This is a genomic window from Rickettsia endosymbiont of Urophora cardui (assembly GCF_964030725.1).
Taxonomy (GTDB): domain Bacteria; phylum Pseudomonadota; class Alphaproteobacteria; order Rickettsiales; family Rickettsiaceae; genus Rickettsia.
Map to the genome: position 1 here is coordinate 115343 of NZ_CAXIPY010000007.1, position 115343 is coordinate 230685.

Here is a 115343-nt window from a genome sequence, read left to right on the forward strand (position 1 = left end):
ACATAACCAATCTGTTTTAAAAAGCGAAGCTAAAAAGCAATATAAAGAAGATAACAAAGTATTATATAGTTTTCATGCCCCTGAAGTAGAGTGTATAGGAAAGGGAAAACGCAACAAGCCATATGAGTTTGGCAATAAAGTAGCGGTAGTAGTAAGTGGTCGTAGAAATTTTGTTTTATCCGCAAAATCGTTTCATAGTCTATCCGCCAAAAACACTTCAAATCCTGATCATTTGTAATGGGATAGAGTTTTGACAACAAATTGCTAAGATTTTCAATAAAAATTAATAAGTTATGTTAATTTTTACTGATACATTTCTGTGTTGGTCTAATTTTGATATGGAGCTATTGTTAACGATTTTTTATCGTTCATCTAGTTTTTGCATGATGATATTTTTGATTTATGTGGAGTTAGACACGATTTGTAAATGATTTGCAATGCATCGTAAATTCAAACCAATAGCAGAGATTATTGGATTGATAATATCTCCTATCATACCTTTCAAGAAGTTTCTACCCATCCGACCATATTGCTTTAAGTGACCTATTATTGGTTCTATGGCACTGCGTCTCTTGATCATAGACTTGTCCTCTTGTAACAACTTCTTCCGCGTTTTTGGGGTATATACCTTACTCTTCTCCTTTACATTGCTACCACTATACCCAAGATCAACAAATGATTTCTTTATCTTGATTCCAGTGACACTCTCTACTGCTTCAAAGCTCTGATGCAATGTATGACCATCATAAGGATTATTATGAAACGATTTTGCGGATAAAACAAAATTTCTACGACCACTTACTACTACCGCTACTTTATTGCCAAACTCATATGGCTTGTTGCGTTTTCCCTTTCCTATACACTCTACTTCAGGGGCATGAAAACTATATAATACTTTGTTATCTTCTTTATATTGCTTTTTAGCTTCTCTTTTTAAAACAGATTGGTTATGTATTTGTTTTATTTTTTGCAATACTTCTTGATTTTTGAGAGACAAGTTTAATTGCTTATTTTTGATCTCACGCTCACATACTCTAATCAAACGACCCAGTAATATTTTTAAATGCTTCATTATTTTCCAACGCTTCTTGGCTTTACTATGTTCTTTATATTTCCATAGCTTTACTATATCGCGTTTATAGGTTCTAGCGTATGTTTCATTCAAATGTATACCCAAACTGTTGCAAAGCTTTACTATGCTAAGCCTAGCTTTATCCATTAAATAAACATCGTGTGGGTGTTTGATATTCTTAATTTGTACAGTCGTATCAGCGATGATTAATTCCAAATCTTTTTTTTTAATTGTGTTAGTTTTTATCCCAACCCTGATCAACTCCGATAATATCTCATTATATCCAGCTTCACCTAATACACTACGAAACCGTCGTATACTAGTTTCCGAGATAGCTATGTCTTTTTCTATATATTCCCACCCGCAGAAATACTGCCAATACATATTCTCTTTTAGCTCTTCCTCTGATAATGAATCTGAAAAATTATACATTGCTTGTAGCATCGTTATGCCAAGCATCACTCTATGACATTTTCTATTTCTACCAAATTTCTTAATACAAACATTTTTTGATAACCACTCTTCGAGCCTAGACCAATTTATTAATTCTCTTAATTTATATAGCTTATTATTTGGGTTTAATTCTTCTTTTAATTTATAACCAAACAGTTTCCCTTGTTCTTGCGATTTGATAATGTTGTCTATTGGCATTGACTGAAATCCATAAGGTTTATGACCATATTTTATCATTTTCTTACGGATTGTTGTATTACTTCTTGTCTTAAAACCATATTATCTATAAGGCTTGTAGAGTTTTGGCGGACGGACTTCATAATAATCCTTATGATGGTCATACATTGCATCAGAGCTTTGAAGCAGTAGAGAGTGTCACTGGAATCAAGATAAAGAAATCATTTGTTGATCTTGGGTATAGTGGTAGCAATGTAAAGGAGAAGAGTAAGGTATATACCCCAAAAACGCGGAAGAAGTTGTTACAAGAGGACAAGTCTATGATCAAGAGACGCAGTGCCATAGAACCAATAATAGGTCACTTAAAGCAATATGGTCGGATGGGTAGAAACTTCTTGAAAGGTATGATAGGAGATATTATCAATCCAATAATCTCTGCTATTGGTTTGAATTTACGATGCATTGCAAATCATTTACAAATCGTGTCTAACTCCACATAAATCAAAAATATCATCATGCAAAAACTAGATGAACGATAAAAAATCGTTAACAATAGCTCCATATCAAAATTAGACCAACACAGAAATGTATCAGTAAAAATTAACATAACTTATTAATTTTTATTGAAAATCTTAGCAATTTGTTGTCAAAACTCTATCCCATTACAAATGATCAGGATTTGAAGTGTTTTTGGCGGATAGACTACCTACTGTGCTCATAAAATATCCTTTACTCCAAAACTCACTTCCCCATAATTTTTCTTTAAGATTTGGATATTTCTCAAACATTTTCTTAGAAGTAATACTTTTTATGATTTGAGTTATTTTTGTTGGGCTATACATTGGTATTGACTGTAATAAAAAATGTACGTGATCTTTATCTACTCCTATTTCTAAAAATCTAATTTCATAACGATCTTCTATGTGCTCACAAATTTTACACAAATAATCATCTAGTTCTTGATTGAATATTACTCTTCTATACTTTGCCGGCGTTACTAAATGATATATTAGTACTGTGACATTATGACTCTTATGTATATAACTGCTTTCTTCCATTCAAGTAGTATATCACGAAGCAGAGCTTCGGGGAATTAAACCCTGAGAGATTAAACTTTATATTTATATATAACAAGCTTTTTTAACGGCTTCTATTACGTCATCCTCACTAGGTAAAGCTAATTTTTCTAGATTTACTGCATAAGGAAGCGGGACGTCTTTACCGCTTACAATCTCTACCGGTGCATCTAAATAATCAAATGCTTCTTTCATAACGATAGCTGCGATAGTTGCACCGATACCGGCAAAAAACCATCCTTCTTCAACTACAACTAAACGACCGGTTTTTTTTACTGACTCTATTATAGTATCTATATCAAGCGGTTTGATGGTACGTAAATCAATGACCTCGCAATTAATATTATCGCTTTGTAAAATATTTGCAGCATCTAATGCAAGTTTCACCTGAATCGAGAATGTCACTATAGTAACACTATCACCCTCTTTTAAGACTTTTGCCTTACCAAAAGGAATAGGCTCAACATTTTCAGAAATATCGAAACTGTGACCATATAAAATCTCATTTTCTAGGAAAATAACCGGATTATCGTCTCTAATAGCTGTAATCATCAGCCCTTTATGATCTGCAGCACTATAAGGAGCTACTACTTTCAGCCCAGGTATATGAGCATAACAAGCTGCGTAGTTCTGGCTATGTTGTGCTGCTACTCTACTTGCTGCTCCGTTTGGACCTCTAAATACTATTGGGCATCTGACCTGACCACCTGACATATAATGCGTTTTAGCAGCCGAGTTAACTATATGATCCATCGCTTGCATAGCAAAGTTAAAGGTCATAAACTCAACGATTGGACAAAGCCCTGCAAAGGCTGCTCCAACGGCAAGCCCAGCAAAACCATACTCCGTTATTGGTGTATCAATCACCCTTTTAGGACCAAACTGCTCAAGTAATCCTTGTGTTACTTTGTAAGCTCCTTGATACTCAGCGACTTCTTCACCCATGACAAAAACTTTGTCGTCTCTTATCATCTCTTCTTGCATCGCATCACGCAATGCTTCCCGTACAGTTATTTGCATCTTTCTTTTATTTAAATTGAATCTTTATATTTAGCATTGGTGTCATCCCGTGGCTTGTCCACGGGATGACACAGTAGCACAAGTAAACCTCGCATATCCAATAAATGAAGATACTGGTATACGACGATGAACTTCAAAAAGAGCAAGGCGTTCACAAGACGAGGAACGCAGCGTATACTTAATACGTGAGTACCGCAGTACTTGTAGAACAACGTAGCCAATTTTTGAAGTTCATCGCGTGTATATATTAGTATATAGCTCTTCTTCATTGGGCAGTGGTGAGTTTTCTGAACATTCCACAGCTTCCTTAATAATCTCTTTAACTGATTGCTCTATTTCTTTTAAATCAGCTTCACTTGCATAGTTATTTTCTAATATTATCTTCCGTATTTCAGTAATAGGATCACGTTCTTTATACGTCTCTACTTCTTCTTGACTACGATATTTTGCCGGATCGGACATTGAATGCCCACGATAGCGGTAAGTTTTTACCTCTAATATCAGAGGCATACTATTTTCTCTAACATATTCCGCTGCTTGCTTAACACCGTCATACATTTCTTCAAAATCCATGCCATTTAACTGGAATCCTTTAATCCCAAACGACTCACCTTTTTTATAAAGATCACGCATAAAGGTTGAGCGGACAACCGAAGTACCCATAGAATACTCATTATTTTCAATAATATAAACTACCGGTAAACCCCATAAAGCAGCCATGTTAAAGGCTTCATATACTTGACCTTGATTAACCGCACCATCACCTAAGAAAGTAAAGCAGATATTGTTTGTACCATTATATTTCTCAGCAAAAGCAAGCCCTGTACCTATCGGCACTTGTGCCCCTACTATGCCATGTCCGCCATAAAACTTATTCGGCACGTCAAACAAATGCATCGAGCCACCCTTACCTTTTGAGCAGCCTGTAGCACGCCCCATAAGCTCGGCTAGCACATATTTTGGTTCTGTACCTGCTAGAATAATATGAGCATGATCACGATAGCTGGTAACCATACTATCTTCTTTTCGTTTAACCATATCTACAGCAGAAATTACTGCTTCCTGCCCGATATATAAATGACAAAAACCGCCTATTTCACCCATACCATATAGCTGCCCACATTTTTCTTCAAAACGCCTAAGCAACAACATATCTTTGAAGCTTTTTATGTATTCTTCTTTTACCGGTTTATATTTTCCTAATTTAATATTCACTAATTACTCCTTATAATCTTAAACGTCATTGCGAGGAGATGCGTAGCATCGACACATGGCAATCTCATAAAGCATCCTACTGAAGTTTTGACAAAAATTCTAATTTTTCTGACTAAAGTAAAAATTTATATTTAAAGTTAAATATTTAGTGCTTTTATCAGCTTAAAAGCGATATTTATACAATTTAAAGTAAATTATTTGATATATAATACAAATTATAGATTGATACACTCGCCACTTTTTTTAATAAAAATTTTTTGTCAAAACTTCAGATCCTAAGATTGCTTCGTCAAAACTGATAGTTTCTCCTCGCAATGACGGGACACTACAATTTTTTTAAACTCACAAAATACGGCACATGATCAGAAGGTGGCGTCCAATCTCTTGCTTCTGATAATAAACGTATAGAAAATAATTCATCTTTTAAATTATTACTAACCCAAATATGATCAAGCCGTCTACCTCTGTTAGATTTTTTCCAATCTACGTTTCTATAACTCCACCAAGTATAAAATTTTTCATCAAGTGGCACAAAATGCCTACTACTATCAATAAACTCTAATGAGTTTTGCAATTCTACCAATAAAGAACGCTCAATATCAGTATGGCTAATAACATTTCGCAGCTGCTTGCTAGACCATACATCATGCGGGTGTGGTGCAATATTTAAATCACCTGCAATTATCATCTTATCATCTCTATTGCGGTTATTAGTCAGCCATTCTTGCATCAACCTTATATATTCTAGCTTATGTTTAAACTTTGAATTTAGCTCTATATCAGGTATATCACCACCGGCAGGAACATAAAAATTATGTATCTCAATATTATTAACAGTAGCTGCTATATGCCTTTTATCACCGTTATATAGCTCAAGCGAAAAAACATTTTGCAGTGGAAGTTTTGAGATAATAGCAACGCCGTTATATGATTTCTGCCCCGAATATATTACATGTTCATAGCCTATATTGTTAATTACTTCAAGAGGAAATAAAGGATCATCTACTTTTGTCTCTTGTAATAAAATAATATCAGGCTGATGTTCATATGCCAATCTTTTTAATAAATCAATACGTAAACGTAGCGAATTAATATTCCACGTAACTATCTTCATTTAGGTTTTATCATCTTTTATAGCTGCATTTACTATTGCGTCTCTGAAATAAATTATGCCAATTTGGTTTAGAGGATTTTTTAGATCAATTTTATCTTGCATTTCTTCAGGAATTTTTACCATAGTATTACTTAGTATAGCAAAATAAAGATTATTAGGCAATAATATATCCCATTTCACTTTGCACTCCTAAAGCTTTACCAGCAAAATCAGGAGTTTCGCACTTAGCAAATAATATGCTAATCTAGAGAAAAATAGTTTTAGATAAAAATGACAAGATCAAAATGTAGCAAAGATTTATATAAATCATTCTTACAAGCAAGTAGTGTAAGATATACTAGCAAAGCATTATCTGAAGTAAGTCCATTAGATCTATCGCACGATAGTGCAAGTCGATGGTTAAAGAGTAAGGATTTTCGCCCTAGCGAAATCTATAGCAAAGTGTCAAAATATATTGATCTGGAAGATCCTTGTTTATTATTGGGAGATGACACCTTATTGTCAAAGCAATACAGTAAGAGGATCGAGCTTGTAAATTATCAATATTCTGGGGCTGTACATGATGTTATACCTGGTATAGGAATGGTAAACTTACTGCATTACAATACTCAAATTGATCAATCCAGGAGTTTCGCACTTAGCAAAATTGTGTATTAGTTAGAAGCCATTTAATGTTGTTCTGAATTGATGTTTTTATAACTTCCCAAGTTTGTTGATATAAAGTAATGTTTTCATTTATCCTCCTTTTGTTCATATCAAGCCAGGCCAATACAGCAAGGCAAATATGATTTCTTTGAGCTCGACCCGTGCGTGCCTGACAGCATTCAATACCACAAGTTTGTTTCAATTCTCGATGATAAACTTCTATAGACCAACGCGCCTTAACAATTTTCTCTATTTGCTCACGTGTAGGATTCTCTAAATTAGTTGTTATGTAATCAATGCGACCATTTTTTGCCACAAACTTAAATACCGTAACCCAACCGTATCCACGTAGGTGAATTTTTAGCCCTTCATCGGGAATCTCTAAAGTTTCCAAGCTAACATTACGATTAACTTTTCTATTTTTTCTTAGGTTGGTAACCCATATCCAACCTAAATTACGTATATGTTTTAAATTATCCAAACCACTATACCAAGCATCCATAACTATAGCATCAGGCTTGATACCTCTTTCTTTAGCTAAAGTAAGCATATCACAAAAATGCTCGTTCTTTGTTTTACCATCAGTTTCTTTATCATATATTCTATAATCTACAGGAGTAGATTGATCAATTTGAGTATTGTAATGCAGTAAGTTTACCATTCCTATACCAGGTATAACATCATGTACAGCCCCAGAATATTGATAATTTACAAGCTCGATCCTCTTACTGTATTGCTTTGACAATAAGGTGTCATCTCCCACTAATAAACAAGGATCTTCCAGATCAATATATTTTGACACTTTGCTATAGATTTCGCTAGGGCGAAAATCCTTACTCTTTAACCATCGACTTGCACTATCGTGCGATAGATCTAATGGACTTACTTCAGATAATGCTTTGCTAGTATATCTTACACTACTTGCTTGTAAGAATGATTTATATAAATCTTTGCTACATTTTGATCTTGTCATTTTTATCTAAAACTATTTTTCTCTAGATTAGCATATTATTTGCTAAGTGCGAAACTCCTGCAATCTACTCCTGTAGATTATAGAATATATGATAAAGAAACTGATGGTAAAACAAAGAACGAGCATTTTTGTGATATGCTTACTTTAGCTAAAGAAAGAGGTATCAAGCCTGATGCTATAGTTATGGATGCTTGGTATAGTGGTTTGGATAATTTAAAACATATACGTAATTTAGGTTGGATATGGGTTACCAACCTAAGAAAAAATAGAAAAGTTAATCGTAATGTTAGCTTGGAAACTTTAGAGATTCCCGATGAAGGGCTAAAAATTCACCTACGTGGATACGGTTGGGTTACGGTATTTAAGTTTGTGGCAAAAAATGGTCGCATTGATTACATAACAACTAATTTAGAGAATCCTACACGTGAGCAAATAGAGAAAATTGTTAAGGCGCGTTGGTCTATAGAAGTTTATCATCGAGAATTGAAACAAACTTGTGGTATTGAATGCTGTCAGGCACGCACGGGTCGAGCTCAAAGAAATCATATTTGCCTTGCTGTATTGGCCTGGCTTGATATGAACAAAAGGAGGATAAATGAAAACATTACTTTATATCAACAAACTTGGGAAGTTATAAAAACATCAATTCAGAACAACATTAAATGGCTTCTAACTAATACACAATTTTGCTAAGTGCGAAACTCCTGAAAATGAATCATTGTATGTTTAGAATCAAGGTCAGTAATATAGATACCATATCCCATGTAAGTTTTACGCCCATCTATTTCTTTTGCAGGAAAACACTTAGTAGTCATAAGCTTATAGGACTTTGTAGAAAGAATTTTGCCACTATTTAACGCTCTATAGCTAACACGGAAATGTTTCTACCACAGATTAGGAAAAACTTAGGCATTGATCAATAATTTTATGTAAACAGTTTTTAAAGTTAGTCCAGCAATGTTTAATAGGATTTAGATCTGGTGAATATGTGAGTAAATACAAAAACTATGGTAAAAACCTTTTCGCGTTAGCTATATACCATTTAATAAGGTCGCTTGGAGTTGATATAATCCCGCCATCAGCACAAGGAAGTGCTACAAAATCAGCAGTTGCAGGAGTAAATATAGGTTTATTACTATTATTTGGCGTTATAAAATATCTTACCGGATAATTAGAATTCACCACATTTCTTTGAATTCTAGCCGCTTCACTATATGAAGCAAAACTAGTAGACTTCATATTTAATGGTCTAAAAAATTCATCTTGAAAAAAATTACATAAATCTTTTTTAGTTACTTTCTCAATAATCATACCAAGTATAACGAAATTAGTATTACTATATTTAAATTTTTTCCCTATAGGTACTTCTAAACCTGAATTCTGGATTAGCTAATTTTGAGATATAGCAGGTTTGTTAGGTTTCATACAGTATGCAATTAGGGCGGATAAGATATGTACAAAGGCATTCCAAATTGATCTATGTCTTGTATGTTCGATCTCGAAAGCACCCTTCAGCACACTAAATACTGTTTCGATAATTGAGCGTTTGCGTAATAATATTTTTTCAAATAATGGCATAAGTTTATTCTTCATTTTCTTCTTTATGCCAGTTACTAACTTGATTCCTTTGCTGTATAGATCATCAAAGAGCTCCTGTTTGATATAACCCTTATCGCCAAACAATAATCCCGTGATATGTTTGGTGATTATCGAAACCGGCGCTCTATCATCTACATTACCAGGCGTTAGTTTTAGACCTTGAATCTCACCTTTTTCGTTAATAACCAAATGTAATTTTAGACCAAAAAACCAACTTTTTGTTGTTTTACCCAAAGCAGCAATACCGGCAAAGACTTTATTACGAGAGATTCTTTTTCGATGACAATGACTAACGAATATTAGAATTACCCTCAACGAACATTAAAATTACCTATAAAAAAGAAGTAACTATGGACAGTATAGCTAACACGGAAATGTTTCTACCACAGATTAGGAAAAACTTAGGCATTGATCAATAATTTTACGTAAACAGTTTTTAAAGTTAGTCCAGCAATGTTTAATAGGATTTAGATCTGGTGAATATGTGAGTAAATACAAAAACTATGGTAAAAACCTTTCCGCGTTAGCTATAGACAACAACAACGTATTGCCAGATTGCTGAAGCAAGCAAAACTCTCTCGAGATAAGTTATTAAGCAACTTTGATATTAAGCGTATCCCAGGATTATCGCCAACTAAGATCCAATATCTTGCACAAGGAGAATTTATGGATCGCTATGAAAATATACTTATTTTTGGTAATCCTGGCACTGGCAAAAGTCATCTTAGTATAGGTTTAGCACGTGAGTGGTGTCTTGCTGGTAGACGTGTATTATATACAACAGCAGCTAATTTGGTTCAACAATTACTAGAAGCAAAGCTGAGTTTAAAACTTAAGCAAATTATTAAAAAATTCGATTATTTTGAAATATTGATAATTGATGATATATCATATGTACCATATAATCGTGAAGAAACTGATGTTTTATTTACCTTATTAGCTGAACGTTATGAAATGCGTAGTGTATTAATTACTAGCAATTTAGTTTTTGCAAAATGGAATACTATTTTTAAAGATGAAATGACTGAGTCTTTTGCAATGATTGTGTAAATTTTTGTTGAGCCTATATTAGAAGTAAATGATGCTCCTCGCAGCAGAGCTACGAGGTATCTAAAAAAGTTTTAGTTGTTTCTTATGATATCACGAAGCAGAGCTTCGGGGAATTAAACCCTGAGAGATTAAAAATATAGGTAACAGAAATGCAAATAGAGAAGAATAAAAAAATAAATGAAGCAATAGATTTGCTGATAAAAGGCGGAGTAGATTTAAAAACAGTACTAAGTCAGAATGGATTAATCTCTCAGGGTTTAATTCCCCGAAGCTCTGCTTCGTGATATCATAAGAAACAACTAAAACTTTTTTAGATACCTCGTAGCTCTGCTGCGAGGAGCATCATTTAAGGAATTAACCAAGGGTATTTTAGAGCGAGCACTGCATGCTGAGATGTCAGAACATTTAGGTTATAGCAAGTATGATAGAGCTGAAACTGAGAATGCGAGGAATGGTAGTTTTAGTAAGAATCTGATTAGTGAGAATGGTACTATAGAGCTAAATGTTCCAAGAGACAGACAAGGTAAATTTGAACCTATAATAGTCTCAAAGAAACAAACAAGAATAGATGGCTTAGACCAAAAGATAATATCCTTATATGCGAAGGGTATGAGTGTGTCTGATATTAAAACACAATTGCAAGAATTATATGGAGCTGAGATCAGTGAGAGCCTAATCAGCAGGATTACAGATGAAGTAATAGATGAGGTCAAGATTTGGCAGAGTAGACCTCTTGAATCAGTATACCCTATAGTATATTTTGACTGTTTAGTAGTGAAAGTAAGACAAGATAAACTTATTATTAATAAATCAGTATATGTAGCTTTAGGAATAGATTTATCTGGCAGAAAGGATATTTTAGAATGAAGGAGCTAAATTTTGGCTTGGTAATTTTACTGAGATGAAAAATAGAGGAGTAAAAGATATCTTAATTGCTTGTAGTGATAATCTAACTGGTATGTCTGATGCTATTGCATCAGTATACCCGAAAACTGAACATCAAATTTGTATTGTCCATCAGATCAGGAATAGCCTCAAATATGTATCATATAAAGATAGAAAGCAATTAGCAGCGGATTTGAAACTAATCTATACTTCTGCTACTGAAAAAGAAGCAGAATTAGTTCTTGAGTCATTTGATCAAAAATGGAGTAAGCAATATCCGCATATAGCTAAATCTTGGTATAATAATTGGGATAATTTGATAATTTTCTTGCAATATCCAAAGGAGATTCGTAAGATTATTTACACTACAAATGCGATAGAATCGCTGAATAGCCAATTGAGAAAAGTTACTAAGAATAAACGCATCTTTCCAAATGATGACGCAGTATTTAAGGTTTTATATCTGACAATTGATTATATTACCAAAAAATGGTCTATGCCTATCCCCAATTGGAATGAAGCTATGGCTCATTTTATGATCAAATTTGATGGTAGGATTTAATGGCTCACGAAATTTACACAATTGATGAAACAGAGCCTATGGCTCATTTTATGATCAAATTTGATGGTAGAATTTAATGGTTCACGAAATTTACACAATTGATGAGACAGAGCCAAATGACTACGTCAGCAGTTATTGACAGATTGGTTCACCATTCTTCAATTCTTGAACTCAATACTGAAAGTTATAGAATCGCTACAGCTAAAGGCAAAAAATTAACTATAAAATCGGAGGATAATAATGTAACACTTTAGACAATATTTTTTACTCAAAAATGGGTAATTTTAATATTCGTCATGGGTAATTCTAATGTTCGTTCATCAGATAATGTATTAATTTATTATTATTTAACTTAAATAGGAGGTTTTTATGGCTTTTAATTTACCACGTATTAGAAATAAATCAGAACTACAAAATAACTCTAATAAAAGAAGCTATATTGATGATATCTTTAATAACTTCTTTAATGAAATAGCTTCTTTTTCTTATCCTGCTTCTGAAAATAATAGAATGCTATCACCAAGAACTAATATTATGGAAAATGACTCTGAGTATAATCTAGAAATGGAATTACCAGGCGTTACACAAGATAATATTGATCTAAAAATAGACAGTAACATCCTAACTATTGAAGGTCAAAAAGAACAATCTACTGAAAAAAAAGATTATAATTATCATATGCAGGAACGATATTATGGCTCTTTCTACCGTTCTATTAGTTTACCATCTAATATTGATGAAGAACATATAGAAGCACAATTTAAGGATGGTATCTTATCTATTAAGATACCTAAAAAAGAACAAAGTAAAGCTAAAAAGATTAAAGTAATTTAAAAAACTATATTATTATAGTAGAATCCAGAAGGATGGATTCTACTTAAAAATATTGTAATTGTTAATTTTAAAATAGAGGTAATTATGGTCAGTAATGGCAAATTATATACTAAAGTAATGGAAAAACTTCGCTTTGAACCAAGACTTGATGATACAAATATTACTGTCGCAATAAAAGGCAATCATGATATCGTAGTATTAGGAGGGACAGTTAAAACCTTTGTCGAAAAATCGGTTGCTGAGAATGCTGTAAAGAGTATAGCTGGAATTCGAGGAGTAGTAGATGAAATTAAGGTAGATGCAACTACAATGATTAAAAGAAGTGATGTAGAAATAGCCGAAGAAGCAAATAAAGCATTAAAATCAAACTTAATGATACCTGATGAGCGTATTAAAATAATAGTAGAAGACGGTTATATTACTTTATCAGGAGAAGTAGAATGGCAATATCAAAGAAATGCAGCTGTGTCTGCCGTCAGAAATCTTGGGGGAGTAAAATCAGTAATTAATAATATTATAGTAAAAGCTTCAGCTAATATAGATGCGCATAAAGTAAAAGAACAGATTACCAAGGAGTTTGAACGTCACGCTAGGATTGATGCTAGTAAAATTCAAGTAAAAGTAGAAGGAAAAACAATAGTCCTTAAAGGCGCAGTGCGTAATTTTGATGAAATGGATGAAGCGGTAGACGCAGCTTGGTCTATACCAGGAGTTGAAAACGTTAACAACGATTTGCTAATAGCATAACTGCTCCTGGGTTATATGAAGTTTTCTCAGTAAAGATAAAAAACAAGGAAGTGTGATAGTATAAATTTGAACAAAAAAGCACTATCACAAATGAACGTATTTATGTGCTTTCTAAGTTTCGTTGGAGCGTTGATATGGTTGAGTTAAATTTTTCGTTTATAAAACTTAGAATAACTTTAGTGCACGGTGTTTGCTTATTGTGAAAAAGTGTAGTCCATATATCTTAATAGATTTTATAAGCATATAAAATCTATAAGAAGTTCTGTGGCTAAAGCAATAATAAGAAAACTCTTGAATACAATCTGTTTACACTGCAATCAATCCATAAGAGTAGGTTACCATGTATAAATATATATTTAAATTTTTAGTTTATAGTTCAAACATACCAAATATCCTCAGAGGATTCATGTTTATTATTTTGTGCTATGCTCCTACGGTATGGGCTCAAAGTAAAGAAATTGCTCACTCAGCAATTGAACAGCAGCATCAACAAGTCAAACAACAGATGGAAGAAGCTATTGTCCAAGATGCAGTTACTGTCATTGATAACACCAAAAAAGCCATATCTTATTTGAAAGAGGGTAAAGAAAAAGAGGCTATTGCTACAATTGAATATGCTACAGGCAAAGTTAATATATTATTAGCTCGTCGTCCTGAAAACGCTTTACTACCGATATCTTCACAGGTAATACTAATAGATGCGGCTCCGCAAAAAATAAGTAATATTAGAAATATCAGTAAAGCAGCAGAAAAAGCAATAAAGGAAAAAAACTATCCTCATAGTCGTGTATTGCTAAATATTTTACGAGATGAAATTAATATTCATACCTATAATTTACCTTTAGCAACATATCCCTCTGCACTTAAGACCGCTGCACGCTTAATAGAAGAAAAAAAATCAAAGGCAGCAATAGAAACATTAGAAAATGCTCTTGTTGAGCTCGTTAGCATTAATAGAACAATACCACTGCCTATAATCCATGCTAACATTATGTCTAAAATGGCAGAAGAAAATTATAAAACAGACAAGGAAATTGCTTTAAACTACTTGGCTAGTGCGAGGGATAATTTGGAAAGAGCAAAAGAACTAGGATATACTGGCAATGATTCAGGATATAATACCTTAATCCGAAGCATAAAAGATCTTGAAAAACAGATTAAAAGTAATAAAAATAGTGATGCTGCATTTGTTCATTTAAAAACTGAATTGTCAGAATTCTTAAAACGCTTATCAGATTTAGTAGTTGATATTTGATCTTACATACAACCCTCAGCTATAAGCTGAGGGTTATTTAGTTGCTCCTAGGTTGAATTTCCCGTGGCTTGCCACGATTGTTTGAATAAAAGCAGAACGGTCCAAAGGGAAATTTGCCGTTAATATCCCGTAAGGCTTACCTCGGGGATAGGCAAATTTAGTTCTGCACATGGTCAAGGTTTTTGTGTGTATTATAGATAGTGGTAAGTTCACATTGCCTAAGGTTGATTAAAAGCAATCTATTAGCATTACCAAGGCACAATTATCAATGTTAATAGAAGGTATAGATTGGCGTAATCCAAGATGGTCTAATAGACCTGAATATATTGCAGGAGTTTCGCACTTAGCAAATAATATGCTAATCTAGAGAAAAATAGTTTTAGATAAAAATGACAAGATCAAAATGTAGCAAAGATTTATATAAATCATTCTTACAAGCAAGTAGTGTAAGATATACTAGCAAAGCATTATCTGAAGTAAGTCCATTAGATCTATCGCACGATAGTGCAAGTCGATGGTTAAAGAGTAAGGATTTTCGCCCTAGCGAAATCTATAGCAAAGTGTCAAAATATATTGATCTGGAAGATCCTTGTTTATTAGTGGGAGATGACACCTTATTGTCAAAGCAATACAGTAAGAGGATCGAGCTTGTAAATTATCAATATTCTGGGGCTGTACATGATGTTATACCTGGTATAGGAATGGTAAACTTACTGCATTACAATACTCAAATTGATCAATCTACTCCTGTAGATTATAGAATATATGATAAAGAAACTGATGGTAAAACAAAGAACGAGCATTTTTGTGATATGCTTACTTTAGCTAAAGAAAGAGGTATCAAGCCTGATGCTATAGTTATGGATGCTTGGTATAGTGGTTTGGATAATTTAAAACATATACGTAATTTAGGTTGGATATGGGTTACCAACCTAAGAAAAAATAGAAAAGTTAATCGTAATGTTAGCTTGGAAACTTTAGAGATTCCCGATGAAGGGCTAAAAATTCACCTACGTGGATACGGTTGGGTTACGGTATTTAAGTTTGTGGCAAAAAATGGTCGCATTGATTACATAACAACTAATTTAGAGAATCCTACACGTGAGCAAATAGAGAAAATTGTTAAGGCGCGTTGGTCTATAGAAGTTTATCATCGAGAATTGAAACAAACTTGTGGTATTGAATGCTGTCAGGCACGCACGGGTCGAGCTCAAAGAAATCATATTTGCCTTGCTGTATTGGCCTGGCTTGATATGAACAAAAGGAGGATAAATGAAAACATTACTTTATATCAACAAACTTGGGAAGTTATAAAAACATCAATTCAGAACAACATTAAATGGCTTCTAACTAATACACAATTTTGCTAAGTGCGAAACTCCTGTATTGGATAAATTCGTTTTAGTTTTAGCAATGTAGTTTTAATTTCAAATATACACTTGATAATTTAGTCTATATAGTTTTACTATAACAATTAGTCATTTGGATAGTTTTTTAGTAATAAGTAGTTGGATTTGCTATTTATAAAAAATGGCTTCTGTAATGTTAGTACTTGATTTGAGATACTGGAATATCATTTGTGATTAATAAAAATTTACTATCAGAAATAAGAGAGTTGCATCAAATTGTTGCAACATTAAATCTTGATATAGAATCATTGACAATTAAAAATAAATTTCTTATGCAGAAAATAGGTCATGAACTGAAGGAAATAATAGTTTAAAGGAACAACTGGCGTTATTAAAATCTAAACGATATAGTAAATCATCAGAAAAGTTAGAGCGACAAATACAGAATATTGAGCTGAGAATAGAGAAAAATGAGGTTATTTCATGTTTTAAAAGTAAGATCGATCATCAAATGCCGTATGTCTGAATTATATTGACCATAATGACATAACGGTTGCTACGATTGGTGATGCTGATAATGTAGGAGGGGATAATGTTTGAAATTAAGAATAAACAAGTTGCTCATATGGTAGCACAAATCAGAGCAAAACAAAAAGCTACAAAAGATAGTCAAGATAAAATACAAAAGATTATTCTTGAATATCGTGAACAACATACTGATATATCAGATGCAGAATTAGTCACACTGTTTACACAAAGCTTAAAAGAATTTAATGGTACTAGTATAGTAATTAATAACTATTTAAAAGATCAAGACTTAAGTAATATAGGATATCCTATAAAGACTAATAAAACTCACTTACAACTTAATATGGCTAAACACTGGGCAGAGAGTCAAGAGGAGACGTTAGTTAGCCAAATAAATGATGGTAAATTTTATCATAAATTAACTAATACTATTGACCCTTGTGAGCTCCCAACTTTACAATCGCCAAGTGAACAGACATATTGGGGTAATGAGAATCCTTCTGTCAGTTCAGTATTGCTTGCGAGTCTTGCTGCCACTTGTAATAAAAAGCAAGACAGTCCGTCCGCCAAAACTCTAAAAGCCTTATAGGCAATAGGGTTTTAAGGCAAAAATGCATAGTAAAATCCATAAGAAAATGAAAGGTTTTATATCAAAAGCTTATGGAAATACAAAAAAATGACAATAAAAAAATGAATGCATTTTGGGAAATAGTGTGGTTTTTAATACAAAAATTTAAAATCAGCCCTCAAAATTAGAGTAATTTGCTCTAAAATCGCACTATTTTTGGAAATTAGTGACACAAGTGATATTTTTTAGAGTTTTGGCGGAGGGACAAGACAGTATGGTTGGTGCGGCTACATCATTCTCTTGTCGTAATACTAGCTATCACTTACCGGATGACTTGATACCGTACTCTTATCCTTTCTCTTCTACACAGAGCATGATGCTGTTTGGAGATTATCAATATGGTGCTCAACGTGATTTTAAAAAGCAATTATTATTTGGTGCTGAAGATTGTTCGACATCTGTAGGTAAAGCAACATACCTTACTACCGAACAAGTTGAAAGTATAAGTACTATCACTATGAAGGCAGCATATTCTAACCCAGGCAATGAATATCATTATAATCCCGTTACTTTTTTAAGAGGTGATATCAAAGATGAACAATTAAAATTAATCCAACCTGGTGATATTTACCTTGTGCGAGGCCATACAGCTATTATTGCATCAAATCCTGATAATAAGAGTAATATTACTACTTTACAATTTAATAGAGATATAGACTCAGTAGAAAATAAAATATTAGGCGGTGGGACGTATGATTACAGGCTTTGTTGCATAAATTGTAATAGTTGAGATACCGTCTTGAGTGTCAACAACTTTTTCATTATTTTACCTCAATTTTATTTTACAGGGTTTTTATATTTGCACTAAAAGATGTTTTGTTATTAAGAACACCATAAATTATGTGAAGCAACTTACGCATAGCAGCAATCACTATAACCATTTTAGATTTTCCAACATTGCTCAAACGTTGACTAAAATCCTTAATAATCGGATTATGTTTTATAGCAACTATGGCAGGCATATAAAAAGCTTTACGTAAATTAGCATCTCCTGTTTTTGATATTTTTCCTATTCCATGGACAGAAGTGCCTGATTGTTTTGGCTTTGGGTTAAGACCAACAAACGCAGCTAGTTGTTTTGCAGAATTAAAATTTTCTACAACAAGAAAAGCAAGTATCACTCCTATTGTTTTTTCTCCTATACCAGGGATTGAATCAAGAAGTTTACTTTTATCATGTAAGTCTTTGTGTCCTTTAATATGATTAGAGATAAGTTCTTCTACTTCCTTAATTTGCTTATCCAGAAATTCAATATGAATCATAATGTTAATGGCAACTGCTTTACTTGCTCCGCTCAATCTATTATTTTCTTGATTTTTATTAGCAATCAAACTATCCAAGCGTCTTACCCATTGTTGTAATTCTTTAATATCAGGAGTTTCGCACTTAGCAAAATTGTGTATTAGTTAGAAGCCATTTAATGTTGTTCTGAATTGATGTTTTTATAACTTCCCAAGTTTGTTGATATAAAGTAATGTTTTCATTTATCCTCCTTTTGTTCATATCAAGCCAGGCCAATACAGCAAGGCAAATATGATTTCTTTGAGCTCGACCCGTGCGTGCCTGACAGCATTCAATACCACAAGTTTGTTTCAATTCTCGATGATAAACTTCTATAGACCAACGCGCCTTAACAATTTTCTCTATTTGCTCACGTGTAGGATTCTCTAAATTAGTTGTTATGTAATCAATGCGACCATTTTTTGCCACAAACTTAAATACCGTAACCCAACCGTATCCACGTAGGTGAATTTTTAGCCCTTCATCGGGAATCTCTAAAGTTTCCAAGCTAACATTACGATTAACTTTTCTATTTTTTCTTAGGTTGGTAACCCATATCCAACCTAAATTACGTATATGTTTTAAATTATCCAAACCACTATACCAAGCATCCATAACTATAGCATCAGGCTTGATACCTCTTTCTTTAGCTAAAGTAAGCATATAGCTCACACGGAAATGTTTCTACCACAGATTAGGAAAAACTTAGGCATTGATCAATAATTTTACGTAAACAGTTTTTAAAGTTAGTCCAGCAATGTTTAATAGGATTTAGATCTGGTGAATATGTGAGTAAATACAAAAACTATGGTAAAAACCTTTCCGCGTTAGCTATATCACAAAAATGCTCGTTCTTTGTTTTACCATCAGTTTCTTTATCATATATTCTATAATCTACAGGAGTAGATTGATCAATTTGAGTATTGTAATGCAGTAAGTTTACCATTCCTATACCAGGTATAACATCATGTACAGCCCCAGAATATTGATAATTTACAAGCTCGATCCTCTTACTGTATTGCTTTGACAATAAGGTGTCATCTCCCACTAATAAACAAGGATCTTCCAGATCAATATATTTTGACACTTTGCTATAGATTTCGCTAGGGCGAAAATCCTTACTCTTTAACCATCGACTTGCACTATCGTGCGATAGATCTAATGGACTTACTTCAGATAATGCTTTGCTAGTATATCTTACACTACTTGCTTGTAAGAATGATTTATATAAATCTTTGCTACATTTTGATCTTGTCATTTTTATCTAAAACTATTTTTCTCTAGATTAGCATATTATTTGCTAAGTGCGAAACTCCTGAATATGTATAGGGGTTGGTTGCCAAAGATCAGGTTGCATAGCCTTGCAAAAAGAAGCTATCAATTCACAATCAGATTTGTCAGTTTTAACTCTTGAAAGCTTGCTCATTGCAAAGCCCTTGATGCGAGCTGGATTTACGACACTAACTTTAAATGTATTATCATAAAGATATTGAGCTAACCTAACTTCGTAACCACCTGTTGATTCCATACAAGCGTGAGCAGTATCTATTCCCTTTTTTTCTAACCATTGTTTTAGTGCAGCAAAGCCTTTTGCAGTATTATTAAACTTTTTGGTTTTGATTTTATTATCATTTAATAAAGCTACGTCAAATGTTGCTTTAGAAATATCTATACCCAAAATAATGCTACTCATATTTGACCTTCTATGTTAATCAGGAGTTTCGCACTTAGCAAAGTTGCGAATCAGTTAAAAGCCATCTGATATTGTTTTGAATTGATGTTTTTATAACTTCCCAAGTTTGTTGATATAAAGTAATGTTTTCATTTATCCTCCTTTTATTCATATCAAGCCAGGCAAATACTGCAAGGCAAATATGATTTCTTTGAGCTCGGCCCGTGCGTGCCTGACAGCGTTCAATACCACAAGTTTGTTTTAATTCTCGATGATAAACCTCTATAGACCAACGTGCCTTAACAATTTTCTCTATTTGCTCACGTGTGGGATTTTCCAAGTTCGTTGTTATGTAATCAATGCGACCATTCTTTGCCACAAACTTAAATACCGTAACCCAACCGTATCCACGTAGGTGAATTTTTAGCCCCTCATCGGGTATCTCTAAACTTTCCAAGCTAACATTATGATTAACTTTTCTATTTTTCCTTAGGGTGGTAACCCATAGCCAGCCTAAATTACGTATATGTTTTAAATTCTCCAACCCGCTATACCAAGCATCCATGACTATGGCATCAGGATTGAGACCTCTTTCTTTAGCTAAAGTAAGCATATCACAAAAATGCTCATTCTTTGTTTTACCATCAGTGTCTTTATCATATATTCTATAATCTACGGGAGTAGATTGAGCAATTTTAGTATTGTAATGTAGTAAGTTTACCATTCCTATACCAGGTATAACATCATGTACAGCTCCAGAATATTGATAACGTACAAGCTCAATCTTCTGACTGTATTGCTTTGATAATAAGGTGTCATCCCCCACTAATAAACACGGTGCTTCCCAATCTATATATTTTGACACTTCCTTATAGATTTCGCTAGGACGAAAATCCTTACTCTTTAACCATCGACTTGCACTATCGTGAGATAGATCTACTGGACTCACTTCAGATAATGCCTTGCTAGTATATCTGACACTACTTGCTTGTAAAAATGATTTATATAAGTCCTTGCTACATTTTGTTCTTGTCATTTTTATCTAAAACTATTTTTCTCTAGATTAACATACTTTTTGCTAAGTGCGAAACTCCTGTTAATAATAAGTAGAATACCCAAAGATCAACCTTGTAAATACAGGTTCATTGATTAATTTCAAGACCTAAGAATACCGTCCGATCTTTAATGAGTATGTGAAGACTAATTGTTTGATCTCAACTACAGGGTTACATAGCCCTAAGATTTAATACGGCATATTAGTCTTCTTACTTAAGTGCCCTTAAGTATCTTATAGTTGTTTACTAAAGACAATACTAAGATACAAGATTATATCTTACATTTAGTAAAATAAATTAATTATTAAATGGAGATAAAGAATGAACTTAAATCAAAAAATAATAAAACCAAAATTAGGTTTACTTGAATTAGCTAAGAGCCTTGGTAGTATATCATCAGCATGTAAAGCGATGGGATATAGTAGAGATAGTTATTACAGATTTAAAGAACTGTATGAAACTGGTGGCGAAGAAGCGTTGTATGAAATTAGTCGAAGAAAGCCAATAATAGCGAATAGAGTTGATCCTGCTGTAGAGAAAGCAGTACTAGATATGGCAATAGAATATCCAGCATATGGTCAGCTAAGAGTATCAAATGAGCTTAAAAAAACTGGTGTACTTGTATCACCTGGGGGAGTAAGATCAATTTGGTTACGTAATGATTTAAACAACATCAGTAAAAGACTTAAAGCATTAGAAGCAAAAATGGCTCAAGATGGTATTGTGCTTACTGAGGCACAATTACAAGTGCTAGAGAAGCGTCGTAATGAAAAAGAAGCTCATGGAGAAATTGAGACACAGCATCCAGGGTATCTAGGATGCCAAGATACATATTATGTAGGCAACTTTAAGGGTATAGGTAAGGTTTATTCTCAGGTATTTATTGATAGCTACAGCAGAGTAGCTGATGTTAAACTATATACTGATAAAACAGCTTTAACTGCTGCTGATATGCTTAATGACCGAGTGTTACCATGGTATGAGACTCAAGGGATACCAATACTTCGTATTCTTACAGATCGTGGGTCAGAATATAAGGGGAATATAGAGCATCATGCTTTTGAATTATTTCTAAGTATCGAAGGTATAGAGCATACTACTACTAAAGCATATTCTCCTCAAACAAACGGTATGTGTGAGCGTTTTAATAAAACAATGAAACAAGAATTCTTTGATACAGCTATGCGGAAAAAGATTTATACAAATCTTGATGACCTACAATTAGATCTTGATATCTGGCTAGAGTATTTCAATAATGAAAGACCTCATTCTGGTAAATATTGTTATGGTAAAACTCCTATGCAAACTTTTAAGGATAGTAAGAAATTAGCTGTTGAAAAGAATAATGAAATCTTGTATCTTGAATATGTATCTGACAGTCAAAATTTAACTGACAATCAGGTACGAAATTTATAGTGTCTGTAAGATCAAATCTTGACTTCTACACATAAATAAGCTTTTGAATATACTGCCCCTAACCCCGCAATGCTAGCCTAGCCAACAGGCACAGAGATAGGTTTACCAATTTCAAACATTTTGTTTAATAAGTGGCATTTAATAGACATTTCTTTTGTCATATTTTGATCATGTCTTGATAGAAACTTACTACCAAAAGAAGTTTTAAATCGAAAGAACGTGTTCTCTACACGCTCCCTTCTACCATAATTATTCTTTACCCTCCATGCTTGGTATCCTTTGTTTTGTTGATATATAACAGCTGCATCTCTCTCAGTTTTATCCCTAAGCGATTGAACTTTTACTGAAGAGTTTGGGGGTCTAATAACTGGTTTTATCTTCTTCTTTCTCAACAATTGATATGTAGATTCACCGTCATACCCTCGATCTCCCAGAAAATCCTTGGCTCTGACATTAGCTATGGCTTTGTTGCATAAATAAAATTTGTAGAGCAAGAGTGGTGATAATCTGGTAAGATGTCCTGAATTAAAAAATAATCCAGATTATATGAGATCTCGGAAGAAAGCCCCTTTTAGTAAATCACGCAAGTATTCTAAATATAAAATAACGAATTGGTCAGAATATAATAATTTTTTACGCAATAGGGGTCGCATAGATTTTATGATTGCCAGTGATTTGGCGATTGGCTGGTATGCTGATTACAGAGAGGAAATGAAACGAGGAAGACCTAGACGCTATAGTGATCACGCTATATTACAGTGTTTGAAGATCAGATGCTTATTCGGTCTTAAGTTACGCCAAACCCAAGGCTTTATAAACTGGCTCTTTGAAATATCGGGTTTATCTATTAGATGTCCAGACTATACAACATTAAGTAAGCGTATGAAGTCATTAGATCTTAGGTATTTACATGGAAATCAAGATAAAGAATTTAGTTGTATTTCAATGGATAGTACAGGGATACAAGCCTACACAGGGAACGAATGGCTAGAAAATAAGCATGGTAAGCAATATAAGCGTCGCATATGGAAAAAGCTACATATCGTTATAGAAGATCAAGGTATGATACTTGCCGATAGTACCACAGAGCATACTATAGATGATAGATCACAGATTGGACTACTAATAGCTAATGTCAGAGCCAAGGATTTTCTGGGAGATCGAGGGTATGACGGTGAATCTACATATCAATTGTTGAGAAAGAAGAAGATAAAACCAGTTATTAGACCCCCAAACTCTTCAGTAAAAGTTCAATCGCTTAGGGATAAAACTGAGAGAGATGCAGCTGTTATATATCAACAAAACAAAGGATACCAAGCATGGAGGGTAAAGAATAATTATGGTAGAAGGGAGCGTGTAGAGAACACGTTCTTTCGATTTAAAACTTCTTTTGGTAGTAAATTTCTATCAAGACATGATCAAAATATGACAAAAGAAATGTCTATTAAATGCCACTTATTAAACAAAATGTTTGAAATTGGTAAACCTATCTCTGTGCCTGTTGGCTAGGCTAGCATTGCGGGGTTAGGGGCAGTATATTCAAAAGCTTATTTATGCAACAAAGCCATCCTTAAAAGTTTGCATAGGAGGCTCTGTCTCATCAATTGTGTAAATTTCGTGAACCATTAAATTCTACCATCAAATTTGATCATAAAATGAGCCATAGCTTCATTCCAATTGGGGATAGGCATAGACCATTTTTTGGTAATATAATCAATTGTCAGATATAAAACTTTAAATACTGCGTCATCATTTGGAAAGATGCGTTTATTCTTAGTAACTTTTCTCAATTGGCTATTCAGCGATTCTATCGCATTTGTAGTGTAAATAATCTTACGAATCTCCTTTGGATATTGCAAGAAAATTATCAAATTATCCCAATTATTATACCAAGATTTAGCTATATGCGGATATTGCTTACTCCATTTTTGATCAAATGACTCAAGAGCTAATTCTGCTTCTTTTTCAGTAGCAGAAGTATAGATTAGTTTCAAATCCGCTGCTAATTGCTTTCTATCTTTATATGATACATATTTGAGGCTATTCCTGATCTGATGGACAATACAAATTTGATGTTCAGTTTTCGGATATACTGATGCAATAGCATCAGACATACCAGTTAGATTATCACTACAAGCAATTAAGATATCTTTTACTCCTCGATTCTTCATTTCAGTAAAATTACCAAGCCAAAATTTAGCTCCTTCATTCTCACTTATCCATAAGCCTAAAATATCCTTTCTGCCAGATAAATCTATTCCTAAAGCTACATATACTGATTTATTAATAATAAGTTTATCTTGTCTTACTTTCACTACTAAACAGTCAAAATATACTATAGGGTATACTGATTCAAGAGGTCTACTCTGCCAAATCTTGACCTCATCTATTACTTCATCTGTAATCCTGCTGATTAGGCTCTCACTGATCTCAGCTCCATATAATTCTTGCAATTGTGTTTTAATATCAGACACACTCATACCCTTCGCATATAAGGATATTATCTTTTGGTCTAAGCCATCTATTCTTGTTTGTTTCTTTGAGACTATTATAGGTTCAAATTTACCTTGTCTGTCTCTTGGAACATTTATCTCTATAGTACCATTCTCACTAATCAGATTCTTACTAAAACTACCATTCCTCGCATTCTCAGTTTCAGCTCTATCATACTTGCTATAACCTAAATGTTCTGACATCTCAGCATGCAGTGCTCGCTCTAAAATACCCTTGGTTAATTCCTTAATTAATCCATTCTGACTTAGTACTGTTTTTAAATCTACTCCGCCTTCTATCAGCAAATCTATTGCTTCATTTATTTTTTTATTCTTCTCTATTTGCATTTCTGTTACCTATATTTTTAATTACTTCTAATATAGGCTCAACAAAAATTTACACAATCATTGCAAAAGACTCGCATAGGAGTTTTTCCATAACAATATTTACCAGAATGAGGTCTTTCATTATTGAAATACTCTAGCCAGATATCAAGATCTAATTGTAGGTCATCAAGATCTGTATAAATCTTTTTCCGCATAGCTGTATCAAAGAATTCTTGTTTCATGGTTTTATTAAAACGCTCACACATACCGTTTGTTTGAGGAGAATATGCTTTAGTAGTAGTATGCTCTATACCTTCGATACTTAGAAATAATTCAAAAGCATGATGCTCTATATTCCCCTTATATTCTGACCCACGATCTGTCAGAATACGAAGTATTGGTATCCCTTGAGTCTCATACCATGGTAACACTCGGTCATTAAGCATATCAGCAGCAGTTAAAGCTGTTTTATCAGTATATAGTTTAACATCAGCTACTCTGCTGTAGCTATCAATAAATACCTGAGAATAAACCTTACCTATACCCTTAAAGTTGCCTACATAATATGTATCTTGGCATCCTAGATACCCTGGATGCTGTATCTCAATTTCTCCATGAGCTTCTTTTTCATTACGACGCTTCTCTAGCACTTGTAATTGTGCCTCAGTAAGCACAATACCATCTTGAGCCATTTTTGCTTCTAATGCTTTAAGTCTTTTACTGATGTTGTTTAAATCATTACGTAACCAAATTGATCTTACTCCCCCAGGTGATACAAGTACACCTGTCTTTTTAAGCTCATTTGATACTCTTAGCTGACCATATGCTGGATATTCTATTGCCATATCTAGTACTGCTTTCTCTACAGCAGGATCAACTCTATTCGCTATTATTGGCTTTCTTCGACTAATTTCATACAACGCTTCTTCGCCACCAGTTTCATACAGTTCTTTAAATCTGTAATAACTATCTCTACTATATCCCATCGCTTTACATGCTGATGATATACTACCAAGGCTCTTAGCTAATTCAAGTAAACCTAATTTTGGTTTTATTATTTTTTGATTTAAGTTCATTCTTTATCTCCATTTAATAATTAATTTATTTTACTAAATGTAAGATATAATCTCAACTATTACATAGAATCGCTGAATAGCCAATTGAGAAAAGTTACTAAGAATAAACGCATCTTTCCAAATGATGACGCAGTATTTAAGGTTTTATATCTGACAATTGATTATATTACCAAAAAATGGTCTATGCCTATCCCCAATTGGAATGAAGCTATGGCTCATTTTATGATCAAATTTGATGGTAGAATTTAATGGTTCACGAAATTTACACAATTGATGAGACAGAGCCGAGTAGTATGTTTTCCTAATTTTTCGATTATCAGGCAGCAATTTGCTGATAATTTTGCATATAATTCAGATATACATTCATAGGCTTTTTATAACCAATACTTGAATGAAATCTGTGATAATTATATTTATTCAGATAATGATCAATCCCCTCTTTTAACTCTTTAAACCTGAATTCTGGATTAGCTAATTTTGAGATATAGCAGGTTTGTTAGGTTTCATACAGTATGCAATTAGGGCGGATAAGATATGTACAAAGGCATTCCAAATTGATCTATGTCTTGTATGTTCGATCTCGAAAGCACCCTTCAGCACACTAAATACTGTTTCGATAATTGAGCGTTTGCGTAATAATATTTTTTCAAATAATGGCATAAGTTTATTCTTCATTTTCTTCTTTATGCCAGTTACTAACTTGATTCCTTTGCTGTATAGATCATCAAAGAGCTCCTGTTTGATATAACCCTTATCGCCAAACAATAATCCCGTGATATGTTTGGTGATTATCGAAACCGGCGCTCTATCATCTACATTACCAGGCGTTAGTTTTAGACCTTGAATCTCACCTTTTTCGTTAATAACCAAATGTAATTTTAGACCAAAAAACCAACTTTTTGTTGTTTTACCCAAAGCAGCAATACCGGCAAAGACTTTATTACGAGAGATTCTTTTTCGATGACAAACCTCTAAAGATGTGGCGTCAATATAAGAAACTCCCGTAGATTGAGCTGCCTGCATATACCATTCAAGTAATAAAACTAAATAACACAGAACTCTTGGTTTTAGAGCTATAAAACGAGTATATGATGGAAGAGTTACAAAGTCTGATTTATATAATTGTAGATAGGACATATAAAAATATTTAAAGTTTTTACAAGGTGATTGATGGTATAAAAGCACTATTGTTAACAGCTCAGAATAGCTTATTTCAGGCTTTCTTGTAGGGTTTTTATTAATTAATGGTAGAAATGATTTATTAATCCACTGCTCGCTAATTTTACAAAAATCATCGACAAAACAAAATAATGCAGTAATATCTTTCTTCATGGGGATACTCTTGTTTTTTTGCTAAAAATTATATAGAGTATCTTCTATCCCTTGTAAATACTTACTTCCAAACCTAGATTAATCCAGAATTCAGGTTTTAACATTGTTAAAATCATTAATAAAGATACAATTATATTTTAAAGTTCTAAAAAACCTTTCTATTACTATATTATCAATACTTCTACCTTTGCCATTCATTGAAATTTGGATATCATGCTCCTTGAGAATATTTATGTGGTCATAACTGGTATATTGGCTACCTTGATCACTATTAAATATCTGTGGAGCGTTATACTTACTGAGAGCTTGTTTCAAGACATCAGTTACAAGAGATGCATCCATAGAATTTGACAGTTTATAGCTCAATATGGCCTTGCTATGCCAATCTATAATAGCTGCCATATACATAAAGCCACCATTAGTTCTAATGTAAGTAATGTCACCACTCCAAACCTCATTCACATTAGGCACATACACTTGCTTTGTTGAGCCAGATTTAGTCCAATATTGATCAAGTAAGTAGCTATAGATCTTATGCTCACTATCGTTTCGAGAAGTAGATTTTTTCTTATGTGGGTAAATAGCTTCTATACCCATCATCCTCATATATTTCAGTACTCGATCTTTACCGACAATAAAACCATCTTCTAGTAACTGTTGATGAATATAGCGATAACCAAATTCAGGATTATCTGTATATATTTCATCTATTCTATTTAAAATACTTAATTTATTTATACTCATCTCCTTGGATTTATAGTAGGCGGAAAGTTCTATAATTAATTAAGCCAGATATAATCAATTTTTAATCTCTCAGGGTTTAATTCCCCGAAGCTCTGCTTCGTGATATCATAAGAAACAACTAAAACTTTTTTAGATACCTCGTAGCTCTGCTGCGAGGAGCATCATTTAAATATAGATATATCATGGCTCATTTAACGATAGATGAAAGATTTAAAATATACGAAATGAATAAGAGTGGTTATAGCTCGCGATATATAGGGACAAAGATTGGCCGTGATAAAAGCACTATATGTTATGAACTCAAGAGAATGAGGCATAATTATAGACCAGATAGGGCTAACACACTTGCTTGCAGTTTAAGGCAAGGTAAGAGAAAAAGAAAATTAGATATTGATAATAATTTACGAGCAGAAATAATAAAGCAGTTAACACAGGGTATTTCACCAGATATAATTTCAGGTAGACGTAAACTATCACGAGATACTGTCAATATTTCTACAGAGAGTATATACCAGTTTATTTATACATCTCCTATAGCACAAAGGCAAAAATTATATTTATCTTTAGCAAGAAAAAGGAAAAATAGGTTGCATCATGGTACAAGAATCAGAAACAAAAGAATTACAATACCAAATCGAGTTTCCATTACTGAAAGACCAGAGATAAATAGAAAGATAGCAGCAATAGGTCATTTAGAAGGTGATTTAACTTTTAACAAAGGTAATCAAAGTCGTAATATAGGCGCTCTTGTGGATATCAGAACACAAAAAGTGTTTCTCACTTTAAACCGTTCAAAAAGAACACAAGATGTGATTGGTAACATGAATAAAAAACTTAAACAATTGTCGCATATAATCAAAAGCATAACGTTAGATAATGGCAAAGAATTTACCAATCATGAACAACTATTGCCAAAATCTGAACGAAAAGTATATTTTTGCAATCCTTATTCTCCATGGCAAAAACCATTGATAGAGAAGATTAACTCAATGGTGCACAGAGTATACTCTAAATCTTTAGATATAAAAAAATTAACAATAAAGCAATTACAAGAAATTGAGGATTTTTTAAATAATTTACCAAGAAAAGTGCTCGGTTATAAAACACCCAATGAGGTATGGGAAGAAAATATAAATCTGGCTTAATTAATACTGGAATTTACCCTCTACAAATCTTATTTATGCAACAAAGCCCTGCTGCGTAATGCGTAAGGTGAGTAATTTATCACTTTTTTAATTATAGCATAAGTTTTGGTTTGTTGGATACCTGATTTTGTTAATTATTACTTGCTTTGCATTACAAATTTTTATTTAATTATTGTAATATATGTCGAGTGGTTTTGACATAGTCTTAATTTTATTAGTACTAAAAAATGAAATTTTATCAAACAGTAAGTTATTATAAGATAGGGTTACGAATTATAATATTGGTATTTTTATCAATATTACACGTTGATACACTAGTAATGGCTTCAGATCATGACGATGGTTATGTGACAGTAACAAGCAAAAAGAGCAAAAGAAAACAGGGAACACTAGATCAAAAAGTAGCAAAGTCACAAGTAAGCGTTGATGTTCAAATACAAGCGATGCAGGCTCAAAATAAAGTTCAAGCAGATGCAGTAGCTGAACAGCAAAAACTACAAGCAGAACGTGAAGCTAATGAAAGAGCTGAACAGCAAAAACTACAAGCAGAACGTGAAGCTAATGAAAGAGCTGAACAGCAAAAACTGCAAGCAGAATGTGAAGCTAATGAAAGAGCTGAACAGCAAAAACTGCAAGCAGAACGTGAAGCTAATGAAAGAGCTGAACAGCAAAAACTGCAAGCAGAACGTGAAGCTAATGAAAGAGCTGAACAGCAAAAACTGCAAGCAGAACGTGAAGCTAATGAAAGAGCTGAACAGCAAAAACTGCAAGCAGAACGTGAAGCTAATGAAAGAGCTGAACAGCAAAAACTACAAGCAGAACGTGAAGCTAATGAAAGAGCTGAACAGCAAAAACTGCAAGCAGAACGTGAAGCTAATGAAAGAGCTGAACAGCAAAAACTGCAAGCAGAACGTGAAGCTAATGAAAGAGCTGAACAGCAAAAACTGCAAGCAGAGTATCAGCAATGTCAAACTAACTCAATAAGAGTAGACGAGGAATATGTTAAAAAACCTGAGTCACAACAATTAGCTGAGGCAATCAATAATATGATCGTTGGACATACGGAAAATGCTTTTGTATCGGCAGCGCAAAAAGAAGTGATCCGAGAAAAATCTACACTTGTTATAAAAAATCCTGAAAAATATGCGGTAGAACTGGCTCAAGAATTAGTAAAGAATAAAGCTGAACTAAAAGAAGTGATTAAAATAGCTAATTATGATGCTTTTGTAGTGGGTAAAACACAACAAGAGCAAGCTTTATTATTTGCAACAAATTTAGCTCAGGTTGCACCTGATAATATAAAAAAAGTAGTAGAGCATTTAACCGAGCAAGGAACAAGAGCGGTTAATGTAGCAAATATGATGTATAAAGTAGTCACTTCTAACATTAATAATCACCTATCAGGTGGTACTATGGTAGCAGTTGCAGCGGGTGATCAAGAAAGCCCTATAGTTACTAAAAAAGGATTATGGGTTATCGGTACTTTTGGTTCAAGTAATCAAGATGCACATCAAGGTAATCCTAGCTATAAAGGCACTGTATCCGGCGGTATTATCGGTGGTGATATTTATATCGGGGAAAATAGTCTTGTCGGTATTGCATATAGCCGTATGAACGCTGACTTTAGGTTTAAAGATCCAAGCACTGGTGATAAACTGTCGGCAGAAAGCGATATTATTTCTCTATACGGCCAACAACAATTTAGTATCGGTCTTATATTACAAGAAATATTTTCAGCAAGTAACAGTAAAATTAACACCAAGAATTTAAGACAAGTTGGACCTAATAGGTATAAGACTGCTAGCGGTAAATATACAAGCAAAGCTTACGGTTTTGAGGGTAATATCGGTTATCAATTCTCTGTCATGGACGGTATAAATTTAATGCCTAATATTGGTATTAGATATAATACGTATAAAGATACTTCTTATATCGAAACCGGTACAGGCGTGAATAATATGTATATCGCAGGTACGTCGGGTAACTTAACTACCGGTATTCTAGGTATAAAAATAACTACTCCTAAGAGAGTATCAAACGATGCTCAAATAGTACCGGGATTACATGCTTCCATAGAAAATAGTTTGAGCAATAAGCAACCTAAGGTGAAAGCTAGATTTATTTGGGCAGATAATTACTTTGAGAAGACTACAAGCAATAGCACACCAAAAGTCAGCTATACTGTAGGTGCAAATTTACTTGCATCTTATAAGAATATTGAGCTACTTGCAACGTATCACTGTAATTTACGTAACAAATATACTAGTCATCAAGGTTCATTAAAGTTAAAGATATTGTTCTAATAATGTAAATCTTTAGACCTGAAGTTTTGACAAAACTTCAGTTAGACGGGTTATTGAAAAAATGGCTAGGTTGGCGTCGGTTACAATTGAAAATTCAAGGACTAAGGAGAACAAAACCTGGCTCTGTTTCATCAATTGTGTAAATTTCGTGAGCCATTAAATCCTACCATCAAATTTGATCATAAAATGAGCCATAGCTTCATTCCAGTTGGGGATAGGCATAGACCATTTTTTGGTAATATAATCAATTGTCAGATATAAAACCTTAAATACTGCGTCATCATTTGGAAAGATGCGTTTATTCTTAGTAACTTTTCTCAATTGGCTATTCAGCGATTCTATCGCATTTGTAGTGTAAATAATCTTACGAATCTCCTTTGGATATTGCAAGAAAATTATCAAATTATCCCAATTATTATACCAAGATTTAGCTATATACGGATATTGCTTACTCCATTTTTGATCAAATGACTCAAGAGCTAATTCTGCTTCTTTTTCAGTAGCAGAAGTATAGATTAGTTTCAAATCCGCGAGTCTTTTGCAATGATTGTGTAAATTTTTGTTGAGCCTATATTAGAAGTAATTAAAAATATAGGTAGTCCGTCCGCCAAAACTCTACAAGCCTTATAGATAATATGGTTTTAAGACAAGAAGTAATACAACAATCCGTAAGAAAATGATAAAATATGGTCATAAACCTTATGGATTTCAGTCAATGCCAATAGACAACATTATCAAATCGCAAGAACAAGGGAAACTGTTTGGTTATAAATTAAAAGAAGAATTAAACCCAAATAATAAGCTATATAAATTAAGAGAATTAATAAATTGGTCTAGGCTCGAAGAGTGGTTATCAAAAAATGTTTGTATTAAGAAATTTGGTAGAAATAGAAAATGTCATAGAGTGATGCTTGGCATAACGATGCTACAAGCAATGTATAATTTTTCAGATTCATTATCAGAGGAAGAGCTAAAAGAGAATATGTATTGGCAGTATTTCTGCGGGTGGGAATATATAGAAAAAGACATAGCTATCTCGGAAACTAGTATACGACGGTTTCGTAGTGTATTAGGTGAAGCTGGATATAATGAGATATTATCGGAGTTGATCAGGGTTGGGATAAAAACTAACACAATTAAAAAAAAAGATTTGGAATTAATCATCGCTGATACGACTGTACAAATTAAGAATATCAAACACCCACACGATGTTTATTTAATGGATAAAGCTAGGCTTAGCATAGTAAAGCTTTGCAACAGTTTGGGTATACATTTGAATGAAACATACGCTAGAACCTATAAACGCGATATAGTAAAGCTATGGAAATATAAAGAACATAGTAAAGCCAAGAAGCGTTGGAAAATAATGAAGCATTTAAAAATATTACTGGGTCGTTTGATTAGAGTATGTGAGCGTGAGATCAAAAATAAGCAATTAAACTTGTCTCTCAAAAATCAAGAAGTATTGCAAAAAATAAAACAAATACATAACCAATCTGTTTTAAAAAGAGAAGCTAAAAAGCAATATAAAGAAGATAACAAAGTATTATATAGTTTTCATGCCCCTGAAGTAGAGTGTATAGGAAAGGGAAAACGCAACAAGCCATATGAGTTTGGCAATAAAGTAGCGGTAGTAGTAAGTGGTCGTAGAAATTTTGTTTTATCCGCAAAATCGTTTCATAATAATCCTTATGATGGTCATACATTGCATCAGAGCTTTGAAGCAGTAGAGAGTGTCACTGGAATCAAGATAAAGAAATCATTTGTTGATCTTGGGTATAGTGGTAGCAATGTAAAGGAGAAGAGTAAGGTATATACCCCAAAAACGCGGAAGAAGTTGTTACAAGAGGACAAGTCTATGATCAAGAGACGCAGTGCCATAGAACCAATAATAGGTCACTTAAAGCAATATGGTCGGATGGGTAGAAACTTCTTGAAAGGTATGATAGGAGATATTATCAATCCAATAATCTCTGCTATTGGTTTGAATTTACGATGCATTGCAAATCATTTACAAATCGTGTCTAACTCCACATAAATCAAAAATATCATCATGCAAAAACTAGATGAACGATAAAAAATCGTTAACAATAGCTCCATATCAAAATTAGACCAACACAGAAATGTATCAGTAAAAATTAACATAACTTATTAATTTTTATTGAAAATCTTAGCAATTTGTTGTCAAAACTCTATCCCATTACAAATGATCAGGATTTGAAGTGTTTTTGGCGGATAGACTAGGTAACAGAAATGCAAATAGAGAAGAATAAAAAAATAAATGAAGCAATAGATTTGCTGATAAAAGGCGGAGTAGATTTAAAAACAGTACTAAGTCAGAATGGATTAATCTCTCAGGGTTTAATTCCCCGAAGCTCTGCTTCGTGATATCATAAGAAACAACTAAAACTTTTTTAGATACCTCGTAGCTCTGCTGCGAGGAGCATCATTTAAGGAATTAACCAAGGGTATTTTAGAGCGAGCACTGCATGCTGAGATGTCAGAACATTTAGGTTATAGCAAGTATGATAGAGCTGAAACTGAGAATGCGAGGAATGGTAGTTTTAGTAAGAATCTGATTAGTGAGAATGGTACTATAGAGCTAAATGTTCCAAGAGACAGACAAGGTAAATTTGAACCTATAATAGTCTCAAAGAAACAAACAAGAATAGATGGCTTAGACCAAAAGATAATATCCTTATATGCGAAGGGTATGAGTGTGTCTGATATTAAAACACAATTGCAAGAATTATATGGAGCTGAGATCAGTGAGAGCCTAATCAGCAGGATTACAGATGAAGTAATAGATGAGGTCAAGATTTGGCAGAGTAGACCGCTTGAATCAGTATACCCTATAGTATATTTTGACTGTTTAGTAGTGAAAGTAAGACAAGATAAACTTATTATTAATAAATCAGTATATGTAGCTTTAGGCATAGATTTATCTGGCAGAAAGGATATTTTAGGCTTATGGATAAGTGAGAATGAAGGAGCTAAATTTTGGCTTGGTAATTTTACTGAGATGAAAAATAGAGGAGTAAAAGATATCTTAATTGCTTGTAGTGATAATCTAACTGGTATGTCTGATGCTATTGCATCAGTATACCCGAAAACTGAACATCAAATTTGTATTGTCCATCAGATCAGGAATAGCCTCAAATATGTATCATATAAAGATAGAAAGCAATTAGCAGCGGATTTGAAACTAATCTATACTTCTGCTACTGAAAAAGAAGCAGAATTAGCTCTTGAGTCATTTGATCAAAAATGGAGTAAGCAATATCCGCATATAGCTAAATCTTGGTATAATAATTGGGATAATTTGATAATTTTCTTGCAATATCCAAAGGAGATTCGTAAGATTATTTACACTACAAATGCGATAGAATCGCTGAATAGCCAATTGAGAAAAGTTACTAAGAATAAACGCATCTTTCCAAATGATGACGCAGTATTTAAGGTTTTATATCTGACAATTGATTATATTACCAAAAAATGGTCTATGCCTATCCCCAAATTGGAATGAAGCTATGGCTCATTTTATGATCAAATTTGATGGTAGAATTTTGACTAACGAATATTAGAATTACCCTCAACGAACATTAAAATTACCTATAAAAAAGAAGTAACTATGGACAGTAAAATCGAATAAAAATTTATTTTTAAATATTTAAATATTATTCGAGAATTACTGATGACATGTACAAATAACCAAGTAGGTATTTTAATGCAAAAGATCAAAAAATATAATCAGATAATTTCTGCTGCAAAAGCAGGTATGAGTGTAAAAACGGCACGTAAGTATTTACGTATTAATAAGTATCCAAGCGAATTACGCACAATACGTAAATATAGGACACGTAAGGATCCATTTGTGAAGCACTGGGATGAAATAGAATCAATGCTAGAATCAGCACCGGAGTTGCAAGCAACTACCATATTAGCATATTTGACAGAAAAGTATCATGGGAATTATAATGGGAAGCAATTACGCTGTTTGCAGAAAAGGTTGATAGTGGACTAATGGTATGGACCTCCTGATATAGAGAATGAAAAGCAGTTGCTAATCTTCTAGGGTTAATATTTAACATATTAAAACAACAATTAAGGAGGTCCATATGGAGGTTACTACAATTGGTATAGATATTGCAAAAAGAATTTTTCAAATTCATGGTGTAGATAAAAATGGCAAGACAGTATTAAAGAAAAAATTGATGAGAGATCAGGTTTTGACATTTATGGCTAATTTACCACAATGTTTAGTAGGGATGGAAGCTTGTGGTGGTTCTAGTTATTGGGCAAGAGAAATAACTAAATTAGGGCATGAAGTAAAACTAATGGCACCGCAATTTGTCAAACCATATGTTAAAACTAATAAAAATGATCAAGCAGATGCTGAAGCGATATGTGAAGCCGTGACAAGACCTAATATGAGATTTGTTGCAATTAAAACTATAGAGCAACAAGAAATTTTATCAATACATAGGGTAAGAGAGAGATTGGTAAAAAATCGTACAGCACTTGCTAATGAAATTAGGGGGCTACTACATGAGTTTGGTTTTATTGTTCCTCAAGGCATTAATAAGGTTATCACAAAATTAATTGAGATTTTAGATGCAGGGAAATTAAGCCAGTTAAGTTATCAAACATTTAGTGAACTAAAAGAAGAATTCTTAGATAATAACAGAAAAATAAAAGAGATAGAAAAACGATTAACAATGATAGCAAGTAACCTAACTCAATATCAACGATTAAGAGCTATACCTGGTCTTGGTTTAATTACTGCTACTGCTTTAATAGCATCAATAGGTAATGCTACAAGTTTTGAGAATGGCAGGCAATTATCGGCATGGCTAGGATTAGTGCCAAGACAACATTCAAGTGGTGGGAAGGATAAGCTGCTGGGAATTAGCAAGCGAGGTGATGTATACTTACGCACTTTATTAATTCAAGGGGCTAGAGCTGTACTAAATGCCAAGATAAGATTTACATCGGAAGAACAGAAATCTAAAAAAGATTTTAGCCAATTTACGAAATGGATGTTTAATTTATCTGAGCGAAGTAGCCATAATAAAACGACAGTTGCCATAGCTAATAAGTTGGCAAGAGTGGTGTTTGCTGTACTAAGATCAGGAGATGATTATGTAGAGAGTAAAGTTTGTAGCTAAAGAGTGTGTAGCATAGCACTTATAAGTAAAATAAATGGTGATTTATATAATGAATAGGTAAAAGCAAAACAATATGTAAGAGATTCCAACCCGAAATATGCTTGAGATAATTAATATTGATGGTAAATAAGACAAACCTTAGCTTACAAAAAAACTGCGTTTTTCAGTGGCTCTTTTAGAAGCCGATGGACTGATAAGTATATAGTTTGTAAGCCAGCGAATTCCATCAGGGCTGTAGAATAAATTAGGTTGATTTATCAGCTATAAGCCGGATACATGACTGCATTTGTTTGTTTTTATTATTGATGTTATTTTTTTCTTGCATTCTACAGGAGGTCCATACATGAAAAATCAAGACAAAAAAATGAGTAGAGTCTTTTGCAATGATTGTGTAAATTTTTGTTGAGCCTATATTAGAAGTAATTAAAAATATAGGTAACAGAAATGCAAATAGAGAAGAATAAAAAAATAAATGAAGCAATAGATTTGCTGATAGAAGGTGGAGTAGATTTAAAAACAGTACTAAGTCAGAATAGATTAATTAAGGAATTAACCAAGGGTATTTTAGAGCGAGCACTGCATGCTGAGATGTCAGAACATTTAGGTTATAGCAAGTATGATAGAGCTGAAACTGAGAATGCGAGGAATGGTAGTTTTAGTAAGAATCTGATTAGTGAGAATGGTACTATAGAGCTAAATGTTCCAAGAGACAGACAAGGTAAATTTGAACCTATAATAGTCTCAAAGAAACAAACAAGAATAGATGGCTTAGACCAAAAGATAATATCCTTATATGCGAAGGGTATGAGTGTGTCTGATATTAAAACACAATTGCAAGAATTATATGGAGCTGAGATCAGTGAGAGCCTAATCAGCAGGATTACAGATGAAGTAATAGATGAGGTCAAGATTTGGCAGAGTAGACCTCTTGAATCAGTATACCCTATAGTATATTTTGACTGTTTAGTAGTGAAAGTAAGACAAGATAAACTTATTATTAATAAATCAGTATATGTAGCTTTAGGAATAGATTTATCTGGCAGAAAGGATATTTTAGGCTTATGGATAAGTGAGAATGAAGGGAAGTTCTATAATTAAATGATGCTCCTCGCAGCAGAGCTACGAGGAGCATCATTTAAATATAGATATATCATGGCTCATTTAACGATAGATGAAAGATTTAAAATATACGAAATGAATAAGAGTGGTTATAGCTCGCGATATATAGGGACAAAGATTGGCCGTGATAAAAGCACTATATGTTATGAACTCAAGAGAATGAGGCATAATTATAGACCAGATAGGGCTAACACACTTGCTTGCAGTTTAAGGCAAGGTAAGAGAAAAAGAAAATTAGATATTGATAATAATTTACGAGCAGAAATAATAAAGCAGTTAACACAGGGTATTTCACCAGATATAATTTCAGGTAGACGTAAACTATCACGAGATACTGTCAATATTTCTACAGAGAGTATATACCAGTTTATTTATACATCTCCTATAGCACAAAGGCAAAAATTATATTTATCTTTAGCAAGAAAAAGGAAAAATAGGTTGCATCATGGTACAAGAATCAGAAACAAAAGAATTACAATACCAAATCGAGTTTCCATTACTGAAAGACCAGAGATAAATAGAAAGATAGCAGCAATAGGTCATGTATAAGGTGATTTAACTTTTAACAAAGGTAATCAAAGTCGTAATATAGGCGCTCTTGTGGATATCAGAACACAAAAAGTGTTTCTCACGTTAAACCGTTCAAAAAGAACACAAGATGTGATTGGTAACATGAATAAAAAACTTAAACAATTGTCGCATATAATCAAAAGCATAACGTTAGATAATGGCAAAGAATTTACCAATCATGAACAACTATTGCCAAAATCTGAACGAAAAGTATATTTTTGCAATCCTTATTCTCCATGGCAAAAACCATTGATAGAGAAGATTAACTCAATGGTGCACAGAGTATACTCTAAATCTTTAGATATAAAAAAAATGATGCTCCTCGCAGCAGAGCTACGAGGTATCTAAAAAAGTTTTAGTTGTTTCTTATGATATCACGAAGCAGAGCTTCGGGGAATTAAACCCTGAGAGATTAACAATAAAGCAATTACAAGAAATTGAGGATTTTTTAAATAGTCTATCCGCCAAAAACACTTCAAATCCTGATCATTTGTAATGGGATAGAGTTTTGACAACAAATTGCTAAGATTTTCAATAAAAATTAATAAGTTATGTTAATTTTTACTGATACATTTCTGTGTTGGTCTAATTTTGATATGGAGCTATTGTTAACGATTTTTTATCGTTCATCTAGTTTTTGCATGATGATATTTTTGATTTATGTGGAGTTAGACACGATTTGTAAATGATTTGCAATGCATCGTAAATTCAAACCAATAGCAGAGATTATTGGATTGATAATATCTCCTATCATACCTTTCAAGAAGTTTCTACCCATCCGACCATATTGCTTTAAGTGACCTATTATTGGTTCTATGGCACTGCGTCTCTTGATCATAGACTTGTCCTCTTGTAACAACTTCTTCCGCGTTTTTGGGGTATATACCTTACTCTTCTCCTTTACATTGCTACCACTATACCCAAGATCAACAAATGATTTCTTTATCTTGATTCCAGTGACACTCTCTACTGCTTCAAAGCTCTGATGCAATGTATGACCATCATAAGGATTATTATGAAACGATTTTGCGGATAAAACAAAATTTCTACGACCACTTACTACTACCGCTACTTTATTGCCAAACTCATATGGCTTGTTGCGTTTTCCCTTTCCTATACACTCTACTTCAGGGGCATGAAAACTATATAATACTTTGTTATCTTCTTTATATTGCTTTTTAGCTTCTCTTTTTAAAACAGATTGGTTATGTATTTGTTTTATTTTTTGCAATACTTCTTGATTTTTGAGAGACAAGTTTAATTGCTTATTTTTGATCTCACGCTCACATACTCTAATCAAACGACCCAGTAATATTTTTAAATGCTTCATTATTTTCCAACGCTTCTTGGCTTTACTATGTTCTTTATATTTCCATAGCTTTACTATATCGCGTTTATAGGTTCTAGCGTATGTTTCATTCAAATGTATACCCAAACTGTTGCAAAGCTTTACTATGCTAAGCCTAGCTTTATCCATTAAATAAACATCGTGTGGGTGTTTGATATTCTTAATTTGTACAGTCGTATCAGCGATGATTAATTCCAAATCTTTTTTTTTAATTGTGTTAGTTTTTATCCCAACCCTGATCAACTCCGATAATATCTCATTATATCCAGCTTCACCTAATACACTACGAAACCGTCGTATACTAGTTTCCGAGATAGCTATGTCTTTTTCTATATATTCCCACCCGCAGAAATACTGCCAATACATATTCTCTTTTAGCTCTTCCTCTGATAATGAATCTGAAAAATTATACATTGCTTGTAGCATCGTTATGCCAAGCATCACTCTATGACATTTTCTATTTCTACCAAATTTCTTAATACAAACATTTTTTGATAACCACTCTTCGAGCCTAGACCAATTTATTAATTCTCTTAATTTATATAGCTTATTATTTGGGTTTAATTCTTCTTTTAATTTATAACCAAACAGTTTCCCTTGTTCTTGCGATTTGATAATGTTGTCTATTGGCATTGACTGAAATCCATAAGGTTTATGACCATATTTTATCATTTTCTTACGGATTGTTGTATTACTTCTTGTCTTAAAACCATATTATCTATAAGGCTTGTAGAGTTTTGGCGGACGGACTATTTAAAAAATCCTCAATTTCTTGTAATTGCTTTATTGTTAATTTTTTTATATCTAAAGATTTAGAGTATACTCTGTGCACCATTGAGTTAATCTTCTCTATCAATGGTTTTTGCCATGGAGAATAAGGATTGCAAAAATATACTTTTCGTTCAGATTTTGGCAATAGTTGTTCATGATTGGTAAATTCTTTGCCATTATCTAACGTTATGCTTTTGATTATATGCGACAATTGTTTAAGTTTTTTATTCATGTTACCAATCACATCTTGTGTTCTTTTTGAACGGTTTAAAGTGAGAAACACTTTTTGTGTTCTGATATCCACAAGAGCGCCTATATTACGACTTTGATTACCTTTGTTAAAAGTTAAATCACCTTCTAAATGACCTATTGCTGCTATCTTTCTATTTATCTCTGGTCTTTCAGTAATGGAAACTCGATTTGGTATTGTAATTCTTTTGTTTCTGATTCTTGTACCATGATGCAACCTATTTTTCCTTTTTCTTGCTAAAGATAAATATAATTTTTGCCTTTGTGCTATAGGAGATGTATAAATAAACTGGTATATACTCTCTGTAGAAATATTGACAGTATCTCGTGATAGTTTACGTCTACCTGAAATTATATCTGGTGAAATACCCTGTGTTAACTGCTTTATTATTTCTGCTCGTAAATTATTATCAATATCTAATTTTCTTTTTCTCTTACCTTGCCTTAAACTGCAAGCAAGTGTGTTAGCCCTATCTGGTCTATAATTATGCCTCATTCTCTTGAGTTCATAACATATAGTGCTTTTATCACGGCCAATCTTTGTCCCTATATATCGCGAGCTATAACCACTCTTATTCATTTCGTATATTTTAAATCTTTCATCTATCGTTAAATGAGCCATGATATATCTATATTTAAATGATGCTCCTCGCAGCAGAGCTACGAGGTATCTAAAAAAGTTTTAGTTGTTTCTTATGATATCACGAAGCAGAGCTTCGGGGAATTAAACCCTGAGAGATTAAATACTGATGCAATTAATGATCGTTTACGTAACATAGCTTTATCTTCTAATGCTAGTAAATAATTCTTCATATCCTTGCGAATATTAGTTATCATTCTTAAATTTCTAGAATAGAGTTTAAACCATAACTCTTTACAAATATACGCTTTATCACCAAATACCTTACCTGTTATCTTCTGAGTTATAGATTCAAGAACAGATAAATCAGCTCTATTTGCTTTTGTTATTTTAACAGCTATAATCTCTGATTAATGATTAAATGTCATTTAAATCCCATAAACCAACCATAACTAGTCCGTCCGCCAAAACTCTAAAAAATATCACTTGTGTCACTAATTTCCAAAAATAGTGCGATTTTAGAGCAAATTACTCTAATTTTGAGGGCTAATTTTAAATTTTTCTATGAAAAAACACACTATTTCTCAAAATGTACTCAATGTTCTCATTGCCATTTTTTCGTATTTCCATAAGCTTTTCATATAAAACCTTTCATTTTCTTATGGATTTTACTATGCATTTTTGCCTTAAAACCCTATTGCCTATAAGGCTTTTAGAGTTTTGGCGGAGAGACTAAATAATTTACCAAGAAAAGTGCTCGGTTATAAAACACCCAATGAGGTATGGGAAGAAAATATAAATCTGGCTTAATTAATACTGGAATTTACCCTATTAAAGCAGTAGCAGTAATTAAACCAAGACCAGGTATAGCTCTTAATCGTTGATATTGAGTTAGGTTACTTGCTATCATTGTTAATCGTTTTTCTATCTCTTTTATTTTTCTGTTATTATCTAAGAATTCTTCTTTTAGTTCACTAAATGTTTGATAACTTAACTGGCTTAATTTCCCTGCATCTAAAATCTCAATTAATTTTGTGATAACCTTATTAATGCCTTGAGGAACAATAAAACCAAACTCATGTAGTAGCCCCCTAATTTCATTAGCAAGTGCTGTACGATTTTTTACCAATCTCTCTCTTACCCTATGTATTGATAAAATTTCTTGTTGCTCTATAGTTTTAATTGCAACAAATCTCATATTAGGTCTTGTCACGGCTTCACATATCGCTTCAGCATCTGCTTGATCATTTTTATTAGTTTTAACATATGGTTTGACAAATTGCGGTGCCATTAGTTTTACTTCATGCCCTAATTTAGTTATTTCTCTTGCCCAATAACTAGAACCACCACAAGCTTCCATCCCTACTAAACATTGTGGTAAATTAGCCATAAATGTCAAAACCTGATCTCTCATCAATTTTTTCTTTAATACTGTCTTGCCATTTTTATCTACACCATGAATTTGAAAAATTCTTTTTGCAATATCTATACCAATTGTAGTAACCTCCATATGGACCTCCTTAATTGTTGTTTTAATATGTTAAATATTAACCCTAGAAGATTAGCAACTGCTTTTCATTCTCTATATCAGGAGGTCCATACCATTAGTCCATTATATGTTTCAACCTTTTCTGCAAACAGCGTAATTGCTTCCCATTATAATTCCCATGATACTTTTCTGTCAAATATGCTAATATGGTAGTTGCTTGCAACTCCGGTGCTGATTCTAGCATTGATTCTATTTCATCCCAGTGCTTCACAAATGGATCCTTACGTGTCCTATATTTACGTATTGTGCGTAATTCGCTTGGATACTTATAGCTAACGCGGAAAGGTTTTTACCATAGTTTTTGTATTTACTCACATATTCACCAGATTTAAATCCTATTAAACATTGCTGGACTAACTTTAAAAACTGTTTACGTAAAATTATTGATCAATGCCTAAGTTTTTCCTAATCTGTGGTAGAAACATTTCCGTGTTAGCTATATGTTCTAACTCACGTATGGCTAACTCCTGTAGATAATCTATATATGTTTTCTTTTCTTGCTCAAAGCTTTCTGCAACTGATTTATAGCGGCTTTGTTGCATAAATAAAATTTGTAGAGCAAGAGTGGTGATAATCTGGTAAGATGTCCTGAATTAAAAATAATCCAGATTATATGAGATCTCGGAAGAAAGCCCCTTTTAGTAAATCACGCAAGTATTCTAAATATAAAATAACGAATTGGTCAGAATATAATAATTTTTTACGCAATAGGGGTCGCATAGATTTTATGATTGCCAGTGATTTGGCGATTGGCTGGTATGCTGATTACAGAGAGGAAATGAAACGAGGAAGACCTAGACGCTATAGTGATCACGCTATATTACAGTGTTTGAAGATCAGATGCTTATTCGGTCTTAAGTTACGCCAAACCCAAGGCTTTATAAACTGGCTCTTTGAAATATCGGGTTTATCTATTAGATGTCCAGACTATACAACATTAAGTAAGCGTATGAAGTCATTAGATCTTAGGTATTTACATGGAAATCAAGATAAAGAATTTAGTTGTATTTCAATGGATAGTACAGGGATACAAGCCTACACAGGGAACGAATGGCTAGAAAATAAGCATGGTAAGCAATATAAGCGTCGCATATGGAAAAAGCTACATATCGTTATAGAAGATCAAGGTATGATACTTGCCGATAGTACCACAGAGCATACTATAGATGATAGATCACAGATTGGACTACTAATAGCTAATGTCAGAGCCAAGGATTTTCTGGGAGATCGAGGGTATGACGGTGAATCTACATATCAATTGTTGAGAAAGAAGAAGATAAAACCAGTTATTAGACCCCCAAACTCTTCAGTAAAAGTTCAATCGCTTAGGGATAAAACTGAGAGAGATGCAGCTGTTATATATCAACAAAACAAAGGATACCAAGCATGGAGGGTAAAGAATAATTATGGTAGAAGGGAGCGTGTAGAGAACACGTTCTTTCGATTTAAAACTTCTTTTGGTAGTAAGTTTCTATCAAGACATGATCAAAATATGACAAAAGAAATGTCTATTAAATGCCACTTATTAAACAAAATGTTTGAAATTGGTAAACCTATCTCTGTGCCTGTTGGCTAGGCTAGCATTGCGGGGTTAGGGGCAGTATATTCAAAAGCTTATTTATGCAACAAAGCCGGTGGGAATATATAGAAAAAGACATAGCTATCTCGGAAACTAGTATACGACGGTTTCGTAGTGTATTAGGTGAAGCTGGATATAATGAGATATTATCGGAGTTGATCAGGGTTGGGATAAAAACTAACACAATTAAAAAAAAAGATTTGGAATTAATCATCGCTGATACGACTGTACAAATTAAGAATATCAAACACCCACACGATGTTTATTTAATGGATAAAGCTAGGCTTAGCATAGTAAAGCTTTGCAACAGTTTGGGTATACATTTGAATGAAACATACGCTAGAACCTATAAACGCGATATAGTAAAGCTATGGAAATATAAAGAACATAGTAAAGCCAAGAAGCGTTGGAAAATAATGAAGCATTTAAAAATATTACTGGGTCGTTTGATTAGAGTATGTGAGCGTGAGATCAAAAATAAGCAATTAAACTTGTCTCTCAAAAATCAAGAAGTATTGCAAAAAATAAAACAAATACATAACCAATCTGTTTTAAAAAGAGAAGCTAAAAAGCAATATAAAGAAGATAACAAAGTATTATATAGTTTTCATGCCCCTGAAGTAGAGTGTATAGGAAAGGGAAAACGCAACAAGCCATATGAGTTTGGCAATAAAGTAGCGGTAGTAGTAAGTGGTCGTAGAAATTTTGTTTTATCCGCAAAATCGTTTCATAATAATCCTTATGATGGTCATACATTGCATCAGAGCTTTGAAGCAGTAGAGAGTGTCACTGGAATCAAGATAAAGAAATCATTTGTTGATCTTGGGTATAGTGGTAGCAATGTAAAGGAGAAGAGTAAGGTATATACCCCAAAAACGCGGAAGAAGTTGTTACAAGAGGACAAGTCTATGATCAAGAGACGCAGTGCCATAGAACCAATAATAGGTCACTTAAAGCAATATGGTCGGATGGGTAGAAACTTCTTGAAAGGTATGATAGGAGATATTATCAATCCAATAATCTCTGCTATTGGTTTGAATTTACGATGCATTGCAAATCATTTACAAATCGTGTCTAACTCCACATAAATCAAAAATATCATCATGCAAAAACTAGATGAACGATAAAAAATCGTTAACAATAGCTCCATATCAAAATTAGACCAACACAGAAATGTATCAGTAAAAATTAACATAACTTATTAATTTTTATTGAAAATCTTAGCAATTTGTTGTCAAAACTCTATCCCATTACGAGTCTTTTGCAATGATTGTGTAAATTTTTGTTGAGCCTATATTAGAAGTAATTAAAAATATAGGTAACAGAAATGCAAATAGAGAAGAATAAAAAAATAAATGAAGCAATAGATTTGCTGATAGAAGGCGGAGTAGATTTAAAAACAGTACTAAGTCAGAATGGATTAATTAAGGAATTAACCAAGGGTATTTTAGAGCGAGCACTGCATGCTGAGATGTCAGAACATTTAGGTTATAGCAAGTATGATAGAGCTGAAACTGAGAATGCGAGGAATGGTAGTTTTAGTAAGAATCTGATTAGTGAGAATGGTACTATAGAGATAAATGTTCCAAGAGACAGACAAGGTAAATTTGAACCTATAATAGTCTCAAAGAAACAAACAAGAATAGATAAAAGATAATATCCTTATATGCGAAGGGTATGAGTGTGTCTGATATTAAAACACAATTGCAAGAATTATATGGAGCTGAGATCAGTGAGAGCCTAATCAGCAGGATTACAGATGAAGTAATAGATGAGGTCAAGATTTGGCAGAGTAGACCTCTTGAATCAGTATACCCTATAGTATATTTTGACTGTTTAGTAGTGAAAGTAAGACAAGATAAACTTATTATTAATAAATCAGTATATGTAGCTTTAGGAATAGATTTATCTGGCAGAAAGGATATTTTAGGCTTATGGATAAGTGAGAATGAAGGAGCTAAATTTTGGCTTGGTAATTTTACTGAAATGAAGAATCGAGGAGTAAAAGATATCTTAATTGCTTGTAGTGATAATCTAACTGGTATGTCTGATGCTATTGCATCAGTATATCCGAAAACTGAACATCAAATTTGTATTGTCCATCAGATCAGGAATAGCCTCAAATATGTATCATATAAAGATAGAAAGCAATTAGCAGCGGATTTGAAACTAATCTATACTTCTGCTACTGAAAAAGAAGCAGAATTAGCTCTTGAGTCATTTGATCAAAAATGGAGTAAGCAATATCCGCATATAGCTAGTCCGTCCGCCAAAACTCTACAAGCCTTATAGATAATATGGTTTTAAGACAAGAAGTAATACAACAATCCGTAAGAAAATGATAAAATATGGTCATAAACCTTATGGATTTCAGTCAATGCCAATAGACAACATTATCAAATCGCAAGAACAAGGGAAACTGTTTGGTTATAAATTAAAAGAAGAATTAAACCCAAATAATAAGCTATATAAATTAAGAGAATTAATAAATTGGTCTAGGCTCGAAGAGTGGTTATCAAAAAATGTTTGTATTAAGAAATTTGGTAGAAATAGAAAATGTCATAGAGTGATGCTTGGCATAACGATGCTACAAGCAATGTATAATTTTTCAGATTCATTATCAGAGGAAGAGCTAAAAGAGAATATGTATTGGCAGTATTTCTGCGGGTGGGAATATATAGAAAAAGACATAGCTATCTCGGAAACTAGTATACGACGGTTTCGTAGTGTATTAGGTGAAGCTGGATATAATGAGATATTATCGGAGTTGATCAGGGTTGGGATAAAAACTAACACAATTAAAAAAAAAGATTTGGAATTAATCATCGCTGATACGACTGTACAAATTAAGAATATCAAACACCCACACGATGTTTATTTAATGGATAAAGCTAGGCTTAGCATAGTAAAGCTTTGCAACAGTTTGGGTATACATTTGAATGAAACATACGCTAGAACCTATAAACGCGATATAGTAAAGCTATGGAAATATAAAGAACATAGTAAAGCCAAGAAGCGTTGGAAAATAATGAAGCATTTAAAAATATTACTGGGTCGTTTGATTAGAGTATGTGAGCGTGAGATCAAAAATAAGCAATTAAACTTGTCTCTCAAAAATCAAGAAGTATTGCAAAAAATAAAACAAATACATAACCAATCTGTTTTAAAAAGAGAAGCTAAAAAGCAATATAAAGAAGATAACAAAGTATTATATAGTTTTCATGCCCCTGAAGTAGAGTGTATAGGAAAGGGAAAACGCAACAAGCCATATGAGTTTGGCAATAAAGTAGCGGTAGTAGTAAGTGGTCGTAGAAATTTTGTTTTATCCGCAAAATCGTTTCATAATAATCCTTATGATGGTCATACATTGCATCAGAGCTTTGAAGCAGTAGAGAGTGTCACTGGAATCAAGATAAAGAAATCATTTGTTGATCTTGGGTATAGTGGTAGCAATGTAAAGGAGAAGAGTAAGGTATATACCCCAAAAACGCGGAAGAAGTTGTTACAAGAGGACAAGTCTATGATCAAGAGACGCAGTGCCATAGAACCAATAATAGGTCACTTAAAGCAATATGGTCGGATGGGTAGAAACTTCTTGAAAGGTATGATAGGAGATATTATCAATCCAATAATCTCTGCTATTGGTTTGAATTTACGATGCATTGCAAATCATTTACAAATCGTGTCTAACTCCACATAAATCAAAAATATCATCATGCAAAAACTAGATGAACGATAAAAAATCGTTAACAATAGCTCCATATCAAAATTAGACCAACACAGAAATGTATCAGTAAAAATTAACATAACTTATTAATTTTTATTGAAAATCTTAGCAATTTGTTGTCAAAACTCTATCCCATTACAAATGATCAGGATTTGAAGTGTTTTTGGCGGATAGACTAAATACTGCGTCATCATTTGGAAAGATGCGTTTATTCTTAGTAACTTTTCTCAATTGGCTATTCAGCGATTCTATCGCATTTGTAGTGTAAATAATCTTACGAATCTCCTTTGGATATTGCAAGAAAATTATCAAATTATCCCAATTATTATACCAAGATTTAGCTATATGCGGATATTGCTTACTCCATTTTTGATCAAATGACTCAAGAGCTAATTCTGCTTCTTTTTCAGTAGCAGAAGTATAGATTAGTTTCAAATCCGCTGCTAATTGCTTTCTATCTTTATATGATACATATTTGAGGCTATTCCTGATCTGATGGACAATACAAATGTGATGTTCAGTTTTCGGGTATACTGATGCAATAGCATCAGACATACCAGTTAGATTATCACTACAAGCAATTAAGATATCTTTTACTCCTCGATTCTTCATTTCAGTAAAATTACCAAGCCAAAATTTAGCTCCTTCATTCTCACTTATCCATAAGCCTAAAATATCCTTTCTGCCAGATAAATCTATTCCTAAAGCTACATATACTGATTTATTAATAATAAGTTTATCTTGTCTTACTTTCACTACTAAACAGTCAAAATATACTATAGGGTATACTGATTCAAGAGGTCTACTCTGCCAAATCTTGACCTCATCTATTACTTCATCTGTAATCCTGCTGATTAGGCTCTCACTGATCTCAGCTCCATATAATTCTTGCAATTGTGTTTTAATATCAGACACACTCATACCCTTCGCATATAAGGATATTATCTTTTGGTCTAAGCCATCTATTCTTGTTTGTTTCTTTGAGACTATTATAGGTGCAAATTTACCTTGTCTGTCTCTTGGAACATTTAGCTCTATAGTACCATTCTCACTAATCAGATTCTTACTAAAACTACCATTCCTCGCATTCTCAGTTTCAGCTCTATCATACTTGCTATAACCTAAATGTTCTGACATCTCAGCATGCAGTGCTCGCTCTAAAATACCCTGGGTTAATTCCTTAATCTCTTAGGGTTTAATTCCCCGAAGCTCTGCTTCGTGATATCATAAGAAACAACTAAAACTTTTTTAGATACCTCGTAGCTCTGCTGCGAGGAGCATCATTTACTTCTAATATAGGCTCAACAAAAATTTACACAATCATTGCAAAAGACTCAGATTATCACCACTCTTGCTCTACAAATCTTATTTATGCAACAAAGCCAGAAAAAGCGGGTTGTACTCTTATTTATCTACCGGTCTATTCTCCAGATTTAAATTCTATTGAACACTGTTGGGCTAATTTTAAAAATTACTTGAGAAAAATTAATGATGCTCCTCGCAGCAGAGCTACGAGGTATCTAAAAAAGTTTTAGTTGTTTCTTATGATATCACGAAGCAGAGCTTCGGGGAATTAAACCCTGAGAGATTAAAAACTTTAAAGATTTTCGTGATGCAATAACGGCAGCAATGGTAAAAACCTTCCCGTGTTAGCTATAGTCAGAAAAATTAGAATTTTTGTCAAAACTTCAGATTTAAGTATTTTGATAAATACTAAGAATCTCAAAATCTTGCCCTCTTAAAAAGAACTTTTCTGGCAACGTAATTTTTGCTACAAAATTTTTCACTGATTTATTTGATAAATATATTGTAGCTGTAGTGTTACTCTGCTCGTCGTTATTTATACGTGCTGATAGTAGAATAATTATTTGTTCTAATTCTTCGTCATTTTTAGGGTAGAGCTGTAAATCAAATTGCTGATTGCCAGTTGCATTTTCAATTGATGAAAAGCTTTTAGCAGTGATTTTAATACCGCCCTCATCTTTAATGATATCGCAATTAACAACTACTAGACTTTTGACGTCAAGTAGATGTACATAATCTTTTAAAACCTCTTCACTAAAAATACTTAACTCAAATATATTTTCAGGATCAGAAAGCACTAAGGTAACAAATCTACCTCTTGCTGACATACGAGAATCTTTCTTTTGTATTACACCAGCAATCATTACTCTATTAGTACCATCAGGCAAATTATTATGTAAATCAGCAGAGCTTAAGATATTTAGACGATTAAATATTTCTTTATATTCTGTTAGTGGGTGATTTGAGATAAATAGCCCCATAGCTTCAAACTCATAAAAAGCTAAAGTATTTTTATCAGCATAATCACTTGAAACTAATATTTCTTTGCTTAAGCTGGAGACTTTAATTAAACTAAATTGATTAGATGCCTGTTCTTCATGATAAGAAACTGAATATGCAAGAAGCTTAGAAATGCTTGAAAACAATTGCAATCTATTATCATGTAATTCGTCAAAACAGCCAGCTTTAATTAGATTTTCAAGTAATTTGCTGTTGATAGCTTTTGGTGGTAATCTCTCAATAAAATCAACGATCGATTTAAAAGCACCTCTTGCCTTTCTTTCATCTGTTACTAGCTTACCAAAATTCGGCGTGACTCCCTTTATAGCTCCAAGTGCGAAAATTATAGAACTATCAATGTCATACCGCGGCTTGACCGCGGTATCTTTTAATTGGTCTCCATGGATACCGCGGTCAAGCCGCGGTATGACAGACTTTACACTAAAATACCCACCTGAAATATTAATATTCGGTGCAATGATTTTTATATTATGATCTTTTGCTTCTTGCAGGAATAAATTAATTTTATCGTGATTATTTAGTTCAAGATTTAAGCACGCAACTACGAATTCTGCTGGATAATTAGCTTTAAGATATGCTGTTTGATATGAAATAACCCCGTAAGCTGCGGCATGTGCCTTGTTAAAACCATAACCAGCAAATTTAGCAACAGTGGTGAAAATAGATTTAGCTTGAGCCTCAGAAATATTATTAGCTATTGCACCTTTAACAAAAATTTCTTCTTGTTGTTCCATCTCGGCTTTAATTTTCTTACCCATGGCTCTGCGAAGCAAATCAGCCGCTCCTAGCGTATAACCAGCTAAAACTTGAGCAATTCGCTGCACTTGTTCTTGATATATCACTACTCCATAAGTTTCTTCTAAGATAGGCTTTAATAACTCATGCAAATAATCAGGCTGCTGTAATTTATGCTTACAAGCTATATAGGTTGGAATATTTTCCATAGGTCCAGGGCGATATAACGCACCAAGAGCTATTAAGTCATGTATGGAGTCAGGTTTAAGGCGTCTAAGTGCATCTTTCATCCCAACACTTTCAAACTGGAATACACCGACTCCTTTACCTTTACATAACATTTGATAAGTTTTTTCATCATCAAATGTCATATCGTTAAAATCTATTTCTATATTTTGTTCTTTTAACAATTTCTTACAATCGGTAATAACAGTTAAAGTTTGCAGCCCAAGAAAATCGAACTTAATTAAACCAGCCAGCTCACAATATTTCATAGAGTAGCCGACTACCAGCATATCGGAATTAGCATCTTTGTAGACAGGTACTATATCAACTAAATCAGTACCGGCTATTACAATTCCTGCTGCATGTGTTGAGGAGTGGCGATGCAGCCCTTCAAGAATTAATGAGGTATCAAGTACTAGCTTAATTAATTCTAGTTCACCCTCTAAATTATATAATCCGTTACCTTTAGCAGCATTGGCAAGCTCTGGTACTTCTCGTATTGCCTGCTCAAGCGTAACGGGGTTTATTGCACTAAATGGCACTAATTCAGTTAGATAATCTGCAAATTTATATGGCAAGCTTAGTACTCGTGCAACATCCTTAATTACAGCCTTTGCCTGCATTTTACCGAAAGTTATAATTTGTCCTACTCTATTATTACCATATTTAGAACGTACATAATTAATAACTTCTTCTCGTCTTTCCTGACAAAAATCAATATCGAAGTCAGGCATTGAAATACGATCTGGATTTAAAAATCTTTCAAATAATAGACCAAACTTAATAGGGTCAAGATCAGTAATAAGCAAGCTCCAAGCAACAACTGATCCTGCTCCTGAACCTCTGCCTGGTCCTACTAAAATACCCTGCTTTTTACTCCATTTTATAAAGTCGGATACGATCAAAAAATAACCAGCAAAATTCATACTGCATATAATATTTAGCTCGTAATCAAGGCGAGCAAAATACTCAGTTTTAATACTTTCTTGGTGTTCTATGGAAATATGTTCAGATTTGAATTTTGTATCAAGTCTTGCAAGTAATCCGTCTTTTGCTGCTTTTCTAATTAGATCAGTTTCACTAATGTCTTTAGTAGCAAAATTAGGAAGCATTGGAGGATTTGTATGGGCAGCAAAATAACAACGCTGTGTTAAATTTACTGTATTTTCGATAGCACTAGGTAGATCGGCAAAAAGCTCGATCATTTCCTTTGCTGATCTGAAATAACAATTCTCACTAACTGTTTTACGATCAGGATATTCTTTAGTAACACCGGCAGAAATACATAATAATACATCATGTGCATCATGCATGCTTTTGTTGCTGAATAGTACTTTATTAGTAGCAACAAGCGGAATATTGAATTGTGATGCTATTTTAATATAATTATCTTCAATAAGCTGCTCTTCTGGTAGATCGTGCCTCATAATTTCAAAGTAGAAACGATCTCCAAAAATTTCTTGCAAGTTTCGTGCAAACATTTCAGCTTGTTCTTCTTTATTAGCAAGCAAACACTTTCCTATAACGCCTTCAGTATAACAACATAATGCTATTAATCCCTCTTGATGTTCTTTTAAATCCTCAAAAGTAATATGGTTGCATATTTTACGATCATTTGTGGTAAAGGTGATACTGGATAGTTTAAGCAAATTTTTATAGCCAGTTTCATCTTTAGCTATCAATAATATTTCTGCAAAAACGTTTGCTTCATATTGTATATTTAAAATAACTCCGTGAATAGGCTGCAAACCTTTCTTTATTGCATATAAAGCAAACTCTAGCGATCCAAATAAATTCTCTTTATCTGTTAAGCAAATAGCAGGCATTTTATAAGAAGAGGCAAGTTCTACTATTTTTTCAGTAGTTAATGCACTCGCTAAGAAAGAATAGGAACTTTGCGTTCTTAAATGTATAAATTCAGTTTGCATTTTTAATTAGTGTTAAAGTGTATAAATCATCATTGCGAGCGAGTGAAATGAGCGTGGCAATCTCATGAAATAATACGGGATAACAACTCCTGAGATTGCCGCGTCGTCTACGACTCCTCGCAATGACGTTGTTGGGGCTAAATCTTACTTCCTACTGTATAATATCTAAAGCCTATGCTCTCCACTTCATCAGCTTTTAAGATATTCCGTAGATCAATAATTATAGGTGTTTTTACCAAGCTATAAATTTTCTGCCAATCAAGTGCTTGAAATTCGCTCCACTCGGTAGTAATAATTATAGCATCAGAAGAATCACAAGCTTTGATTGCAGAATCTAGATATAACAAATTTTCATTTTGAAAAGTTTTTTGAGAATTTTCAAGACCCATGGGATCGAACGCCTTAACGTATGCCCCTTTATCTAATAAATTTTTAATGATCTCAATTGCAGGACTTGCTCTAACATCATCAGTACCGGCTTTGTAGGTTAAGCCTAAAACTGCTATATTTTTACTTTTTAAATCTTCAGCTAATAAAGTAGCTATCTTATCTACCATTAGGCTCGGACGTTCTTTATTACTTCTAATCACTGCTTCAAGAATTTTAGAATCTATGTGATTATTCTTAATGATACTATTTAATGCCAAGATATCTTTTGGAAAACATGAGCCTCCAAAGCCAGGTCCAGCATTTAGAAAGGCTGTTCCAATTCTTTTATCAAGCCCTATCACTTTAGATAAATTTTTAATATCAGCCCCAATTTTTTCGCATAAATTAGCCATCTCATTAATAAAAGTAATTTTAGTAGCTAAAAAACTATTTGAGCCATATTTAATAAGTTCTGCTGTAACTAAATCAGTTACTACTAATTCTGCTCCATTATCCGTTAAAGGCATATAAATCTTTCGTAATATATCCTCTGATTCTTTATTATTTACACCAATCACGATACGATCAGGATATAAAAAATCTTCTACAGCATTTCCTTCACGTAAAAATTCCGGATTTGATGCAACATTAAATGAGAAACCTTTTTCTTTTAAATAATTAATGATATTATTACAACTATTTGGTGGTACAGTTGATTTGATAACTATTAAACAATCTTTGTTTATATGTAGAGAAATTTTATCTATTGCCTCATAAACATAACTTAAATCGGCTTCGCCTGATTCTTTAGAGGGGGTACCGACTGTTATAAATACTGCTTCGGTATTTTTAAGTTCCTCGTTATAAAAGCTAGTAAACTTTAACCTTTCATGTTCCAAAGCTTGCGTAAAATATTTATCAAGTTTAGTTTCATAAATTGGTAAAATTTTCTTATTTAACTTGGAGATTTTGGCTTCATCATTATCAAGACAAGTGACATTATGACCTAGATAGCTCATCATAACACCTGAAACTAATCCCACATAGCCGCTACCAATAAATGTAATATTCATAATTTTTGATGATTTTTTCTAGATTATACTTTATATTTAACAAATATTACAAGTCTAAAACTTGCGTTATCTTTTAATCGATTTATAAACTCGAATGAATTTTCTCAAAAAAGCTTTTATTAGTATTTTTACAACTTTTGCTGCATTGTTTCTAGTTGCATATTTAATTTTTTATAGTGCAAATCATGGACATATGAATAAGCCTTTAAAAAGAATAATTGAATTTTATTTAAGTGAAAATGATATCAAAGCTGTAATAGATGACTTAAATTTTAAAGAAAATCACTTAATAATTAATAAAATTTCTCTATATCTTATAGATAATGCTGAAGGGGAAATTAATGACCTTGATATTACTTTAAATTTCAAAAATCTATTTTCTAATTCATTAATAGAAGCATATTTTAATGTAGCTCAATTTTCGGTAATATCAAATAATAAGGAAGAAATTATAAATACTCAAATAAATGGTGATTACTCCTTAAATATATTCCAAAGAAATATTTTAACTAACATAAACCTAACTTCAATAAAAAGTGATATTTTAACAGATGAAAAAGGGGCAGGGCTGCCGCTTGGAAAAGCTATATGTGTTTATAAAACTAGCAATACAAAAAATAACCCTAAAATAGCTGATTGTAAGCTGAATTTTGGGAACAAAGCTTCTTTATCTTTAAATAGTAAAGTAACCGATAAAAACATAGATGCAAATGCCAATATAGTAAATATTCCTCTGATAATTTACCAAACAGTAGAAAAAATTATTCCTAACAATCCTGTGATATCATATTTGCGGGAGCATATAAAACAAGGTCACATTCAAAATGGCGAATTAAGCATTAAACTAGATAGAAAATTTTTAAAAGAAAATATTTTAGAAGATGATAATTTAAAAGCAAATTTGCATATATCAAATTTTGAATATAAATATCATAAAGATTTACCTGCTTTAACTAAAGTTGATACTAATGTAGTTATTTCAGGGGCAGAGGTAAAATTCTTGATTAACGAGGCTTATAGCGGTAACAGCGTTTTATCTAATGGTATTATGATTTTTAAATGGGAAGGACCTCTTAAGTCACAATTTGTTTTTAACGCTACTGCTAAAGGTGAAATTAGTGATTTAGTTGATTTTATCCCAAATGATGCATATCAGAATATTAAAAATGAAGATATTGATTTGAAAGGAATTAAAGGAAATGCCAATTCAATAATAGAGATAATAATTCCTATTAATTCTGAAATCGATAATAGCTATAATGTTATCTCAACATTAACTGATATAAATTTTAATACTTTAAGTAATAATATATTATTACAACAAGGAGAAGCAAAAGGTGTTTTTAAAGATAATCAATTAAATATTACTGGTAAGGGTAAAATCAATAACTATGTAAGTAATTTTACTTATGACCACGATATGGTAGATGAAAACAATAATTGCCTGCTTAAAATAAAAAGTAATATTACAGCAAATAATAAAAGTTTTGGCATATTAAAATTAATGTCAGGTAGTGCTGTTTTAGATTTTGAGTATAAGAAACAAAATAACAATACAACTATTGATCTTAATTCTAACCTTGATAATTTAGAGTTTTATATAGATAAAGTAGCTATCCACAAACAGTTGCGTAAAAAAGCTAATTTAAATATCCATACTAAATTAAGTGATAAGGGTTCAGATAAGAATATCGAATTTAATCTATCAGGAGATGATAGTTTAAAAATTAGTGGTAATATCTTAGCTAAGAAAGATACTTATAATATATCCTTGCTCTCCATCAATCATAAAAATACAAGATTAAGCGGAAAAATAACTATGGATAGTCATAATCTAAATACTGAAATTTATGGAAGCGTATTAGATCTTTCAAACTCTAATATGATGGAGTTTTTACAAAAAGATGGTGATTCCACACGTAATGTAATGTTAAAAACTAACATATATAAAATTTTATTAAAAGATAATGTAATTTTAGATAACTTTGATTTAGCGATTAAATGTGATAAAGTATGCTGCTTCTCTGGTTTTCTAAATAGCAATATTTCTAATAATGGAAAAGTGAGGATGTCTCTTACTGCACAAGAAAGCTATGAACAATGGTTAATTGAGTCAGATAATGCTGGAGCATTACTTAAAGGGCTTGGGATATACAGCTCTATGCAAGACGGTTATGCTAAAATTAACTTAAATACTAGAAGATATAAAGTTAAAAAAGGCGATATAATACCAATATTAGATGGTAAATTCTATATAACACGTTTTGCCTTAACCGATACTCCTTTTTTAACAAGATTAGTTTCTTTCGTTTCAATACCTGGTCTTCTTAGCTCGATAACCAATAATAAGAATATTTCATTTGAAGATATGAACGGTAATTTTAGTTATCAAGGAAACGTAATTACATTATCCGGTGCAGAAGCACACGGACCATTTTTTGACTTCACTATGAAAGGTAATATTGATACCAACCAAAAATTAATTCAAATTAAAGGTAACGTTATTCCTTCATTTTTCTTCATTAGTAGTATTGTAACTAAAATACCGGTAGTAGGTAAGATATTTTCTAAGGTCGCACCTTATTCTTTAAAAATACAATATAAATAATATGTTTTTGATAAAGAAAATAAGTACAGATAAAATATATTTACTTGGGATTTTGCTCTTAGGTCTAATTTCCGGTTTCACGTTTAATTTAATTTTTTTTACCGTTCCGTACCAATTATCCGAAGCAAGATATACAACCGATATAATAGGTTTAATATCGCTTGCTGCTTTTCCTTATTGTTTAAAGGTTGTATGGTCTCCCGTTATTGATAAATATTCTATTCCTTTTTTATGTTCTAAATTTGGAGCAAGACGTGGCTGGGCAATAGCATCACAGCTATGCCTAATTTTAGCGATGACCGGATTTTTAAGCTTTAGCCCTTGTGATAATATATATATTACAGCCACTATATTATTTATTATCTCTTTTGGTGCGGCTACTCAGGATATTGTACTTGACGCATACCGCATTGAGAGACCTACTTCAAAAAAAGAACTTTCTTTAGCGTTTACTTTCGGCAGTATAGGATTCCGGCTTGGGATGTTACTTGGTAGCGTCGGTGCTTTATATATATCGGTTATTTTTGATTGGAGTACTGTTTATAAATTAGCTATTTGCATTACTCTTCTTGGACCTATGATTGTTTTATGCATTAAAGAACCAAAGCCAAAACAACAATCTTATAGAACAAAAGATTTAATAAATCTGAAACAATATTTTGAAGTTATTAAAAGCAGCATTATATCCTTGAAAAACGAACAACGGCATTTATTGTTAATCATGCTGTTTGTTTTTTTATATAAAGCCGCTGATTCTATACCTATGGCTATGAGTTCACCTTTGTTATTAGATTTAAGTTTTACTACTCATGAAATAGCTTTTATTTACAAGGCTTACGGGTTGCTTATCATGATAGTAGGAGGAGCGTTAGGCGGAATTTTATCAACAAAAATCGGTATATTACGCAGCGTTTTAACCGGAGGCGTTATTCAATTACTTTCACCTCTTATGTTCATGATCCTTGCTATTGTCGGATATAACGTAAAGATATTTATCATAACTATTACTACGCAAAATTTTTGCATTGGTTTTGCTGGAACTATTATCTCTATATATTTTGCAAATCTCTGTAATAGTGAATTTATTGCTACCCAATATTCTATTATAGCATCTTTTAGCTCGGTTAGTCGTATTGTTTTAGCTGCTCTTGGTGGCATTTGTGCAAAATATCTTCTTTGGTCTTTATTCTTTTTTTGTAATACGTTATTTAGTATGTTATTTATACTGGTCTTCTTTAAAGTGTATGGTAAGAAAATATAGAGTATCGCCAATAGCAAATTACTTAGGTAATTCGCTATTGGCGTAGAGTAAAGATAAATTTATCCCTATTCCTAATAATTAAATGTTTTCTACTTCCTGACCTAACATATTCACATTTGATTCTTGTGAGTTGTTTACAGTATAATCTATATCAAAAAAACTGATTTTATTAAACTGAAGTTTTGACAAAAATTCTAATTTTTCTGACTAAAGTAAAAATTTATATTTAAAGTTAAATATTTAGTGCTTTTATCAGCTTAAAAGCGATATTTCTACAATTTAAAGTAAATTATTTGATATATAATACAAATTATAGATTGATACACTCGCCACTTTTTTTAATCTCTCAACGCCAATTTAGGATAAGAGAAGTTGTTCTGGAGCTAAAGCATGATAGTGGACTAATGGTATGGACCTCCTGATATAGAGAATGAAAAGCAGTTGCTAATCTTCTAGGGTTAATATTTAACATATTAAAACAACAATTAAGGAGGTCCATATGGAGGTTACTACAATTGGTATAGATATTGCAAAAAGAATTTTTCAAATTCATGGTGTAGATAAAAATGGCAAGACAGTATTAAAGAAAAAATTGATGAGAGATCAGGTTTTGACATTTATGGCTAATTTACCACAATGTTTAGTAGGGATGGAAGCTTGTGGTGGTTCTAGTTATTGGGCAAGAGAAATAACTAAATTAGGGCATGAAGTAAAACTAATGGCACCGCAATTTGTCAAACCATATGTTAAAACTAATAAAAATGATCAAGCAGATGCTGAAGCGATATGTGAAGCCGTGACAAGACCTAATATGAGATTTGTTGCAATTAAAACTATAGAGCAACAAGAAATTTTATCAATACATAGGGTAAGAGAGAGATTGGTAAAAAATCGTACAGCACTTGCTAATGAAATTAGGGGGCTACTACATGAGTTTGGTTTTATTGTTCCTCAAGGCATTAATAAGGTTATCACAAAATTAATTGAGATTTTAGATGCAGGGAAATTAAGCCAGTTAAGTTATCAAACATTTAGTGAACTAAAAGAAGAATTCTTAGATAATAACAGAAAAATAAAAGAGATAGAAAAACGAATGATGCTCCTCGCAGCAGAGCTACGAGGTATCTAAAAAAGTTTTAGTTGTTTCTTATGATATCACGAAGCAGAGCTTCGGGGAATTAAACCCTGAGAGATTAACAATGATAGCAAGTAACCTAACTCAATATCAACGATTAAGAGCTATACCTGGTCTTGGTTTAATTACTGCTACTGCTTTAATAGCATCAATAGGTAATGCTACAAGTTTTGAGAATGGCAGGCAATTATCGGCATGGCTAGGATTAGTGCCAAGACAACATTCAAGTGGTGGGAAGGATAAGCTGCTGGGAATTAGCAAGCGAGGTGATGTATACTTACGCACTTTATTAATTCAAGGGGCTAGAGCTGTACTAAATGGCTTTGTTGCATAAATAAGATTTGTAGAGCAAGAGTGGTGATAATCTGGTAAGATGTCCTGAATTAAAAATAATCCAGATTATATGAGATCTCGGAAGAAAGCCCCTTTTAGTAAATCACGCAAGTATTCTAAATATAAAATAACGAATTGGTCAGAATATAATAATTTTTTACGCAATAGGGGTCGCATAGATTTTATGATTGCCAGTGATTTGGCGATTGGCTGGTATGCTGTACAGAGAGGAAATGAAACGAGGAAGACCTAGACGCTATAGTGATCACGCTATATTACAGTGTTTGAAGATCAGATGCTTATTCGGTCTTAAGTTACGCCAAACCCAAGGCTTTATAAACTGGCTCTTTGAAATATCGGGTTTATCTATTAGATGTCCAGACTATACAACATTAAGTAAGCGTATGAAGTCATTAGATCTTAGGTATTTACATGGAAATCAAGATAAAGAATTTAGTTGTATTTCAATGGATAGTACAGGGATACAAGCCTACACAGGGAACGAATGGCTAGAAAATAAGCATGGTAAGCAATATAAGCGTCGCATATGGAAAAAGCTACATATCGTTATAGAAGATCAAGGTATGATACTTGCCGATAGTACCACAGAGCATACTATAGATGATAGATCACAGATTGGACTACTAATAGCTAATGTCAGAGCCAAGGATTTTCTGGGAGATCGAGGGTATGACGGTGAATCTACATATCAATTGTTGAGAAAGAAGAAGATAAAACCAGTTATTAGACCCCCAAACTCTTCAGTAAAAGTTCAATCGCTTAGGGATAAAACTGAGAGAGATGCAGCTGTTATATATCAACAAAACAAAGGATACCAAGCATGGAGGGTAAAGAATAATTATGGTAGAAGGGAGCGTGTAGAGAACACGTTCTTTCGATTTAAAACTTCTTTTGGTAGTAAGTTTCTATCAAGACATGATCAAAATATGACAAAAGAAATGTCTATTAAATGCCACTTATTAAACAAAATGTTTGAAATTGGTAAACCTATCTCTGTGCCTGTTGGCTAGGCTAGCATTGCGGGGTTAGGGGCAGTATATTCAAAAGCTTATTTATGCAACAAAGCCAGTACGCTCTGTATTTGGTTTAAGTCTAAATGAGCAGCTCTTACATTTTCTATTGCCTCTTTTACATTTAAGGTGGTCATACCTTCTAATCTATCTGCTAAATCCCACTTCTCAGGCAATAAGTCCTTGTGAATACTGCCACCAAATTGTAGTCTTGTTGGATCAACAACGCTCACAAATCCTATATGATCATTTGCTTTGTTAATCTTGTCCTTTATCACCTCTGCAGCTTTAAAGCCCGGTTGATCATTATCGGGCCATATTAGAGCATACTACTACTAAAGCATATTCTCCTCAAACAAACGGTATGTGTGAGCGTTTTAATAAAACCATGAAACAAGAATTCTTTGATACAGCTATGCGGAAAAAGATTTATACAGATCTTGATGACCTACAATTAGATCTTGATATCTGGCTAGAGTATTTCAATAATGAAAGACCTCATTCTGGTAAATATTGTTATGGAAAAACTCCTATGCAAACTTTTAAGGATAGTAAGAAATTAGCTGTTGAAAAGAATAATGAAATCTTGTATCTTGAATATGTATCTGACAGTCAAAATTTAACTGACAATCAGGGGCAAAATTTATAGTGTCTGTAAGATCAAATCTTAACTTCTACAAATTGTCAGGTTCTTATATGCAGAAATTCTTCATCACCCTTGGATTACTCATAACCATAATCGGACTTGTTTGGCCTCTCTTATCTCATCTTAAACTCGGCAGGCTTCCAGGTGATTTTTTCTTTCAAAAAGGTAACTTCTCTTTCTTCTGCCCCTTAACCTCTTGCCTCCTCTTGAGTGTCTTCATCTCTTTGCTCATATTCCTATTCGATAAATATTTCTAACATTACATATATCTATATAAACTTCTGTATCATCATCACATTTATGCTATAATAATTTACATACAAATATTAGTAGCTAATCATAGCAGTTTCAAAATTCTTAAAGTCATAAAAAATGATGTCTCCTTCGTGGAATGAGAAGTGTATTCATGCAACCTTTACTAAGGTAAAAACAGAAATTAAAGAGCTGCGATTAGAAAAAGCACTAGAACATACAATGACTATAAGATTATAAGGATTTGCAAGCATGACCAACGAACATAATAATCAACAACAGTTAGAAAATAGCTGTTCTTCTGAACGTCCAAGGCATGATGAATTATTTAAAAAGGTTATGAGTGAGCCGGTCGCTGCTCGTGAGTTTCTAGAGCATTATTTGCCAGTGTCATTCAAGAACAAGATTAATCTAAATAGTGTTAAAATAGAAAAAGAAAGCTTTGTTACTGAAGATTTAAGGAAAAGATTAAGTGATGTTGTTTACTCTGTTTCTTTAAAACAAGATAATGTCGCAGCTGGTAATACAGACAGTACCAACAAAAACATTAATAATATAGAAGATATAGAACATAATAAAGCTTATGTCTACGTACTTATAGAACATCAGTCTAGTAGCGATTACTGGATCTCTTTTAGACTTTGGCAGTATATGCTTCTTTTATGTGAAAGACATAAGGATAATACAAAAGAAAAAAGTAAGTTGCCTCTAATATGTCCTATCGTAGTATATGCAAATGATAAACCTTATAATGCTCCAAGGAGCTTTTGGGAATTATTTGAAGATACTAAGACTGCTAAAGCTCTAATGTCAGATGAATACTTACTCGTAGATTTACAACAACAAAGTGATAATGAGATAGAGCAAAAGAAGCATCTTGGTATGATGGAGTATATGCTCAAACATATCAAAGCTCGTGATATCTTAAATCTATGGCAAAGTCTACTTGAGAAGTTTGAAAGTAGTATTGAAATAGATAAGGAAAATGGCTACATTTACATTAAATGGTTATTATGGTATAGTGATGCTAAAATAGCTGAAGATAAACAAGTGGAGCTTGCTAAAATCATAGCTAGCTACTTAAAAAAAGAAGATCAAGAGGGACTTATGAGAACTATTGCTGATAAATATATTGATGAGGGCGTTCAAAAAGGAATGGTCCAAGGCATGCAGATCGGAGAAGCTAAAGGCATGCAGATTGGTAGAAATGAGGGCATGCAGATTGGGGAAGCTAAAGGAAAATATGAAGTAGCTAAAAATATGCTTGCTGCTGGCTCTGATTATGATTTTATTTCTCAAGTTACCGGTTTATCTATTGCTGAAATCAACAAACTAAGCAATGAGTCATAAGCATTATGCAAACTGCTAGATCCACATTAAAGCTTACAATGCCGCTGCAAACTATTTTACCTCAACTACCACAAAAACAAGTAGTGGTCATCGATAAAAATATGCTGCAGCAAAAAACGGCTAATACTAAACCTACTAAATATCTCAAGCCTAATGCTTGCAACAATAAAGTCGCTAAAGCACAAATATTAGCACAAGAACAACAAGAAGCTTTAAAAGCTAAACTTGCAAGATGGAAAGCAGAATACAAACAAGTTTTAAAACTACTACAAACAAAATACCCTTTATGCTTCTCTATCCCTGCAAAACCTCTAGCTATAGGTATTCATAAAGAAATTATAGATGCAGAAAAGGATAATTTCTCAAACCAACAAATTCGCAGATTTTTTAAAAGATATTGCTCTGATAAAAGATACAAAAAACGGAAAGTTCTATAATTAATTAAGCCAGATATAATCAATTTTTAATCTCTCAGGGTTTAATTCCCCGAAGCTCTGCTTCGTGATATCATAAGAAACAACTAAAACTTTTTTAGATACCTCGTAGCTCTGCTGCGAGGAGCATCATTTAACGATAGATGAAAGATTTAAAATATACGAAATGAATAAGAGTGGTTATAGCTCGCGATATATAGGGACAAAGATTGGCCGTGATAAAAGCACTATATGTTATGAACTCAAGAGAATGAGGCATAATTATAGACCAGATAGGGCTAACACACTTGCTTGCAGTTTAAGGCAAGGTAAGAGAAAAAGAAAATTAGATATTGATAATAATTTACGAGCAGAAATAATAAAGCAGTTAACACAGGGTATTTCACCAGATATAATTTCAGGTAGACGTAAACTATCACGAGATACTGTCAATATTTCTACAGAGAGTATATACCAGTTTATTTATACATCTCCTATAGCACAAAGGCAAAAATTATATTTATCTTTAGCAAGAAAAAGGAAAAATAGGTTGCATCATGGTACAAGAATCAGAAACAAAAGAATTACAATACCAAATCGAGTTTCCATTACTGAAAGACCAGAGATAAATAGAAAGATAGCAGCAATAGGTCATTTAGAAGGTGATTTAACTTTTAACAAAGGTAATCAAAGTCGTAATATAGGCGCTCTTGTGGATATCAGAACACAAAAAGTGTTTCTCACTTTAAACCGTTCAAAAAGAACACAAGATGTGATTGGTAACATGAATAAAAAACTTAAACAATTGTCGCATATAATCAAAAGCATAACGTTAGATAATGGCAAAGAATTTACCAATCATGAACAACTATTGCCAAAATCTGAACGAAAAGTATATTTTTGCAATCCTTATTCTCCATGGCAAAAACCATTGATAGAGAAGATTAACTCAATGGTGCACAGAGTATACTCTAAATCTTTAGATATAAAAAAATTAACAATAAAGCAATTACAAGAAATTGAGGATTTGGAAAGTTCTATAATTAATTAAGCCAGATATAATCAATTTTTAATCTCTCAGGGTTTAATTCCCCGAAGCTCTGCTTCGTGATATCATAAGAAACAACTAAAACTTTTTTAGATACCTCGTAGCTCTGCTGCGAGGAGCATCATTTAAATATAGATATATCATGGCTCATTTAACGATAGATGCAAGATTTAAAATATACGAAATGAATAAGAGTGGTTATAGCTCGCGATATATAGGGACAAAGATTGGCCGTGATAAAAGCACTATATGTTATGAACTCAAGAGAATGAGGCATAATTATAGACCAGATAGGGCTAACACACTTGCTTGCAGTTTAAGGCAAGGTAAGAGAAAAAGAAAATTAGATATTGATAATAATTTACGAGCAGAAATAATAAAGCAGTTAACACAGGGTATTTCACCAGATATAATTTCAGGTAGACGTAAACTATCACGAGATACTGTCAATATTTCTACAGAGAGTATATACCAGTTTATTTATACATCTCCTATAGCACAAAGGCAAAAATTATATTTATCTTTAGCAAGAAAAAGGAAAAATAGGTTGCATCATGGTACAAGAATCAGAAACAAAAGAATTACAATACCACATCGAGTTTCCATTACTGAAAGACCAGAGATAAATAGAAAGATAGCAGCAATAGGTCATTTAGAAGGTGATTTAACTTTTAACAAAGGTAATCAAAGTCGTAATATAGGCGCTCTTGTGGATATCAGAACACAAAAAGTGTTTCTCACTTTAAACCGTTCAAAAAGAACACAAGATGTGATTGGTAACATGAATAAAAAACTTAAACAATTGTCGCATATAATCAAAAGCATAACGTTAGATAATGGCAAAGAATTTACCAATCATGAACAACTATTGCCAAAATCTGAACGAAAAGTATATTTTTGCAATCCTTATTCTCCATGGCAAAAACCATTGATAGAGAAGATTACTCAATGGTGCACAGAGTATACTCTAAATCTTTAGATATAAAAAAATTAACAATAAAGCAATTACAAGAAATTGAGGATTTTTTAAATAATTTACCAAGAAAAGTGCTCGGTTATAAAACACCCAATGAGGTATGGGAAGAAAATATAAATCTGGCTTAATTAATACTGGAATTTACCCCTTTGTACATATCTTATCCGCCCTAATTGCATACTGTATGAAACCTAACAAACCTGCTATATCTCAAAATTAGCTAATCCAGAATTCAGGTTACAAATAGATACTACAGTGAGTAGCAAGAAAGATTCCAAGAAAGCAATTGATCGTACATATATAGCTAACACGGAAATGTTTCTACCACAGATTAGGAAAAACTTAGGCATTGATCAATAATTTTACGTAAACAGTTTTTAAAGTTAGTCCAGCAATGTTTAATAGGATTTAGATCTGGTGAATATGTGAGTAAATACAAAAACTATGGTAAAAACCTTTCCGCGTTAGCTATATTAGACAGAATGCTAATAACCGACCAGTTGCGGGTTATGAATATAGTGTAGTTTGCATCGGTGCTCAGCCTAAATGGGCTGTACCAATATCTATAAATAGAGTAAAATCAGATGAGAATAAGTATAGCAAAGGTAGCAACTGAAGTTTTGACAAAAAATTTTTATTAAGTTGTAATAGTTGAGATTATATCTTACATTTAGTAAAATAAATTAATTATTAAATGGAGATAAAGAATGAACTTAAATCAAAAAATAATAAAACCAAAATTAGGTTTACTTGAATTAGCTAAGAGCCTTGGTAGTATATCATCAGCATGTAAAGCGATGGGATATAGTAGAGATAGTTATTACAGATTTAAAGAACTGTATGAAACTGGTGGCGAAGAAGCGTTGTATGAAATTAGTCGAAGAAAGCCAATAATAGCGAATAGAGTTGATCCTGCTGTAGAGAAAGCAGTACTAGATATGGCAATAGAATATCCAGCATATGGTCAGCTAAGAGTATCAAATGAGCTTAAAAAGACAGGTGTACTTGTATCACCTGGGGGAGTAAGATCAATTTGGTTACGTAATGATTTAAACAACATCAGTAAAAGACTTAAAGCATTAGAAGCAAAAATGGCTCAAGATGGTATTGTGCTTACTGAGGCACAATTACAAGTGCTAGAGAAGCGTCGTAATGAAAAAGAAGCTCATGGAGAAATTGAGACACAGCATCCAGGGTATCTAGGATGCCAAGATACATATTATGTAGGCAACTTTAAGGGTATAGGTAAGGTTTATTCTCAGGTATTTATTGATAGCTACAGCAGAGTAGCTGATGTTAAACTATATACTGATAAAACAGCTTTAACTGCTGCTGATATGCTTAATGACCGAGTGTTACCATGGTATGAGACTCAAGGGATACCAATACTTCGTATTCTGACAGATCGTGGGTCAGAATATAAGGGGAATATAGAGCATCATGCTTTTGAATTATTTCTAAGTATCGAAGGTATAGAGCATACTACTACTAAAGCATATTCTCCTCAAACAAACGGTATGTGTGAGCGTTTTAATAAAACCATGAAACAAGAATTCTTTGATACAGCTATGCGGAAAAAGATTTATACAGATCTTGATGACCTACAATTAGATCTTGATATCTGGCTAGAGTATTTCAATAATGAAAGACCTCATTCTGGTAAATATTGTTATGGAAAAACTCCTATGCAAACTTTTAAACCTGAATTCTGGATTAATCTAGGTTTGGAAGTAAGTATTTACAAGGGATAGAAGATACTCTATATAATTTTTAGCAAAAAAACAAGAGTATCCCCATGAAGAAAGATATTACTGCATTATTTTGTTTTGTCGATGATTTTTGTAAAATTAGCGAGCAGTGGATTAATAAATCATTTCTACCATTAATCTCTCAGGGTTTAATTCCCCGAAGCTCTGCTTCGTGATATCATAAGAAACAACTAAAACTTTTTTAGATACCTCGTAGCTCTGCTGCGAGGAGCATCATTGAATAAAAACCCTACAAGAAAGCCTGAAATAAGCTATTCTGAGCTGTTAACAATAGTGCTTTTATACCATCAATCACCTTGTAAAAACTTTAAATATTTTTATATGTCCTATCTACAATTATATAAATCAGACTTTGTAACTCTTCCATCATATACTCGTTTTATAGCTCTAAAACCAAGAGTTCTGAGTTATTTAGTTTTATTACTTGAATGGTATATGCAGGCAGCTCAATCTACGGGAGTTTCTTATATTGACGCCACATCTTTAGAGGTTTGTCATCGAAAAAGAATCTCTCGTAATAAAGTCTTTGCCGGTATTGCTGCTTTGGGTAAAACAACAAAAAGTTGGTTTTTTGGTCTAAAATTACATTTGGTTATTAACGAAAAAGGTGAGATTCAAGGTCTAAAACTAACGCCTGGTAATGTAGATGATAGAGCGCCGGTTTCGATAATCACCAAACATATCACGGGATTATTGTTTGGCGATAAGGGTTATATCAAACAGGAGCTCTTTGATGATCTATACAGCAAAGGAATCAAGTTAGTAACTGGCATAAAGAAGAAAATGAAGAATAAACTTATGCCATTATTTGAAAAAATATTATTACGCAAACGCTCAATTATCGAAACAGTATTTAGTGTGCTGAAGGGTGCTTTCGAGATCGAACATACAAGACATAGATCAATTTGGAATGCCTTTGTACATATCTTATCCGCCCTAATTGCATACTGTATGAAACCTAACAAACCTGCTATATCTCAAAATTAGCTAATCCAGAATTCAGGTTTTAAGGATAGTAAGAAATTAGCTGTTGAAAAGAATAATGAAATCTTGTACCTTGAATATGTATCTGACAGTCAAAATTTAACTGACAATCAGGGGCAAAATTTATAGTGTCTGTAAGATCAAATCTTAACTTCTACAATTAAGTTCTATAAATTTTTTAAATCCCTCTATGTCTCTTATTATTCTACGATGTCCTGTATGATAACCACTTTTTGCTTTGACATCGCCAGTTTGTTTCTTTAATTTTTTCCACTCTATTATAGTCTTCCTACTAATAGAGTATATCTCTGCAGTCTCTTTTATTGTTTTACCATCTGTTAAACTTTTTATTACTCGTATTCTTAAATCGTATGAATATGCCTTTGCCATAAGTTTTTCATTTAGTATAATCCAACTCATACTATAAGTCACTACCTTATCGCATTAAGCTATACGGCTAGAATAAGCTTTAGCTTGATATGCGACTTTTAGTCGCTATAAACCAAACTCTTTCATCTCTCAGATGAAAGTGATTGATTAAATAAACCTATTATAAGCATTTATAGTTTGTATGGGAATATTTATGGACGCTGCATGATAGATATCAGAACATAAATATTTTAGTTCGGATGCAAGTTGATCTTCATAAGTTTCAATCATCCATGCTTTGTAATTATCTGTAGGATGGGTAGACCATCGGTAACCCCTAGCTTTAAGTAAATCCTTAGTATCAAAAGGAGCATATTTTGCCCAAATTCTAGACCTTATTTTATGACAGCTATCAAGTAAGTCTTTTAATACTGGTCGTTCAGAAATAGGTAAAGTTTGTGCTAATATATGTAAACCAGCTAAGCAATCAATCACAGCCCTATGACCTTCATAGAAAAAATTATATTTGTAGGCAAGATATTCTAACTTCTGACTTTCTATTTTCTCAGCTTTCCAGTCAATATCAATTCGTGAACATCCCCAAGCCTTTTTAGGGATAGTAGGAAACATTGTTTCAAAGAATGGTCGGTCAAACTGAGCGTTGTGTGCAATGATAATATCCACTTCTTCTAAAAACTTACCTACAGCACATGGATCAATATTTTGATCCTTTACCATTTCATCGGTGATGCCAGTAAGTTCAGTAATATGGCTTGCTATAGGTTCTTGCGGATCTTGATAACCATTAAACTCATCAAGAATTCTATAAACATTACCGCTTTTACAATATTCAAACTTGATCATCCCAAGTTCAAGAATTTTATTCGTATGATGAGATAAACCTGTAGTTTCAGTATCTAAGAATACCCCAATTTGCTTTTGTACCGAATCATCAATTTTATAAAAATTAGGTTTTTGATATTTTCGAATAATTTTAAATTGATGTGGATGTTCAAGAAGCAGGGCAAGTTGTTCTATGTTATGTATCCCCACAGCATTTAAACCTGCTCTGGAATATTTAAATGTTGAAATTGTATCTTCTGCTATTTCGTCATCTCTATACATTCTGCTTATGCCTTTTAATTAACACTGGTATTTCTGTTTTAGTCACTAGCGTTGCAGGCAAGCCATCAAGATTAAATCTCTGTGCTCCTTCTACCAGTTTTTCTTTATGATGCTCCTCGCAGCAGAGCTACGAGGTATCTATCCAAAAAGCTTTAACTGTTTTTGTTGAAATGCTTTATAAGAAGGTTTGCCTGAACCTTGATTCTGTACATAATTACGTAATTTCTGCTCATCACCATGTTTACCTACTGTGCTCATAAAATATCCCTTACTCCAAAAATCCCTTACTCCAAAACTCACTTCCCCATAATTTTTCTTTAAGATTTGGATATTTCTCAAACATTTTCTTAGTAAGTAATACTTTTTATGATTTGAGTTATTTTTGTTGGGCTATACATTGGTATTGACTGTAATAAAAAATGTACGTGATCTTTATCTACTCCTATTTCTAAAAACCTAATTTCATAACGATCTTCTATGTGCTCACAAATTTTACACAAATAATCATCTCGTTCTTGATTGAATATTACTCTTCTATACTTTGCCGGCGTTACTAAATGATATATTAGTACTGTGACATTATGACTCTTATGTATATAACTGCTTTCTTCCATTCAAGTAGTACATCACGAAGCAGAGCTTCGGGGAATTAAACCCTGAGAGATTAATTGTTCCTTACAATCCAGCAGTATCCCGTAAAGAATATAAGCACTTTCTGGGTATAGATAATCAAGACCAGCTTTAACAAATAATCCTCCTAGCATAATCTTTTTTCTAGCGTCAGCTTTGCGATCAAAAGTAACTGCTTTTTGTAATTGCATACGAGTATACCATAATTTCTTTGTGATTAATTTAATCATCTTTTGTGTTTTCTGATTTTGGTTTGCTGGGCATTTTCATTTTTCCCCCTAAACTTTTAAACTCATGCAAGATTGGATGATTTTTATCATCAATATTTTTTACAAACTTTAGAAACCCAATTAGCAATCTATCATCAATAGTTAAAGCATTACATGCTTTAAAGATATTAAACAATTCTTCTTTTCGTTTTTGAAGTAACTGAGTTTGTTGATGCTCTAATTGTGCTTCTATTTTAGCAATACGTTCTTTTTTAAGTTGCTGTAAATTAGAAAGTTTAGTACTTGTTGCAATAGCTTTAGTTGCCATTAGTTCCTCTTACTTTAGAAATTTAATGCAATCTTTGATATTTAATACTAAATCAGTATACCAGTATCAGCAACATATAGTCAAGGAAAAGCAAGTATCACCTATATTTTTTTACAGATATTACGGGGATAGTGGACTGAAAAATCAAGACAAAAAAATGGGTAGTATGTTTTCCTAATTTTTCGATTATCAGGCAGCAATTTGCTGATAATTTTGCATATAATTCAGATATACATTCATAGGCTTTTTATAACCAATACTTGAATGAAATCTGTGATAATTATATTTATTCAGATAATGATCAATCCCCTCTTTTAACGCTTTAACATTGTTAAAATCATTAATAAAGATACAATTATATTTTAAAGTTCTAAAAACCCTTTCTATTACTATACTGAAGTTTTGACAAAAATTCTAATTTTTCTGACTAAAGTAAAAATTTATATTTAAAGATGAAGAACTCGGCCGCAAGCGACCGAGTTTCAAAATAGGTTAAACTGCTTTGTTTCTTTTTCAATTTTATCCATTGCGTTTAGTTGATTTTGGTATCCACACAAAGTGATACATTATTCTAAAAACATGATGACTATTACGCCTCAATTCCATTCTACTAAATTATAATATGCCAACGCTTATATTATAACGCTATCCATCTAGGGAGCAAGCTCCCTAGATTTTCGCTATGCGGTTAAATATTTAGTGCTTTTATCAGCTTAAAAGCGATATTTCTACAATTTAAAGTAAATTATTGGATATATAATACAAATTATAGATTGATACACTCGCCACTTTTTTTAATAAAAATTTTTTGTCAAAACTTCAGTCACTTATCCATAAGCCTAAAATATCCTTTCTGCCAGATAAATCTATTCCTAAAGCTACATATACTGATTTATTAATAATAAGTTTATCTTGTCTTACTTTCACTACTAAACAGTCAAAATATACTATAGGGTATACTGATTCAAGAGGTCTACTCTGCCAAATCTTGACCTCATCTATTACTTCATCTGTAATCCTGCTGATTAGGCTCTCACTGATCTCAGCTCCATATATAGCTAACGCGGAAAGGTTTTTACCATAGTTTTTGTATTTACTCACATATTCACCAGATCTAAATCCTAAATGATGCTCCTCGCAGCAGAGCTACGAGGTATCTAAAAAAGTTTTAGTTGTTTCTTATGATATAGCTAACACGGAAATGTTTCTACCATAGATTAGGAAAAACTTAGGCATTGATCAATAATTTTATGTAAACAGTTTTTAAAGTTAGTCCAGCAATGTTTAATAGGATTTAGATCTGGTGAATATGTGAGTAAATACAAAAACTATGGTAAAAACCTTTTCGCGTTAGCTATATCACGAAGCAGAGCTTCGGGGAATTAAACCCTGAGAGATTAATAGAAAAAGCGGGTTGTACTCTTATTTATCTACCGGTCTATTCTCCAGATTTAAATTCTATTGAACACTGTTGGGCTAATTTTAAAAATTACTTGAGAAAAATTATTAAAAACTTTAAAGATTTTCGTGATGCAATAACGGCAGCAATGGTAAAAACCTTCCCGTGTTAGCTATATATTTTTAATTACTTCTAATATAGGCTCAACAAAAATTTACACAATCATTGCAAAAAACTCGACAATTGATTATATTACCAAAAAATGGTCTATGCCTATCCCCAATTGGAATGAAGCTATGGCTCATTTTATGATCAAATTTGATGGTAGGATTTAATGGCTCACGAAATTTACACAATTGATGAAACAGAGCCTATCTATAGCTCGGCTATCAGGATTATTTGCTAAAAATTCAATTATATTCTCCTTATTAGTAAACCTAGCATCACGTCCACTTTGTAGATGTTGTCTTGAGCTGTAGTCTCCATTTTCTTTATAACGTCTAATCCAATTTGATATCGTATGACGCTCTATACCTAATAAGTCTGATATTGCTTTTATTCTATATTTAGAGGTTTTGTGAAGACTGATTACCCTATCTCTTAAATCCTGACTGTATGCTTTCATCTCTACCGTAGTTAAAATCATTATCTTACATTATTCTAAGGAATAATTCTAGTCGCGTTAGCTATAACATAGCGTAAGTCTTGCTATTATTTTTGCGTAAGTTCTTGTAATGAATAAATTATTATGATAACCATAATTTATGAGGGTGATGTAACCAATGTTTGGTATGTGCGTAGTTCAAAGCATTGGATAATTGTTGGTACGCACGGCTTTGTTGCATAAATAAGCTTTTGAATATACTGCCCCTAACCCCGCAATGCTAGCCTAGCCAACAGGCACAGAGATAGGTTTACCAATTTCAAACATTTTGTTTAATAAGTGGCATTTAATAGACATTTCTTTTGTCATATTTTGATCATGTCTTGATAGAAACTTACTACCAAAAGAAGTTTTAAATCGAAAGAACGTGTTCTCTACACGCTCCCTTCTACCATAATTATTCTTTACCCTCCATGCTTGGTAGTCCGTCCGCCAAAACTCTACAAGCCTTATAGATAATATGGTTTTAAGACAAGAAGTAATACAACAATCCGTAAGAAAATGATAAAATATGGTCATAAACCTTATGGATTTCAGTCAATGCCAATAGACAACATTATCAAATCGCAAGAACAAGGGAAACTGTTTGGTTATAAATTAAAAGAAGAATTAAACCCAAATAATAAGCTATATAAATTAAGAGAATTAATAAATTGGTCTAGGCTCGAAGAGTGGTTATCAAAAAATGTTTGTATTAAGAAATTTGGTAGAAATAGAAAATGTCATAGAGTGATGCTTGGCATAACGATGCTACAAGCAATGTATAATTTTTCAGATTCATTATCAGAGGAAGAGCTAAAAGAGAATATGTATTGGCAGTATTTCTGCGGGTGGGAATATATAGAAAAAGACATAGCTATCTCGGAAACTAGTATACGACGGTTTCGTAGTGTATTAGGTGAAGCTGGATATAATGAGATATTATCGGAGTTGATCAGGGTTGGGATAAAAACTAACACAATTAAAAAAAAAGATTTGGAATTAATCATCGCTGATACGACTGTACAAATTAAGAATATCAAACACCCACACGATGTTTATTTAATGGATAAAGCTAGGCTTAGCATAGTAAAGCTTTGCAACAGTTTGGGTATACATTTGAATGAAACATACGCTAGAACCTATAAACGCGATATAGTAAAGCTATGGAAATATAAAGAACATAGTAAAGCCAAGAAGCGTTGGAAAATAATGAAGCATTTAAAAATATTACTGGGTCGTTTGATTAGAGTATGTGAGCGTGAGATCAAAAATAAGCAATTAAACTTGTCTCTCAAAAATCAAGAAGTATTGCAAAAAATAAAACAAATACATAACCAATCTGTTTTAAAAAGAGAAGCTAAAAAGCAATATAAAGAAGATAACAAAGTATTATATAGTTTTCATGCCCCTGAAGTAGAGTGTATAGGAAAGGGAAAACGCAACAAGCCATATGAGTTTGGCAATAAAGTAGCGGTAGTAGTAAGTGGTCGTAGAAATTTTGTTTTATCCGCAAAATCGTTTCATAATAATCCTTATGATGGTCATACATTGCATCAGAGCTTTGAAGCAGTAGAGAGTGTCACTGGAATCAAGATAAAGAAATCATTTGTTGATCTTGGGTATAGTGGTAGCAATGTAAAGGAGAAGAGTAAGGTATATACCCCAAAAACGCGGAAGAAGTTGTTACAAGAGGACAAGTCTATGATCAAGAGACGCAGTGCCATAGAACCAATAATAGGTCACTTAAAGCAATATGGTCGGATGGGTAGAAACTTCTTGAAAGGTATGATAGGAGATATTATCAATCCAATAATCTCTGCTATTGGTTTGAATTTACGATGCATTGCAAATCATTTACAAATCGTGTCTAACTCCACATAAATCAAAAATATCATCATGCAAAAACTAGATGAACGATAAAAAATCGTTAACAATAGCTCCATATCAAAATTAGACCAACACAGAAATGTATCAGTAAAAATTAACATAACTTAATGATGCTCCTCGCAGCAGAGCTACGAGGTATCTAAAAAAGTTTTAGTTGTTTCTTATGATATCACGAAGCAGAGCTTCGGGGAATTAAACCCTGAGAGATTAATTTTTATTGAAAATCTTAGCAATTTGTTGTCAAAACTCTATCCCATTACAAATGATCAGGATTTGAAGTGTTTTTGGCGGATAGACTAGCTAAGGCATTTATGCCGTAATCTTAAGCCCTGCATTTACAATGCAGGGTGATTAACTACAGTCGATACCAATGTATAGCCCAACAAAAATAACTCAAATCATAAAAAGTATTACTTCTAAGAAAATGTCTGAGAAATATCCAAATCTTAAAGAAAAATTATGGGGAAGTGAGTTTTGGAGTAAAGGATATTTTATGAGCACAGTAGGTAAACATGGTGATGAGCAGAAATTACGTAATTATGTACAGAATCAAGGTTCAGGCAAACCTTCTTATAAAGCATTTCAACAAAAACAGTTAAAGCTTTTTGGATAGATACCTCGTAGCTCTGCTGCGAGGAGCATCATTTGTCAAAACTTCAGTCAAAAGCTTATTTATGCAACAAAGCCATAATGACTGACTAGTAATTATTGAAAAATATTATATAAGTATCAATTAAAGTTATCAAAAAAGATATGAACGAGGCAATGAGCAATAAAGAACAAAATGTAACATCAAATATAGAAACCGAGATTGTGAAGAGTAATCGGATATTATCCTTATCAGGAGGAGGAGTAAAGGGGGTAGCGGAATTAGTGATACTTTCTGAAATAGAGGAGCGGACAGGGAAATCTATAACGGAGTTATTCCCGATCATCACAGGCACTAGTGTTGGAGGATTAATCTCTCAGGGTTTGAGTCTTTTGCAATGATTGTGTAAATTTTTGTTGAGCCTATATTAGAAGTAATTAAAAATATAGGTAACAGAAATGCAAATAGAGAAGAATAAAAAAATAAATGAAGCAATAGATTTGCTGATAGAAGGTGGAGTAGATTTAAAAACAGTACTAAGTCAGAATGGATTAATTAAGGAATTAACCAAGGGTATTTTAGAGCGAGCACTGCATGCTGAGATGTCAGAACATTTAGGTTATAGCAAGTATGATAGAGCTGAAACTGAGAATGCGAGGAATGGTAGTTTTAGTAAGAATCTGATTAGTGAGTCCGTCCGCCAAAACTCTACAAGCCTTATAGATAATATGGTTTTAAGACAAGAAGTAATACAACAATCCGTAAGAAAATGATAAAATATGGTCATAAACCTTATGGATTTCAGTCAATGCCAATAGACAACATTATCAAATCGCAAGAACAAGGGAAACTGTTTGGTTATAAATTAAAAGAAGAATTAAACCCAAATAATAAGCTATATAAATTAAGAGAATTAATAAATTGGTCTAGGCTCGAAGAGTGGTTATCAAAAAATGTTTGTATTAAGAAATTTGGTAGAAATAGAAAATGTCATAGAGTGATGCTTGGCATAACGATGCTACAAGCAATGTATAATTTTTCAGATTCATTATCAGAGGAAGAGCTAAAAGAGAATATGTATTGGCAGTATTTCTGCGGGTGGGAATATATAGAAAAAGACATAGCTATCTCGGAAACTAGTATACGACGGTTTCGTAGTGTATTAGGTGAAGCTGGATATAATGAGATATTATCGGAGTTGATCAGGGTTGGGATAAAAACTAACACAATTAAAAAAAAAGATTTGGAATTAATCATCGCTGATACGACTGTACAAATTAAGAATATCAAACACCCACACGATGTTTATTTAATGGATAAAGCTAGGCTTAGCATAGTAAAGCTTTGCAACAGTTTGGGTATACATTTGAATGAAACATACGCTAGAACCTATAAACGCGATATAGTAAAGCTATGGAAATATAAAGAACATAGTAAAGCCAAGAAGCGTTGGAAAATAATGAAGCATTTAAAAATATTACTGGGTCGTTTGATTAGAGTATGTGAGCGTGAGATCAAAAATAAGCAATTAAACTTGTCTCTCAAAAATCAAGAAGTATTGCAAAAAATAAAACAAATACATAACCAATCTGTTTTAAAAAGAGAAGCTAAAAAGCAATATAAAGAAGATAACAAAGTATTATATAGTTTTCATGCCCCTGAAGTAGAGTGTATAGGAAAGGGAAAACGCAACAAGCCATATGAGTTTGGCAATAAAGTAGCGGTAGTAGTAAGTGGTCGTAGAAATTTTGTTTTATCCGCAAAATCGTTTCATAATAATCCTTATGATGGTCATACATTGCATCAGAGCTTTGAAGCAGTAGAGAGTGTCACTGGAATCAAGATAAAGAAATCATTTGTTGATCTTGGGTATAGTGGTAGCAATGTAAAGGAGAAGAGTAAGGTATATACCCCAAAAACGCGGAAGAAGTTGTTACAAGAGGACAAGTCTATGATCAAGAGACGCAGTGCCATAGAACCAATAATAGGTCACTTAAAGCAATATGGTCGGATGGGTAGAAACTTCTTGAAAGGTATGATAGGAGATATTATCAATCCAATAATCTCTGCTATTGGTTTGAATTTACGATGCATTGCAAATCATTTACAAATCGTGTCTAACTCCACATAAATCAAAAATATCATCATGCAAAAACTAGATGAACGATAAAAAATCGTTAACAATAGCTCCATATCAAAATTAGACCAACACAGAAATGTATCAGTAAAAATTAACATAACTTATTAATTTTTATTGAAAATCTTAGCAATTTGTTGTCAAAACTCTATCCCATTACAAATGATCAGGATTTGAAGTGTTTTTGGCGGATAGACTTGGTATCCTTTGTTTTGTTGATATATAACAGCTGCATCTCTCTCAGTTTTATCCCTAAGCGATTGAACTTTTACTGAAGAGTTTGGGGGTCTAATAACTGGTTTTATCTTCTTCTTTCTCAACAATTGATATGTAGATTCACCGTCATACCCTCGATCTCCCAGAAAATCCTTGGCTCTGACATTAGCTATTAGTAGTCCAATCTGTGATCTATCATCTATAGTATGCTCTGTGGTACTATCGGCAAGTATCATACCTTGATCTTCTATAACGATATGTAGCTTTTTCCATATGCGACGCTTATATTGCTTACCATGCTTATTTTCTAGCCATTCGTTCCCTGTGTAGGCTTGTATCCCTGTACTATCCATTGAAATACAACTAAATTCTTTATCTTGATTTCCATGTAAATACCTAAGATCTAATGACTTCATACGCTTACTTAATGTTGTATAGTCTGGACATCTAATAGATAAACCCGATATTTCAAAGAGCCAGTTTATAAAGCCTTGGGTTTGGCGTAACTTAAGACCGAATAAGCATCTGATCTTCAAACACTGTAATATAGCGTGATCACTATAGCGTCTAGGTCTTCCTCGTTTCATTTCCTCTCTGTAATCAGCATACCAGCCAATCGCCAAATCACTGGCAATCATAAAATCTATGCGACCCCTATTGCGTAAAAAATTATTATATTCTGACCAATTCGTTATTTTATATTTAGAATACTTGCGTGATTTACTAAAAGGGGCTTTCTTCCGAGATCTCATATAATCTGGATTATTTTTAATTCAGGACATCTTACCAGATTATCACCACTCTTGCTCTACAAATTTTATTTATGCAACAAAGCCATTCCCACCCGCAGAAATACTGCCAATACATATTCTCTTTTAGCTCTTCCTCTGATAATGAATCTGAAAAATTATACATTGCTTGTAGCATCGTTATGCCAAGCATCACTCTATGACATTTTCTATTTCTACCAAATTTCTTAATACAAACATTTTTTGATAACCACTCTTCGAGCCTAGACCAATTTATTAATTCTCTTAATTTATATAGCTTATTATTTGGGTTTAATTCTTCTTTTAATTTATAACCAAACAGTTTCCCTTGTTCTTGCGATTTGATAATGTTGTCTATTGGCATTGACTGAAATCCATAAGGTTTATGACCATATTTTATCATTTTCTTACGGATTGTTGTATTACTTCTTGTCTTAAAACCATATTATCTATAAGGCTTGTAGAGTTTTGGCGGACGGACTATTTAAGGTTTTATATCTGACAATTGATTATATTACCAAAAAATGGTCTATGCCTATCCCCAATTGGAATGAAGCTATGGCTCATTTTATGATCAAATTTGATGGTAGAATTTAATGGTTCACGAAATTTACACAATTGATGAGACAGAGCCTCTCCTCACAATGACAATTAATCCTTAATAGTCTGAAGGGCTAGTTTGATTATTTTTGTGATACCAGTATTGGTATAGGTAGAGATTGGGAACATTTCTTTACCAGTGATTTTTTGCAATTGAGTTGTTTTTTCTGCTATTTCTTCATCAGTTAAAACATCGATTTTATTAAGGCAAATAATTTGGGTTTTATCTTTTAAATAATCTGAATAAGATTCAAGTTCCGTGCGTACTATATTATAATCAGCCACAACGTCTTCGCTACTGCCGTCTATTAAGTGAATCAGCACGTTACATCTTTCAATATGCTTCAGGAATTTATCGCCTAAGCCATGCCCTTGACTAGCTCCCTCTATTAAGCCTGGAATATCGGCTATAACAAACTCTTCATCATCAATATACACTACTCCAAGATTCGGCACTAAAGTAGTAAATGGATAATCGGCGATTTTAGGTTTAGCTGCCGATACCACTGATAAAAAGGTAGACTTACCGGCATTAGGAAGCCCAACAAGCCCAACATCGGAAAGAAGTTTCAGGCTTAGCTGAACCCACATTTCTTCAGCAATTTCGCCCTCTGTTCTACGTCTTGGTGCTTGATTGACTGATGTTTTGAAATGGCTATTACCAAGACCACCATTTCCGCCTTTAATTATTTCAAAAGTCTGATCATCTTCGGTAAAATCATGCAGCAATATATCGCTATCTTCTGCAAAGATTTGTGTACCGATCGGCACATCAAGGGTTAGAGATTTACCCGATTTACCGCTTTTATTTGAGCCTTTACCATTTTCACCACTATCTGCGATAAAATGCTGCTTATATCTATAATTTACTAGCGTATTAAGATGGTGATTGCTTCTAAAAATAATACTACCGCCACGTCCGCCGTTACCACCATCAGGACCACCTCGGTCAATAAATTTTTCACGGTGGAAACTAACGCAACCATTGCCACCATTCCCACCTTTTATGTATATCTTCACTTCATCAATAAAATTCATATAACCTTTGTTGTAACGTTGTAAGTCCTGTCATTCCGTAACAGCTTTAATCCTGTCATCCCGTGGCTTGGGAACTAGATCCAGAAAATAATAAAAAATACAAATAAAAAAAGCTCGCTTCATACTGGGCTGGATCCCAAGCCATGGGATGACACCGAAGAAGTTTTTAATCTGCATCTCTTCGCTTGCAATGACGATACGCTGTTTAAAAACGCATTATATCAAAATTTATCTCTCTTTAATAGTCTTATATTCTCTATGAACTTGACCAGTATAAAGCTGCCTTGGTCTGCTGATTTTCTGCTCAGGGTCTTCGTGCATCTCTTTCCATTGTGCCATCCAGCCTACTGTTCTTGCCGTGGCAAAAAGCACTGTGAACATCTGTGGGGGTATACCCATCGCTTTATAAATAATACCCGAATAAAAATCAACGTTTGGATATAATTTTCTCTCAATAAAATACTCATCTTTAAGAGCGATAGCTTCAAGCTCTATCGCTATTTGTAGTAATGGGTTGTTATCTAGCTGCCCTAATTCTTTTAACACCTCCTTGCAGGTCTCTTTAAGCACTGCAGCACGCGGATCATAGTTTTTATATACACGATGACCAAAGCCCATTAGCCTAAAATTATCATTTTTATCTTTAGCCTTCGCTATATATTTAGGTATATTCTCTACACTGCCTATTTCTTTCAGCATATTTATCACTGCTTCATTAGCTCCGCCATGAGCAGGTCCCCAAAGCGATGCAATACCAGTACTGACACAAGCAAAAGGGTTAGCTCCCGATGAGCCGGCAATTCTAACTGTTGAAGTAGAAGCATTTTGCTCATGATCAGCATGTAAAATAAATATTTTGTTTAAGGCATTTTTTATTACTGGATTTACTTTATATTTTTCACAAGGTGTGGCAAACATCATATGCAAGAAATTTTCAGTAAAATCTAAAGAATTATCGGGATAAACAAAAGGCTGACCTATAGAATATTTATAAGACATTGCAGCAATAGTTGGTATTTTAGCTATCATTCTAATAGCTGTAAGTTCATAATCTGCTTCTTTAAAAAAATTCAGCAAATCAGGATAAAATGCCGAAAGAGAACCAACCGCCGCAAGCATAATAGCCATAGGATGCGAAGAGCTACAAAACGTTTGGAATAAATAATGTAATCTTTCATTAACTAACGCATGATGAGCAACCTTTTTAGTAAAATCATTATACTGCTTACTATTTGGTAATTCCCCATAAATCAATAAATATGCCACCTCTAAAAAGTCGCTTTTTTCGGCTAAATCTTTTATATCATAACCACGATGCCGCAAAATCCCTTGATCACCATCTATATAAGTTATAGTTGATCTACACGAGGCAGTAGACATAAAACCGGGATCGTAAGTAAAGCAATCCGCTTCAGAATATACTTTACTAATATCAATTACATCCTGCCCAATACTTGCTGTCAGTATGGGTAATTTGAATATTTTATCTCTAATCTTTAATTCGGCAAATTCTGTATTATTATTTTCACTGGTCATATACACCCTTAATGTTGTTATATACTAGAAGTATAAACCTACTTTAAGAAAATGAGAAATTATTTTTATCTTTATAACCTGAATTCTGGATTAATCTAGGTTTGGAAGTAAGTATTTACAAAGGATAGAAGATACTCTATATAATTTTAGCAAAAAAAACAAGAGTATAGCTAACACGGGAAGGTTTTTACCATTGCTGCCGTTATTGCATCACGAAAATCTTTAAAGTTTTTAATAATTTTTCTCAAGTAATTTTTAAAATTAGCCCAACAGTGTTCAATAGAATTTAAATCTGGAGAATAGACCGGTAGATAAATAAGAGTACAACCCGCTTTTTCTATTAATTCCTTTACCAACGGTGACTTATGAATACTCGCATTATCCATTATTACACATTGTCCAGGTGTTAGTGATGGGCATAATAGCTCACCTACCCACTGATTAAATAATTGCTTATCAATATAACCGGAATGCTCTAACGGAGCAAATGATGCTCCTCGCAGCAGAGCTACGAGGTATCTATCCAAAAAGCTTTAACTGTTTTTGTTGAAATGCTTTATAAGAAGGTTTGCCTGAACCTTGATTCTGTACATAATTACGTAATTTCTGCTCATCACCATGTTTACCTACTGTGCTCATAAAATATCCTTTACTCCAAAACTCACTTCCCCATAATTTTTCTTTAAGATTTGGATATTTCTCAAACATTTTCTTAGAAGTAATACTTTTTATGATTTGAGTTATTTTTGTTGGGCTATACATTGGTATTGACTGTAATAAAAAATGTACGTGATCTTTATCTACTCCTATTTCTAAAAATCTAATTTCATAACGATCTTCTATGTGCTCACAAATTTTACACAAATAATCATCTAGTTCTTGATTGAATATTACTCTTCTATATACTTTGCCGGCGTTACTAAATGATATATTAGTACTGTGACATTATGACTCTTATGTATATAACTGCTTTCTTCCATTCAAGTAGTATATCACGAAGCAGAGCTTCGGGGAATTAAACCCTGAGAGATTAAAAAAAGTGGCGAGTGTATCAATCTATAATTTGTATTATATATCAAATAATTTACTTTAAATTGTAGAAATATCGCTTTTAAGCTGATAAAAGCACTAAATATTTAACTTTAAATATAAATTTTTACTTTAGTCAGAAAAATTAGAATGTTTGTCAAAACTTCAGTTATAAACTATCTAACTTAAAAGCTTATAATCTTGGTGCAGTTTTTACATATGGTAATTTCTCATGCGGTGCTTCTTATGACCTGAATTCTGGATTAATCTAGGTTTGGAAGTAAGTATTTACAAGGGATAGAAGATACTCTATATAATTTTTAGCAAAAAAACAAGAGTATCCCCATGAAGAAAGATATTACTGCATTATTTTGTTTTGTCGATGATTTTTGTAAAATTAGCGAGCAGTGGATTAATAAATCATTTCTACCATTAATTAATCTCTCAGGGTTTAATTCCCCGAAGCTCTGCTTCGTGATATCATAAGAAACAACTAAAACTTTTTTAGATACCTCGTAGCTCTGCTGCGAGGAGCATCATTTAAATATAGATATATCATGGCTCATTTAACGATAGATGAAAGATTTAAAATATACGAAATGAATAAGAGTGGTTATAGCTCGCGATATATAGGGACAAAGATTGGCCGTGATAAAAGCGCACTATATGTTATGAACTCAAGAGAATGAGGCATAATTATAGACCAGATAGGGCTAACACACTTGCTTGCAGTTTAAGGCAAGGTAAGAGAAAAAGAAAATTAGATATTGATAATAATTTACGAGCAGAAATAATAAAGCAGTTAACACAGGGTATTTCACCAGATATAATTTCAGGTAGACGTAAACTATCACGAGATACTGTCAATATTTCTACAGAGAGTATATACCAGTTTATTTATACATCTCCTATAGCACAAAGGCAAAAATTATATTTATCTTTAGCAAGAAAAAGGAAAAATAGGTTGCATCATGGTACAAGAATCAGAAACAAAAGAATTACAATACCAAATCGAGTTTCCATTACTGAAAGACCAGAGATAAATAGAAAGATAGCAGCAATAGGTCATTTAGAAGGTGATTTAACTTTTAACAAAGGTAATCAAAGTCGTAATATAGGCGCTCTTGTGGATATCAGAACACAAAAAGTGTTTCTCACTTTAAACCGTTCAAAAAGAACACAAGATGTGATTGGTAACATGAATAAAAAACTTAAACAATTGTCGCATATAATCAAAAGCATAACGTTAGATAATGGCAAAGAATTTACCAATCATGAACAACTATTGCCAAAATCTGAACGAAAAGTATATTTTTGCAATCCTTATTCTCCATGGCAAAAACCATTGATAGAGAAGATTAACTCAATGGTGCACAGAGTATACTCTAAATCTTTAGATATAAAAAAATTAACAATAAAGCAATTACAAGAAATTGAGGATTTTTAAAATAATTTACCAAGAAAAGTGCTCGGTTATAAAACACCCAATGAGGTATGGGAAGAAAATATAAATCTGGCTTAATTAATACTGGAATTTACCAACAACAAAAAGTTGGTTTTTTTGGTCTAAAATTACATTTGGTTATTAACGAAAAAGGTGAGATTCAAGGTCTAAAACTAACGCCTGGTAATGTAGATGATAGAGCGCCGGTTTCGATAATCACCAAACATATCACGGGATTATTGTTTGGCGATAAGGGTTATATCAAACAGGAGCTCTTTGATGATCTATACAGCAAAGGAATCAAGTTAGTAACTGGCATAAAGAAGAAAATGAAGAATAAACTTATGCCATTATTTGAAAAAATATTATTACGCAAACGCTCAATTATCGAAACAGTATTTAGTGTGCTGAAGGGTGCTTTCGAGATCGAACATACAAGACATAGATCAATTTGGAATGCCTTTGTACATATCTTATCCGCCCTAATTGCATACTGTATGAAACCTAACAAACCTGCTATATCTCAAAATTAGCTAATCCAGAATTCAGGTTTATGGCAGCTTAGGAAAAAGTTTAACAACTCCTGAATACCATAAAAATGGTCGTAATACTTATTATTACAACGGAGCTATCGCTTATGGTCAAGGTCCTATTAAAACAAGCCTTAGCTATTTTCAATCTTCAAGATATCAGAACACTGTGGATACTATAACTATAGCTACAGGACATAAAATTATGCCAGGTTTATTACCATATGCAGAAATTTCACATTTCCAAGCTAAAGGTAAACCAGTATATTATCCTGAAGCTCCTAACAAGAAAACTAAAGGTACTGTTGGTCTGATCGGTACAAAACTTAAGTTCTAATAAAAGTCATTGCGAGGAGAAACTGCAAGTTTCGACGCAACAATCTCATGAGGTAGTATAAAATTCCTGAGATTGCAACAGAGCTTCGCTCTCCTCGCAAAGCATTGTTGCGTGGATCGAAAAACGCCCTAAGGTAGTCATCTAGTTCATAAATCACAGGATGACGGGGGAAAATGATCCACGCGGGCAATGCCTCCTCGCAATGACGATTCTTGATCTATACAACAACCCACTGGATAACATTACACCGCAAAAGAATTACCGCAGCCACATTTTGCTTTAGCTTGTGGGTTGCTGACATTAAAATATGAACTGCCTAGCTCTTCTATAAAATCAAGAGTGCAATCTAACATAAATTTTTGAGAAATAGGATCGATAATAACAGTAGCATTATGTTTAGTAAAAACATAATCATCTTTTTCTAAAGTATCTTTGGAAACTAGTTCGTAATTATACATTAGCCCAGAGCAACCACCGCTATCAACGGATACTCGTAGCACTAAATCCTTATCTTTTTCTAACTCTATTAATTCCTTTACCCGCTCAAAAGCTCTATCGGTAATTGTGATTGTCACTAAAATAACCTTGTAAAAATCTTATAAATTATATAATATACCTAATATTTTATATTTTTTCAAGGTAGCGTTGTTGTGTAGGTTAAGTTTTAACGTCATTGCGAGGAACTGGTACTGTTGCATGGCTCAAGAAATATGTTTGATGTCATCCCGTGGCGGCATTGTTGCGTGGATCGGTTTTCCAGTTGTCATCCCGCGACTTGATCGCGGGATCCAACTTAAAATACTAAAATTATTAGTACTTTTTACTGTTTTCTGGATCCCGTGGTCAAGCAACTAGATGACACCGAGAACGTTTTTTGATCCACGTAACAATGCCGCCACGGGATGACAATGGTAGAACCAAGCCACACAACAAGGAAAATAACATAGCGATTACATAAAACATAAAGGATAACCATGCTAGCTTCATATGCTTCTGATCCGCTTAAAAGCAGAGGAAGATTATACAGAGAAATACCGACCTCTTACCGCAATGAGTTTGAGCGTGATCGTGATCGTATCATCCATACTAATGCATTTAGGCGTTTGCAGTATAAAACTCAGGTTTTTATCAACCATGAGGGCGATCATTACAGAAATAGGCTAACTCATTCTTTAGAAGTCTCAACAGTTGCTCGCTCGATTGCTAACACTTTAAATCTTTCAAGTGATTTAGCCGAAACCATAGCACTTGCTCATGATCTTGGTCATACACCTTTTGGTCATGCGGGAGAGCGAGCTTTGAATGAGTGTATGAAAGAGCATAACGGCTTTTCTCATAATGCTCAATCTCTGAAAATATTAACTTTACTTGAGAAAAGATATGCTGCTTATAGAGGAGTAAATCTTACTTGGGAAGTTTTAGAAGGGATAGTAAAGCATAATGGTCCTATAAGCAGCGAGGTAAATGAGTATATAGAAGAGTATAATAGCCAAAATGATTTAGAGCTTAATACTTACGCTTCTGCTGAAGCTCAAATAGCAGCACTTGCTGATGATATTAGCTATATTTCACATGATTTGGAGGATAGTATCGGTGCTAAAATTATCGATTTTAATAATCTTGCTGAGCTTAAATATATCGACCAACATGTTTTTGAACTTAAATCAAAATATCAGAATATAAGCTCCTCTTGCTTAATATATGAAGTGGTACGCAAGCTAATGCATGAACTCATTACCGATTTATTATGGCAAACTAAGACTAATATACATAAAGCAAAAATTACTCATATAGATGAAATACGTAACCTAAATTATCAAATAGTCGATTTTACAGAAAAAACTAACGAACGTATTAAAGAGATTAAAAAATTTCTACATGAGCGGGTTTACAAAAGTAATAGGATTACTGCAATCAGCCTTAAATGTACTAAGATCGTGCAAGGCTTATTTAAGGTTTATATGGAGGATGTTAATTTACTGCCTGTTAATTGGAAGATACAAATAGATTCTAACAATCCGAATAGTAAAGCTAGAATTATTGCCGATTATATAGCCGGTATGACTGATCGCTTTGCTATTCAAGAGTATAACCAACTTTGTTCGCTGAACTTTAATAATATTTAAAACTTAATCATGAATATATTTAACAAACTAAAACACGATATAATTACTGCAAGTATGCAGCTATATAATAATTCTGAAATAGCAAATCACGCTAGTATTGAAACTCCGAAAGATAACTTTAACGGCGATTTATCAAGTAATATCGCAATGATTATTGCTGCCAAAGAAAACGTTCCTCCTCGTGAAGTTGCATTAAAATTCAAAGAAATTCTTAATGAACTACCATATATCGCAAGTATAGAAATAGCCGGACCCGGGTTTATTAATTTTACTATTAAAGCTGATAGCTGGCACACTGCAATTCAAGATATTTTACAAAACGAATCTAAATTTTTTGAAATTGACATAGATAAAAACAAAAATATCAATATTGAGTATGTTTCAGCTAATCCAACTGGACCGATGCATATAGGGCATGCAAGAGGTGCAGTATATGGAGACGTGCTTGCAAATATCTTAACAAAAGTAGGATATCCTGTTACGAAAGAATATTATGTTAACGATGCTGGTTCACAAATAAATGATTTAGTAAGCACAGTAATATTACGTTATAGGGAAGCTTTAGGCGAAAAAATTACTATTACTGAAGGGTTATATCCAGGGGAATATCTAATTCCTGTCGGGCAAGCCCTAGCTAAAGAATACGGTGATAAATTATTAAATATGGATGAGCCAAAAAGGGTTAAAATAGTTAAAAATTTTGCCATTCAAAAAATGCTAGATTTAAATAAAGAAGATTTAAAAGAGCTAGGCGTTAAACACGATGTATTTTTTTCCGAGCAGACATTACACGATAATGGTAAAATAGAAAAAACTGTTAAATTACTGACCGACATGGGGTTAATTTATGAGGGTAGTGTACCTGCTCCCAAAGGTAAAGTCCACGTAGAGTGGGAAAACAGAACGCAAGAATTGTTTAAGTCTACCAAATACGGTGACGATCAAGATCGCCCTATAAGGAAAGCCGATGGAAGTTGGACATATTTCGCTTCCGATCTTGCATATGCAAAAGATAAACTAGATAGAGGAGCAAATCACTTAATTTATGTGCTTGGTGCTGATCATAGCGGGTATGTCAAAAGGATTGAAGCGATTGTTAAAGCTCTAGGCAAAGAGCAGGTTAAAGTTGATGTTAAAATCTGCCAATTAGTAAACTTTGTTGAAAATGGTGTGCCGGTTAAGATGTCAAAGCGTCTTGGAACTTTCGCTAGCGTGCAAGACGTAAATCATGAAGTAGGCAAAGACATTATAAGATTTATGATGTTAACAAGAGAAAATAACAAGACGCTTGATTTTGACCTAGTAAAAGTAAAAGAACAATCTAAAGAAAATCCTATATTTTATGTCCAATATGCACATGTTAGAACGCTTTCGATATTATCGAAAGCTATGGAAACGATTCCGCAATCTTATAATAGCTTTGAAGCTGGCACATATGATTTATCGCTATTATCGTCGGAAGAAGAAATTGAGATAATAAAGCTGTTAGCTAGCTGGGCAAAAACTTTAGAAACAGCAGCAAAATATTTTGAACCGCATAGAGTGGCGTTTTATTTGATAAATCTAGCTTCAAAATTTCATGCTTTATGGAACTTCGGTAAGGAAAATAACGATTATAGATTCATAATAGAAAATAATGTAGAGTTAACAACAGCACGTCTTGCTCTTGCTAAAGCTATACAGAAAATTATCGCTAGCGGTCTTGAGGTTATAGGTGTAGAACCGATGACTAGAATGTAGTTCAATTGTCATCCCGTGGCGGCATTGCTCGCGTGGATCAGTTTTCCAATTGTCATTCCGCGACTTGATCGCGGGATCCAGTTAAAAATACTATTAGTATTTTTTATTATTTGCTGGATCTAGTTCCCAAGCCACGGGATGACATCTCAAATATTTTATATATGATTAATAATATTTTTACTAAAATATGTTTGGTGTTTTTGATATGTATTGCTGCTATTTATTTTGCTTATCAATATTATCAAGATAGCAAGCCGGTAATTACTATTTATGCAGACGAACTACCTACAAAAATAAAACCCTCTAAAGTAGAAGAAATTATGTCATCTGTGGTGCATAGTACTATATACGAAAACCTTATTTCTAAAAATACAAACCCTAAAAATGCAAAACTTCTTCCTGAACCTGAAAAGCCTGTTAATATAAATTCACGCAATCAAAATGATGACCCTTTTGAGATAAATTCTTCGGATGACATATCAAATCTACTTTCTTTAATAGAACCGAATAATGCTTCACAAAAAGATGAGACAGGTTTAAATATAATAAAACGTGATAAAGAAAGTACAGCTAGCAATAAAAATATAAAAAGTTATAATAATTCAAATAGCTATAAAGTGCAGCTTGGTTCAGTAAAATCGGAAGCAGATGCAATAAATGAAGGGGAGAGAATAAAAAAGAAATTTCCAAAAATCCTAAAAAACGCTGTTATCACTACTCAAAAAGTTAAATGTGACGATGGAAAATTTTTCTATTTAATATTAGCTGGTAACTATAATAACCTTAGTCAAGCAAAAGCAGTTTGTAAGAAATTGGCACAGAATAAGCAAAACTGCGTTTTGAAGTAGTATACTCGTCTACCCAACTCTTTATTTAATATTGAGTGAGAATAATTTATGACAACAAAGGAAGAAGATTTTGATGAAATTACACTTGAAGAAGATATGTATTTTTCAAAACTCGCAGATAAAAGGTTAGCGGAAACTAAATATTGGGTGAAGCATGAAGATTTTTGGGATACTCCTCCCGTCATTGCGAGGAACATAGCGACGAAGCAATCTCAGAAACCCTTATGAGATTGCCACGCTCCTTATAGTCGAGTAACTCATGACATTTTAAGAGTCATGCAATAAAAAAATTAAATAAATTATGAAAGAAACTAAAATAGAAAATATTGACTTTGGGAGTGCTTTATCCGAGCGTTATCTTGCTTATGCACTGTCAACGATTATGTCCCGCTCGCTTCCTGACGTACGTGACGGGTTAAAGCCTGTACATCGTCGGTTATTATACGCAATGTTGCAGCTAAGACTTGAACCGAATTCGGGCTATAAGAAATGTGCAAGGGTAGTCGGTGACGTAATCGGTAAATATCACCCCCATGGCGACGTTGCAGTATATGACACTTTAGTGCGTCTTGCTCAACATTTTTCCCTTCGCTATCCATTAATTGACGGACAAGGTAATTTCGGCTCTATCGACGGCGATAATGCGGCAGCAATGCGTTATACCGAATCACGTATGACGAAAATATGTACGCTTCTTATGGAAGATATCGACAAGGATACGGTAGATTTCCGCCCGACATATGACGATTCTGATTTAGAGCCGGTCATAATGCCCGCAAGCTTTCCGAACCTGCTTGCCAATGGCTCGGAGGGGATAGCGGTCGGTATGGCAACTAATATTCCGCCGCATAATTTGCATGAGCTGTGTGATGCTCTGATGCATCTAATCGATCATCCAAAATCTGAAATTAGCGACATGATGAATTTCATTAAAGGACCTGATTTTCCGACCGGTGGCATAATTATTGATAAAAGTGATGTTATCACTAGTGCCTATATGACGGGACGCGGTAGCTTTAGGGTAAGAGCTAGGTGGGAAAAAGAAGAGCTAAATTATGGTGTATATCAGATAGTTGTAACCGAAATACCTTATCAAGTTCAGAAGTCAAAGCTTATAGAGCAAATTGCGATATTGTTGAAAGATAAAAAAATACCACTTGTTAGTAATATTAGAGATGAATCAACTGATATTATCAGGCTTGTTATTGAGCCAAGAGATCGTAGCTGTGACCCGCAAATAGTGATGGAGTCTTTATTTAAGCTGACGAATTTAGAAAGCCGAATTCAGCTAAATATGAATGTCATTGGTAGTAATAACGTACCGAAAGTGATGAATATTTTAGAGGTTCTGCAAGAGTTTTTAAGCCATAGACAAAATATTATTACCCGCAGATCGACTTATCTATTAAACAAAATAAAGCATCGTTTGGAAATTCTAGAAGGTTTACGAATAGCTTATCTAAACCTTGATGAGATTATTAAAATCATCCGTGAAGAGGATGAGCCGAAAGCGATAATGATGCAGCGTTTTAAACTAACCGAAATTCAAGTAGAGGCAATATTAAATACCCGCCTGCGTTCACTTCGTAAACTTGAAGAACAAGAAATTATAGCTGAACATAGTAATTTACAAAAGCAACAAGCAATACTTGAGGAGATCTTCAATAATCCAAAAGAGCTATGGAAAGTCGTTAAAAAAGAAATAAAAGCTGTGCAGGCTAAATTCGGCTTAAATACTACGATAGGAGCGAGGCGAACTAGTTTTGAAGAAGTAACACTAACGAATCAAGTAGTTGACATAACGGCTTTTATTACTAAAGAACCAATTACGATTATCTGTTCAAAAATGGGCTGGGTGCGTTCGCTAAAAGGTCATAATAATGATTTATCAAGTATAAAATATAAAGAGGGCGATGCAGAAAAGTTTATTTTAGAGGCTTACACAACCGATAAAATATTGATAATCAGCTCAGAAGGAAGATTTTTTACCCTCCTTGCCGATAATATTTGTAAAGGTAAAGGCACGGGTGAGTCTATAAAATTGCTTGTAGATATAGGCAATAATGATATTACTGAGATTTTAGTCTATAAGCCAGATCAGCTTTTATTGCTTGCAAGCAGCATAGGTAAAGGCTTTATGGTCAATTCAAACGAGGTAATGGCCCAAACAAAAAGTGGCAAACAAATTATGAATGTGCCGGATGGTTATACATGCATAGCTTGTTTACCGGTCAATGGTGATAGTGTTGCTTGCATTGGTGAAAGTCGCAAGCTGTTAGTGTTTAATATCGACGAAATACCAGAAATGAAGAAAGGACAAGGCGTAACGCTGCAAAAGTTTAAAAACGCCAAGCTTTTAGATATTAAAATATTTAATAGGGAAGAGGGCTTAAGCTGGAATAGTGGCGGGAAAGTGAAACTTGAGAAGAATATTATTGCCTTTTTAGGTAAACGAGGTAGCACCGGTAAACTACCTCCTATGGGCTTCCCAAAGAATAATAGGTTTAGTTAAATCATAAGTGACATCTAGTCGTTAATTTGCATTAGTTGACATTTGATCTTACATTTAACTGAAGTTTTGACAAAAATTCTAATTTTTCTGACTAAAGTAAAAATTTATATTTAAAGTTAAATATTTAGTGCTTTTATCAGCTTAAAAGCGATATTTCTACAATTTAAAGTAAATTATTTGATATATAATACAAATTATAGATTGATACACTCGCCACTTTTTTTAATCTCTCAGGGTTTAATTCCCCGAAGCTCTGCTTCGTGATATCATAAGAAACAACTAAAACTTTTTTAGATACCTCGTAGCTCTGCTGCGAGGAGCATCATTTACTTCTAATATAGGCTCAACAAAAATTTACACAATCATTGCAAAAGACTCTATTTTTCATCTCAGTAAAATTACCAAGCCAAAATTGAGCTCCTTCATTCTCACTTACTGAAGTTTTGACAAAAATTCTAATTTTTCTGACTAAAGTGAAAATTTATATTTAAAGTTAAATATTTAGTGCTTTTATCAGCTTAAAAGCGATATTTCTACAATTTAAAGTAAATTATTTGATATATAATACAAATTATAGATTGATACACTCGCCACTTTTTTTAATAAAAATTTTTTGTCAAAACTTCAGTCACTTATCCATAAGCCTAAAATATCCTTTCTGCCAGATAAATCTATTCCTAAAGCTACATATACTGATTTATTAATAATAAGTTTATCTTGTCTTACTTTCACTACTAAACAGTCAAAATATACTATAGGGTATACTGCTTCAAGAGGTCTACTCTGCCAAATCTTGACCTCATCTTGACTAACGAATATTAGAATTACCCTCAACGAACATTAAAATTACCTATAAAAAAGAAGTAACTATGGACAGTAAAATCGAATAAAAATTTATTTTTAAATATTTAAATATTATTCGAGAATTACTGATGACATGTACAAATAACCAAGTAGGTATTTTAATGCAAAAGATCAAAAAATATAATCAGATAATTTCTGCTGCAAAAGCAGGTATGAGTGTAAAAACGGCACGTAAGTATTTACGTATTAATAAGTATCCAAGCGAATTACGCACAATACGTAAATATAGGACACGTAAGGATCCATTTGTGAAGCACTGGGATGAAATAGAATCAATGCTAGAATCAGCACCGGAGTTGCAAGCAACTACCATATTAGCATATTTGACAGAAAAGTATCATGGGAATTATAATGGGAAGCAATTACGCTGTTTGCAGAAAAGGTTGAAACAATGGAGAGCTGCACATGGTAAGGATAAGACAGTAATCTTTTTACAAAATATAGCTAACACGGAAATGTTTCTACCACAGATTAGGAAAAACTTAGGCATTGATCAATAATTTTACGTAAACAGTTTTTAAAGTTAGTCCAGCAATGTTTAATAGGATTTAGATCTGGTGAATATGTGAGTAAATACAAAAACTATGGTAAAAACCTTTCCGCGTTAGCTATATTCTTCCTGGCAAACAGAGTCAGTCTGATTGGACCAATATGAATCAATTGGGTATTTGTATTGGTGGGCAACCATATCCTCACTTACTATTTCATTTTATGTTGCCTTATTCATGTTGGGAAACTTTTAGCATATGCCATAGTGAAAGTTTTGATACATTAGCATCAGGGTTTGAAAAAGCTGTATGGGAGTTAGGTGGAGTTTTACCAGAGCATCGTACAGATAATTTAAGTGCAGCTACCAAGCAATGTGGTATATAATGGACTAATGGTATGGACCTCCTGATATAGAGAATGAAAAGCAGTTGCTAATCTTCTAGGGTTAATATTTAACATATTAAAACAACAATTAAGGAGGTCCATATGGAGGTTACTACAATTGGTATAGATATTGCAAAAAGAATTTTTCAAATTCATGGTGTAGATAAAAATGGCAAGACAGTATTAAAGAAAAAATTGATGAGAGATCAGGTTTTGACATTTATGGCTAATTTACCACAATGTTTAGTAGGGATGGAAGCTTGTGGTGGTTCTAGTTATTGGGCAAGAGAAATAACTAAATTAGGGCATGAAGTAAAACTAATGGCACCGCAATTTGTCAAACCATATGTTAAAACTAATAAAAATGATCAAGCAGATGCTGAAGCGATATGTGAAGCCGTGACAAGACCTAATATGAGATTTGTTGCAATTAAAACTATAGAGCAACAAGAAATTTTATCAATACATAGGGTAAGAGAGAGATTGGTAAAAAATCGTACAGCACTTGCTAATGAAATTAGGGGGCTACTACATGAGTTTGGTTTTATTGTTCCTCAAGGCATTAATAAGGTTATCACAAAATTAATTGAGATTTTAGATGCAGGGAAATTAAGCCAGTTAAGTTATCAAACATTTAGTGAACTAAAAGAAGAATTCTTAGATAATAACAGAAAAATAAAAGAGATAGAAAAACGATTAACAATGATAGCAAGTAACCTAACTCAATATCAACGATTAAGAGCTATACCTGGTCTTGGTTTAATTACTGCTACTGCTTTAATAGCATCAATAGGTAATGCTACAAGTTTTGAGAATGGCAGGCAATTATCGGCATGGCTAGGATTAGTGCCAAGACAACATTCAAGTGGTGGGAAGGATAAGCTGCTGGGAATTAGCAAGCGAGGTGATGTATACTTACGCACTTTATTAATTCAAGGGGCTAGAGCTGTACTAAATGCCAAGATAAGATTTACATCGGAAGAACAGAAATCTAAAAAAGATTTTAGCCAATTTACGAAATGGATGTTTAATTTATCTGAGCGAAGTAGCCATAATAAAACGACAGTTGCCATAGCTAATAAGTTGGCAAGAGTGGTGTTTGCTGTACTAAGATCAGGAGATGATTATGTAGAGAGTAAAGTTTGTAGCTAAAGAGTGTGTAGCATAGCACTTATAAGTAAAATAAATGGTGATTTATATAGTCCGTCCGCCAAAACTCTACAAGCCTTATAGATAATATGGTTTTAAGACAAGAAGTAATACAACAATCCGTAAGAAAATGATAAAATATGGTCATAAACCTTATGGATTTCAGTCAATGCCAATAGACAACATTATCAAATCGCAAGAACAAGGGAAACTGTTTGGTTATAAATTAAAAGAAGAATTAAACCCAAATAATAAGCTATATAAATTAAGAGAATTAATAAATTGGTCTAGGCTCGAAGAGTGGTTATCAAAAAATGTTTGTATTAAGAAATTTGGTAGAAATAGAAAATGTCATAGAGTGATGCTTGGCATAACGATGCTACAAGCAATGTATAATTTTTCAGATTCATTATCAGAGGAAGAGCTAAAAGAGAATATGTATTGGCAGTATTTCTGCGGGTGGGAATATATAGAAAAAGACATAGCTATCTCGGAAACTAGTATACGACGGTTTCGTAGTGTATTAGGTGAAGCTGGATATAATGAGATATTATCGGAGTTGATCAGGGTTGGGATAAAAACTAACACAATTAAAAAAAAAGATTTGGAATTAATCATCGCTGATACGACTGTACAAATTAAGAATATCAAACACCCACACGATGTTTATTTAATGGATAAAGCTAGGCTTAGCATAGTAAAGCTTTGCAACAGTTTGGGTATACATTTGAATGAAACATACGCTAGAACCTATAAACGCGATATAGTAAAGCTATGGAAATATAAAGAACATAGTAAAGCCAAGAAGCGTTGGAAAATAATGAAGCATTTAAAAATATTACTGGGTCGTTTGATTAGAGTATGTGAGCGTGAGATCAAAAATAAGCAATTAAACTTGTCTCTCAAAAATCAAGAAGTATTGCAAAAAATAAAACAAATACATAACCAATCTGTTTTAAAAAGAGAAGCTAAAAAGCAATATAAAGAAGATAACAAAGTATTATATAGTTTTCATGCCCCTGAAGTAGAGTGTATAGGAAAGGGAAAACGCAACAAGCCATATGAGTTTGGCAATAAAGTAGCGGTAGTAGTAAGTGGTCGTAGAAATTTTGTTTTATCCGCAAAATCGTTTCATAATAATCCTTATGATGGTCATACATTGCATCAGAGCTTTGAAGCAGTAGAGAGTGTCACTGGAATCAAGATAAAGAAATCATTTGTTGATCTTGGGTATAGTGGTAGCAATGTAAAGGAGAAGAGTAAGGTATATACCCCAAAAACGCGGAAGAAGTTGTTACAAGAGGACAAGTCTATGATCAAGAGACGCAGTGCCATAGAACCAATAATAGGTCACTTAAAGCAATATGGTCGGATGGGTAGAAACTTCTTGAAAGGTATGATAGGAGATATTATCAATCCAATAATCTCTGCTATTGGTTTGAATTTACGATGCATTGCAAATCATTTACAAATCGTGTCTAACTCCACATAAATCAAAAATATCATCATGCAAAAACTAGATGAACGATAAAAAATCGTTAACAATAGCTCCATATCAAAATTAGACCAACACAGAAATGTATCAGTAAAAATTAACATAACTTATTAATTTTTATTGAAAATCTTAGCAATTTGTTGTCAAAACTCTATCCCATTACAAATGATCAGGATTTGAAGTGTTTTTGGCGGATAGACTATATAATGAATAGGTAAAAGCAAAACAATATGTAAGAGATTCCAACCCGAAATATGCTTGAGATAATTAATATTGATGGTAAATAAGACAAACCTTAGCTTACAAAAAAACTGCGTTTTTCAGTGGCTCTTTTAGAAGCCGATGGACTGATAAGTATATAGTTTGTAAGCCAGCGAATTCCATCAGGGCTGTAGAATAAATTAGGTTGATTTATCAGCTATAAGCCGGATACATGACTGCATTTGTTTGTTTTTATTATTGATGTTATTTTTTTCTTGCATTCTACAGGAGGTCCATACATGAAAAAATTGGACAAAAAAATGAAGGAGTGTGTTTCCGCAATAAGTTAGAATAAATAGCAATAAACTTAAGAGGAAAGATGAAGAAAAATAAAGTAAAAATTTTCAGTGCTTCAGAAAAAACGGGGATAGTATTAGAATTAATAAAAGAGGAGTCGACACTTGGTCAGTTAGCTTCAAAATATGCAATAAGTGTTAAAACAATTCAAAATTGGAAAAAACAGTTTTTAGGTAGTCCGTCCGCCAAAACTCTAAAACCCTATTGCCTATAAGGCTTTTAGAGTTTTGGCGGACGGACTAGCTACTTACTTGATCAATATTGGACTAAATCTGGCTCAACAAAGCAAGTGTATGTGCCTAATGTGAATGAGGTTTGGAGTGGTGACATTACTTACATTAGAACTAATGGTGGCTTTATGTATATGGCAGCTGGAAAGTTCTATAATTAATTAAGCCAGATATAATCAATTTTTAATTACTTCTAATATAGGCTCAACAAAAATTTACACAATCATTGCAAAAGACTCTTTACTTCATATTTCTCAAATGGTCTTCTAATTTTCTGAGCTTTCTTCCTGAATTTTCTACTGGTTTCTGGTATTGCGGCATTTTAGCATTTTCTCTATATTTATTAATTCGATCAATCTGAGCATTTACTTCATCAGTAATAACTTGCTTTCTTTCTTCTATATTGTTAAGCACCGATGCACTATATTCATAATTTTTAGCATTGATATTAAAGTTATTAACTGCATCTTCAATCCTTTTATCTAAAGAAGAAGGCTCTGTCTTACTATCAAAAGATTCTATCGGTCTCTCTCTTTCATATTGTGCTATTAAAGCTGGCATTTCCTCAAGCTTAATATCATCTCTTTTGAAATGGTCTTTAACCTCTTTATAAGTGTTATCGATATTCTCTTGAGCTTTTTCATGCATAATATCGTAATGCTCTTGACGACGCCCATACCAATCTTCATTAATAAGCTCTTCGTGTTTTTTATGTGCATTATCTATCATAGTACGCATTTGGGCATCGGTAGCTTTTTCCTGCATAAACCTATCGCCCATGATTACAGGATCTTCTCCATTTTTAGCTTCTGATAATTTATCATATACCTGATGAACAAGCTTTCTTTTAGATAATTCTTGATAAAACTCTACGTCACTCTGTCTACCTGAACGCTCTAATTTTGCAATATATTCAGGAGATATTACATCTGCTTGAGCTCCTAATGTTTCTTTATTAATCTGCATTTGAAGCTCTTGGACTTCTTGTGCTCTTTCGTCATCTTTTAGACTTTCACTATAAGTTCTAAGCTGCGGATCATTATAGTTAAAGTCATACCATTCAGCACTAGTTAGATTACCCTCATATTTATCACGTAAATCTTTACCAACTATCGCAGTAAGTGCTTCTCTCTTTAAGCCTGTATAGCCGGCATATATTTTTTCGCCTATAGCTACACGTTTTTGTTCTTTTAATTCACGTTTAGTTTTCACGCGATTTTCCATTTCTTGCCAACTTCTAAGTGCTCCTATATTTTTACCAAATAACCCAACTCCTCGCCCTGACATATCCTGATGAGCATTTCTGTAAGCTTCTTGATAATCTTTAGTAAAGCTTGCATCACTTGCAAGCTCACGTAAGCTTTTTGCTGATTTACCTTTCTCGCCTAAATCGGATTTCATGAATTTATCAAGCTCTAGTTTCTGATCACTAGTTAAAGAGCTATAATTTTTTGCACCATATTTATTTTTGGCAAATTCATCTCGAAGCTGTGCAAAATTCATAGTTGCGAGTTTTTGCACATCCAAATCACCACCTTTCGGTAAAAACGCTGTATTATCTAGCAATTTAGAAATGCCGTTTTTATAATCTGCTCCAGCTTGCATATTAACGTCTTTATAATCTATACCATATTTTCTTTTAACTTCATTTTGCACTGCTGTGTTAGCCGAAGAGCTAATGGCTTTATTGTCAAGCCTACCCATCATAAGTCCTTGATATTTTTTAGCAAAGAACATACTCGTTTGCTCTTGCATTCGGTTTATTGGCTTACTAATAACTCCTGTTGCATAATTTATCGGTCTATTGACCTGCTTCATGATAGAATCGTAAGATTGCTGGTTAACAGCCTGTATCGATGTTAAATTACCCGAAGTACCCGCAATAAAACTAGCCGTCGATATAGCAGTATCATTAAATTTACTAAGCAAATAAATAGAAACAAATATCAATAATAAGCCATCAAGCTGGACGAATTTACCATTTATAAAATGACTAATTCTATTTGCATCTTTAACTAAGTCTAAAAACGGTAATTGAATATAACGTTTATCTATACATTGATATGCCAAACACTTAGTACCATCCTTTTTGGTATAATCTTCGGGGACTAATATATCTGCTTGAGTGAAATTCTCAATTCCTCCTTTCATCGATACCGGAAACCACCAATAAAATATCGAATTACCAATACTTGAATCTAAATCTTCTGTAAAACTACCAAAAATTTGATTTATAGGTCCTAAATCGGGGAAATCTTTCTTACAGACAGCAAAACCTAATGTCGATTGTATTTCTGTTTTAATAATCATTCCGATAAAAGCAATACCGACAAATAAAATTATAGGTTGTATAGCATATGATATTAATTGTCTTAACCAATTTTCAAATAACGATCTAGTTATATTAAATAACATGAAACAAATAAATATCGGTGCCATTGTTATAATCATGCCAATGGTTATTAATGCAGTAAGATAAATAATTGTAGCTTTGAATATAAGTAAGAAAATAAAATACAGAGCTATTAAATATAGTATGATATAAATAAACCCAAGCGGATCTACAAACAATAAAGAAAATAGCTTAGATAAAGTTTGCGGGGAAATAAGAAGGCTTAGTAAACTTTGCCCTGTTGAAGCATCTTGTACTATTTGTAATATCTGTGCTAGCCCTTCAACAAAAAATACAAATAAATAATCATGGAAAAATGTCCAAGCTTTACTTGTACTTAATAATATTGAAACTACACTGACTTTTAGTATTCTAACTACTAACTCAACATGAGTCATGTTTATATTTCCTATTAAAAAGGAAAATCCAGTAAACATTATATAAAGAGTTAAAAGAGCCGAAATACTTAACCTATAGACAGGTGTTTCAATTATTTGCTGATAAGTTTGCCTTACAATTCCAGGATCTTTATCACTAGTACCAAATAACTCATTCTTTATTAAATTTGTTAAAAATTGTAGGGGATCAGGTCTTGTATCGCTAACTCCGGATTTTATTACTACCCTATATTGTCCACTATTATCATCATAAAATTTGTCTAAAATTTTGAAATATAGCGGATCTTGAGCATAATTTGAAGCTTGATCGCAAGGTAGGCTAGTACAACCATATTGGTAATTTATACCACCGGCTTGTAAAAACTTTCCAGTACTGCTAATACTATAAAATTCATAACCTTGGCTTGTAACTGGTTCACCTAAATGCTGCGTTATGCCTTTCGGGCTACGCTGTGAATCTGGCGACATATTAGGATTAGAACCTTTATCAGCAATTAAAAAATAAAGCCCTACCCCGTTTGTAAGTATACAAGGAGCATTATTAATAGGTGCATCCCTTGGCGTAGGAGTTGGACACATCTTACCGTCAGTAAATTGACATGGTCGCAGTCTAACACAAAACTCAGCTAAGGTAGTAAAATTATTCTGCTGCCCATACCATGGACACCATGCTGATAACATCCCTGAAGTATTCTTGTCCCCAGACATATAATCCCAAGGTCTTACCATAATTGTTAAAGGATAACCATTTACTTTATAAGCACTATCCCGCCATGGTGCTACCTGATCCCCCTCTTGTCTTGAAGTAACTTCAGATGGATCATATCTAGAAGAAATATTAAATTTTATAAAACCGAAATCATCCGGATCGATACAAGTATCCCCAGTACACCCCGACAGTGCCAATAACGATATTAATAATGTAATAAAAATATTTCTGTTCATTGTAAATCGATTTGTCATTCCGTGGCTTGTCCACGGAATCCATAAAAATTTTAATATTTTAAATTTCAACATCATTGCGAGGAGAAAATGATGCTCCTCGCAGCAGAGCTACGAGGTATCTAAAAAAGTTTTAGTTGTTTCTTATGATATCACGAAGCAGAGCTTCGGGGAATTAAACCCTGAGAGATTAAAAGTTTTGACGAAGCAATCTTAGGATTCTTAAATGTTTCATAAGATTGCCACGTCGCCTACGGCTCCTCGCAATGACACTAATCGTTCCTTTCCGTCTGCTCAGGTTTCACATCCTTACGATTTTGAAAAAACTTACCTGTATGCTCCCCACCACCTTGCGGCTTTCTAGCTTCATAATTCTGATCAATTACCTTATCTTTAAAAACACGTGCTGGAGCAAGGGCAGCTTTTTTAATCGGGGCTGCTACTGAACCTATATCTTTCATAATAGATTCTGTAGGATTAGAAGGAGCTTGATAATTACCTTCTATTCGTGCAGGAGTAACCTGCGTTAACATCCCAACAACTATGGTTACAAAACTTACTAAACCATATGACATTAGACAATATGAATAAAATAATAAAGCTGTAGTCAATAATACTAAAAATGTATTAGTGTCATTTGTTAAAATATTAGAACTAGTAATATCTGGAACTTGTGGAACAAAAAAAGGTATTCCTGGTAAAAATGGTAAAGTGAAAGAGAAATTTAACGGAATACCAAGATTTGACAAGTCGAGTCCTATTTTAATCGGTATGAGCGTATCCCAGCAAGCTCTGACAATTACCTTTAACAGCTGTTCTGATAAAATTTGATCTATTAATAAAAGGAAAATTAATAATATCGTTGGCTGCACTACATAGCTAAACAAAATTGATATCCAGTTGTCAAACATAGTTTTTGTTTTTTCAAACAACATCAATATTATAAAAAACGGTGCTAATGAAATCATAACTGTCAAGCCTATAAAGGCTATAACATAACCTATAATTACTTCAAGTACTGCTCTAAAATAAGTAATAAGTGAGTAAATGGTTATAATAGCAATAAATGCTAAACCATTATGTATTTGCAATAGCTGAATAAAAAGTAATCCCCAAATCCTACCATTAGTATATTTATCAAATATAGGATCAATAAAACCAAAAATATTGGATTTAGAGCTTGTAGCACCTACAACATTCGTTGCAAAGAAATCTATACCATTAATAAATGCACTAAAGAAATTGTTATTAAAGAAACTCCAGCTTTCAGGTCTAAGTAAAATAGCTACTATAGTTATTTTAAATATACGAGTTACTACTTCTACAGCAGTTAATTTCAAAGCCCCCAAAACAAACATTAAACCAAATATAGTAACGTAAAGCGTTAATGCGGTTTTAGCTATATTTTGTATTGCAGAATTTGCAACTAATTTAAAATAAAAATCCTCGCTATAAGTTCTAAATTGATCTATAATAGGTTTAATTGCACCATTATAAACTATATTTGAAAACCAAGTTGTACCAGTATAATTAGCATAATCTACACTAATTGTTCCCTGTATATTACTATTAGGATTTTTTACTCTTAACCATAAATATCCATCTTGTGGTGCATCACCTGAAAAATCATAACCGACTGTAGTGCCGGAAATAGATGAACTAGGTAATGTACCATCAGCTGTTATTAAATACTCTAAAGTTATATTTTGTTGATCACCTGGGCTAATGGTGTTTGTACCATTACCTATCTCAACAATCATTGCATAACGACCAAAATATAAAAAATTAGTTGCCCAATTCCCATTAGTTATATAAGTTGCAAAATCAGTATAATTAGAAAAATTTCTACTCCAATCACTCATTGAAAAAGAATTATTAAACATACCGGTAGGCTGCCAATCACTACTAAAATCCATAGCACCACCACTAGTTGCTTGATAATACATAAAACCATTCTGTGTATTATCATTATTAACAAAGCTTTGATCACGATTTTTAATAACTTGTCCACCTATTTTAATAACCATTCCTCTACCTTGATCATAATAACAAGAAGGGTTAACATGTAAATTAGAATTAGCAGGGCAAGAGTTAATCATGCTCATAAAATTTTGTAATGTAGTTACAGCCATTGGCTTACCAACTAATGCACCATTACTAACATTAGTATATTTTGTGGCCGAACCTGTACCAGTACATAACGTTGCTCTTTGGGCATCTATAATATTACAAACTTGCTCTGCACTTGAGTAAACTATCCTATTTTCAAAATTACCAAGATTGCTTTCAGTATAAAGAGCAGCAGCGGCAAATACAGAACTATCGAGTTCTTTAGCTAGTATATTATTTAAGGTGCTTGGAGTTTTTGATGTACTTGGATTAAAAAAATCATCTTTATCAGCTAGACTAATATTTACTATATCACCGGCATTAACTTGAATTCTTGGATTACCATTAGCATCATTAAAGTAGTTAACATAATTATTCATCTTAGTAAATAATAATGCATCAAGGTTTTTATCAGGAGGTATAACACCATTATTTGCTGTACTAAAACCTGGGAATCCTGCAACTTCAAACTGTGAGTTTTTGTAATTATAAGTTTTTATAAAGACTTGCGGAACACTAAACCTTGGGTCAATTCTATATAATACTAGATATTTTCGAGGCTCTGGGGTAAGACCTGCAGTAGACCATTTAATCTTAAGCAGCTTACCTTTGTCAACTACACTACCAGTTGATTGCCAATCTCCAGCAGTCGATAAACTAATACCTATTTTACCCTCTTGGAAACTTGTAAATGTAGGTACTTCTAAACAACCAAAAATGCTTTTAAGACCGCTAAGCCCACTTGACATCCAAGCAAAGTCATCACCTTTGGCAGGCGACGCCATAAATAAAACTAATAAAATTAAACTTTTAATAATTTTCATAATTTTTTATTTTGGTATTTCCGCTTTAGGCGGCTCTTCTTTTGGTGCATTTTTTCTAGTTTTCTCAGCTTGCTTTAAAGTTTCATTACGTTGCTTTAATCGTTCTTTTGCTCTACCAGTAATACCTTTTCTTGTTTTTTCATCCATACCTACTTGGCTCAATGCTCCCTGCTCTGCAGCACCTGACATTGCTCCACCCATACTAGTAGCTGAAGGACCAGCCGCACTTGTCAGTCTTGCCACCATATTACCGGAAAACTCAACATAACCATACATACCATAAGCTATAATAACTAATGCAACTATATTTTGCATATTCACACCCATCATACCCGACATATAATCCATGCCCCAAGGTGCAAACCAGTTTATACAAAAGATTGGTACATTAAGTAATGCAATCGGTAAAATAGTACCGATAAATGGAATTTTTATAGGTAGTGCACATTTCCAACAAACGCTATAACCTAAAACAAAATCTAAATATATCGTAAATAATTGAGTCAGCACGATAATACCCGCCATTAAAACAACCGGCTCAATCATATATCTAATTGTAAATCTAACCCAATTATCAAATAAATACCTAGTAAAATCAAATAATAAGAAGCTAATAAATATAGGTGCTATACCAATTAATATACAAGTCGCCATAAATGCCATAATATAAACGGCAGCTGCTCTAAATGCCGTTATAATTACAATCATTACTGCAATAACAGTAATTATAAAATATATAATACCGCTAAGACCTAAAGATAATAATGCAAGTAATTGTGCCATAAATGTTTGGCTAAACAATATCCTACTCATTACTGCATCTAAAAACATGAACGGATTTGAAACCGTATTAGTGGAAGTAAATAAGCTATATCCGCTCATATTAGAAATAATTTCATCGGAAAAGTTAGCAATAGTATCAAATAGATAATTATTAAAAAACTCAAACGTATTGCCATTCATAAGTCCACTAACAATACCTATTTTTACTATTCTAACTACTAAATCTTTTTGGTTTATTTTTGCAAAGCCCAGTAAAAACATTGCCCCGTAAACCATAACGTAAAGAATTAGAAGTGCTTTAATATAATTAAAAAAGTTAGTACAAGAAGACGTATCTCCTCCATAACATACTATATTTCGGAAAATAGACTCAGCAGCCCCTTTAACTTTACCTTTAAATAGCTGAAGTAGAGGATTCATTACTTTAAGGGTAAAGTTTCCTACTTGCTGAGAAGTTGAAAAATGTACTTTATAACTACCCTCACTATCTTTATAATCACTCGGATCGTTTAGCACTCTCATCCATATATACCCTTCACCAGCTGCACTAAAACTAGCTTTACCCTTACTATCTACTATCGCAGCTTCAGGCGAATAATTCTTACCGCTAGTATTTGGATTTTCTGCACTTGGTACTACTAAATATTGTACCTGACCACGATTATTAAAAACATCAGTTAAACTATTGCCATTTTCTCTATAGCATTTAGTTTGTTTGATGTTCATAACATAACCACCAGTATTTTTACTTGCATCCTGAGAAGTAGGACACCAGAGCCTATACTGTAAATAGCCTTTATCAGTATTACTATTAAATGGTATATTATATATTACTTTATATTCATTACCATATTCGGTAGGTTGATCTGAAGCTGTTACAAATTGAGCAAATTGTAGGGTGGAAGGTAGGGTTGAATCTACGTTACTTGTATTACTTATTTGCCATATTAAGCCTGTTGGACCCTTACCACCATTACCATCTGACGTATACCAAAATCTTCGTTGTGATTGAAATTTCCCTCCATTACATATACCTAAAGTACACCCAGCTCCGCCTATATAATCTTTATCTTTAGGACTACGATCATCTACACTATCAGGACATTTACCGTTTGGCGGAATATTAATATTATTAGAACATTGAAGATTAGCATAATCAATAAATATACCCCCAGAATTACTTGCCCAACTAAAAGTAAAAGTGCCATCATCTTTATAAGGTTCCGGCATTGTTCCATAATTATTTATCCAAGCCGATAAGGAATCGCATACATAATAATAAGTACACCAAACTGAGGGACCAATGGCACACCAATCTACCGTTCCCCAAACGCAACCATTTGGACATTTTCGCTTTTTATTATATTGCCAATAATTTTGCTTTAATTCACAAGCATTGACATATGGTCCTGAGTAAATAGAGTATCTTCCACAAATCGGATCATAAGCAGTTTTACCTTGTGAACAATCAGCCGTAACGTTAGTACCTTTAAAGGCATCCATAGCCCCTACTGTCCCACCTGCCCCAGGAGAATAATTAGGCGTCACTGAAACTAATATTCTATCATTAGCATACATTTCAGTAATATTACGCCACTCATTATTTTTTGCATCCATTATCAAGGAAAGCGGCGGTTTATTAACATCTGTAACACGAGGAATAGGAATCATCTTGCCATTATCGTCTAAATTAGACTTACCTGGTCTTGTACTTTCAGTAAATTGCAAATTATCTTTCGGCACATAAGCAAGACATAAACTAATCTGACCAACTACTTGTAATGATACTGCTTGCTTATCTTTTACTTCTACTTGGGTATTTAACCACTCACCATAATGAGCACGATCAGGAGTAAGCTGCATAGTACCATCTGGTAACATTGTAGAGGTATTAACATAATTAGCATTAGCGTTAAGAGTAATTGTACTAGTTATAGAATCTGATCCTCCTTTACCGCCTGGAGCATACCTCATATAACAACCATTACCAACGCTTACTGCTCCTATCATTCCAAGGGCCGCAAAAACGAAGCAAACAAGGGTTGCTACTATAGCAAGCACACCTAAAATTTTTATTAAGCTACTTTGCATATTACCTTATTTACCTCCACTCGATGATAGTGAATCTCCGCTGCTATTTCCTCCGCTTGAGATAAATGAATCATCACCTTTTGGTCCTTCTGAACGTTTACTTCCTCCATCGCCTGGCATATCACCACCACCCGGAGGTTTACCTTGCGTTGCTTGTGCGGCATCTTTAATAAAAGCTGCCCCTTGCTTTACCAAATCAACGATTTTAGTTGGGCTTGCTGTTACCGCATCCATTTTTGGACCATTAGTTAAATCAGCAGCAAATTGACTTATCGATTTAGAGAAATAATAGAAAATTACCGAAAATACCAAAACGCACAACAGCTCAGCAAGAATAGACACAACATCTTTAGCAATTGATTTTATAGGGAAAAGTATGACTAAATGTTCTTCCCAACCTTTACCAGCATAATAATTTAGCATTTTATATCCAAAGCTTTCTTGACACACCTCTGCACTACTAGCTGGCAACCTTAGTTCAAAAGTACTAAATTTTACATTATTTTTTTCGTAATCATACCTTAAGAACTCACAATTTTTAAATATTGCTGAATCATACATAGTAATTAATAAAGCTATAAAGCCTGCTACTACAGCTGGTTGTAATGCACATGACAATGATACTTTCAACCATCCATCGCAATAACCCTTTGTACGATTAAATAACATCATAGGAATAAATATTGGCGACACATATGTCATCACATAAATAGTAATCATACAAACTAAATAATGTGTGATAAAATATAAAAGTATAGAAAGGAATATTACCGCAAATACTAAACCACTTATAAGAATAATGACGTTTCCTGCCATAAAGAAACCAAACATAACAGTAAAAAACCTTAAAGACCCTACTGAAGTTAAAGCATTTGGACTGTTTTTATCAGGAGTTCCGAGATTTGGTATAGGTATACTGCCGCTACTATTACCACCATCACCTCTTGCAAAACTGCTCAATACGCCATTTTTATCTATATTATAAAGCAAATCTAAACCAAGATAATAACCTATACGGCAATCTATAGAATCCCATAAAGCATAAAATTGATATCCACTTTGGTATTTTGAAGTATCAAATACACATAATCCTTTTGAACCCGCAGCATTAAAAATAATTTGTGCAAATTCCGGTGCTATTCCCGTTAAGAGAGGCAACCCGTATTTTAACATACCATTCTCTTGAGTTGGCTGACTGCTATTAAAATTCAGAGGACCAAGCCCTATAGAAAAATAAGTAACAAATAAAAGTTTTATTACAAAAAGGGCTATTTTATCTGGGTTACCATATTCTTTATTAAGCACCATATTAAATGCAAAAAACATTACGTACAGAATCAGAGCAGCACCAATAGCATTTTTTAAATATCCTTGAAAGGTAGGGAAAGCAGTAAGATTAGTTATTTCAGAACTTTGACTTTGTGAACCGCAACTATTTCCTACAAAAAATATTTTATCAAGAGTTTCTTTTAAACACTGGACAGCAAGACCGGAAAAATTAATTAATGATTGACTATAATTTGCTCCAGTATAGCAACTTTGTCCTATATTACTACAGCTAGGATCAACAGGAGCAGGAGCAGGGGAATTACTTAATGCTTTACATGCCACCGGCATTGGTCCTCTTGACGTTGGCATAAGCAAACAGATATCATTTTGCCATGTTTGTACTGTTAGGACTATATTTTTTAATATAGGATTTGCACCAAGATCAGGATTATTATCCTTGCTTAAATCGCTAATTTTTTTAGAATCACCTTGATTTAAAGTATACATAGTACAAGGGTCACTACTACCATCTTTATTCTTAAAGCAAAAAGTTATACCCGGCTTGTTTGCATCACAATTTCCTCCGGGTGCTTTCATATCAATACTACGAATTATGTAACCATATGCCGTATCAGATTCTAAATACCCATCTGTAGTAGTTGGCAACGAGGCACAAGAATCTCCAAAGCCGGCAAAACTAGTTAAAGCAAAACCTTCCAAACAAACGACAATAATAATTTTTATAATATTATGGATTTTCATCGGAACCGCTATCTATTTTCTTGCTTCTATTTTCAATCGTTCCATCATTTCGCTCGGTCGCTTTATCTTTTGCTCTACCACCCCCACTACGGTATAATTCTTCTGTTTCTTTCTCAAATGCTGCTCTTCTATCACGAATTTGAGCATTTCTCATCTCTTGCTTTCCGTATCCTGCTTCACCTATCTTTAATTCATGACTTTCTTGTTCGGTAAATTTTCTGTCCTTATCAAGCCCTCTGATAGTACGTGTAACTCCAAGATTTTCATCTAAATTAAGTTCCGGTTCTACCTCAGTAGTATGTTTCACTCTTGGCTCTTTTGGTTCTTCTTTCTGAGATTCAGGCACAGCTTCTTTAATTTCTGTTGTAACATTAAGCTTACTTGACAAATCTTCAAGCTTATCTTCTGCAGTATTTCTTACAACTTCTGTTGCACTTACTTTCGGTGGCTCAGTTTTAATAGCAGTATCAATTTGCGTTGAAACTGTCGTTGGTTGAGACACAGGTTCTTCTATAGATTTTCTATTGCTAAAGCTAGTATCAAGCATCTCTTCAGAAGCACTACTTGGTGTTGATGTGCCGCCTACACTTTTACCGACAGAACTTAGTGCAGAAGATGGAGTTGCAGCCATACTAGACGGTTCTCTAAGACCACCTGATGTGAAAGAATCACCTCCTTCACTACCACCGCTACCTTTTACTACATCACCGGCTCTTCCACCTTTAGTGCTGAGTAAATCACCACCGCCACCACCTTTGGTAGCGAATTGGTCAAGACCTTTGGTGGCAGCACCTGCAGCAGCAAGCCCTGCCATTGCGGCTTTAAATATCGCTTGCGGTTTTATGGCAACGCTGCTAAGAGCTACCCCTTCCGTCATATCTGCTGCAAAATTAGCCAGCTGACTACTAAAATTATACATTAAATATAAGGTAAAACAGGCTGTAACTAGAGCAAGTAAAATATCTTTAATCTTCTCAAAAAGTAATTTAGGAGAAACAAAGAACATTCCCGGACCTAAAATTACTCCTGATAAAAACTGGAATTTAGAGAGGAAACTACTTGTACTACTATCTCCAGGTTTTGGATTACATTTAGTATCTGCATCGGCTGCCTTTGGATCACAAGTCTGATTTGGTTTACTACTAACTATTTGTTCTACACTGTCTTTGGCAAAGTTAAAAGCTGTTGAAATCGGATTATTTAACATATAGCCTAAGCTATTTTGACAACTCTCTGCATCTTCTTTACTATATTTTGTCCAATCATTATCAACAAAAAATACTAAAACATCCCTTTTAAAAGTTTGTCCCTGCAAGGCACCCTCTATACTATTATGAATCAATTTACTTTGATATTGGCATTTTCCGTAAAAACCAAAATCATAAACCGAAAACATAGTAATCATAAAAGTAACTACTACCATAGGCTGAAGTAAAAATGAAATCATTAGCTTAACCCAGCTATCAAAATAGCCTCGTGTATAGTCAAATAAAAACATTGGCACGAAAAGAGGGGCTAAAATACCAAGTATTACTATAGATACCATGCACATAACGGTGGCATTAACCATAAAGGCAGCCACTGAGATCACAAGCAACGGATAGGCAAGAGCTAGAGATACTAGCATCATATTGCCAGATATTATAGCGGGTATTAGTAAGTAAATATATGGAGGAGCACTAAAGCTAAAAAAGTCGAAATTTGCAAAATTATGGCTTTTATAAGTATTCTCAACTAATAGTGTAGATAACATATCTAGCCCCAAATAATGGGCTACCCGACAATCTAAAGCATCCCATAATGCAATATATGCAACACTATTGTCATATGAAATATCCGGACCATTAAATTTACATAACCCAGATGGGGCAGCATTCATAACCCAGCTAGCTAACCCATTTATACCATTAAGCAAGAAAGGAAATGCCCATTGAATCATCCCATCCATACGATCATAAGGGGAAGTACTACCTGGTGTTATGTTCAATCCTATTGAAAAATAAGTTACAAATATTATTTTTAATATAAAGTTTATATACTCATTTTTTGGAGGAACTTGACCTGCAAGAAGTATTTTAGCACCAAAAAGCATAACATATAAAGTTAAGAAAGCCGTAACTATTCTATACATTCCTACTTGAAACTGGAATAAAGCACTAGTCTGCCTTGAAGCTGAATTAACTACTGAGTTTACATCATCAAAGCTACATACATCTTGACTGATTAATAGCCTTGCAATCATTTGTCTTATGCATTCTATAAGCGGAGAAGTCATAACTACTGCAGTTCTTGAAGCATTATAAGCTTTTTGATAACATCCCCCACCTGCTGCACTACAAGAAACCAATGCTAAAGGATCAACAGCTTTATTATTAGGATCATCAATAAAATCTGTATCGTTTACATCCATAAAGCTATTATACATAGATTTTGGAAATGGCTCTTTTATGTATTTACATCCTACTGGTACTACACCCGTAAAACCATATGTCCCAACGCATATACGATCATTATCTTGAACAACCTTCCAAAAAATCGGCACCCCTAAATCCCACATTGTACCACTATCTTCTGGTTTTTGGGTATATATATTATAATAATCTGCTTTATTGTTTTTCCAAGCTTCCTTTATATCATCCCATGGATCATTGCCGGTTAATACAGCCTTAGCAATAGCAAGTGCTGAATCTACAACTGCTTTTGCTCTTACCCCTGCAAGTTTTAAATTACTACATAAACCAAAAGTTAATTTAAGATCATTTGGGTCAGCTCTGTTTTCACGCGTACATTGCCCTCCCGGAAATTGTGTACCAAATAATTCATTGTCATTTATTCTAAGCTTTAAGAATGTATTCATGTATAAAACAGGAGATACAAGATTCATTATAGCAAAAGTAAAAAATGGAGCGACAATACAGGTTTGAGAAAATTCGGTACGTAATAAGTCACCGACTCCTTGTGTTTCACAAGTTAAATTCTGTAGTGTATTAACAATAGTATCAAGGGTATCATCGGCATATGACTTGCTTGTAACCCCAAAATTGAGGATAAAACTGACCACTAGAATTTTAAGTAAAGTACGAGGAAATAATTTCATGACTAGCTACTTGCCTCGTGTGTGATAAACGTCATTGCGAGGAAAAATTGAAAATTTTGACGAAGCAATCCAGTAAAAAATGCTAACTTATAGCATTTTTTATTATTTTTTTGGATTACCACGCTCCTTGCAGTCGCGTAGCTCAGACGATTTTTTAGGCTTACAACAACCAGTAACCATAATCCATTAAATCTACAATGTCTTAACTGCTTCATAGAATATAGGCAACCATTTTTCCGGATCATTCCCGTATTTTTCCCTAATTTGATCGAGTAGTATAACAGTTTCCACTCTACCCGATAAAACACTAATTATATTATTCATACCGTCTAAATTCACTTTAGCAACTACTGCGTCTACTCCTTGTTTTACCAAAAAGTAACGCGTCGTAGGGTCGGTAGTTTTAATCAAAATATATTCTCTCCGACTTAACATAAAAGCACTACGATAAATATCGGTAGCTTTAAGGTTAGGTAGGAAAATTTGCGTAGCCGTCTGCTGAATTAACGTATCACTAATTCTACTTTTTGCTGCATCTTCTACGCTTTGAGTAGCAAATATAACAAAAGTATTTAGTTTTCTCAACACTTTTAACCAATCTTTGATTTTAGGAGCAAATACTGGATTATCAATTAAAGCCCAAGCCTCATCAAGTACTATCATAGTTTTTTGCCCATCTAAAGAAATATTTATGCGATGGAAAATATATAACAACACTGGAGCAAGGCTTATTGGGTCTTTAAGTAATTCAGTCATATCAAAGCCAAACACTCTAGCTTTTTGCAAATCAATATCATCTACTTCATTATCAAATACTTTAGCGTGAGAACCATTTCCAACCCACATCGCAATTCTACTTGCTAGACTATCTGGTGTATCGATTCCAAGAAACGCTACTACATTACTAAGCCGTCTATCTTTTTTTTCTAGTCTAAAATTACCACTCACTGCTTGCGATAATATTTTATTATCTTGTGCTGTTATACTCTCACCATTAGAAGTTACAAGCACCCTTAACCACTCTAGAATAAACGTTCTATTTTCACTAGTATCTTCAAGCTGCAATGGGTTAAAGTTACATTTTAAACCTGGATCTATAACTGTATAAACGCCGTTTAAAGCTCTGATAAATATTTCAGCACCACGATCTTTATCAAAAAAGAACATACGTGGTTTGAATTTTTGTGCTTCAGCACATAAGAAATTCATAAGAACAGTTTTACCGGCACCAGTCGGACCTATGATTAAAGTATGCCCAACATCTCTTACATGGAAATTAAAATAGAACGGAGTACCTGAAGTTGTATCTAGCACTGTGACATATTCGCCCCAATGGTTATCTCTCACCTTTCCAATAGGGTAATTATGTTGAGAGGCAAAACTAGCCATATTAAGGGTATTTATGGTGGATGTACGAACTATATACTCCATATTTCCCGGCAACTGTCCCCAATAGCTAGGCTCCATGTTAATTTTTTCTCTAACAGGCTGAATTCCTGAGTTAGAAAGCTCAACAGATGCCATTGATAATATATCTTCTAAAGCTTTAATACTATTGGCAGAACATAAAAGTGATAGATGATGTTCTCCAAAACCAATATCACCACTAGTTGCCATATCCAGTGCTGTTGATATTTCAGCAATTTGTGAAGTAGCTTTATCACCTACTTGTATCATTCTATTTTGCTGTAATTGCATTTTACCAATTACTACAGTTCTGTTAGCAAATATAAAACTCTGAGTCATTACGAACTCAAAAGGCATTTGCAAAAATCCATCAAAAATCCCTGCAGAAGTATTAGGTCCATATTCAAGAATACTTATTATTCCAGCATATTTAGTTCCAATCGAACTTCTTGCCTCAATAGTACGTGAATCAAAAAACAAGCGATGTGTTGGTAAATATTCATCTATAGTACTACGTGGCAATGCTACTGGACCTGGCGAGTCGCCGCAATTAACTAAAGATGAAAGGAATTCTAGCATTTCACAATAATTACCTGTAGGAGTTTTACGAACTCCAAGAATCCTAGCCCCATAACTTCTAAATGTATTAACTATTCTGTTTGACATTTCTTGGAGATTTTCTTTCATCTCTTTCATGTCATTTTCCCAAACATTTTTATTAGATTTTTGTCTAAGCTTTTTTAAAAAATACTCAACTATAGCTGCACCACCAGTATCAGGTTTGTATAAAATACTGACATATAATTCATTAAAAAACGATCTAGCACCTGCGTGTTTTTTACGCCATTCTGCTCCGAGATACGTAATAAAATCATTTGGTACTTTTACAGTAGGATCATAAGTAAATTC

The 115343-nt window shown here is 33.3% G+C and carries 83 protein-coding genes and 37 pseudogenes (2 of these 120 running past the window's edge); 67 read left to right on the forward strand and 53 right to left on the reverse strand.

Features of this window, described 5'->3' with window-relative positions:
* Nucleotides 1-238: the 3' end of a transposase gene (locus AAHI98_RS14450; protein ID WP_342226297.1), read on the forward strand. 809 nt of this gene lie to the left of the window's left edge; the window shows 238 of its 1047 coding nt (coding positions 810-1047); its start codon lies beyond the left edge, outside the window; the stop codon is at nt 236-238.
* Between the two features lie 162 nt (nt 239-400).
* Here the strand turns inward: AAHI98_RS14450 and AAHI98_RS14455 are convergent, their stop codons facing one another.
* Nucleotides 401-1762: an IS5 family transposase gene (locus AAHI98_RS14455; protein ID WP_342224717.1), complete on the reverse strand. Its 1362-nt coding sequence runs from the start codon at nt 1760-1762 to the stop codon at nt 401-403.
* Nucleotides 1763-1827: 65 nt separating this feature from the next.
* On the opposite strand from AAHI98_RS14455, the gene AAHI98_RS14460 reads away from it, so the two are divergent.
* Nucleotides 1828-2202 carry a hypothetical protein gene (locus tag AAHI98_RS14460; RefSeq protein ID WP_342226298.1) on the forward strand — a complete coding sequence of 125 codons (375 nt, stop codon included), beginning with the start codon at nt 1828-1830 and terminating at the stop codon, nt 2200-2202.
* Between the two features lie 162 nt (nt 2203-2364).
* On the opposite strand, the gene tnpA (AAHI98_RS14465) is transcribed toward AAHI98_RS14460, so the two are convergent.
* The 5 genes and pseudogenes from tnpA (AAHI98_RS14465) to AAHI98_RS14485 form a co-directional block, all read right to left on the reverse strand.
* On the reverse strand, nt 2365-2760 hold the full coding sequence (gene tnpA / locus AAHI98_RS14465) for an IS200/IS605 family transposase (RefSeq protein ID WP_342226299.1): 396 nt from the start codon (nt 2758-2760) through the stop codon (nt 2365-2367).
* A gap of 63 nt (nt 2761-2823) precedes the next feature.
* The gene (locus AAHI98_RS14470) at nt 2824-3798 is read right to left on the reverse strand and encodes a pyruvate dehydrogenase complex E1 component subunit beta (protein WP_342226300.1); all 975 of its coding nucleotides are present in this window, start codon (nt 3796-3798) and stop codon (nt 2824-2826) included.
* Between the two features lie 231 nt (nt 3799-4029).
* Nucleotides 4030-5013, reverse strand: a complete 984-nt coding sequence (pdhA, locus tag AAHI98_RS14475) for a pyruvate dehydrogenase (acetyl-transferring) E1 component subunit alpha (RefSeq protein WP_342226301.1) — start codon at nt 5011-5013, stop codon at nt 4030-4032.
* 325 nt (nt 5014-5338) lie between these two features.
* A complete protein-coding gene (gene xth, locus AAHI98_RS14480; RefSeq protein WP_342226302.1) occupies nt 5339-6127 on the reverse strand; it encodes an exodeoxyribonuclease III in 789 nt (262 codons plus the stop codon).
* Nucleotides 6128-6335 (reverse strand): annotated as a pseudogene (locus AAHI98_RS14485) (serine hydrolase domain-containing protein); the annotation flags it as partial.
* Between the two features lie 62 nt (nt 6336-6397).
* Between AAHI98_RS14485 and AAHI98_RS14490 the strand changes: the two are divergent.
* Nucleotides 6398-6751, forward strand: a pseudogene (locus AAHI98_RS14490) (IS701 family transposase); the annotation flags it as partial.
* Nucleotides 6752-6764: 13 nt separating this feature from the next.
* Here the strand turns inward: AAHI98_RS14490 and AAHI98_RS14495 are convergent.
* A complete protein-coding gene (locus AAHI98_RS14495) occupies nt 6765-7745 on the reverse strand; it encodes an IS701 family transposase (RefSeq protein ID WP_342224656.1) in 981 nt (326 codons plus the stop codon).
* A 45-nt stretch (nt 7746-7790) separates the two neighbouring features.
* Between AAHI98_RS14495 and AAHI98_RS14500 the strand changes: the two are divergent.
* A pseudogene (locus AAHI98_RS14500) lies at nt 7791-8438 on the forward strand (transposase); the annotation flags it as partial.
* 336 nt (nt 8439-8774) lie between these two features.
* Here AAHI98_RS14500 and AAHI98_RS14510 read toward each other — a convergent pair.
* Together AAHI98_RS14510 and AAHI98_RS14515 are read right to left on the reverse strand one after the other, a co-directional pair.
* Nucleotides 8775-9119 (reverse strand): annotated as a pseudogene (locus AAHI98_RS14510) (serine hydrolase domain-containing protein); the annotation flags it as partial.
* Between the two features lie 15 nt (nt 9120-9134).
* Nucleotides 9135-9638, reverse strand: a pseudogene (locus tag AAHI98_RS14515) (IS982 family transposase); the annotation flags it as partial.
* A gap of 246 nt (nt 9639-9884) precedes the next feature.
* Between AAHI98_RS14515 and AAHI98_RS14520 the strand changes: the two are divergent.
* From AAHI98_RS14520 to AAHI98_RS14570, 11 genes and pseudogenes are all read left to right on the forward strand, one after another.
* A pseudogene (locus tag AAHI98_RS14520) lies at nt 9885-10394 on the forward strand (ATP-binding protein); the annotation flags it as partial.
* Between the two features lie 149 nt (nt 10395-10543).
* A complete protein-coding gene (locus tag AAHI98_RS14525) occupies nt 10544-10678 on the forward strand; it encodes a hypothetical protein (protein ID WP_342224747.1) in 135 nt (44 codons plus the stop codon).
* Between the two features lie 64 nt (nt 10679-10742).
* A pseudogene (locus tag AAHI98_RS18830) lies at nt 10743-11841 on the forward strand (IS256 family transposase); the annotation flags it as partial.
* Nucleotides 11842-11933: 92 nt separating this feature from the next.
* A pseudogene (locus tag AAHI98_RS14540) lies at nt 11934-12095 on the forward strand (ATP-binding protein); the annotation flags it as partial.
* A 115-nt stretch (nt 12096-12210) separates the two neighbouring features.
* A complete protein-coding gene (locus tag AAHI98_RS14545; protein ID WP_342226305.1) occupies nt 12211-12675 on the forward strand; it encodes an Hsp20/alpha crystallin family protein in 465 nt (154 codons plus the stop codon).
* Nucleotides 12676-12759: 84 nt separating this feature from the next.
* Nucleotides 12760-13422 carry a BON domain-containing protein gene (locus AAHI98_RS14550; protein WP_342225287.1) on the forward strand — a complete coding sequence of 221 codons (663 nt, stop codon included), beginning with the start codon at nt 12760-12762 and terminating at the stop codon, nt 13420-13422.
* A 340-nt stretch (nt 13423-13762) separates the two neighbouring features.
* Entirely contained in the window at nt 13763-14677 is a 915-nt protein-coding gene (locus tag AAHI98_RS14555) for a YfdX family protein (protein ID WP_342225288.1), read from the forward strand.
* A 389-nt stretch (nt 14678-15066) separates the two neighbouring features.
* Nucleotides 15067-16047 (forward strand): IS701 family transposase, encoded by a 981-nt coding sequence (locus AAHI98_RS14560; protein WP_342224656.1) that lies wholly within the window; start codon nt 15067-15069, stop codon nt 16045-16047.
* Between the two features lie 361 nt (nt 16048-16408).
* Nucleotides 16409-16552, forward strand: coding sequence for a hypothetical protein (locus AAHI98_RS18310; protein WP_410526214.1), 144 nt, complete (start codon nt 16409-16411; stop codon nt 16550-16552).
* Nucleotides 16553-16618: 66 nt separating this feature from the next.
* Nucleotides 16619-17143, forward strand: coding sequence for a hypothetical protein (locus AAHI98_RS14565; RefSeq protein WP_342226306.1), 525 nt, complete (start codon nt 16619-16621; stop codon nt 17141-17143).
* Between the two features lie 232 nt (nt 17144-17375).
* Nucleotides 17376-17912 (forward strand): RP439 family protein, encoded by a 537-nt coding sequence (locus tag AAHI98_RS14570; RefSeq protein WP_342226307.1) that lies wholly within the window; start codon nt 17376-17378, stop codon nt 17910-17912.
* A gap of 52 nt (nt 17913-17964) precedes the next feature.
* Here the strand turns inward: AAHI98_RS14570 and AAHI98_RS14575 are convergent.
* The 5 genes and pseudogenes from AAHI98_RS14575 to AAHI98_RS14595 all read right to left on the reverse strand — a co-directional run.
* Nucleotides 17965-18588 (reverse strand): annotated as a pseudogene (locus AAHI98_RS14575) (IS110 family transposase); the annotation flags it as partial.
* Nucleotides 18569-19126, reverse strand: a pseudogene (locus AAHI98_RS14580) (transposase); the annotation flags it as partial. The pseudogenes AAHI98_RS14575 and AAHI98_RS14580, both read right to left, overlap by 20 nt.
* Nucleotides 19127-19298: 172 nt before the next feature.
* Nucleotides 19299-19721, reverse strand: a pseudogene (locus AAHI98_RS14585) (IS701 family transposase); the annotation flags it as partial.
* A 48-nt stretch (nt 19722-19769) separates the two neighbouring features.
* Nucleotides 19770-20156 (reverse strand): annotated as a pseudogene (locus tag AAHI98_RS14590) (IS110 family transposase); the annotation flags it as partial.
* A 34-nt stretch (nt 20157-20190) separates the two neighbouring features.
* Nucleotides 20191-21171 carry an IS701 family transposase gene (locus tag AAHI98_RS14595; RefSeq protein WP_342224659.1) on the reverse strand — a complete coding sequence of 327 codons (981 nt, stop codon included), beginning with the start codon at nt 21169-21171 and terminating at the stop codon, nt 20191-20193.
* 340 nt (nt 21172-21511) lie between these two features.
* Here AAHI98_RS14595 and AAHI98_RS14600 point away from each other — a divergent pair, with 340 nt between their 5' ends.
* Nucleotides 21512-22606, forward strand: coding sequence for an IS481 family transposase (locus AAHI98_RS14600; RefSeq protein WP_342225236.1), 1095 nt, complete (start codon nt 21512-21514; stop codon nt 22604-22606).
* A gap of 77 nt (nt 22607-22683) precedes the next feature.
* Here the strand turns inward: AAHI98_RS14600 and AAHI98_RS14605 are convergent, their stop codons facing one another.
* Entirely contained in the window at nt 22684-23100 is a 417-nt protein-coding gene (locus AAHI98_RS14605; protein WP_342226309.1) for a transposase, read from the reverse strand.
* A 52-nt stretch (nt 23101-23152) separates the two neighbouring features.
* On the opposite strand from AAHI98_RS14605, the gene AAHI98_RS14610 reads away from it, so the two are divergent.
* On the forward strand, nt 23153-24115 hold the full coding sequence (locus tag AAHI98_RS14610) for an IS5 family transposase (RefSeq protein ID WP_342224734.1): 963 nt from the start codon (nt 23153-23155) through the stop codon (nt 24113-24115).
* A 116-nt stretch (nt 24116-24231) separates the two neighbouring features.
* Here the strand turns inward: AAHI98_RS14610 and AAHI98_RS14615 are convergent, their stop codons facing one another.
* Nucleotides 24232-25446 carry an IS256 family transposase gene (locus AAHI98_RS14615; protein WP_342224684.1) on the reverse strand — a complete coding sequence of 405 codons (1215 nt, stop codon included), beginning with the start codon at nt 25444-25446 and terminating at the stop codon, nt 24232-24234.
* Between the two features lie 38 nt (nt 25447-25484).
* Nucleotides 25485-26501: an IS481 family transposase gene (locus AAHI98_RS14620; RefSeq protein WP_342226310.1), complete on the reverse strand. Its 1017-nt coding sequence runs from the start codon at nt 26499-26501 to the stop codon at nt 25485-25487.
* A gap of 63 nt (nt 26502-26564) precedes the next feature.
* On the opposite strand from AAHI98_RS14620, the pseudogene AAHI98_RS14625 reads away from it, so the two are divergent.
* Nucleotides 26565-26750: pseudogene (locus AAHI98_RS14625) on the forward strand (transposase); the annotation flags it as partial.
* Nucleotides 26751-26972: 222 nt separating this feature from the next.
* Here the strand turns inward: AAHI98_RS14625 and AAHI98_RS14630 are convergent.
* Complete coding sequence (locus AAHI98_RS14630) at nt 26973-27833, reverse strand: IS982 family transposase (RefSeq protein WP_342225957.1); 861 nt, start codon at nt 27831-27833, stop codon at nt 26973-26975.
* 99 nt (nt 27834-27932) lie between these two features.
* Nucleotides 27933-28595: pseudogene (locus AAHI98_RS14635) on the reverse strand (IS3 family transposase); the annotation flags it as partial.
* A gap of 164 nt (nt 28596-28759) precedes the next feature.
* On the opposite strand from AAHI98_RS14635, the gene AAHI98_RS14640 reads away from it, so the two are divergent.
* Both AAHI98_RS14640 and AAHI98_RS14645 read left to right on the forward strand, forming a co-directional pair.
* On the forward strand, nt 28760-29722 hold the full coding sequence (locus AAHI98_RS14640; protein ID WP_342224646.1) for an IS30 family transposase: 963 nt from the start codon (nt 28760-28762) through the stop codon (nt 29720-29722).
* A 1046-nt stretch (nt 29723-30768) separates the two neighbouring features.
* Entirely contained in the window at nt 30769-32025 is a 1257-nt protein-coding gene (locus tag AAHI98_RS14645; RefSeq protein WP_342224815.1) for an autotransporter outer membrane beta-barrel domain-containing protein, read from the forward strand.
* A gap of 156 nt (nt 32026-32181) precedes the next feature.
* On the opposite strand, the pseudogene AAHI98_RS14650 reads toward AAHI98_RS14645, so the two are convergent.
* A pseudogene (locus tag AAHI98_RS14650) lies at nt 32182-32556 on the reverse strand (transposase); the annotation flags it as partial.
* Nucleotides 32557-32701: 145 nt separating this feature from the next.
* Between AAHI98_RS14650 and AAHI98_RS14655 the strand changes: the two are divergent.
* From AAHI98_RS14655 to AAHI98_RS18835, 7 genes and pseudogenes are all read left to right on the forward strand, one after another.
* Entirely contained in the window at nt 32702-34063 is a 1362-nt protein-coding gene (locus AAHI98_RS14655; protein ID WP_342224717.1) for an IS5 family transposase, read from the forward strand.
* A 215-nt stretch (nt 34064-34278) separates the two neighbouring features.
* Complete coding sequence (locus tag AAHI98_RS14660) at nt 34279-34413, forward strand: hypothetical protein (protein WP_342224747.1); 135 nt, start codon at nt 34279-34281, stop codon at nt 34411-34413.
* Nucleotides 34414-34477: 64 nt separating this feature from the next.
* Nucleotides 34478-35609, forward strand: a pseudogene (locus AAHI98_RS14665) (IS256 family transposase); the annotation flags it as partial.
* 110 nt (nt 35610-35719) lie between these two features.
* A complete protein-coding gene (locus AAHI98_RS14670; RefSeq protein ID WP_342224746.1) occupies nt 35720-36049 on the forward strand; it encodes a hypothetical protein in 330 nt (109 codons plus the stop codon).
* Between the two features lie 94 nt (nt 36050-36143).
* Entirely contained in the window at nt 36144-37193 is a 1050-nt protein-coding gene (locus AAHI98_RS14675; protein ID WP_342224642.1) for an IS110 family RNA-guided transposase, read from the forward strand.
* Between the two features lie 444 nt (nt 37194-37637).
* Nucleotides 37638-38285 (forward strand): annotated as a pseudogene (locus AAHI98_RS14680) (IS256 family transposase); the annotation flags it as partial.
* 60 nt (nt 38286-38345) lie between these two features.
* Nucleotides 38346-39378, forward strand: a pseudogene (locus AAHI98_RS18835) (IS30 family transposase).
* Between the two features lie 162 nt (nt 39379-39540).
* Here the strand turns inward: AAHI98_RS18835 and AAHI98_RS14695 are convergent.
* The 6 genes and pseudogenes from AAHI98_RS14695 to AAHI98_RS14720 form a co-directional block, all read right to left on the reverse strand.
* Nucleotides 39541-40902 (reverse strand): IS5 family transposase, encoded by a 1362-nt coding sequence (locus AAHI98_RS14695; protein WP_342224717.1) that lies wholly within the window; start codon nt 40900-40902, stop codon nt 39541-39543.
* A gap of 46 nt (nt 40903-40948) precedes the next feature.
* On the reverse strand, nt 40949-41872 hold the full coding sequence (locus AAHI98_RS14700) for an IS30 family transposase (RefSeq protein ID WP_342224957.1): 924 nt from the start codon (nt 41870-41872) through the stop codon (nt 40949-40951).
* A 113-nt stretch (nt 41873-41985) separates the two neighbouring features.
* Nucleotides 41986-42293: pseudogene (locus tag AAHI98_RS14705) on the reverse strand (transposase); the annotation flags it as partial.
* 366 nt (nt 42294-42659) lie between these two features.
* Nucleotides 42660-43340, reverse strand: a pseudogene (locus AAHI98_RS14710) (IS110 family RNA-guided transposase); the annotation flags it as partial.
* Nucleotides 43341-43434: 94 nt separating this feature from the next.
* On the reverse strand, nt 43435-43590 hold the full coding sequence (locus tag AAHI98_RS14715) for a hypothetical protein (protein ID WP_342226312.1): 156 nt from the start codon (nt 43588-43590) through the stop codon (nt 43435-43437).
* Between the two features lie 169 nt (nt 43591-43759).
* Nucleotides 43760-43921 (reverse strand): hypothetical protein, encoded by a 162-nt coding sequence (locus tag AAHI98_RS14720; protein ID WP_342226313.1) that lies wholly within the window; start codon nt 43919-43921, stop codon nt 43760-43762.
* Between the two features lie 71 nt (nt 43922-43992).
* Between AAHI98_RS14720 and AAHI98_RS14725 the strand changes: the two genes are divergently transcribed.
* The 4 genes and pseudogenes from AAHI98_RS14725 (at nt 43993) to AAHI98_RS14745 (ending at nt 48658) form a co-directional block, all read left to right on the forward strand.
* Nucleotides 43993-44955 (forward strand): IS5 family transposase, encoded by a 963-nt coding sequence (locus AAHI98_RS14725; RefSeq protein ID WP_342224734.1) that lies wholly within the window; start codon nt 43993-43995, stop codon nt 44953-44955.
* A 44-nt stretch (nt 44956-44999) separates the two neighbouring features.
* Nucleotides 45000-46046, forward strand: coding sequence for an IS5 family transposase (locus AAHI98_RS14730; RefSeq protein ID WP_342226314.1), 1047 nt, complete (start codon nt 45000-45002; stop codon nt 46044-46046).
* A gap of 239 nt (nt 46047-46285) precedes the next feature.
* Nucleotides 46286-47217 (forward strand): annotated as a pseudogene (locus tag AAHI98_RS18840) (IS256 family transposase); the annotation flags it as partial.
* A 79-nt stretch (nt 47218-47296) separates the two neighbouring features.
* The gene (locus AAHI98_RS14745; protein WP_342224717.1) at nt 47297-48658 is read left to right on the forward strand and encodes an IS5 family transposase; all 1362 of its coding nucleotides are present in this window, start codon (nt 47297-47299) and stop codon (nt 48656-48658) included.
* A 204-nt stretch (nt 48659-48862) separates the two neighbouring features.
* On the opposite strand, the pseudogene AAHI98_RS14750 reads toward AAHI98_RS14745, so the two are convergent.
* Nucleotides 48863-49870, reverse strand: a pseudogene (locus tag AAHI98_RS14750) (IS256 family transposase); the annotation flags it as partial.
* 137 nt (nt 49871-50007) lie between these two features.
* Here AAHI98_RS14750 and AAHI98_RS14755 point away from each other — a divergent pair.
* A complete protein-coding gene (locus tag AAHI98_RS14755; protein WP_342226668.1) occupies nt 50008-50220 on the forward strand; it encodes a transposase in 213 nt (70 codons plus the stop codon).
* A gap of 159 nt (nt 50221-50379) precedes the next feature.
* Here AAHI98_RS14755 and dnaE read toward each other — a convergent pair whose 3' ends face one another.
* Together dnaE and AAHI98_RS14765 are read right to left on the reverse strand one after the other, a co-directional pair.
* A complete protein-coding gene (gene dnaE, locus AAHI98_RS14760; RefSeq protein ID WP_342226317.1) occupies nt 50380-53898 on the reverse strand; it encodes a DNA polymerase III subunit alpha in 3519 nt (1172 codons plus the stop codon).
* A gap of 137 nt (nt 53899-54035) precedes the next feature.
* Entirely contained in the window at nt 54036-55340 is a 1305-nt protein-coding gene (locus AAHI98_RS14765; RefSeq protein WP_342226318.1) for a UDP-glucose dehydrogenase family protein, read from the reverse strand.
* Nucleotides 55341-55434: 94 nt separating this feature from the next.
* On the opposite strand from AAHI98_RS14765, the gene AAHI98_RS14770 reads away from it, so the two are divergent.
* The 5 genes and pseudogenes from AAHI98_RS14770 to AAHI98_RS14795 all read left to right on the forward strand — a co-directional run bounded on the left by AAHI98_RS14770 (nt 55435) and on the right by AAHI98_RS14795 (nt 61708).
* A complete protein-coding gene (locus AAHI98_RS14770; protein WP_342226319.1) occupies nt 55435-57948 on the forward strand; it encodes a YhdP family protein in 2514 nt (837 codons plus the stop codon).
* 1 nt (nt 57949) lies between these two features.
* Nucleotides 57950-59209: an MFS transporter gene (locus AAHI98_RS14775; RefSeq protein ID WP_342226320.1), complete on the forward strand. Its 1260-nt coding sequence runs from the start codon at nt 57950-57952 to the stop codon at nt 59207-59209.
* Nucleotides 59210-59708: 499 nt separating this feature from the next.
* Nucleotides 59709-60678: pseudogene (locus AAHI98_RS18845) on the forward strand (IS110 family RNA-guided transposase).
* A 69-nt stretch (nt 60679-60747) separates the two neighbouring features.
* A complete protein-coding gene (locus tag AAHI98_RS14790) occupies nt 60748-60930 on the forward strand; it encodes a hypothetical protein (RefSeq protein ID WP_342225243.1) in 183 nt (60 codons plus the stop codon).
* The gene (locus AAHI98_RS14795) at nt 60893-61708 is read left to right on the forward strand and encodes an IS5 family transposase (RefSeq protein WP_342225244.1); all 816 of its coding nucleotides are present in this window, start codon (nt 60893-60895) and stop codon (nt 61706-61708) included. Before AAHI98_RS14790 ends, AAHI98_RS14795 begins: the two co-directional genes overlap by 38 nt.
* Before the next feature lie 38 nt (nt 61709-61746).
* On the opposite strand, the gene AAHI98_RS14800 is transcribed toward AAHI98_RS14795, so the two are convergent.
* Nucleotides 61747-61986: a hypothetical protein gene (locus tag AAHI98_RS14800; RefSeq protein WP_342226322.1), complete on the reverse strand. Its 240-nt coding sequence runs from the start codon at nt 61984-61986 to the stop codon at nt 61747-61749.
* 41 nt (nt 61987-62027) lie between these two features.
* On the opposite strand from AAHI98_RS14800, the pseudogene AAHI98_RS14805 reads away from it, so the two are divergent.
* From AAHI98_RS14805 to AAHI98_RS14845, 8 genes and pseudogenes are all read left to right on the forward strand, one after another.
* Nucleotides 62028-62357, forward strand: a pseudogene (locus AAHI98_RS14805) (integrase core domain-containing protein); the annotation flags it as partial.
* Between the two features lie 47 nt (nt 62358-62404).
* On the forward strand, nt 62405-62611 hold the full coding sequence (locus tag AAHI98_RS14810; protein ID WP_342226323.1) for a DUF2905 domain-containing protein: 207 nt from the start codon (nt 62405-62407) through the stop codon (nt 62609-62611).
* A 247-nt stretch (nt 62612-62858) separates the two neighbouring features.
* Nucleotides 62859-63956 carry an Rpn family recombination-promoting nuclease/putative transposase gene (locus AAHI98_RS14815; RefSeq protein ID WP_342226324.1) on the forward strand — a complete coding sequence of 366 codons (1098 nt, stop codon included), beginning with the start codon at nt 62859-62861 and terminating at the stop codon, nt 63954-63956.
* A 5-nt stretch (nt 63957-63961) separates the two neighbouring features.
* Nucleotides 63962-64393, forward strand: a complete 432-nt coding sequence (locus tag AAHI98_RS14820) for a ProQ/FINO family protein (RefSeq protein ID WP_342226325.1) — start codon at nt 63962-63964, stop codon at nt 64391-64393.
* A 136-nt stretch (nt 64394-64529) separates the two neighbouring features.
* Nucleotides 64530-65420, forward strand: coding sequence for an IS30 family transposase (locus AAHI98_RS14825; protein ID WP_342226669.1), 891 nt, complete (start codon nt 64530-64532; stop codon nt 65418-65420).
* 139 nt (nt 65421-65559) lie between these two features.
* Nucleotides 65560-66521, forward strand: a pseudogene (locus AAHI98_RS14830) (IS30 family transposase).
* Between the two features lie 579 nt (nt 66522-67100).
* Nucleotides 67101-68144 carry an IS481 family transposase gene (locus tag AAHI98_RS14840; RefSeq protein WP_342226327.1) on the forward strand — a complete coding sequence of 348 codons (1044 nt, stop codon included), beginning with the start codon at nt 67101-67103 and terminating at the stop codon, nt 68142-68144.
* 44 nt (nt 68145-68188) lie between these two features.
* Nucleotides 68189-69149 (forward strand): annotated as a pseudogene (locus AAHI98_RS14845) (IS982 family transposase).
* A 144-nt stretch (nt 69150-69293) separates the two neighbouring features.
* Here AAHI98_RS14845 and AAHI98_RS14850 read toward each other — a convergent pair.
* From AAHI98_RS14850 to AAHI98_RS14875, 7 genes and pseudogenes are all read right to left on the reverse strand, one after another.
* On the reverse strand, nt 69294-69566 hold the full coding sequence (locus AAHI98_RS14850) for an IS630 transposase-related protein (RefSeq protein ID WP_342226328.1): 273 nt from the start codon (nt 69564-69566) through the stop codon (nt 69294-69296).
* A 117-nt stretch (nt 69567-69683) separates the two neighbouring features.
* On the reverse strand, nt 69684-70640 hold the full coding sequence (locus tag AAHI98_RS14855) for a 3'-5' exonuclease (RefSeq protein ID WP_342226329.1): 957 nt from the start codon (nt 70638-70640) through the stop codon (nt 69684-69686).
* A gap of 138 nt (nt 70641-70778) precedes the next feature.
* A pseudogene (gene tnpA, locus AAHI98_RS14860) lies at nt 70779-71254 on the reverse strand (IS200/IS605 family transposase).
* Nucleotides 71255-71266: 12 nt separating this feature from the next.
* Nucleotides 71267-71461 carry a conjugal transfer protein TraD gene (locus tag AAHI98_RS14865; RefSeq protein WP_342226330.1) on the reverse strand — a complete coding sequence of 65 codons (195 nt, stop codon included), beginning with the start codon at nt 71459-71461 and terminating at the stop codon, nt 71267-71269.
* Nucleotides 71462-71492: 31 nt separating this feature from the next.
* A complete protein-coding gene (locus AAHI98_RS14870; protein ID WP_342226331.1) occupies nt 71493-71807 on the reverse strand; it encodes a hypothetical protein in 315 nt (104 codons plus the stop codon).
* A 189-nt stretch (nt 71808-71996) separates the two neighbouring features.
* Nucleotides 71997-72200 carry an integrase core domain-containing protein gene (locus AAHI98_RS18315; RefSeq protein WP_410526272.1) on the reverse strand — a complete coding sequence of 68 codons (204 nt, stop codon included), beginning with the start codon at nt 72198-72200 and terminating at the stop codon, nt 71997-71999.
* A 432-nt stretch (nt 72201-72632) separates the two neighbouring features.
* Nucleotides 72633-72863: pseudogene (locus AAHI98_RS14875) on the reverse strand (transposase); the annotation flags it as partial.
* Nucleotides 72864-73207: 344 nt separating this feature from the next.
* On the opposite strand from AAHI98_RS14875, the gene AAHI98_RS14880 reads away from it, so the two are divergent.
* Nucleotides 73208-73378, forward strand: coding sequence for a transposase (locus tag AAHI98_RS14880; RefSeq protein ID WP_410526270.1), 171 nt, complete (start codon nt 73208-73210; stop codon nt 73376-73378).
* 159 nt (nt 73379-73537) lie between these two features.
* Here AAHI98_RS14880 and AAHI98_RS14885 read toward each other — a convergent pair whose 3' ends face one another.
* A complete protein-coding gene (locus AAHI98_RS14885; protein WP_342226332.1) occupies nt 73538-73852 on the reverse strand; it encodes a helix-turn-helix domain-containing protein in 315 nt (104 codons plus the stop codon).
* Between the two features lie 243 nt (nt 73853-74095).
* Nucleotides 74096-74389: a hypothetical protein gene (locus AAHI98_RS14890; protein ID WP_342226333.1), complete on the reverse strand. Its 294-nt coding sequence runs from the start codon at nt 74387-74389 to the stop codon at nt 74096-74098.
* Between AAHI98_RS14890 and AAHI98_RS14895 the strand changes: the two genes are divergently transcribed.
* From AAHI98_RS14895 to AAHI98_RS14915, 5 genes and pseudogenes are all read left to right on the forward strand, one after another.
* Nucleotides 74372-75733 carry an IS5 family transposase gene (locus tag AAHI98_RS14895; protein ID WP_342224717.1) on the forward strand — a complete coding sequence of 454 codons (1362 nt, stop codon included), beginning with the start codon at nt 74372-74374 and terminating at the stop codon, nt 75731-75733. The two genes, AAHI98_RS14890 and AAHI98_RS14895, sit on opposite strands and share 18 nt — an antisense overlap.
* A gap of 376 nt (nt 75734-76109) precedes the next feature.
* Nucleotides 76110-76352 carry an IS200/IS605 family transposase gene (tnpA, locus tag AAHI98_RS14900; RefSeq protein ID WP_342225571.1) on the forward strand — a complete coding sequence of 81 codons (243 nt, stop codon included), beginning with the start codon at nt 76110-76112 and terminating at the stop codon, nt 76350-76352.
* Nucleotides 76353-76504: 152 nt separating this feature from the next.
* Nucleotides 76505-76720, forward strand: a pseudogene (locus tag AAHI98_RS14905) (patatin-like phospholipase family protein); the annotation flags it as partial.
* Nucleotides 76721-76792: 72 nt separating this feature from the next.
* Nucleotides 76793-77023, forward strand: a pseudogene (locus tag AAHI98_RS14910) (transposase); the annotation flags it as partial.
* Nucleotides 77024-77097: 74 nt separating this feature from the next.
* Nucleotides 77098-78459, forward strand: coding sequence for an IS5 family transposase (locus tag AAHI98_RS14915; RefSeq protein WP_342224717.1), 1362 nt, complete (start codon nt 77098-77100; stop codon nt 78457-78459).
* Between the two features lie 146 nt (nt 78460-78605).
* Here the strand turns inward: AAHI98_RS14915 and AAHI98_RS14920 are convergent, their stop codons facing one another.
* Both AAHI98_RS14920 and AAHI98_RS14925 read right to left on the reverse strand, forming a co-directional pair.
* Nucleotides 78606-79433 (reverse strand): IS5 family transposase, encoded by an 828-nt coding sequence (locus AAHI98_RS14920; RefSeq protein ID WP_342226334.1) that lies wholly within the window; start codon nt 79431-79433, stop codon nt 78606-78608.
* Nucleotides 79434-79464: 31 nt separating this feature from the next.
* Nucleotides 79465-79854 (reverse strand): transposase, encoded by a 390-nt coding sequence (locus AAHI98_RS14925; protein WP_342226335.1) that lies wholly within the window; start codon nt 79852-79854, stop codon nt 79465-79467.
* Nucleotides 79855-79925: 71 nt separating this feature from the next.
* Between AAHI98_RS14925 and AAHI98_RS14930 the strand changes: the two are divergent.
* Nucleotides 79926-80048: pseudogene (locus AAHI98_RS14930) on the forward strand (IS256 family transposase); the annotation flags it as partial.
* 54 nt (nt 80049-80102) lie between these two features.
* On the opposite strand, the gene obgE reads toward AAHI98_RS14930, so the two are convergent.
* From obgE to tnpA (AAHI98_RS14950), 4 genes and pseudogenes are all read right to left on the reverse strand, one after another.
* Entirely contained in the window at nt 80103-81089 is a 987-nt protein-coding gene (gene obgE / locus AAHI98_RS14935) for a GTPase ObgE (protein ID WP_342226336.1), read from the reverse strand.
* Nucleotides 81090-81317: 228 nt separating this feature from the next.
* A complete protein-coding gene (locus tag AAHI98_RS14940; protein WP_342226337.1) occupies nt 81318-82625 on the reverse strand; it encodes a citrate synthase in 1308 nt (435 codons plus the stop codon).
* A 170-nt stretch (nt 82626-82795) separates the two neighbouring features.
* Nucleotides 82796-83152 carry a transposase gene (locus AAHI98_RS14945; RefSeq protein ID WP_342226338.1) on the reverse strand — a complete coding sequence of 119 codons (357 nt, stop codon included), beginning with the start codon at nt 83150-83152 and terminating at the stop codon, nt 82796-82798.
* Nucleotides 83145-83605, reverse strand: a pseudogene (gene tnpA / locus AAHI98_RS14950) (IS200/IS605 family transposase). Before tnpA (AAHI98_RS14950) ends, AAHI98_RS14945 begins: the two are co-directional and overlap by 8 nt.
* Before the next feature lie 394 nt (nt 83606-83999).
* Between tnpA (AAHI98_RS14950) and AAHI98_RS18850 the strand changes: the two are divergent.
* The 4 pseudogenes from AAHI98_RS18850 to AAHI98_RS14970 all read left to right on the forward strand — a co-directional run.
* A pseudogene (locus AAHI98_RS18850) lies at nt 84000-84128 on the forward strand (IS982 family transposase); the annotation flags it as partial.
* Nucleotides 84129-84211: 83 nt separating this feature from the next.
* Nucleotides 84212-85176, forward strand: a pseudogene (locus AAHI98_RS14960) (IS30 family transposase).
* A gap of 35 nt (nt 85177-85211) precedes the next feature.
* Nucleotides 85212-85631 (forward strand): annotated as a pseudogene (locus AAHI98_RS14965) (IS982 family transposase); the annotation flags it as partial.
* Between the two features lie 19 nt (nt 85632-85650).
* Nucleotides 85651-85965, forward strand: a pseudogene (locus AAHI98_RS14970) (porin); the annotation flags it as partial.
* Nucleotides 85966-86207: 242 nt separating this feature from the next.
* On the opposite strand, the gene AAHI98_RS14975 reads toward AAHI98_RS14970, so the two are convergent.
* The gene (locus AAHI98_RS14975; RefSeq protein WP_011477950.1) at nt 86208-86540 is read right to left on the reverse strand and encodes an iron-sulfur cluster assembly accessory protein; all 333 of its coding nucleotides are present in this window, start codon (nt 86538-86540) and stop codon (nt 86208-86210) included.
* A 121-nt stretch (nt 86541-86661) separates the two neighbouring features.
* Between AAHI98_RS14975 and AAHI98_RS14980 the strand changes: the two genes are divergently transcribed.
* The 6 genes from AAHI98_RS14980 (at nt 86662) to parC (ending at nt 93191) form a co-directional block, all read left to right on the forward strand.
* Nucleotides 86662-86820, forward strand: coding sequence for a hypothetical protein (locus AAHI98_RS14980; protein WP_342226699.1), 159 nt, complete (start codon nt 86662-86664; stop codon nt 86818-86820).
* 119 nt (nt 86821-86939) lie between these two features.
* On the forward strand, nt 86940-88091 hold the full coding sequence (locus tag AAHI98_RS14985) for a deoxyguanosinetriphosphate triphosphohydrolase (RefSeq protein WP_342226341.1): 1152 nt from the start codon (nt 86940-86942) through the stop codon (nt 88089-88091).
* A 9-nt stretch (nt 88092-88100) separates the two neighbouring features.
* On the forward strand, nt 88101-89831 hold the full coding sequence (argS, locus tag AAHI98_RS14990; protein WP_342226342.1) for an arginine--tRNA ligase: 1731 nt from the start codon (nt 88101-88103) through the stop codon (nt 89829-89831).
* 161 nt (nt 89832-89992) lie between these two features.
* Complete coding sequence (locus tag AAHI98_RS14995) at nt 89993-90679, forward strand: SPOR domain-containing protein (protein ID WP_342226343.1); 687 nt, start codon at nt 89993-89995, stop codon at nt 90677-90679.
* 48 nt (nt 90680-90727) lie between these two features.
* Nucleotides 90728-90907: a hypothetical protein gene (locus AAHI98_RS15000; protein ID WP_342226344.1), complete on the forward strand. Its 180-nt coding sequence runs from the start codon at nt 90728-90730 to the stop codon at nt 90905-90907.
* A 73-nt stretch (nt 90908-90980) separates the two neighbouring features.
* The gene (gene parC, locus AAHI98_RS15005) at nt 90981-93191 is read left to right on the forward strand and encodes a DNA topoisomerase IV subunit A (RefSeq protein ID WP_342226345.1); all 2211 of its coding nucleotides are present in this window, start codon (nt 90981-90983) and stop codon (nt 93189-93191) included.
* Between the two features lie 627 nt (nt 93192-93818).
* On the opposite strand, the pseudogene AAHI98_RS15010 reads toward parC, so the two are convergent.
* Nucleotides 93819-93995: pseudogene (locus AAHI98_RS15010) on the reverse strand (transposase); the annotation flags it as partial.
* Nucleotides 93996-94123: 128 nt separating this feature from the next.
* Between AAHI98_RS15010 and AAHI98_RS15015 the strand changes: the two are divergent.
* From AAHI98_RS15015 to AAHI98_RS15035, 5 genes are all read left to right on the forward strand, one after another.
* A complete protein-coding gene (locus tag AAHI98_RS15015) occupies nt 94124-94555 on the forward strand; it encodes a hypothetical protein (RefSeq protein WP_342226346.1) in 432 nt (143 codons plus the stop codon).
* Between the two features lie 151 nt (nt 94556-94706).
* On the forward strand, nt 94707-94928 hold the full coding sequence (locus AAHI98_RS15020; RefSeq protein WP_342226347.1) for a hypothetical protein: 222 nt from the start codon (nt 94707-94709) through the stop codon (nt 94926-94928).
* A gap of 102 nt (nt 94929-95030) precedes the next feature.
* Nucleotides 95031-96080, forward strand: a complete 1050-nt coding sequence (locus tag AAHI98_RS15025) for an IS110 family RNA-guided transposase (protein ID WP_342224642.1) — start codon at nt 95031-95033, stop codon at nt 96078-96080.
* Between the two features lie 127 nt (nt 96081-96207).
* Complete coding sequence (locus AAHI98_RS15030) at nt 96208-97569, forward strand: IS5 family transposase (RefSeq protein WP_342224717.1); 1362 nt, start codon at nt 96208-96210, stop codon at nt 97567-97569.
* Nucleotides 97570-98152: 583 nt separating this feature from the next.
* The gene (locus AAHI98_RS15035) at nt 98153-98344 is read left to right on the forward strand and encodes a helix-turn-helix domain-containing protein (RefSeq protein WP_342226348.1); all 192 of its coding nucleotides are present in this window, start codon (nt 98153-98155) and stop codon (nt 98342-98344) included.
* Nucleotides 98345-98600: 256 nt separating this feature from the next.
* Here the strand turns inward: AAHI98_RS15035 and AAHI98_RS15040 are convergent, their stop codons facing one another.
* From AAHI98_RS15040 to AAHI98_RS15065, 6 genes are all read right to left on the reverse strand, one after another.
* Nucleotides 98601-102095, reverse strand: coding sequence for a type IV secretion system protein (locus AAHI98_RS15040; RefSeq protein WP_342226349.1), 3495 nt, complete (start codon nt 102093-102095; stop codon nt 98601-98603).
* A gap of 269 nt (nt 102096-102364) precedes the next feature.
* Entirely contained in the window at nt 102365-105025 is a 2661-nt protein-coding gene (locus AAHI98_RS15045) for a TrbL/VirB6 family protein (protein ID WP_342226350.1), read from the reverse strand.
* Between the two features lie 6 nt (nt 105026-105031).
* Nucleotides 105032-107899 carry a TrbL/VirB6 family protein gene (locus AAHI98_RS15050; protein WP_342226351.1) on the reverse strand — a complete coding sequence of 956 codons (2868 nt, stop codon included), beginning with the start codon at nt 107897-107899 and terminating at the stop codon, nt 105032-105034.
* Nucleotides 107900-107905: 6 nt separating this feature from the next.
* Nucleotides 107906-109930 (reverse strand): TrbL/VirB6 family protein, encoded by a 2025-nt coding sequence (locus AAHI98_RS15055; protein ID WP_342226352.1) that lies wholly within the window; start codon nt 109928-109930, stop codon nt 107906-107908.
* Nucleotides 109917-113027: a TrbL/VirB6 family protein gene (locus AAHI98_RS15060; protein WP_342226353.1), complete on the reverse strand. Its 3111-nt coding sequence runs from the start codon at nt 113025-113027 to the stop codon at nt 109917-109919. The genes AAHI98_RS15055 and AAHI98_RS15060 overlap by 14 nt, the downstream gene beginning before the upstream one ends.
* Before the next feature lie 192 nt (nt 113028-113219).
* Nucleotides 113220-115343: the 3' portion of a VirB4 family type IV secretion/conjugal transfer ATPase gene (locus tag AAHI98_RS15065; RefSeq protein ID WP_342226354.1), read on the reverse strand. It continues 294 nt past the right edge of the window; only the last 2124 of its 2418 coding nucleotides appear in the window; its start codon lies off the right edge, out of view; its stop codon occupies nt 113220-113222.

Bases quoted from the DNA above. Each gene is read 5' to 3' on its own strand.
- AAHI98_RS14455 (WP_342224717.1), bottom strand. From the start codon at position 1,762: ATGATAAAATATGGTCATAAACCTTATGGATTTCAGTCAATGCCAATA.
- tnpA (WP_342226299.1), bottom strand. From the start codon at position 2,760: ATGGAAGAAAGCAGTTATATACATAAGAGTCATAATGTCACAGTACTA.
- AAHI98_RS14470 (WP_342226300.1), bottom strand. From the start codon at position 3,798: ATGCAAATAACTGTACGGGAAGCATTGCGTGATGCGATGCAAGAAGAG.
- xth (WP_342226302.1), bottom strand. From the start codon at position 6,127: ATGAAGATAGTTACGTGGAATATTAATTCGCTACGTTTACGTATTGAT.
- AAHI98_RS14495 (WP_342224656.1), bottom strand. From the start codon at position 7,745: ATGACAAGATCAAAATGTAGCAAAGATTTATATAAATCATTCTTACAA.
- AAHI98_RS14525 (WP_342224747.1), top strand. From the start codon at position 10,544: ATGCAAATAGAGAAGAATAAAAAAATAAATGAAGCAATAGATTTGCTG.
- AAHI98_RS14545 (WP_342226305.1), top strand. From the start codon at position 12,211: ATGGCTTTTAATTTACCACGTATTAGAAATAAATCAGAACTACAAAAT.
- AAHI98_RS14550 (WP_342225287.1), top strand. From the start codon at position 12,760: ATGGTCAGTAATGGCAAATTATATACTAAAGTAATGGAAAAACTTCGC.
- AAHI98_RS14555 (WP_342225288.1), top strand. From the start codon at position 13,763: ATGTATAAATATATATTTAAATTTTTAGTTTATAGTTCAAACATACCA.
- AAHI98_RS14560 (WP_342224656.1), top strand. From the start codon at position 15,067: ATGACAAGATCAAAATGTAGCAAAGATTTATATAAATCATTCTTACAA.
- AAHI98_RS14565 (WP_342226306.1), top strand. From the start codon at position 16,619: ATGTTTGAAATTAAGAATAAACAAGTTGCTCATATGGTAGCACAAATC.
- AAHI98_RS14595 (WP_342224659.1), bottom strand. From the start codon at position 21,171: ATGACAAGAACAAAATGTAGCAAGGACTTATATAAATCATTTTTACAA.
- AAHI98_RS14600 (WP_342225236.1), top strand. From the start codon at position 21,512: ATGAACTTAAATCAAAAAATAATAAAACCAAAATTAGGTTTACTTGAA.
- AAHI98_RS14610 (WP_342224734.1), top strand. From the start codon at position 23,153: ATGAGATCTCGGAAGAAAGCCCCTTTTAGTAAATCACGCAAGTATTCT.
- AAHI98_RS14615 (WP_342224684.1), bottom strand. From the start codon at position 25,446: ATGCAAATAGAGAAGAATAAAAAAATAAATGAAGCAATAGATTTGCTG.
- AAHI98_RS14620 (WP_342226310.1), bottom strand. From the start codon at position 26,501: ATGAACTTAAATCAAAAAATAATAAAACCAAAATTAGGTTTACTTGAA.
- AAHI98_RS14630 (WP_342225957.1), bottom strand. From the start codon at position 27,833: ATGAAGAAAGATATTACTGCATTATTTTGTTTTGTCGATGATTTTTGT.
- AAHI98_RS14640 (WP_342224646.1), top strand. From the start codon at position 28,760: ATGGCTCATTTAACGATAGATGAAAGATTTAAAATATACGAAATGAAT.
- AAHI98_RS14645 (WP_342224815.1), top strand. From the start codon at position 30,769: ATGATCGTTGGACATACGGAAAATGCTTTTGTATCGGCAGCGCAAAAA.
- AAHI98_RS14655 (WP_342224717.1), top strand. From the start codon at position 32,702: ATGATAAAATATGGTCATAAACCTTATGGATTTCAGTCAATGCCAATA.
- AAHI98_RS14660 (WP_342224747.1), top strand. From the start codon at position 34,279: ATGCAAATAGAGAAGAATAAAAAAATAAATGAAGCAATAGATTTGCTG.
- AAHI98_RS14670 (WP_342224746.1), top strand. From the start codon at position 35,720: ATGACATGTACAAATAACCAAGTAGGTATTTTAATGCAAAAGATCAAA.
- AAHI98_RS14675 (WP_342224642.1), top strand. From the start codon at position 36,144: ATGGAGGTTACTACAATTGGTATAGATATTGCAAAAAGAATTTTTCAA.
- AAHI98_RS14695 (WP_342224717.1), bottom strand. From the start codon at position 40,902: ATGATAAAATATGGTCATAAACCTTATGGATTTCAGTCAATGCCAATA.
- AAHI98_RS14700 (WP_342224957.1), bottom strand. From the start codon at position 41,872: ATGGCTCATTTAACGATAGATGAAAGATTTAAAATATACGAAATGAAT.
- AAHI98_RS14720 (WP_342226313.1), bottom strand. From the start codon at position 43,921: ATGCAACAAAGCCGCTATAAATCAGTTGCAGAAAGCTTTGAGCAAGAA.
- AAHI98_RS14725 (WP_342224734.1), top strand. From the start codon at position 43,993: ATGAGATCTCGGAAGAAAGCCCCTTTTAGTAAATCACGCAAGTATTCT.
- AAHI98_RS14730 (WP_342226314.1), top strand. From the start codon at position 45,000: ATGCAACAAAGCCGGTGGGAATATATAGAAAAAGACATAGCTATCTCG.
- AAHI98_RS14745 (WP_342224717.1), top strand. From the start codon at position 47,297: ATGATAAAATATGGTCATAAACCTTATGGATTTCAGTCAATGCCAATA.
- dnaE (WP_342226317.1), bottom strand. From the start codon at position 53,898: ATGCAAACTGAATTTATACATTTAAGAACGCAAAGTTCCTATTCTTTC.
- AAHI98_RS14765 (WP_342226318.1), bottom strand. From the start codon at position 55,340: ATGAATATTACATTTATTGGTAGCGGCTATGTGGGATTAGTTTCAGGT.
- AAHI98_RS14770 (WP_342226319.1), top strand. From the start codon at position 55,435: ATGAATTTTCTCAAAAAAGCTTTTATTAGTATTTTTACAACTTTTGCT.
- AAHI98_RS14775 (WP_342226320.1), top strand. From the start codon at position 57,950: ATGTTTTTGATAAAGAAAATAAGTACAGATAAAATATATTTACTTGGG.
- AAHI98_RS14790 (WP_342225243.1), top strand. From the start codon at position 60,748: ATGAGATCTCGGAAGAAAGCCCCTTTTAGTAAATCACGCAAGTATTCT.
- AAHI98_RS14795 (WP_342225244.1), top strand. From the start codon at position 60,893: ATGCTGTACAGAGAGGAAATGAAACGAGGAAGACCTAGACGCTATAGT.
- AAHI98_RS14810 (WP_342226323.1), top strand. From the start codon at position 62,405: ATGCAGAAATTCTTCATCACCCTTGGATTACTCATAACCATAATCGGA.
- AAHI98_RS14815 (WP_342226324.1), top strand. From the start codon at position 62,859: ATGACCAACGAACATAATAATCAACAACAGTTAGAAAATAGCTGTTCT.
- AAHI98_RS14820 (WP_342226325.1), top strand. From the start codon at position 63,962: ATGCAAACTGCTAGATCCACATTAAAGCTTACAATGCCGCTGCAAACT.
- AAHI98_RS14840 (WP_342226327.1), top strand. From the start codon at position 67,101: ATGAACTTAAATCAAAAAATAATAAAACCAAAATTAGGTTTACTTGAA.
- AAHI98_RS14850 (WP_342226328.1), bottom strand. From the start codon at position 69,566: ATGAGTTGGATTATACTAAATGAAAAACTTATGGCAAAGGCATATTCA.
- AAHI98_RS14855 (WP_342226329.1), bottom strand. From the start codon at position 70,640: ATGTATAGAGATGACGAAATAGCAGAAGATACAATTTCAACATTTAAA.
- AAHI98_RS14865 (WP_342226330.1), bottom strand. From the start codon at position 71,461: ATGCAATTACAAAAAGCAGTTACTTTTGATCGCAAAGCTGACGCTAGA.
- AAHI98_RS14870 (WP_342226331.1), bottom strand. From the start codon at position 71,807: ATGGCAACTAAAGCTATTGCAACAAGTACTAAACTTTCTAATTTACAG.
- AAHI98_RS14885 (WP_342226332.1), bottom strand. From the start codon at position 73,852: ATGATTTTAACTACGGTAGAGATGAAAGCATACAGTCAGGATTTAAGA.
- AAHI98_RS14895 (WP_342224717.1), top strand. From the start codon at position 74,372: ATGATAAAATATGGTCATAAACCTTATGGATTTCAGTCAATGCCAATA.
- AAHI98_RS14890 (WP_342226333.1), bottom strand. From the start codon at position 74,389: ATGACCATATTTTATCATTTTCTTACGGATTGTTGTATTACTTCTTGT.
- tnpA (WP_342225571.1), top strand. From the start codon at position 76,110: ATGTATAGCCCAACAAAAATAACTCAAATCATAAAAAGTATTACTTCT.
- AAHI98_RS14915 (WP_342224717.1), top strand. From the start codon at position 77,098: ATGATAAAATATGGTCATAAACCTTATGGATTTCAGTCAATGCCAATA.
- AAHI98_RS14920 (WP_342226334.1), bottom strand. From the start codon at position 79,433: ATGAGATCTCGGAAGAAAGCCCCTTTTAGTAAATCACGCAAGTATTCT.
- AAHI98_RS14925 (WP_342226335.1), bottom strand. From the start codon at position 79,854: ATGATAAAATATGGTCATAAACCTTATGGATTTCAGTCAATGCCAATA.
- obgE (WP_342226336.1), bottom strand. From the start codon at position 81,089: ATGAATTTTATTGATGAAGTGAAGATATACATAAAAGGTGGGAATGGT.
- AAHI98_RS14940 (WP_342226337.1), bottom strand. From the start codon at position 82,625: ATGACCAGTGAAAATAATAATACAGAATTTGCCGAATTAAAGATTAGA.
- AAHI98_RS14980 (WP_342226699.1), top strand. From the start codon at position 86,662: ATGGCTCAAGAAATATGTTTGATGTCATCCCGTGGCGGCATTGTTGCG.
- AAHI98_RS14985 (WP_342226341.1), top strand. From the start codon at position 86,940: ATGCTAGCTTCATATGCTTCTGATCCGCTTAAAAGCAGAGGAAGATTA.
- argS (WP_342226342.1), top strand. From the start codon at position 88,101: ATGAATATATTTAACAAACTAAAACACGATATAATTACTGCAAGTATG.
- AAHI98_RS14995 (WP_342226343.1), top strand. From the start codon at position 89,993: ATGATTAATAATATTTTTACTAAAATATGTTTGGTGTTTTTGATATGT.
- AAHI98_RS15000 (WP_342226344.1), top strand. From the start codon at position 90,728: ATGACAACAAAGGAAGAAGATTTTGATGAAATTACACTTGAAGAAGAT.
- parC (WP_342226345.1), top strand. From the start codon at position 90,981: ATGAAAGAAACTAAAATAGAAAATATTGACTTTGGGAGTGCTTTATCC.
- AAHI98_RS15015 (WP_342226346.1), top strand. From the start codon at position 94,124: ATGACATGTACAAATAACCAAGTAGGTATTTTAATGCAAAAGATCAAA.
- AAHI98_RS15020 (WP_342226347.1), top strand. From the start codon at position 94,707: ATGAATCAATTGGGTATTTGTATTGGTGGGCAACCATATCCTCACTTA.
- AAHI98_RS15025 (WP_342224642.1), top strand. From the start codon at position 95,031: ATGGAGGTTACTACAATTGGTATAGATATTGCAAAAAGAATTTTTCAA.
- AAHI98_RS15030 (WP_342224717.1), top strand. From the start codon at position 96,208: ATGATAAAATATGGTCATAAACCTTATGGATTTCAGTCAATGCCAATA.
- AAHI98_RS15035 (WP_342226348.1), top strand. From the start codon at position 98,153: ATGAAGAAAAATAAAGTAAAAATTTTCAGTGCTTCAGAAAAAACGGGG.
- AAHI98_RS15040 (WP_342226349.1), bottom strand. From the start codon at position 102,095: ATGAACAGAAATATTTTTATTACATTATTAATATCGTTATTGGCACTG.
- AAHI98_RS15045 (WP_342226350.1), bottom strand. From the start codon at position 105,025: ATGAAAATTATTAAAAGTTTAATTTTATTAGTTTTATTTATGGCGTCG.
- AAHI98_RS15050 (WP_342226351.1), bottom strand. From the start codon at position 107,899: ATGCAAAGTAGCTTAATAAAAATTTTAGGTGTGCTTGCTATAGTAGCA.
- AAHI98_RS15055 (WP_342226352.1), bottom strand. From the start codon at position 109,930: ATGAAAATCCATAATATTATAAAAATTATTATTGTCGTTTGTTTGGAA.
- AAHI98_RS15060 (WP_342226353.1), bottom strand. From the start codon at position 113,027: ATGAAATTATTTCCTCGTACTTTACTTAAAATTCTAGTGGTCAGTTTT.